Raw genomic sequence first — 114,012 nt, 5'->3', positions numbered from 1 at the left:
ACCGAGTGGGGCGCTCCCGGGCCGGGACGGGTGTGGATGCGGGAACGGTTCCCGCTGGTGGACGACGAGCCGCTGACCCCGTTCGTCCGGGCCGCGCTGGCCGCCGACTTCGCCAGCCCACTCAGCAACGTCCAGGCCGAGGGGCTGCGCTTCATCAACGCCGACTACACGATGACCCTGGCCAGGCTGCCCGAGGGCGAGCTCATCGGCGTGGAGAGCACGGGCCACGTGAGCGCCGGCGGTGTCGCGGCCGGTCAGGTGACCATGCACGACACCACCGGGCCGCTCGGCTTCTGCGCGGTGACCGCCGTCGCCAACGCCGTGGCGATGAACGGCTAGCCCCGTTTTCCGCACGTGCCGCCCTGTCATGGGCCGGCCACTATGGAGCCGCCGACACGGCCTCTCTTTCCCATGAAGCCGTGTCCGAAGACGGCGGGTGGCGGGAGCCGGCCTCGTGGTAGTCGCCGTCGCCCCGGATCTCGGCGATATCGCTCCCCTCGGCGCCCCCGAAGAATGCCTTGACGCCGATCAGCTGATCGCGGCCGAACGTGCCCTTCAGCGCCGGGGCCAGGTGTGGCGGGAGCATGTGCTGCGCGGCCCACCGTTGTGTGGCGGGGTGTCAGCGGCGGGTCAGGCGCTCGTAGCAATCGTAGTTGCGCTGGGCCGCGATCTTGCCGTCGCGGAACTCGAGGAATGTCCCGATGTGGGCCCGCAGGGTGTGGCCGGCCGGCAGGTCGCCCAGCGGTACGGCGAGTGTGCCGGTCCAGAGCACCTCGAGGGCGACCTGGTCGCCGGCCGCGACCGCGTTCAGCACCTCGAAGCGCTGCTCTTTGATGGTCGTGCGGCCGCGTTCGGCCGCCGCGCGCAGACCTCTGAGGTCGCGTACGGCGCCGTCGGGGAAGAGCGCATTGGGCAGCTCGCGCTGCACGGCGTCCTCGTGGAAGTACGGCTCGGGGCTCTCGCCTCGGGACACCGCCTCGTGATAACGAACGGCGAGGTCCACGTTGGCGTGCTGGTGGAGGTTCGTCATATTGACAACCATAGTTGTACAACTATGGTTGTCAACTGCAGAATGTCTTCATGCAGCCTGTACAACCCGGCGACCTGGACACCGGGACGCTTGCCCTCTTCGTCGGATTCGCGGCCGCCTCCGTCGTGCAGGAGAGCCTGGCGGAGCAGGGCTTCTCCGGCCTGCGGTTCGCACACGGATACGTCTTCCAGCATCTCGTCGGCGACGTGGGCCCCACAGTGGGCGACCTGGCCCCGAAGCTGGGCGTGACGCAGCAGGCGGCATCCAAGACCGTGGCCGAGCTCGAACGCCTCGGCTACGTGGAGCGCCTGGCTGACCCGCGCGACGCCCGCATCCGCCGCGTGCACCTGACCGGGCGAGGCCGCGAGGCGGTGGCGACAGCCCGGCGGGCCCGTGAGGCGCTGGAGTCGCGGCTGGCCGAACGCGGCGGGAAGCGGCGGTTGGAGGAGTGCCGCGCGCTGCTCGCGGACCTGCTGGACGAGCTGGGTGGCGCGCCGGCCGTACGCCATCGCGAGGTCCGGCCGCCCCGCTAGCCCCCTTTTTCGGCATGTGAGTGATCTTCGGCGGAGGTCTCGTGGATCGATGTCGAGGAGGTCCAGGAGATCAAGTTGGAGGTGGGTGGGTTTGCCGGTGTCCGGGTCAGTGCCGGTGACCGCGCTCAGGTAGGCGCTCACCCGCCGGGCGCGGCCGATCGCGGTGATCCGGTCGGTGACGGCCTGCTGGGTGGGGTAGTGGCGGCTGCCCAGGCCGCGCTCCAGCCGGGCCAGATCCTCACCGGCCCGCGCCGGCTTCTTGGCCCGGGCGGCCTCGGCCGCCTGAGCACGGGCCGAGGAGTGCACGAAGATCCGCCGTAGTGTCAGCACCGGGTCCTTCTTGCGCGGCCCGGCCAGCGTCATGACGTCGTCACGCACGTGCCAGACGGCACGCCGCTCGATGGGCTTGCCCTCGTCCCGGGCGGCGACATAGTCCACCCGGATGGCCGCAGAGATCTTCTGGCCGGCCAGGGTCTCGGCGCTGACGTAGTGCTTGGAGGCCGGCGCGATGAAGTCCACCCCACCGGCGATCATCGCCGCCAGGTTCGCATACGAGACCAGCTTGGAATCGCCGATCATGAGCATCTGCTGCGGGCCGGCCAGCTTCTGCAGGCCCTGCATCGCGCCGATGACCTGCCCGACCTCACCAGCCGCGTCGTCATAAGCGCGGTGAAAGACCGGGATCGCGCCATCGGAGCTGACCGCGATCCCGGCCTGGACCTGCTTCAGATCCGGCCGCCGGTCCTTGGGGTGACCGAACCGCGGCCGCGCGTACTGCGGCTCGGCATCGTCGTAGTCGCCGTGCAACGAGACCGAGGTCATATCCCAGTGCAGGCGCGTCACATCGAGGCCGAACACCTCGATCGCAGCCAGCCCGATCGACCCGGCCAGATGATCCAGGTGCGGGCGATGGCATCCAGAGCACGGCCGATGCGGTCATCGTTGAGCAGTTCGGGCTCGGTCCCGACCGCCTCGCCTACCGCCCAGCAGCGTGCCCAGTCCTGGACATGCACCAGCGGGGCGGGCGAGGTCAGCCGGTTGGCCGCCAGCACCTCGATCACTTGCCCATGGGTCAGCTCCGCGACATCACGCACCGGGCAGGCCGCATTCACCAACTCCCGGATCCTCAACCGCGAGCAGAACCCGGCGATGACCGGCAACGCCCCGAGCATCTTCTCGACACTGGCCTGACCCCACCGCGCACGCTGTCTCACCGGCCAGGTCATACCGTGATGACGATCCCCACAGCAACCCAGCGATCTCCGAACAACCTCACGTGCGGAAACGGGGCTAGCCGGACGGGTACGGAAGGGCGCAGCGTGAGGCCGCGCCGGTCGCCCGCCGATCGCTCGGGTGAGAGGGCTACGCCGGCCGCTCCTGGCGGTCGCCGGACCAGTCGGTGTGGAAGGTGCCCTCCTTGTCCACCCGGTGGTAGGTGTGCGCGCCGAAGAAGTCGCGCAGTCCCTGCACCAGCGCCGCCGGAAGGCGGTCGCGGCGCAGCCCGTCGAAGTAGGCCAGGGCCGAGGAGAAGCCGGGCGTGGGCACGCCGATCTGGACCGCCGTGGTCACCACGCGCCGCCACGACTCCTGCGCGGCGTCGAGCGCGCCGGCGAACGTCGGGTCGGCCAGCAGCGTGGGCAGCTGCGGGTCGGCGTCGTACGCGGCCCTGATCCGGTCGAGGAACTTGGCCCTGATGATGCAGCCGCCCCGCCAGATCGTGGCCATCGCGCCCAGGTCGAGGTCCCAGCCGTACTCCTTCGAGGCCGCGGCCATCTGGTCGAAGCCCTGGGCGTAGGCGACGATCTTGGAGGCGTAGAGCGCCTGGCGTACGTCCTCGATCAGCTGCCGCTCGCCGACCCCGGAGACGTCGGGCCCGCGCAGCGACCGGGCCGCGGCCCGCTGCTCAGGGTGGCCGGACAGCGCGCGGGCGAACGTCGCCTCCGCGATGCCCGTCACCGGCACGCCCAGGTCGAGCGCGCTCTGCACGGTCCAGCGGCCGGTGCCCTTCTGCTCGGCCTGGTCGACCACGATGTCCACGAACGGCTTGCCCGTCTCGGCGTCCACCTGGTCGAGCACCTCGGCGGTGATCTCGATCAGGTAGGAGTCGAGCTCGCCCCTGTTCCACTCCCTGAACACCTCGGCCAGTTCGGCCGGCGTGACCCCGAGCGCCTGGCGGAGCAGGTCGTAGGACTCGGCGATGAGCTGCATGTCCGAGTATTCGATGCCGTTGTGCACCATCTTCACGAAATGGCCGGCTCCGTCGGGGCCCACGTGCACACAACACGGCACGCCGTCGACCTTGGCCGAGATGTCCTGGAGGATCGGGCCGAGCGCCTCCCACGACTCCTTCGACCCGCCCGGCATGATGCTGGGGCCGTTGAGCGCGCCCTCCTCGCCGCCGGAGATGCCGGTGCCGACGAAGTGCAGGCCGCGCTCGCGCAGGGCGGCCTCGCGCCGCCGGGTGTCCTCGAAGTGCGCGTTGCCGCCGTCGACGATCATGTCGCCCGGCTCCATCAGGTCGGCGAGCTGGTCGATCACCGCGTCGGTGCCCGCCCCCGCCTTGACCATGATGATCGCCCGCCGCGGCCGCTTCAGCGAGGCCACGAAGGCGGCGAGCTCTTCGGACGGCACGAACGCGCCCTCCTCGCCGAACTCCTTCACCAGCTGCTGCGTCCGGCTGTGCGAGCGGTTGTGCACGGCCACGGTGTAACCGTGCCTGGCCAGGTTGCGGGCCAGATTGCGCCCCATGGTCGCCAGGCCGGTGACGCCGATGTCTGCCAAGTCCATCTCAGCTCCTCTGTGGGGAATACGCATGATCCAGCTCGGTGGTTCGGAGGGATATTCCCACCCCGTCGCCACCGTCAGTCACTCTGTCGCACGCCGAGTTCGTCGAGGCGGTCCAGCATCTCGGCCGGATCGGCGTACACCAGGAACGCCCCCGCGCGCTCCAGTTCGTCCCTGCCATACCCGCCCGACAGCAGCCCGATGCCGAGCGCGCCGGCCCGGCGGGCGGCGAGCAGGTCCCAGACGCTGTCGCCGACCACCATGGCGTGCGCGGGATCGACCCGGGCCAGCGCCGCCCCGGCCAGGAACAGGTCGGGGTCGGGCTTGGCGCGGCGCACCATGTCGCGGGTGACCATGGGCGTGTCGTCCGGCAGCCCCAGCATGCCCAGGGCCAGCCGGGCCGTGCGGGCGTAACCGCTGGTCGCGATGGCCCAGGGCACGCCGCGCGAGGTCAGCTCGGCCAGCAGCTCCGGCGCGCCGGGCAGCGGCCGGACCGAGGCGGCCTGCTGCTCGTACGCCTCGGCGTGGGTGGTCTGCAGCTCCTCGATCTGCTCCCGCGTCAGCTTCAGCCCGGTCTCCCGCAGCAGCGCGCTGACGAACAGCCCGCCGCTCATGCCGATGCGCCGATGGATCCGCCACACCGACAGGTCGATGCCCATCCCCGACAGCGCCTGCCGCCAGGCCACCACGTGCTGGTAGACGCTGTCGATCAGGGTGCCGTCCAGGTCGAACAGGAACGCCGGCGTGGGCGCCTGCGGGAAGTCGCGCATGGGTCCATGACACCATGACGATTATGGGGATCATCATCGCGGGTGGCCACGGGCAGATCGGACTGCGGCTGGCCGCCCTGCTCGGACCGGACGCCGCCGGCCTCGTCCGCAACCCGGCGCACGTCGCCGACGTCGAGGCCACCGGAGCGCGGGCCGTGCTGTGCGACCTGGAGCGGGCCGGCCCCGACGAGGTCGCCCGCGTCGTCGAGGGCGCCTCGGCCGTGGTGTTCGCGGCCGGCGCGGGGCCGGGCAGCGGCACGGCGCGCAAGGACACCGTCGACAAGGGCGCCTCCGTGCTGCTGGCCGACGCGGCCGGGCGGGCGGGCGTGCGGCGCTTCGTGCAGATCTCGTCCATGGGGGCGGGCAAGCCGCCCGCGCCGGGCCGGGACGAGGTGTGGGCCGCCTACATCAAGGCCAAGACCGAGGCCGAGGAGGACCTGCGGGCCCGCGACCTCGACTGGACGATCCTGCGCCCCGGCCGCCTGACGAACGATCCGGGCACCGGCCGGGTGCTGCTGGCCCCGGAGGTGCCGCCGGGCGCGGTGCCGCGCGACGACGTGGCCGCCGTCGTCGTGGCGCTGCTGGACGATCAGGAGAGCGTGCGGCGGACGCTGGAACTGGTGTCCGGTGACACGCCCATCTCCGACCTCGCCGGGAGAGAGTAATACCGTGACTGAATATCGCGTACTCGGACGTACAGGTCTCAAAGTCAGCCCGCTCTGCCTCGGCGCGATGATGTTCGGCTGGTGGGGCGAGTCCGACCCCGGGGAGTCCGCCCGGATCATCGGCAGGGCGCTCGACGCGGGCGTCAACTTCATCGACACCGCCGACGTCTACTCCCAGGGCCAGTCGGAGGAGTTCGTCGGCCAGGCGCTGGCCAAGTCCGGCAAGCGTGACCAGGTGGTGCTGGCCACCAAGTGCCACGGCGTCATGGGCGAGGGCCCCAACGAGCGGGGCAACTCCCGCCGCTGGATCTTCCAGGCCGTCGAGAACAGCCTGCGCCGCCTCGGCACCGACTGGATCGACCTCTACCAGATCCACCGCTTCGACCCCGAGACCGACGTCGAGGAGACGCTCGGCGCGCTCACCGACCTCGTCCGGCAGGGCAAGGTCCGCTACATCGGCAGCTCCACCTTCCCCGCCCACCGCATGGTCGAGGCGCAGTGGGCCGCCGAGCGGCGCTCGCTGGAGCGGTTCGTGTGCGAGCAGCCGCCGTACTCGGCGCTCGTCCGCGGCATCGAGGCCGACGTGCTGCCTGCGGCGGAGGCGTACGGCATGGGCGTCATCGTGTGGAGCCCGCTGGCCGGCGGCTGGCTCAGCGGACGCTACCGCAAGAGCGGCGAGCTGCCCGAGACGCGCCGCTCGGACCGGCTGCCGCAGCGCTACGACATGACGATCGAGGGCAACCAGCGCAAGCTGGAGGCGGCCGAGCAACTGGCCGTGCTGGCCGAGGAGGCCGGCCTCACGCTGATCGAGCTGGCGCTGGCGTTCGCGATCAGGCACCGGGCGGTGACCTCGGCCATCATCGGGCCGCGCACGATGCAGCACCTGGAGAGCCAGCTCACCGCCGCCGACGTGCGGCTGAGCGACGACGTGCTCGACCGGATCGACGAGATCGTCCCGCCCGGCGTCACGCTCAACCCGGCCGACGCGGGCTGGCAGCCGCCCGAGCTGAGCGACGCGGGGCTGCGCCGCCGCCCGTGACCCGGATGCTTTGCCGACTCCTGACTATGAAGTGCGGCATGTGCGGCTAGATGTCCTCTGAGCGCGAAGGGGATATGCGATGTCGGATATGCCGTACAGGTCGTTCTTCGGTGGGGACCCGTTCCGAGGCTTCGAGGAGCTGACGGGCCGGGTCTTCGGCGGCATGGAGGGCTGGCCGCCCTCCCGGCCGGGCGTGCAGCGCGTGGACGTGGGCAAACTCCTCAGCGCCTCGGCCAGGGAGGCGCTGAGCCGGGCCGTCGAGGCGGCCGGGCAGCGGGGCGCCCCCGACCTGGACGTGCTCGACCTCCTCGACGCGCTGATCGACGACGACGCGGTCAAGGTCCTGCTGCGCGCGGCCGGGGCCGACCCGGGCCGGCTGCGCGACGGGATCGACGCCGCCGCCGGGCCCGGCCAGGCCGCCGAGCCGCCGACGACGCTCTCCCCGGCGGCCAAGCGCGCCGTCCTGGACGCCCAGCGGGTCTCGCGGGCGCTGGGGTCGTCGTACATCGGGCCCGAGCACCTGCTGCTCGCGCTGGCCGCCAACCCGGACTCCGCCGCCGCCCGGCTCCTGCGCGAGCAGGGCGTCTCGGCGAACGAGCTGCAGCAGGCCCTCCTGTCCGGCGCCGGCGCCGGGAGCGGCCACCAGACCACACAGCGGGCCACCGGCACACCCTCGCTCGACGAGTACGGCCGCGACGTCACCGAGGAGGCCCGCCAGGGCCGCATCGACCCGGTCGTCGGCCGCGAGGACGAGATCGAGCAGTGCATCGAGGTGCTCTCGCGGCGCACCAAGAACAACCCGTGCCTGATCGGCGAGCCCGGCGTCGGCAAGACCGCCATCGTGGAGGGCATCGCCCAGCGCATCGTCAACGGCGCCGTCCCCGACCTGCTGAAGGACCGCCGCGTCGTCGCCCTCGACCTGACCGGGATGGTGGCCGGGACCAAGTACCGGGGCGAGTTCGAGGAACGCATCAAGAAGGTCATCGACGAGGTGCGCGCCCACGCCGACGAGGTCGTCGTCTTCATCGACGAGGTGCACACGCTGGTCGGCGCCGGCTCCGCCGAGGGCGGCATGGACGCCGCCAACATCCTCAAACCCGCCCTGGCCCGCGGCGAGCTGCACGTCATCGCCGCCACCACCATCGACGAGTACCGCAAGAACATCGAGAAGGACGCCGCGCTCGAACGCCGCTTCCAGCCGATCCTGGTGCCCGAGCCGACCGTGGAGCAGACGGTCGAGATCCTGGCCGGGCTGCGCGACACGTACGAGGCCCACCACCAGGTCCGCATCACCGACGAGGCCCTCGACGCCGCGGCCGGCCTCTCGGCCCGCTACATCTCCGACCGGTTCCTGCCCGACAAGGCCATCGACCTCATCGACCAGGCCTCGGCCCGGGTCCGGCTGCGCTCACGCACGCCCGGCGTCGACGTACGCGAGCTGGAGGAGCGCCTCGACGCGCTGCGCCGCGACAAGGACCAGGCCGTCTCCGCCGAGGACTACGACCGCGCCAAGGAGCTGAGCGCGGAGATCGGCAAGGTGCGGCCGGAGCTGGAGCGGGCCAGGCACGGCGCGGACACCGTCCCGCAGGTCATGGTGGAGGACATCGCCGAGGTGGTCTCCCGCCGCACCGGCATCCCGGTCACCCAGCTCACCGAGCAGGAGCGCGAGCGCCTGATGCGCTTGGAGGAGCACCTGCACCGGCGCGTCATCGGCCAGGACGAGGCCGTCACCGCCGTCGCCGAGGCCGTGCGCAGGGCCAGGGCGGGCCTGTCCGACCCGAACCGCCCGATCGGCAGCTTCCTGTTCCTCGGCCCGACGGGGGTCGGCAAGACGGAGCTGGCCAGGGCGCTGGCCGCCGCCCTGTTCGGGGGCGAGGACCACATGGTGCGGATCGACATGAGCGAGTTCCAGGAGCGGCACACGGTCTCGCGCCTCATCGGCGCGCCGCCCGGATACGTCGGGTACGAGGAGGCCGGTCAGCTCACCGAGGCCGTCCGCCGCCGCCCGCACGGCGTGATCCTGCTCGACGAGATCGAGAAGGCCCACCCCGACGTGATGAACATCCTGCTGCAACTGCTCGACGACGGCCGCCTCACCGACGGCCAGGGCCGCACGGTCGACTTCAGCAACGCCGTCGTCATCATGACCAGCAACCTCGGCGCGGAGCTCATCCTGGAGGCCACGGGGCCGGTCGAGGACCGCCTGATGGACCTGCTGCGCCACTCCCTGCGCCCCGAGCTGCTCAACCGCATCGACGAGACGATCATCTTCAAGCGGCTCGAACGCGACCAGCTCCGCCAGATCGTGGACCTGATGCTGGAACGCACCCGGCAGCGGCTGCGCGGCCAGGACGTGAGCATGGAGGTGACCGACGCGGCCAAGGACTGGCTCGCCGGGCGGGGCCACCAGCCCGAGTTCGGCGCCCGGCCGCTGCGCCGCACGGTGCAGCGGGAGCTGGACAACCGGCTGTCCACCATGCTGCTGACGGGGGAGATCAGGGAGCACGGCAAGGTGAGCGTGGACGTCGAGGACGACCGGCTCCGGCTCAGGGCGCACAACCCGGAACCGGCCGCCTGACGCGTCACTCCGGCGCGGGGGGCGCGTTCCGGCCGGTCACTCCAGTGCGGCCCGGCCGGTCACTCCAGGGCGGCGAGCGCGCGTTCGCGGCACTGCTCGAACGTCAGCGACGCCAGCGCCTCGCGGACGAGCGGCACGCACACGGGGGCCATGGACAGGCTGGTCACCCCCAGCCCCACCAGCAGGGGAGCGAGCAGGGGATCGCCCGCCGCCTCCCCGCACACCCCGACCGGCTTGCCCGCCTCCCGGCCCGCCCGCGCGCACATGGCGATGAGCTCCAGCAGCGCCGGCTGGTACGGGTCCAGCAGGTCGGCCAGGGAGGAGTGCTGGCGGTCGGCGGCGAAGGTGTACTGGGCCAGGTCGTTGGTGCCGATGCTGAGGAAGTCCACCTCCTGCAGCAGCCGGCCCGCGCGCAGGGCCGCCGCCGGGACCTCGACCATCACGCCCACCCGGGTGATGCCCTTGGCCCTGGCCCGGCGGGCGAAGGCGCCGGCCTCGGCCACGGTGGTGACCATGGGCGCCATCACCTCCGGCCGCGTGCCGGTCTCGCGCGCCGCCGCGGCGATCGCGTCGAGCTGGGTGTCCAGCACGTCCGGCAGCAGCCGGTCCACCCGCAGGCCGCGCACGCCGAGCGCCGGGTTGTCCTCCTCGGGCAGCCCGAGGAAGGGCAGCGGCTTGTCGGTGCCGGCGTCGAGCGTGCGCACGATCACGTGCTCCACCCGGCGGAAGACCTCGGCGTAGGCGGCGACCTGCTCCTCGAACGAGGGCGCCTGCTTGCGGTCCAGGAACAGGAACTCCGTCCTGAACAGGCCCACCCCTTCGGCGCGCAGCTCCTCCGAGCGCAGGTCGGCGGCCGAGCCGATGTTGTGCAGCAGCCTGACGGGATGGCCGTCCGAGGTCCGGCCGGGGCCCTCGCTGGCCGCCAGCCTCGCCCTGCGGGCGCGGTCGGCCTCGTTGACCTCGGCCGCCTCCGGCGTGGTGAGGCCGACGGCGATCTCGCCGGTGCCGCCGTCCACGCCGATCACCGTGCCGCCGCCGACCGCCATGATGCCGTCGCAGGCCACCACGGCGGGCAGGCCCCTGCCGCGGGCCAGGATCGCGGTGTGGCTGGTCGGGCCGCCGCGCTCGGTGACCAGGGCCAGCACGTCGGGGCCGAGCCCGGCGGTGTCGGCGGGGGAGAGGTCCGCGGCGGCCAGCACGTACGGGTGCCCCGGGTCGGGCAGGCCGGGCATGGGCAGGCCGAGCGCGAACGCCACCGCCCGGTGCCGCAAGTCGTCGAGGTCGGCCGCCCGCTCGGCCAGGTAGCCGCCGAGCGCGGCCAGGGCATCACGGTGACCGGTGAAGGCCGCGTCCAGGGCGTGGGGCGCGTCGGAACCCTCCCTGGCCAGCCGTTCCGCCTCCTCCAGCAGCATCGGATCCTCGGCGATCATGGCGAGCGCCTCCAGGATCTCCGCCGCCTCGCCGCCCGCCGCCTTGGCCCGCCGGTTGAGGTCGGCCGCCACCGACTCCAGCGCCCCTGAGACGGTGGCCGCCTCCGCGTCCGGGTCGGTGACGGCGCGGGGCGCGGGCAGCGCGGGCGGCCCGGCCATCCGCAGCACCGGCCCGGCCGCCCGCCCCTGGCTGACCCCGAGCCCGCTGAGCCGCCCGGTGGCCCCGGTCCAGGGGCCGCCTGCAGGACCGGAGCCGCCGGGCGGTGATACCGAGTCCGCACCGGTCGCGCCGGCACCTGAAGCGCCGGCACTTGAAGCGCCGGCACTTGAAGCGCCGGCACCTGAAGCGCCGGCACCTGAAGCGCCGGCACCCGAAGCGCCGGGGCCGGTGCGGTGCGGGGTGGTGTCGTCAGCCATCGAGCGCCTCTTCCGCGTCCAGATCGCGGGACAGCAGCGCCGCCAGCGTGTCCAGAGCCTCGTCCGCGCCAGGCCCGTCGGCCTCCAGCGTCACCTCCGTGCCGTGCACGGCCCCCAGGGACAGCACGCCGAGCATGCTCTTGGCCGGTACGGACTTCTCCCCGGCCCTGATCGTCACCGGCACGCCCACTTTGACCGCCGCCTGCACGAACAGCTTGGCCGGCCGCGCGTGCAAGCCGCTGGCCGAGGCCACGACCACCGTTCGTTGTGCCATCGCCTACCTCCTAGGGTTCGATCGTGACCTTGATGGCCGTACCCCGGCTGACGAGGTCGATCCCGTCCAGCACCTGCGGCAGCGGCAGCCGGTGGGTGATCAGGTCCGACACCGGCACAGCGCCCTCGGCCACCAGTTGCAGCGCCTGCGCGTTGTGGGCGGGGCTCGATCCGTTCGCGCCGACGATGGTCAGCTCCCGGTAGTGCACCAGGTTGGAGTCCAGCGCGATGACCGGGTCGTCCTTGGGCAGCCCGCCGAAGAAGCTGATCCGGCCCTGCCTGGCCGCCATCCGCACGGCCTGCTCCTGCGCCGCGCCGGACGCCGCCGCCGTGATCACCACGTCGGCGCCCCGGCCGCCGGTCAGCTTCAGGACCTGCTCCACGGCGTCGGAGTCGATGACCGCGTCGGGGTGCACGAGCTCGGCGGCCATGGCCAGGCGGCCCGCGTTGACGTCCACCAGGAACACCCGCGCCGCGCCGCGCGCCCGCGCCAGGCGTACGTGCAGGCAGCCGATCGGGCCCGCGCCCATCACCACCACGTCGTCGCCAGGACCGACGCGCGCCAGCGACTGGCCGTTGAGCACGCAGGCCAGCGGCTCGGCCACCGACGCCTCGGCGAACCCGACGCCGTCGGGGATGGCGTTGACGCCGTCCACGGCCAGCACCTTCGCCGGGACGATCATGTACTCGGCGAAGCCGCCGTCGTAGTGGTAGCCCATCGACTCCTGGTTCGGGCAGACCGTCTGGCGGCCCCGCCGGCACTCGGCGCACGTGCCGCACGGGATCGCCGCGATCACCTGCACCCGCGCGCCGGTGCCGACGACCTCGCCGGCGATCTCGTGGCCCATGACGCGCGGCGGCACGATGTGGTGGTGGCCGAACTTGAAGATCTTGGCGTCGGTGCCGCACGTCGAGCAGTTGCGCACCCGGATCTTCAGCTCGCCGGGCCCGGCGACCGGTTCCGGCGCGTCCTCGATCCTGATGTCGCCCGGCGCGTGGAAACGCGCGACCTTCATGACAGCTCCTTGATGACTTGGGATACCTCGGTGGCCTCGCGCAGCGTCCTGGCCCGGTCGGGGTCGAGCAGGATGTCGGCCAGCGCCGCCAGCAGCGGCACGTGCCCGTCGCCCGCGGCCGCGATGCCCACGCAGAGCGTGACGGGCTCGCCGTCCCAGTCGACGCCGCCGGGGAAGCGCACCACGCAGATGGCGTCGCGCTTGACGTCCTCCTTGGACGCGGCGGTCCCGTGCGGGATGGCCACGCCCTCGCCGACGTACGTGGAGATCGTCCGCTCGCGTTCGAGCATCGCCTCCACGTACGACGGCGCGACCGCCCCCACGTCGACCAGCGCCTGCCCGCACCGGCGGATGGCCGCGTCGCGGTCGGCGGCGCTCTCGTGCAGCAGCACGGCGCGGGGGTCGAGCAGGCCGTCACGCATCGACGGTGCCGCCGTTCTTGATCGTGTTCACCAGCTTGGTGACCGCCGGGTCGCCCAGGAAGATCTGGAACGACACCAGCGGCTTGCCCGGGGCGGCGGCCTTGGCGCGGGCGGCCAGGCCCGTGTGGCAGACCACCACGTCGGCGTCCTCGGGGATGGAGTTGACCGGGGTGTGCTCCACGGTCACGCCGGTCCCCTTGAGCTGCTTCTTGAGCGTGGAGGCGAGCATGACGCTGCTGCCCATGCCCGCGTCGCAGGCCACGATGATCTTGTGGATGTCCTTGCTGTCTATGGCCATGGCTCAGCTCTCCTTGGTTGCGGTTTCTTCGGTCGCGGCGGGCTCGGGCTCCTCGGGCTCCTCGGGCTCCGCCTTCTCGCCCCTGCCGAAGCCGAGCAGGACGGCGGCGACCGCGAACGACACGGCCGTCGCGACGAGGATGCCCAGGCTGGAGCCGAGCCAGCCGCCCTTGGGGGTGACCGCGAGGTAGGCGAAGATGCTGCCGGGCGACGGAGTCGCGACCAGGCCGGCACCTGTGATCATGAAGGTGAACACCCCGGCCGCGCCGCCCGCGATGACGGCGATGATGAGGCGGGGCTTCATCAGGACGTACGGGAAGTAGATCTCGTGGATGCCGCCGAAGAAGTGGATGATCATCGCGGCCGGCGTGCTCGGGCGCATCGCGCGCGGGCCGAACAGCAGGTAGGCCAGCAGCAGCCCCAGCCCGGGGCCGGGGTTCGACTCCAGCATGAACAGGATCGACTTGCCCTGCTCGGCGGCCTCGGCGACGCCCAGCGGGCTCAGCACGCCGTGGTTGATGGCGTTGTTCAGGAACAGCACCTTGGCCGGCTCGATCAGCACGGAGGCGATCGGCAGCAGGTTGTTGACGATCAGCCACTCGACCGCGTTGCCGGCGCCCGTGGTGATCGTCTGGACGACGGGGCCGATGCCGAACATGCCGACCACGGCCATCGCGCCGCCCACGATGCCGGCGGTGAAGTTGTCCACCAGCATCTCGAAGCCGGCTTTGGTCCGCTCCTCAGTGAACTTGTCCACATATTTGAGGATCAGGGCGGTGAGCGGGCCGATGATCATGGCGCCCAGGAACATCGGAGAGTCCGTGCCCACCACGACGCCCATGACCGCGACCGCGCCGACGACCGCGCCGCGCTGCCCGTGCACCATCCGGCCGCCGGTATAGGCGATGAGGATCGGCAGCAGCATCTTGATGATCGGATCGACCATCTTGGCGAGCGTCTCGTTGGGCAGCCAGCCCGTCGGGATGAACAGCGCGGTGATCAAGCCCCAGGCGATGAACGCGCCGATGTTCGGCATGATCATGCCGGCCAGATGGCCGCCGATGCGCTGGATGGTGGCCTTGACCCCGGTTCCGGTGACCGGGGGTGTGTAGGTGTCGGCCATGGACGTGCTCCTTCAGGGGGGTGAGCAGCCGCTGATTTCAGGGGTGGGGTGAGGAGAGCGGACGGTCGGGGTCAGGCGCGCGGACGGTGACGGCGCCGGGGTCGATGTGGTCGGGGCCCGGCATGCGGCTGCCGGGCAGGCATACGGCGGCGGCGCCCCAGGCCAGCGCCAGCGCGAGCGCGGCGGGGCCGCGGCCGCCGCCGGCCAGGAATCCGGCCAGCATGGCGTCCCCGGCTCCGACGGAGCTGCGCGGCTCCGTCACCGGCGCCTCGCCGTACCAGATGCCGTCCTCCTCGACGAGGACGGCGCCGTCGGCGCCCAGGCTGGCCAGCACCGTGCGCGCGCCGGCGGCCCGCAGCTTGGCCGCGGCCTCGGCCACGTCGCCCAGCCGGCGGATGGGCATGCCGGTGGCGCCGGACAGCTCCTCCAGGTTGGGCTTGACCAGGGCGGGCGCGGCGGTGAGCGCGCTGGACAGCGCCGGGCCGCTGGAGTCGACCGCCATGAGGATGCCGGCCCCGGCGAACCTGCGGCACAGCCGGGCGTAGACGTCGGAGGGCACCTCGGGCGGCAGGCTGCCGGAGGCCACCACCCAGTCCGCCTCGTGGGCGGCGCTCAGCACGGTGTCGGCGATCGTGTCGAGCTCCTCCTGCGACAGGGCGGTGCCCGGCTCGTTGATCTTGGTGGTGGTGCCGTCGGGCTCGGCCAGCGTGACGTTCGACCGGGTCGGACCGGCCACCGGGACGGTGACCATGTCGAGCCCCTCCGCGGCCAGCAGGCGGATCAGTTGCCGGCCCTCGTCGCCGCCGAACGGGACCACCGCCCGGCTCGCCACCGAGTTGGCCAGCAGGGCGCGCGAGACGTTGACCCCCTTGCCGCCGGGATCGAGGCGGGCGGCCGCGGCGCGGATGACCGCGCCGCGGTCGAGCGAGGCGATCTCTATGGTGCGGTCGAGGCTGGGGTTGAGGGTCAGGGTGAGGATCACGCCCTGATCACCTCCGGGCCCGCGGCCGCCACGTCGGCGGCCAGCGCCACGTCGAGGCCGGTGTCGGTGATCAGCACGTCGATCTCACTCAGCTCCGCGAACGTGGCCAGGTAGGTGTTGCCGAACTTGGTGTGGTCGGCCAGCAGCACGCTGCGCTGGGCCGCGCCGACCATGGCCCGTTTGATCGCCGCCTCCGCCGGGTCGGGCGTGGTCAGGCCCCGGGCGAGTGAGCAGCCGTTGGTCGCCATGAACGCCACGTCCACGTTGAGGCGGTCGAGCGGGCGCAGCGCCCAGTCGTCCACCGTGGCCAGCGTCTTGCCGCGCAACCGGCCGCCCAGCATGATCACGTTCAGGTTGGCGCGCGCGGCCAGGGCGGTGGCCAGCGGCGGGGAGTTGACCACCACGGTCAGCTCGCGGTCCAGGGGCAGCACCTGCACCAGGCGGCCCGTGGTGGTGCCGGCGTCGATGATCACCGAGCCGTCCTCGGGCAGCTCGGCCAGCGCGGCCTTGGCGATGCGTTCCTTCTCGGCCGTCATGACCTCGTCACGCGCGGCCAGCGCGGGCTCGAACCCCAGCCGCTCCACGGGGATGGCGCCCCCGTGGACGCGGCGCAGCACGCCCGCCCGCTCCAGCGACGTCAGGTCGCGGCGGATCGTCTCTGTGGTCACGTCGAGCTCGGCGGCCAGCGTCACCACGTCGACGCGGCCCGCGAGCCGCGCTCTCCGCAGGATCTCCTGCTGCCGCTCCTCGGCGTACATGATGTTGATTCACCGCCGTTTCGGGTTGGTTTCCTCTGTGTTTATACCCGCTTTCGTTTGCTGGTCAAGAGTGTCGGGTCACAATCTGGTAGTTATAGGCAGGTGCGAATCAAGCCCCTTGCCGCCGTGCCCCTCGCGGCCGTCACCGCCGCCACGCTCGCGGCCCCCGCCGCCGCCCACACCGGCGCCCAAGCCGTGCCGCCGCGGGTGCCCGCGGGGACGACGGCGGCATGGGTGGTGTTCGACCGGCAGGCCGGCAAGATCGTCGCGACCCGGAACGCGCACCGTAAATACCGCTCGGCCTCGGTGGTGAAGATCCTCATCGCGATCGACTACCTGGAGCGGCGCAAGAGCGTGCCCGCCGCCGACGCCAGGTTGCTGCGGATCATGCTGCGCTCCAGCGACGACGACGCGGCCTCCACGTTCTGGGATCGGCTGGGCAAGGGGCAGATCATCGTCAGGCAGGCCCGCCGGCTCGGGCTGTCCGACACCACGCCGCCGCCGGCGTCCAAGCCGGGCTTCTGGGGTTACACCTCGCTGAGCGCGTACGACATCGTGCGCACCTACCGCTATCTGCTCGACCGGGCCGACGCCCGGGTCAGGAACACGATCCTCACTCACCTGCGGCACTCGACCCCGTGCGGGACCGACGGCTTCGACCAGACCTTCGGCATCCCCGACGCGCTGCCCCGGCCGTGGGCGGTCAAGCAGGGCTGGTCGGGCTTCGGCACGACGCCGCCGGTCAGGTGCGGCGGCGGTGGCGGCGCCAGAGCCGTGGGGGCGCCCATCTCGTGGATCGCCCAGCGCGCCACCGGCTCGGGCGTGCCCGACTACGGGCGGCCGGTGCTGCACTCGACCGGGCTGGCCGGGAAGGGCGACCGCTACGTCATGGCCGTGCTGACCGCCCATCCCACGGGCGGTACGTGGAGCTCCTCGGTCAAGCGCATCACCACGATCACCCGCGACCTCTACCGCGACGTCACCCGCTGACCGGCGGTGTCATCACGCGAGGTCCGACGCTGACCGGCGGCGTCATCACGCTACGTGCGACGCTGGCACGCGATCCGGCCCGCGTCGTTCCGCATGGACCGCTGCCGTCGCGGGCGGACCCGTGACACCGCGGGCGGGCCGGCGCTACGGGTGCGGGCGGGCGGCGAGTTCCTGCTCGCGGCGCACCTTCTGCGGCACGCACATCCGCCACGCCTCCAGCACCAGCTCCCGCATCTCCGCGACGTCGAGGGCCGCGGTGCGCGCCTCCACCCAGTGGAAGCGCAGGTCGGACTCCCTGGGCATGAGGAACTTGTCCGGCTCGGCCGCGACCAGCGCCGCCCGCTCCTCCTTGGGGAAGCCGAACCCCATCTGGGTCTCGTCACGCGAGAAGGCCACGTAGACGATCTGGCCCACGCGGAACTTCACCCGGTCTCTGATCAGGTGCTCCGACGAGCGGGGGAGCGTGCGCGCGAACTGGCGTACGTCGTCGACTGTGATCACGGCCGTCACGCTACCGCCGGGGTCCGACATTTTCCGCGCTCGCCCGCGCTCGCCCGCGCTCGCCTTCAGAGGGCCGCCCTCAGCGGTTGCCCTCGGCGGCGGAGATGTCGGCCAGGGCGGAGCTCGGGTCGCGTTCGACCGCCAGGTCGCCCAGGCTCACCACGCCGACCGCGCGCCCGTCCTCGACCACCGGCAGCCGGCGTACGGCGTGCGTGCGCATGAGCCGGACGGCCTGCTCGATGCTGGTGTCGGGCCCGATCGCCTCGACGGAGGCGCTGCACGCCTCGCGGACCGGCGTGTCCGGGCCGCGCTCGTCGGCGACCACGCGCACGGTGATGTCGCGGTCGGTGACGATGCCCTTCATCCGGCCCTTGTCGTTGACGATGAGCGCCCCCGTGTCGTGGTCGCGCATGAGCGAGGCCGCGACGGACACCGGCTGGTCCGCCTCGACCGTCGCGGGGTGGGACGTCATCACATCTGCCACGGTCTTCGCCATGGGATCCTCCGCGTGAACGGGTACGGGACGGCCCTCTACCCGGGCGACCGGGCCCATCACGACACTTTGTCGCTTCTCTGCGAATTCCAGGTGATGTGCGGAGAGGGTTTCCGAGGTGCGCTACCGGAATCGTCGGCAGTGCTCCGTCCTTCAGGTCGGGGGTGAAGTCGACCAGCCCGCGTAGCGGGGCAAGAACAGCCGTTTCGCCGCCGGGCGAAACGGCGTCCACCCAGCTCAGGTGGGCCGGTTCTGCTGCTCGATGTACTGGCACAGGACACTGATCGGAGCGCCGCCCACCGACCCGGCGAAGTAGGAGCCCGACCACAGCTTGTTCGCCCGGTAGTAGTGGCGGGCCAGTTCGGGGAACTCCTGACGCATCCGGCGCGAGGACACGCCCTTGAGACTGTTGACCAGCTTGGACAGGGCCACCTTGGGTGGGAAGTTGACGAGCAGGTGGACGTGGTTGTCCTCGCCGTTGAACTCGCGCAGCCCGGTTTCGAAGTCGGCACACACGGATCTCATGATCTCTTGCAGCCGGGTCAGGTGCTCGCCGGTGAACACCCGATGCCGGAATTTCGTCACGAAAACCAAATGTGTGTGCAGCACGGAACACCAATGCCGGCCGGTCCTGATATCGCTGTAATCGGCCATAGCCCAACCGTAAGATAATCGTGTGCAGTTGCGGTACTCCTTCCGGATCGACCCGACCCCCGGCCAGCGCATCGAGCTCGCGCGGGCGTTCGGATGCGCCCGGGTGGTGTTCAACGACGCGATCGCACTACGCGACCATGCCCGCCAGCAGGGCTTGCCGTTCCTCACCGACGCGGAACTGTCCCGCCTGGTGATCACCCAGGCGAAGCAGACACCGCAACGCTCCTGGCTGGGCAAGGTGTCGGCGGTGGTGCTCCAGCAGGCGCTGGCCGACGCCTGTGTGGCGTTCCGGAACTTCTTCGCCTCCAGGGCCGGGACCCGCAAGGGACCCACGCTGGGGCCGCCGCGTTTCCGGTCCCGCAAGGACACCGGCAGGCGATCCGCTTCACCCGTAACGCCCGTTTCGCCATCACCGCGGCTGGCAAGTTGCGGCTGCCGAAGATCGGCGATGTGGTGGTGCGCTGGTCACGGACTCTGCCGTCCGAGCCCTCTTCCGTCACCGTGGTCAAGGACGCCGCCGGGAGGTATTTCGCCTCGTTTGTGGTCGAAGCCGCCGAAACCTCCTTGCCTCAGACCGAGACCGAGACCGAGACCGGGATCGACCTCGGCCTGACACACTTCGCAGTGTTGTCGGGCGGACGAAAGATCGACAGCCCGCGGTTCCTGCGCCGAGCGGAGAAGAAACTCAAGCGGGCGCAAAAAGCCCTGTCACGTAAGGAGAAAGGCAGCAAGAACCGGGCCAAGGCCCGGACGAAGGTCGCCCGCCAGCATGCCAAGGTCACCGACGCGCGCCGCGAGTTCCACCACCAGTTGTCCACGAAACTGATCCGCGAAAACCAAGCGATCTATGTGGAGGACCTGGCGGTCAAGGGACTGGCACGCACTAAGCTGGCCAAGAGCGTGCACGATTCGGGCTGGGCGTCCTTCATCGGCATGGTGGAGTACAAGGCGAGGCTGTACGGCCGGACGTGCGTGAAGATCGGCAGGTTCTTCCCCTCATCCAAGCTCTGTTCGGCCTGCGGGGCGCTGGCCGGACAGATGCCGCTGGCCGTACGGGAGTGGACCTGCCCGTGTGGGGTCACCCACGACCGGGATGTCAACGCCGAGATCAACATCCGGGCCGAAGGGCGCCGGATTGTCGCCGCTGGACGGAAACCCGTGCCTGAGATGGGCGGGAAGCGGAGACGGAAAACGCCTGCGGAGACCGGTAAGACCCCTTCGCCCGCTCATCGGGGCGAGCGCGGGGGCACGGTCGATGAAACAGGAAGCCACAGAAGTGCCGCGTGACACCACGCGGCACAGGCTGAATCCCCGGCGTTCACGCCGGGGAGCGCGTCAAAGGGACTTGGCCGCCACGCGGATCTCGTCGAGCAGCACCTCCAGGTCCGCCCGCGTCGTCTCCGGGTGCAGGAAGCAGGCGCGCAGCGCGTCCCGCCCGCCGAGCCGGGTGCCGGTGAGGAAGGCGTTGCCGCGGGCCTGGACCGCGCCGGGGATCGCCCGGTTGAGCGCGTCCAGCCCGCCGGCCCGGGGGACGTGGCGGAAGGCCGTGATCGAGGTGGTGACCGGCGCGAGCAGCTCGAAGTCGGGCGCCCGCTCGACCATGGCGCCGAGCTCGCGGGCCAGCGCGGCCGTGTGCTCCACCAGCTCCTTGACCCCGGCCCGGCCCAGGTGGGACAGGGTGGCCCAGGTCTTCAGCGCGCGGAAGGGACGGGTCTGCTCGGGGCCGTACTCGGCGAACCAGCCGAGCTCGCCGGCGTTCTCGTCCACCAGGTACGACGGCACCAGGCTGAACGCGGCCCGCGCCGCACCCGGATCGCGCAGCAGCGCGCAGCCGCAGCCCACCGGCACCCCGAGCCACTTGTGCGGATCGAGCGCCAGGGAGTCGGCCCGCTCCATCCCCGCGTAGTGCGGTGCGGCCCCGTCCGCCAGGACGCCGAGCGCGCCGTAGGCGCCGTCCACGTGGAACCACAGGCCGTGCGCGGCGGCCACGTCCGCGATCTCGTCGAGGGGGTCCACCGCGCCGGAGTTGACGGTCCCGGCGCTGCCCGCCACGCAGAACGGCCGCAACCCCGCCGCCACGTCCTCGCCGATCATGGTGCGCAGCGCGCCCACGTCCATCCGGTACGCCGCGTCCACCGGCACCGTACGCACGTGCCGCGCCCCGAGACCGAGCAGCTGGGCGGCCTTGTGCAGGCAGCTGTGCCCCTCCCCGGTGACGTACATGACCATGGGCGCCCGCCCGGACAGCCCCTCCTCGCGCACGTCCCAGCCGTCGGCCAGCGCCGCCCGCTGCCGGGCGGCGGCCAGGCAGATCACCGTGGCCATGGACGCGCCGCTGGTCAGCAGGCCGCCGCCGGGCGGGTGCGGGAAGCTGACGAGCCCGGCCAGCCAGCGCACCACCGTGCGCTCCAGGTGCGGCCCGGCGTGGTCGCCTCCGGCGCAGCTCGGATTCAGCGCCGCGGCCAGCGGCTCGACGAGGACGCCGGCCGGGTTCGGCGGTGAGTTGACCCAGCCGAAGAAGCGCGGATGCCCGTTGCCCATCGGGTACGGCAGCACGTGCGCCCGCGTGTCCTCCAGCAGGTCGTCCAGCGCCCGCCCGGTCTGCGGCAACTCCTGCCCGGTGAGCCAGGCCAGCTCGCCTTCCGGCACCGGCCGCCAGACCGGCCGCTCGGCGACGCCGCCGAGGTGGTCGGCCCAGATCCCGGCCGCCTTCGCTCCCGCCAGGCGCAGCTCATCCATGGGGCGTGTCCTTCCGTGTTCCGTGGTGCCCGGCCGCTCCCTCCCGCGCCCGCGGGCCCAGCTCCATGGCCAGGTAGAAGACGCAGTCGGCGGGGCCGTCGTTGGCGAAGGCGTGGCGGCGGTCGCCCGGGTAGTAGGCCGAGTCGCCGGGCCCCAGCTCGTACGGCCGCCCGTCGATCGTCAGCCGCAGGTTGCCGTGCTCGACGGCGAGGTACTCCCGCGAGCCGGGTGCGTGCGGCACGAACTCGCCCGCGTCCACCCCCGGCCCGATCGTGGTCCGCATGAACTCGAACTCGACCTCGCCCAGCACGGGCGACAGCACCCGCCGCTCCCACCCCGACGGGTCGCGCAGCACGCGCTGCTCGTCGTGGCGCAGCACCCGCATCGTCCCGTGGGCGGGCTCGTCGAGCAGCCGGGAGATCGACGTGCCCAGCGCCGTGGCCAGCCGGTCGAGCACCAGCACGCTGGGCGTCTTCGCGCCCCGCTCGACCTCGGAGACCATGCTCCTGCTGATGCCGCTCAGCTCGGCCAGCCGCTCGATGGACAGCCCGCGCGCCCGCCGCTCACTCCGGATCCGCTGCCCCAGCTCGGCCATGGACAGCCCGCTGGACAGGACCCCTTCGCCTGTCATTCCTCCACTATAGCGGTGCTTTGTCCGCTTTAGTGGATTCCTCGTACGCCGCCAGCACCTGCTTGCGGCGCTTGGCCGGGAGCCGGTCGATGTAGAGATGACCGTCGAGGTGATCGGTCTCATGCTGCAGGCAGCGCGCCAGCAGCCCGGTGCCCTCGACCACGACCGGCTCGCCTTCGGCGTCGAAGCCGCGCACGGTGGCGCGGTCGGCGCGGGGGAGGGGCGCGTACTGGCCGGGGACCGACAGGCAGCCCTCGTCGCCGGCGTCGAGCCGGCGCTCGCCGAGACCGGGCAGCTCCAGCACCGGGTTGACGACGACGCCCTTGTGCGGCCGCCCGTCGGCGTCCTGGCAGTCGTAGACGAAGACGCGCAGCGGCACGCCGATCTGGTTGGCGGCCAGGCCCACGCCCTCCGCCGCGTACATGCTCGCGAACATGTCCGCCACCAGCGCCGCCAGCTCGCCGTCGAAGCCGGTCACCGGCTCGCACGGCCGGTGCAGCACCGGATCGCCCACGCGCACGATCGGCCGAACCTCTCCCACGATCCCCGCCTCTCCTGATATGTCGCCATGTGTCAGCCCAAGTGTACGAGCGCCAGAGCGCGTCTCGAATGTCAAGACAAAGTTTCTTGGATAGTGAGATGTGGTTAGAGTGGCGAGCGACGCCGAAACGCAGGGAGTTCGCCGATGAACGCCGTCTACACCCATGGTCACCACGAGTCCGTGCTGCGCTCGCACCGCTGGCGCACCGCCGCGAACTCGGCCGCGTACCTGCTGCCCCACCTCCAACCGCACATGAGACTGCTCGACATCGGCAGCGGCCCCGGCACGATCACCGCCGACCTGGCCGGCCTGGTCGGGCACGTGACGGCGTCCGAGGTGGACGAGGAGACGCTCGGCCTGGCCAGAGCCGAAGTGGCCGCCCGAGGGCTGACGAACGTGGACTTCGCCGTCGCCGACGTGCACGCGCTCGACTTCCCCGACGACACCTTCTGCGTCGTGCACGCGCACCAGGTGCTCCAGCACGTCGGCGATCCGGTGCGGGCGCTACGGGAGATGGGCCGGGTGACCAAGCCGCGCGGCTACGTGGCGGCCCGCGACAGCGACTACACGGCGTTCACCTGGTGGCCGCGGGTGCCGGCGCTGGACGAGTGGATGGCCCTCTACCAGCGGATCGCCCGCGGCAACGGCGGAGAGCCCGACGCGGGGCGGCGGCTGCTGTCGTGGGCCCGGCAGGCGGGTTTCGAGGACGTCACCGCCACCTCCTCCACCTGGTGCTTCGCCAACCAGGAAGACCGCGACTGGTGGGCCGGGATGTGGGCGGAGCGCGTCCTGAACTCGGCGATGGCCGAACAAGCCCTGGCCACCGGCGCCGCCACGCAGGCGGACCTGCGGCGCATGTCGGAGGGATGGCTGGAGTGGGCACGGGCGCGGGACGGCTGGCTGTCGATCCTGCACGGCGAGATCATCTGCCGCGTCCCCGCCCGGGACTGACACGACTCGCGGACGACAGAGGCACGGCGACCGGCGCTCGGAGCGCTGCGCTCAGGCCGCTGGGTCCGGGCCGCTGGGTCCGGGCCGCTGGGGCCGGGGCGGTGCGGGCGGGCGGTCAGAGGCCGAGGGTGCGGGCGCGCTGCCACTGCGGGTCGCGGTAGAGCACCATGTCGGTGCCCACCATCTCGTCGGGCGCCGACAACATGGTGATCTCGCCCGCCGCCTGCAACTGCAGCAGCAGGTCACGCACCCGGGGCCCCACCGGCAGCCGCCCGGTGGGCAGCCCCAGCCCGCTCCTGACCGTGTCGGCGATCTCCGACAGGCGGAACGGGCCGTCGAACCCGGCGACCACGCCGCGGACGACGGTCATCGTGATCAGATGCTCGGCCTCGGCGTACGCGAGCTGCCAGTGCACCTGCTCCTTGCGCCGGCCGCTGCCGGCGCACGACGTGCACGGGCGGGTCAAGCCGGGGGCCGGCTCCTCCCTGGTGGTGCCGAGGCAGGCCGAGCAGAGCCCGTTGTCGGCGGCGTGCAGCTCGGCGACCATCCGGCCGCCCAGGATCACGCCGCAGTCGCAGGCGAACGCGTCACCCAGGATGCCGGTCTGAGGAGAGATCGCATGCTCGTTCACCGATCCGACTCTACCGGCGCCCCGCCGCCCCACGCGCACCACTCTTCACACGGGCCACACCCCGGCCCGGGGCCGCCCGGGGCCCGCGGGCCTCAGCCTCGTACGTCGGCCAGGCCGCGCAGGCGGCGCAGGGCCTTGCGGGCCGCGGCCGAGACGCGCTCGTCCGGATGATGCTCGATGAAGACGCGCAGCACCTGCCCGGTCCACGGATGGTCCCCGAACGCGAGGATAGCGATCGTCCCCGCCTGCTCCTCGGCGTCCATCCCCAAGGCGATCGACTCGATCACCTCACCGGTCTCGCCCCCGAACTCCAGCAGCGCCGCCGCCATGTCCACCAGCACCCAGGCGATCTCCTCCGGCGACGGCTGCCGCTCGTCCCGCCCGGTCCTGGCCGCGATCACCGCGCCCAGCTTCGGCTCCTCCAACCGCCTGGCCAGCGCCCGCCGCCCCTCGTCGCCGAGGTTCGCCGACAGCACCTCGACGCCGACCGCCCTGCTCAGCGGGCTCACCGCGCCCAGCACCGAGCCGATCTCGGCCGCCGCCTCCGCCAGGTCCCTGTCCTTCAGCCAGCCGGCCAGCTCCTCGCCGCGCTCGGACTCCGGATACGCCCGCAGCCCGTGCAGCAGCGCCGTCGCGTCGGCGTCCGCCAGCGACCCCATGACCGGGATGTCCTGCCCGGTCGTCTCGGCGATGATCTGCCGCGCCACCCACAGCCCGAGCCAGCTCAGCGTGTACGGCTCCGCATGCCGGACCAGCCCGAGGCCCGTCAGAGTCTCGGGAGCCTCGCCCTTGAGCGGCTCCCTGGACAGGAACATCCTGATCAGCTCCAGCAGCAGCCCCTCGTCCTCGGCCAGCCGCTCGCGGCAGTGCCCGGACCAGGCGGCCAGCACCTCCGCGTCGTCGCCTTCCGGCTTCAGCTCGGCCGCCAGCGGAGCGGCGCGCACGGCGGCCGCGAGCGTGGACTCACCGGGCAGCCGGATCGGGGGCTGCAGGGGCAGCGTGTCGTCGTCGTAGGAGCTCACTAGCCCATCCTGTCGCGATATTTCGGTAGAGTGCCAGCCGACGTCCGAAAAGTCGGAAGAAAGGAGGCGCTCAGTGTTCCGCACCGTTATGGGCGCTCGCCGCCCCCGCTTCCGATTCTCGGAGGAATCATGCTTTTCCGCACCGCCGTCGAGGACGACCTAGACCGCCTGCTCGGCTGCGTCGTCGACGAGTCCATCAGCTGGTCCCATCCCGACCGGCTGCTGTCGTTCCTGGAGAGCGGCGCCTACCGCTTCGATCGCATCTGGCTGGCCGAGGACGAGCCCGGCGGCGAGATCGCGGCCCGCGCCGTGTGGTGGGGCTTCCCCGGCCAGGACCGGCCGCTCGCGCTCGACTGCCTGTACGCCGCCCCCTCGGTCGCCGACCGCGTCGGCCTGACCGCCGAGCTGCTGCGCCGGGCCCACGCCACGTACGGGACGGCGCCCGCGTACCACGTGTTCGTCACCAACGGCTGGCGTGAGGCGCCCAGGACCGGCGCCGCCCTGGCCTGGCGATGGGAGGCAGCCGGGCGCGCCGGCCTGACCGAGGAGCTGGAACGCCTGCGGTACGAGTGGACGGACGGGCCCGTCCCCGAGCCGTCGCCGCGGCTCGTCTTCCGCGGGGACGACGACGACGAGGTGTTCGCGGCGGCCTTCGCCAGGGTGGCGCGGGGCACCCTCGACGCGCACACCCGCCAGGCCCTGGCCGTCATGGACCCGATGGAGCAGGCACGCGAGGACGTGCGCGACTACCGGTCCATGGAGGGGGAGCGGGAGTGGTGGCGGCTCGCCTACGACCTGGACGGCGAGCTCGTCGGGGTCGCCCTGCCGTCGGCCAACGCCGCCGGGCCCGTGGTGGGCTACCTCGGGGTGGTGCCGGAACGGCGCGGCCAGGGCTACGTGGACGACCTCCTCGCCGAGATCACCCGCAGCCACGCCCTGCGCGGCGTACGCCGGATCGTCGCCGACACGGACGCCGGCAACCTGCCGATGGCCAGAGCCTTCGAACGGGCCGGCTACCGCAACTTCGCCGTGCGCCTGGTCCTCTCGGCCGACTCCGCGAACACGTGAGGTGGCGTGATTCCGCTTCACCCGATGGGGCGCGTGATCCCGCGAACACGTGAGGTACGCGTGATCCCGCTTCACCCGATGAGGCGTGATCCCGTGAACACGTGATGTGCGCGCGGCCCCGTACCCGCGATCGTCGTCCCATGACGTGGGACATCGAGAACCTGGACCTTGACGCCTACCTGGCCAGGATCGGCTACGACGGGCCGCGCGACCCGACGGCGCGCACCCTGCGCGCCGTCCACCTCGCGCACGTGCGCTCCATCCCGTTCGAGAACCTGGACGTGGTGCTCGGCAGGGGTGTGCGCCTCGACCTGGTGAGCGTGCAGGACAAGCTCGTGACGGGCGGGCGCGGCGGCTACTGCCACGAGCACAACCTGCTGTTCGCCGCCGCGCTCGAACGCCTCGGCTTCCGCCTGACCCGGCACCTGGCCAGAATCCGCCTGGGACGTCCTCATCTGCCCCGTTCGCACGCCACGCTCACCGTCGTCGCGGACGGCCGTACGTGGCTGGCGGACGTCGGCTTCGGCGGGGACGGGCTGGTCGAGCCGATGCCGTTCGAGGAGGGGGCGAGGCTGGAGTCGGGGCCGTGGCGGTGGCGGCTGGAGCGGGACGGCGCGTTCTGGGTGCTGGCGGCGGGGGAGACGGAGCTGTACGCGTTCCGGGCCGACGAGCCGCAGTTCCCGAGCGACTTCGAGATGGCCAGCTTCTACGTGGCCAACAGCCCGCACTCCCCGTTCGTCCGCCACGTACTGGCCCAGCGGACGACCGCCGGCGCCCGGATCCGGCTGGAGGGGATGAGCTTCTCCGGGGCGGGGGAGCTGGCCGGGTGGCTGCGCGAGAAGCTCGGGATCGAGCTGCCTCTGCGCGACGCCGAGTCACTGCTGCCTCGGCTGCGGGGCTGAGCGGGCGGACCGGGGCCCGTTCCGTTCGTGCCCGCTTCGAAGATCGGCACGATCACCGACCACACGGGCCGGCTCACGGGGCCGGCTCATGAGGACGGCGGCTCGTGGGTCAGGACCTGGCGGGTCAGCTCCACCCGGCTGTTGACGCCGAGCTTGGCGAAGGCGTGCCGGAGATGGGTGTCGACGGTGTGCGGCGACAGGAACAGGGCGGCCGCGGTCTCCCTGTTCGTCATCCCCTGGGCGACCAGGCGCACGACACGCAGCTCGGACGGGGTCAGCGCGGCCCAGCCCAGGCCGGGGCCGCCCCGCGCCGCTCCTCCCCGCGACCCGCCACCGCTCCCGCCCTTCAGCGCCTCCTCCAGGGCCGCCGCCAGCCCGAGCGGGCGCGGACCGGCCCGGTAGAGCTCGATCGCCTCCTCCAGCCTCCCCTCGGCGTGCGCCGCCCCCGCCGCCAGCGACACCTGGCCCGGGTTGCGCCGGGCGAGGTCCCGGACACACTCGACCACGCCCGGCACCGACCGCCACCGCGCCGCCGTCCACGGCTCCTGCACGATCAGGTACGTCAGCATCGCCCCCTCGGCGAACCCGGCCGTCGAAGGAGCGAACCCGGCCTGACCGCCGGCACCCGGGGAGGAGACGGCAGAGCCTTGGGCGGAATCCGCCAGGGCCCGCCGCCACCGCAGTTCCGCGGCCACCAGCCCAGGCCCCTCCCCGGCCGCGGCCAGCCCCCGATCCAGGAACTCCCGCGACCTCCCGAACTCACCGCGCAGCAGCGCCACGTGCCCGAGCACGCCGAGCAACGCCGGAGCCAGCGCCATCGCCGAGAGCTGCTCCGCCACCCGCAGGCCCGACTCCGCCTCGGCCGCCGCGTCGTCGAGCCGGCCCTCCGCCAGCCGCAGCTCGGCCCTGAAGCGGTGCAGCAACGGCAGCGCCCAGGCCGTGCCGAGCCGGCCGGACTCCCGCTCGACCCGCGCGTACGCCTCCCCGGCCTCCTCGAACCTGTCCAGCGCCACCAGCGCCGCCCCCAGCCACAGCCGCGGATGCCGGTGCGCCGTCTCCCCGCCGGCCGTGTCCGCCAGCCGCACCGCCCGCTCGGCGTGCCGCAGCGCGCCGCGCAGGTCGCCGCGGAAGAGCGCCACGGTGGAACGCGCCTGCAAACCCACGACCTGGGCGAACTCCTCACCCTCCGCCACCGCCCGCACCGCCGCCTCGTCGGCGTCGTCGATCCGGCCCGTCATCATCAGCGCGTGCGCGCGTACGGCCAGCAGCCCGACGCGCTCCCGCACCGGCACGCCGGGCAGGGTCAGCGCCTGGCCGGTCCGCCTGATCACGGCCCGGTCGTCACCGGCGTGCTTGAGCGCCTCGGCCAGCCCGAGTGCGACCCCCGCCGCCCCGGCCGCCCCCAGAGTGCCCTGGTTCGCGTCGGCGATCTCCCGGGCCTCGCCGAGCCGCCCCGCCGACGCCAGCAGCCGCACCACCGCCGCCACCAGCTCCTCACGGGCCACGACGTCAGCCCCGTCGCCCGCTTCCGGCGCCGCGAGTTCCAGGGCCCGCAGCATCAGGTCCGCCGCCGCGGAGGGGGCCGCGGCGGTCATCTCCCCGGCGGCCGCCCACAGCTCCCTGACCGCCGCCACGTCCCCGGCCCGCGCCCCGTGCCGCAGGTGCTCGGCCAGCTCCGCCGGAGGGCGGCCCTCGCGACGGAGCACGGTCGCCGCCTCCCGGTGCAGGGCGGTCCTGATCGCCGGTCCGAGGCCGCCGTACACCGCCTCCCTGATGAGGTCGTGCCGGAATGTCAGCCGTTCCTCCTCACCGACCAGGGCCCCCGCCCGTACGGCCTCCTCGACGTGCCCGAACAGCGAGCCGGGCGCGGCGCCGAGCAGCCCGGCCGCCTCGTGCACCGAGAACGGCCGCCGCAGCACCGCCCCCGCCTCCAGCACTCGCCGCGCCTCGGCCGAGAGGTCGCGCAGCCGCGACTCGACGGCCGTGACGAAGCCCGCGGGCAGCTCCGGTCCGCCCGCGGCGGGAACGACGGAGGCGACGCCGCCGCGCACCGAGATCCGGCTCTCCGCCAGCAGCCCGCGCAGCACCTCCTCCAGCAGGAACGGGTTCCCGCCCGCGGCCCGCGCCAGCTCCAGCACCGACGCACCGGGCTCGGCCCCGAGCACCCGGCCGCACAGCTCGGCCGACTCAGCGGGGCCGAGCGGCGGCAGCGGCACCCTTAGCGCGCCCTCCGCGATCAGCCGTTCCACCGCCTCCTGCTCGGGCAGCGGCCGGCGGGCGAGCAGCCACACCACCGGAGAGCCCGCCAGGCCGGGGACGAGCTGCCGCAACGCCAGGCACGTCAGCTCGTCGGCCCATTGGACGTCGTCGAGGACGATCACCAGCGGCCGGGCCCGCGTGAACCGGTCCAATGCCTCGCCCAGCCGCTGGACGGCCTCGAACCCCGCACCGCTTACCGCCGCGAACGACCCGGTCAGCCCCAGCGGTCCCAGCGCCCGCGTCAAGGTGGACAGCGGCGCCACCCGATCCACCTCCGTCGCCCGCCCGCGAGCGACCACGGTTCCACCGTCCAGCCGACGAGCCGAGTCCGTGACGCCGTGTGGCCCGGCCGTCCCGCCGCCCCGCCCGGCCGTCCCGCCGCCCCGCCCGGCCGTCCCGCCGCCCCGCCCGGCCGTCCCGCCGTCCTGCCGAGCCGTCCCGCTGTGCGGGCCGGCCGTCCCGCTGTCCCGCCCGGCTGTCCTGGCGTCCCGCCCGGCGGCTCCCGGCGCGGCGGCCGGAGCCGCGGCTGTGCGGACGACCTCCGCCACCAGGCGGCTCTTGCCGATCCCCGACGGCCCCTCGACCACCACGCACCCCGCCCCGGCCGCCAGCACGGCTCCGACGGCCCGCAGCGCGTCGCGCCGGCCCACGAAGCTCACGTCGCGGGCCGTCCGCACGACGGCAGATTCTCCCGGCGCACCCCGACCAGGAACTCCTCCACCCGCTCGCGGTCCGGCCGTTCGGGCAGGACGCTCGGCGTCGCGGCCAGCTCCGCCGCGAGCGCGGCCCGCCAGGCGTCCACCTCCGGCCAGGGCACCCGCCCGTTCCTGATCGCCAGCAGCCGCTCCCGGTGGGCCTCCACGCGGACCAGGGGCTCCCCGTGCCGCACCAGGTGCAGGCCGCTGAGCAGCAGCCGCACCATGTGCATGGCCTGCTTCCAGTTGGGCCGGCCGGGGTCAAGGCGGCGGAACTGCGCCTCGGCGTACCCGGCGAACGACCGGTACGCCCGCTGCGACAGGAACGCCTCCCGCAGCTCGCGCAGCCGCCGCCCGGCGGGCGTGGCCACCTCCACCAGCGGCGACCACAGGCATTCGAGCACCGTCGGGTTGGCGTCGAGGGCCAGGCCGCAGAAGCGCTCGACCTCCCAGGAGAACTGCTCGGGCAGCGGCCCGTCCCGGTGCGTTGGTGGTTTGTCCAGCCGCCAGAACGCCGAGGTCGGCGCCACGAACACGCCGCGGCGGTCGGTGTCGGAAGCGCCGGTCTCCAGCCCGTACGCCCTCGACCCCACCACGACGGTAAGGATCACGTCATCGCTCATCCGTCCTATCTTGCGCCATGGGCCGACGGCTGTTCTGATCGACAAGTGAGCGCTTATGACGAGGCATACCGGCGGAGCATCGAGCGGCCCGAGGAGTTCTGGGGCGAGGCCGCGCTCGGGATCCAGTGGGATCTCGCGCCCGCCACCGTCCACGCCGACGGCCGCTGGTTCCCCGACGGCCGGCTCAACACCTGCCACAACGCCGTCGACCGGCACGTCGCGGCCGGTCGCGGCGCGCAGGCGGCGCTGATCCACGACAGCCCCGTCACCGGCACCGCGCGCTCCTACACCTACCTGGAGCTGCTGGACGAGGTGAGCAAGGCCGCGGGCATGCTGCGCGACCTCGGCGTGGCGGCCGGCGACACCGTGGTGATCTACATGCCCATGGTGCCGGAGGCGGTGGTCGCGATGCTGGCCTGCGCCCGGCTCGGGGCGGTGCACTCGGTGGTGTTCGGCGGGTTCGCGGCCCGTGAGCTGGCCGTGCGGATCGACCACGCCAGGCCCAAGGTGGTGCTGTCGGCCTCCTGCGGGATCGAGCCGGCCCGCGTGGTGGCGTACAAACCGCTGCTGGACGCCGCGCTGGAGCAGGCCGGGCACCGGCCGGACCACTGCGTGATCCTGCAGCGGCCCGAGAGCCCGGCCGAGCTGACGCCGGGCCGCGACCTGGACTGGGCGGCGGCCGTGGGCGGCGCCGAGCCGGCCGGGTGCGTGAGCGTGGCCGCGACCGACCCGCTGTACATCCTCTACACCTCCGGCACCACCGGCACGCCGAAGGGCGTCGTGCGCGACAACGGCGGCCACGCGGTGGCGCTGCAGTGGAGCATGTCCCACGTGTACGGCGCCGCCCCCGGCGAGGTCTTCTGGGCCGCCTCCGACGTCGGCTGGGTGGTCGGCCACTCCTACATCGTCTACGCGCCGCTGCTGGCGGGCTGCACGACCGTCCTGTACGAGGGCAAACCCGTCGGCACTCCTGACCCGGGCGCGTTCTGGCGGGTGGTGTCCACGTACGGGGTGCGCACGCTGTTCACCGCCCCGACCGCCTTCCGCGCCATCAAAAAAGAGGACCCATCCGGCAATTTCGCGAAAAAGTATGACCTGTCGACGCTGCGGTACCTCTTCCTGGCCGGCGAACGGCTCGACCCCGACACCTACCACTGGGCCTCCGACCTGCTCGGCGTCCCCGTCATCGACCACTGGTGGCAGACCGAGACCGGCTGGCCCATCGCCGCCAACAGCGTCGGCATCGAACGACTGCCGATCAAGCCGGGCTCGCCGACCAAGGCCGTACCCGGCTGGGACGTGCACATCCTCGACGCCGACGGCAACGACTGCCCGCCCGGCGCGGAGGGCGCGGTCACCGTCAGGCTGCCGCTCCCGCCCGGCGCGCTGCCCACCCTCTACCGCGACGACGACCGCTTCGCCCGCTCCTACCTCGACCGCTACCCGGGCCACTACCTGACGGGCGACGGCGGTCACCTGGACGACGACGGCTACCTGTACGTCATGGGCCGCATCGACGACGTGATCAACGTGGCCGGCCACCGCCTGTCCACCGGGTCGATGGAGGAGGTCATCGCCGCCCACCCCGACGTGGCCGAATGCGCCGTGATCGGCGTCGCCGACGAGGTGAAGGGCCAGCTCCCGATGGGGTTCGTGGTGCTGAAGGCCGGGTCGGAGCGCGGCCAGGAGGAGATGGAACGGGAGCTGGCCGCCCTCGTCCGCGAGCGCATCGGCCCCGTCGCCGCCTTCCGCCGCGCCGTCGTGGTGAGCAGGCTGCCGAAGACGCGCTCGGGCAAGATCCTGCGCGCCACGATGCGCGACATCGCCGACGGCAATCCGTACACCACGCCCTCCACCATCGAGGATCCCGCGGCCCTGCCCGAGATCGCCCGGGTACTGAGCGACACGGGCGGGCACTGACGGGCACTGAGGGGCACTGAGGGGCACTGAGGGGCACTGACGGGCACTGACGGGCACTGACGGGCACTGACGGGCACTGACGGGCACTGACGGGCACTGACGGAACATGACAGGCAGGTAACGTTCGGATCGTCCTGGTTCAAGATCCTGCGCCGATCGGGGCGTTCAGCGCATGATGGGACATCCCCCTCCCCGGGAGAAGGCATGATCGAGACCCCGAGCTACGCCGACGCCCTGCGGATCCTCGGGTGCAAGGACGGCAGGCTCGTCAAGGTGATCGGACTGGCCTCGGCCGCCGAGCGCACCGGCTGGGCCCTGGCCGGCGGACCACGGCTGACGATGAACCTGCGCGACCTGCGCGACGGCGTCATCGCGTACGGCGAGGACGTCGTCCGCCGCATGCCGGAGCTCAAGACCGGCGTCGACCGCTTCACCCGCACCCAGCGGCTGGCCGCGGCGCACGCCGCGGTCGTCGTGGCGGCCTACTTCGAGGCGCTGGGCGAGGCGCAGCTGCCCTTCACCCTCGGCCAGCTCGACCGCGGCGAGCGGATCTCCCACGGCGTGCCGACGGCCGAGCGCTTCGCCGGGCTGGTCGTCGCGCTGCTGCTGGAGCGGCTGCCCACGCCCGAGCCGCACGTGCCCTACGCCGAGACCCGTCAGGCCGTGGAACGTGCCTACCTGCGCATGTCGGACGCCTTGGGCGCTTACGTGCGCGGACTCGCCGTCTGGGATGAGTTGTCCACCGACGACCGGCTGTTGCTGCCCCGTCTGCTCGAAGAGGGGCCGCCCGCGCACGCGCTGCGCATCTACGACGAGGACTACCGGTCGCTGGCGCTCGAGAGCCACGAGTTCGGGGTGCGCAGCCTGGTCACCGAGACGCCGCCGCCCGCCACGGCGCTGTCGAGGGTGGCCTGGCTGCTGGCCGAGCTGGCGCCGCCCCGCGTGGGCGACCGTCCCCTGATCCACCAGGTGCGGATGGCCGCCAACGCGCTCGACCGGCCGCTCCTGCTGGCCGGCAAACATCCGGAGGACGTCTCGCTGCCGCTGCTCGGCGAGGGCTACCTGAGCCCGCGCTGCCGGGTGGCCGAGCTGACCCGCGACTCCCTGCCCGCCCTGCGGAGCTGGTGGGACGACCAGCGGCTGCTCGCCGACACCGAGGCGTTCCTGGCCGGGCACCTCACCTCGCTGCGCGCCACCCAGGCGCCGCTGCTCGTGCTCGGGGAGCCGGGCTCGGGCAAGACCAAGCTGGCCGAGGTGCTCGGCGCGCGGCTGGCCAGGTCGGAGTTCCTGCCGATCAGGGTGGAGCTGCGCGCCGTACGGGCCCGCGCCGGAGTGGTCGAGCAGGTCGAGCAGGCCGTCGCGGAGGTGCTGGGGGAGGAGGTCTCCTACGCCGACCTGGTCGCGGCGGGGGACGGCGCGATGCCGGTGATCCTGCTGGACGGGTTCGACGAGCTGGTGCAGGGCGAGCTCAGCCGCTACGACTACCTGGAGCGGCTGCGCGAGTTCCAGGCCAGGGAGGCGGCGCAGGGCAGGCCCGTCGCGGTCATCGTGACCGGCCGCACGGTGGTGGCCGACCGGGTCCGCTTCCCCGCCGGGCTGCTCGCGCTGCAACTGCAGCCGTTCGGCGACGACCAGGTACGCCAGTGGCTCGACATCTGGGACCAGGCCAACCGCGCTCTGCTCGCCCGGCGCGACCTCAAGCCGCTGCCCGCAGAGGCGGCGCTCGCGCACGGCGAGATGGCCCGCCACCCGCTGCTCCTGCTGCTGCTCGCCCTCTACGACGCCGGCGGCAACGCGCTCCAGCGCGAGCACGGGCCGCTCCAGCGGGCCCGCCTGTACGAGGTCCTGCTGCGCGACTACACCGAACGCGAGACCGGCGGCGCCCACCGCGTCGAGATCGACCAGGAACTCGTCCTGCTCGGCGCCGCCGCCCTGTCCATGCTGGCCAGGGGCAGCCAGGTCATCACCGACGAGGCGCTCCAGCGCGACCTGCCCGCCCTGTGCCACGGCGGCGAGGAGGAGCCGGGCGAGGAGGAGGAGCGGATCGACTGGGCCCGCAAGGCCACCGAGCGCTTCTTCTTCGTCCGCAGGAAGGGCCACGCGTTCCTGCACTCCACGTTCGGCGAGTTCCTGGTGGCCTGGCTGACCATGTACGCGCTGCGCGACCTCGACCGGCGCAGCCGCCTGGCCGGGGACGAGCCGCTGGTCCTGGCCCAGGCCGTGGACGACGACCTGCTGTACGCCGTCACCTCCCACTCGTGCCTGGCCGAACGGGGGCCGACGGTCGGCTTCATCCTGGAGCTGCTGGACCAGGTGCCCTCGGAGGTGCGGGCCCGCTGCGTGGACCTGCTGGCCGGGCTGCTGCGCCGCTCCCTCTACGAACGGCCCAGGCGGCACTTCACCGGGTTCCGCCCGGTACGCCACACGATGACCCGGCGGCTGGCCGCGTACTCGGCGAACCTCACCCTGCTCGTCGTCGCCGCCTCCGAGGAGCCCGTACGGGTCTCCGCGATCCTGCCGGGACCCGACCCCATGGAGCGCTGGTCCTCGCTCACCCACCTGTGGAAGGGCCAGCTCGGGCAGGAGGGCTGGACCGGGCTGGTCGCCGCCCTGTCGGCGCACCGGGTGTGGGAGGACGGGCAGGAGGACGTCGTGCTCGGCGGCGGCACCGAGCCGACCGGCATGGGGGACGTCGTCGTCGCGGTCGCCACCGGGCACGCGCCCCGCCACCGCCGGCTGCTCGACCTGCTGCTGCGGGCGCTGGGGGAGGGGCGGGCGCTGCCGTACGCCGACCGGGTCGGCATCCTGGAGGAGCTGCTGCGTACGGTCGCGGTCCGGTCACCGGCCATGCACCAGGCCCTGGGCGCCATGTGGAACGAGGAGGGCGCCGATCGCGCCGGGCTGCGGCCCCTGCTCCAGGCCCTGCTCGCCGATCCGGCCGGGCGGATGGAGACGTGGGAGCAGCTGGTCAAGTCCGGCATCCCGGAGACGGCCCTGTGGGAGATCCACCAGAACGCCCTCATGCCCGGCGACTGACCGGTCCCTCCCGGCCCGGCCCGCCCCGGCCCGCCCCGGGCCGGCCCGCCTCGTCGCGGCGGGTCTCCCGTGACGATCACATCAGCGCGCCCGGCGGGTCAGAGCCAGCCGCGTGACTCCGCCACCCGTACCGCCTCGGCGCGGTTGCGGGCGCCCGTCTTGCCGATCGCCGCGGACAGGTAGTTGCGCACGGTGCCCTCCGTGAGGAACAGCCGCCTGGCGATGTCCGCCACGGTGGCCTCGCCCGCCGCCACCCGCAGCACCTCCGCCTCCCGCTGGGTGAGCGGGCTGGGGCCGGTGGTGAGCGCGGTCACGGCCAGCCGGGGATCGATGACCCGCTCGCCGGCCACCACCCGCCGCACGGTGGCGGCCAGCTCGGCGGCCGGGGCGTCCTTGACCACGTAACCGGCCACGTCTGCGTCGAGCGCCCTGCTGAGGTAGCCGGGGCGGCCGAACGTGGTGACGATGACCACGCGGTGGCCGCGGAGCTGCTCGGCGACCGCCAGGCCGGACATCCCGGGCATCTCGATGTCGAGGAGGATCACGTCGGGCGCGTGCTCCCGCGTCGCGGCCGCCACCTCGTCGCCCCGGCCGACCTCGGCCACGACCTCGATGTCGTCCTCCAGCGAGAGGAGCGCGGCCAGGCCGCCTCTGACGAGGTCCTGGTCGTCGGCGATCAGCACCCGGATCACGGCCCACCCGCCCGCGTCGCGTTCGCCCGCGCCGCATTCGTCGGCGTCGGGTTCGCCCGCGTCGTATCCACCCGCGCCACATCCGCCTGGTGTGCCTCCAGCGGGACGCGCACCCGCAGCAGATAGCCGCCCTCGGGCCGCGGCCCCGCCTCCAGCCGCCCGCCCGCGGCCCCGACCCGCTCAGCCAGCCCGGCCAGCCCGCTCCCCGCCCGCTCACCGCTCCGGGCGGGCACGCCATCGTCGTCTCCGACCGCGGTGGCCGGGGTGGGGTGGCCGTCGTCGACCACCTCCAGAGCGGCCGAGGTCTCGTCCAGGCGCAGGGCGATGCGGCAGTGGCGGGCGCGGCTGTGGCGCAGGACGTTCGTGGCGGCCTCCCGTACGGACCAGGCGAGCAGGGCTTCGGCGGCGGCGGGAATGGGCCCGTCGGCGGGGGACACCGTCACCTCGATCCCGGCCACCCCCAGATTACGGCTCGCCCCCTCCAGTTCCTCCGACAACGACGGCGCCCGGTACCCCGTGATCGTCCGCCGCACCTCGTCGAGCGCCCGCCGGGCGGCCCCTTCCACCTCGCTCATCTCGGCGGCGGCCCGCCCGGGGTCGGCGGGCGCCAGCCGGGCGGCGAGCTGGCTCCTGATCGTGATCGAGGTGAGCGTGTGCCCCAGGGTGTCGTGCAGGTCCCTGGCGAAGCGCAGCCGCTCGTTCTCCACGGCCAGCCGGGCGACCTCCGCCCTGGCCGCGTCCAGCCGGGCCACCAGCAGGCCCATGTGCCGCAGGCTGTGCACGGCGCCGGCCTGCGCGGCGATGACGAGCGGCACCCACCAGACCTGGGCGAGCGGCGCCCCCGAGACCAGCAGAGCGGTCACCTCCACGGCGGCGGTGGCGGCCGTCGCCGCGGCGAAGGCCCCGGTGGGCAGGGTGGCGGCGAAGGCGCTGACCGCGTACACGAACGACGTGTACGCCCACGGCGGCCCGAACAGCGGCAGCAGCGCCAGCCCCGACCCCGCCAGCCCGGCCACCGCCCACGGGTTCGACGTCGTGGCCCGGGAGCTCAGCATCCGCCACATGATCGCCACCCAGCAGGCCGCGAACACCGTGACCCCGCCCAGCGCCGCGAACACGGCGAGGGGCCCCGGCCCCCGTTCCGTGAAGGCCCACAGCGGCCAGCCGATCAGCAGCAGCCAGGCGCACGCCCCGGCCCTGGCCGCCGTCCGTCCCTTGGCGAAGTCGAACTCCCGCACCGGCGTCACAACGCCCGACGGTAACGCCAGACGGCCAGTGCGCAGAAGAGCAGCGTCCAGGCGGCCAGCACGGCGAGCGAGGCCCCCGTCGGCGGCAGGCCGTCCAGCGCCCGCCAGCCGAGCGACCCCGCCTGGTAGGCCGGGCTGAGCTCGGCCAGCGCCCGCATCCCGGCCGGCATGGCCTGGACCGGCAGCCACAGCCCGCCGAGCACCGACATGGCGAAGTAGACGATCATCATGGCCAGGTTCGCGACCTGCCCCTTCAGCGTGTAGCCGAAGGCGACGCCGAGCGCCGCGAACGGCAGCACGCCGGCCCAGATCAGCACCACCAGGACGGGCCAGGTGCCGGCCGGCAGCCGGACGCCGGACAGCAGCGCCCCCGCGCCGAGCACCACGACGATGCTCGGCAGCACCGTCACCGCGCCGCTGACCAGCTTGGCCGTCACGTAGCCGTGCGCGGGCAGCGGCGTCACCGCGAGCTGGTCGAGCCAGCCCTTGCTCCGCTCCATCGCGATGGCGCCCCCGATGAACAGCGCGCCGCCCATCGCGCCGTACGTGGCCATCGACACCATCGAGTAGGCCGCGAAGTCGTCCGTCTGCCCGCGCGGCACCACGTCGAGCACCTTCGTCCACAGCAGGTAGAGCCCCAGCGGGAAGAACGTCAGCATGACCAGCCCCACCGGATTGCGTAACCCGCGCACCAGCTCCAGCCTCAGATACGACCTCATCGGCTCCGCCCTCCCGTCAGGCTCACGAACGCGCTCTCCAGGTCCACGCCCTCGATCCGCACGTCCCTGACGTCGTCGTAGCCGCGGAAGAGGGCGCGCAGCGTCGCGTCCGGGTCGCCGGTCCGCAGCCGCACCGCGCGGCCCTCCACGCTCACGTGACGCACGCCCGGCAGGAGCTCCAGCTCCGCGGGGTCGGCGTGCTCCAGCACGCAGCGCACCTCGTCGCCGCCGACCAGGGACTTCACCTCGGCCACCGAGCCGTCCGCGACGACCCGCCCGCCGGCGAGCAGCACGATCCGGTCGGCGTAGTCGTCGGCCTCGGTCAGGTAGTGGGTGGCGAAGACGGCCGTGCGGCCCTGTCCGGTCCTGGCCCTGATCTCCCGCCACAACGCCCGGCGGCCCTCCACGTCGAGCCCGACGGTCGGCTCGTCCAGCACGAGCAGCTCCGGGTCCCCGGCAACGCACAGCGCGAACCTGACCCGCTGCCGCTGCCCGCCGGACAGCCGCCCGACGGGCCGGCGGGCCAGCTCCTCGATGCCCGCCGCCCGCAGCGCCCGCTCAGGCGGCGGCGGGTCCGGGTACATCCCGGCCACCGCGGCCACCAGCTCACCCACCCGTACGTCCTCCAGCAGCCCCGACTCCTGCGGCAGCACCCCGACCCGGCCCGCCCGCAGCGCCTCGGCCGGCGGGCGGCCGAGGACCCTCGCGGTTCCCGAGGCGGGGGCGCGCAGGCCCAGCGCGATGGACAGCAGCGTGCTCTTGCCGGCCCCGTTCGGGCCCAGCACCGCCACCGTCTCTCCCCGGCCGACGTCCAGGTCGACGCCGCCGAGCGCGGTGATGGGGCCGTAGGTCTTGGTCACGGCCCGCAGTTCCAGCGCGTTTCCCTTCATGCGCCCAGCCTGACCGGGCAGGTGGGGGCGGGTGTAGTGCCGTATGTCAGCCGGGCCCGTATGACGGACGTCATGGGCTCGCCCGCGCGGCGGGGACCCCGCCGCTCCGGTCGCGGTTTCATCGGACTGTCCTTTCGGAGGCTGACACTCCGCCGAAATGGCACGTAATATCCACACATCACGAGCGTTGGGGGCGCCAGGGTGCCAGGACAGAACGTGGGTGTGGTCGTCGATCCGGGTGTGCCGCCGGAGATCGCCGGGCTGTTGCGGTCCAACGTCTCCTTACTGTCCAGGATCAGGGCCGGATGGGTGCCGCCCGCCGCGGCGGCGCCGCAGCGGCGCCGCGGTCCCTCCAGCGCGCTGCTGCTGGCCGCCACTCCCGTCGTGATCGCCCTCATGGCCGTCCTGCTCGCCTCGCCGGTCGCGCCCGCCGGGTTCGTGCTGCTCGGCACGTACGTCTTCATCGTCCTGGTGAAGATCGCCTCCATGAGCGAGGTGCCCGAGGACGACCGCCCGCACGAGCGCGGCGTCTACGAGCAGGCCCGCTGGTACGACGGCCGCTACCTGCTGCCGGAGGACTTCGACCACGACGCCAGGATGGTCCTGACCAGGGCCCAGCGCGCCATCGGTTCGGTCCTGCGCTCCCACGTCAACGCCGAGGGCATGCTGGACGACGCCCGCAACGCCGTCATGCTGCCCGCCCAGGAGTGGGAGATCGCCCGGCTGCTGGCCAAGCTGTCGGCGCTGCGCCTGGAGCACAGGGAGCTGCTGGCCAGGGGCATCGCCCCCGAGGTGGCCGCGGTGATCGAGCCGCTCGAACGCGCCCTGGTCAACAGCGAGGCCGCCGTGGTCGCCCGGGTCGAGGCGCTGGAGCGCTACGCCGGGCACGTCGCGGAGGCCGAGCGCGCCTACCACGCCCGCGGCCAGATCGAGGAGCTGCGCGCCCGGCTGCCCCGCTACGAGGAACTGCTCGCCGAGTCCGGCGCGGACAAGCTGGCCGTGCCGGAGATCGAACGGCTGGCGGAGGACGCCGACGTCCTGGAACGCACGTTGCGGCGCAGCGTCGACTCCGCGCACGAGGCGTTCCGCTACCTGGAAAGCTGACACCCGGACAGAAGGGCACATAGGATCGGTGACGTGGCCGGACGTCCTGCGAAGGTGATCGTCGATCCGGCGGTGCCCGACGACGTCGCGGGCCTTCTCCGCGACAATCGCAAGATCCTGCTGCGGGTCCAGGCCGGCTGGGAGCCCGCGCACAAGCGCCACCTGCCCGTGGCGGGACCCATGTCCAGCCGCACGTTCCGGCTCGTGATCACCCTGGCGGCCGTCGTGACGGCGCTCGGCGCGGCCGTGTACGGGCTCGTGCTCTTCGTCGCCGAGCGCTACACCCCCTTCGCGGTGATCATGACGGGGGCGGCGCTGCTGTTCGTCAGCGTGCTGCTGCGGCCCAGGACGGACGCCGAGGCGGAGCGGCGGCGGGCGCGCGAGCACGAGGTCTACGAGGCCGCCCGCCGGCACGAGGGCCGCTACGTGCTGCGCGAGCGGCTCGACGACCCCGCCAGGGCGCTCATGTCCCGCGCCCAGGCCGCCATCGACCAGGTCATGGCGTCCCACGTGAACGCCGAGGGCCTGCTCGACGACGTACGCAACGGCGTGATGCTGCCCGCGCAGGAGTGGGAGATCGCCCGGCTGCTGGCCAAGCTGTCGGAGCTGCGCGCCGAGCACCAGGAGGTCGTCTCCGAGGGCGTCACCCCCGAGGTGGCCGCCGTGGCCGAGCCGCTCGCCCACGCGCTGGACAGCAGCCAGCGGGCGGTGCTGGCCCGCGTGGAGGCCCTGGAACGGTACGCGGGCCACGTCGCCGACGCCGAGCGCGCCTACCGGGCCAGGCACCAGATCGAACGTCTCAGCTCCAAGCTGCACCAGTACGAGGAGCTGGTCGCGGAGTCGGGGGCGGACGGGTTCGCCGTGCCGGAGCTGGACCGGCTGACCGACGAGGCCGGCCGGCTCGAGCAGGCGCTGCGCGACAGCGTCAGCTCGGCACACGAAGCATTTCGACACCTCAACGACTGAATTACCTTAGGATCCGGATTCGTGGCGGATGTGGTGGTAGACCCCGGAGTGCCGCCGGAGGACGCCCAACTGCTCAGGGAGAGCCGGCGCGTACTGATCAAGATGCGCCACGGCTGGGTCCCCGAGCCGCGGCGATCGGCCTCCGGCCTGCGCGCCCGCAGGATCGCCTCGCTCGGCGGCGTGGCCTTCTTCGGCCTGCTCATGGGAGTGGGCTTCCTCGGCCGCGGCCTCGGCCTGCTGCTGCTCGTACTGCTCGGCATCCCGCTGATGATCGTGCTGTTCATCCGCAGCGACCTGGCGGAGGAGGACGACGACGAGGAGGACTACGAGCGGGAGGTCTACGAGCAGCTGCGCTGGTACGAGGGCCGCTACGTGCTCCCCGACGACCTCGACGAGTCCTCCGCCCGCATCCTGGGCCGCGCCCAGCGCGCCATCGCCTCCGTCACCGGCTCCCGGGTCAACGCCGAAGGGCTGCTCGACGACGTGCGCAACGCGGTCATGCTGCCCGCGCAGGAGTGGGAGATCGCCCGGCTGCTGGCCAAGCTGTCGGCCCTGCGCACCAAGCACAGGGAGACCGTCTCGCAGGGGCTCACGCCCGAGGTCGAGGCCGTGGCCGCACCCCTCGCCCGGGCGCTGGACAGCAGCGAGGACGCCGTGCTGGCCCGGGTCGAGGCGCTGGAACGGTACGCCGCCAACGTGGCGGACGCCGAGCGGGCGTACCTGGCCCAGCACCAGATCGAGGAGCTGCGCGGGCGGCTGCACCAGTACGAGGAACTGGTCGCCGAGACGGGGGCGGACGGGTTCGCCGTACCGGAGCTGGAACGCCTGGCCGAGGACGCCGACCGGCTGGAGCAGGCACTCCGGCGGAGCGTGAGCTCCGCCCAGGAGGCCTTCCGCTACCTCGACCCGTGAGCTCCCGCCGCGGCCGGGTGGTTCGCGGCGTCCAGCAGCACGTCGCACAGGGCGTCGGCCGCGTCCAGGCGCCCCAGCCCGGCCGCCGCCTGCCCCATCGCCTGCCGCAGCCCGGGGTCGGCCAGCAGCGGCATCAGCTCGGCCAGCAGCATGTCGCCCGTGGGCCGCGGTTCGAGCAGCGCCCGCGCCGCGCCCGCCGAGGCCAGGTAGCCGGCGTTCTTGCGCTGCTCGTCACCCCCGGTCGGGATGAGCGGCACCAGCACGGAGGGCTTGCCGATCGCGGTCAGCTCCGACACCGTGCCGGCCCCGCTGCGCGAGATCACCACGTCGGCCGCGGCGAACAGGTCGGGCAGCTCCTCGCCCACGTAGGGCACCGGATGGTAGCGGTCGGCCAGGTCAGGCGGCAGCGGCACCGCCCGCATCTCGTCGATCAGCGCGGGCCCGCACTGGTGCACGATCTGCGCGTGCCGCAGCAGCCGGGGCAGGATCTCCGCGATCAGCGTGTTGATCTGCCTGCTGCCCTGCGCGCCGCCCGTCACGTAGATCAGTGGCACCTCGAACGTCAGCCCGAACAGGTCGTAGGCCGCCGCCCGGTTGCCCTGCAGCAGCGCGGGCCTGATCGGGTTGCCGGTCACCACGGCCTTCGGCCGGGCCGAGGCGGGCAGGTAGTCGAGCGACGACTCGTGGGACAGCGCGATCCTGGTCGCCAGCCTGGCCAGGATGCGGTTGGCCAGCCCCACCACCGTGGTCTGCTCGTGCATCACCAGCGGCCGGCGGATCAGTTTGGCCGCCACCCCGATGGGGACCGCCACGTAGCCCCCCGTCGACAGCACCACGTCGGGCAGGTAGCGGGCGGCGTGCCCGACCGCCTGGAACACCCCCACCGGGATGCGGAAGACGTCGGCGATGTTGGTGCCCAGCTCTTTCAGGTTGGGGCGGCGGCGCAGCTTTCCCGTGGTGATCGCCTTGAACGGGATGCCGTGCTCGGCGGTGATCCGCGCCTCCAGGCCGCTGGCCGTGCCCACCCAGAGCACGTCGTGCGGCACCTGACGTCGCTGGACGGCCGACAGGGTCGTCAGGGCCGGATAGGTGTGACCACCGGTGCCGCCGCCGGTGATCAGCAGTCGCAGGGTTCGTGACATGCGATCAGAGTATGGCCGCACAGCGGAACCCCGTGTGCCCGGTCGAGGAGTCCGGCGTGTTCGAGGTGCGCGCGGCCACCCGGTAGCGGTTGCAGTAGGAGTCGTGGCACATGTACGAGCCGCCGCGGATCACCTTCCCCGGCCCCTGCCCGGGCCCCGTGGGATTGTCGGCGTACGGCTCCCACTCCGTGCCCCACCAGTCGGCGGTCCACTCCCAGACGTTGCCCGAGACGTTGTAGAGCCCGTAGCCGTTCGGCTGGAACGACTTGACCGGCATCGTCCCCTTGCTCGGCGCGGACGGGAAGGGGCCCTCCCAGATGTTGCAGCGGCGGCGGCCCTTCGGCGCCAGCTCGTCGCCCCACGGGTAACGCCTGCGTTCGAGCCCGCCCCTGGCCGCCGCCTCCCACTCGGCCTCGGTCGGCAGCCGCTTGCCCGCCCAGGTGGCGTACGCGGTGGCGTCGTTCCAGGAGACGTGGACGACCGGATGGTTCTGGCGGTCGCCGTTGGAGGAGCCGGGGCCCTCCGGGGTCCGCCAGGTGGCCCCCTCCACGCCCGCCCACCAGGGCGCGCCCGGCACGGTCGCGTCGATCACGCCCGCGCTGGCGAACTGGCGGAACACGAACGACCAGCCGATCCGCTCGGCCTCGGTGACGTAACCGGTGTCCTTCACGAACGTGGCGAACTGCGCGTTCGTCACGCACGCCGGATCGATCATGAAGGGGTCGAGCCTGACCTGCCGCACCGGCCCTTCGCCGTCCTCGGGCCGCCCGTCAGGATCGTCCCCGCCCACGAGGTACGTCCCGCCGGGAACGCGCACCATCCCGCGCGGCGCGGCCCGCCGCGCGGTGATCGTCACGGTCTCCTCGTACGGCCCGCCGGAGTCCTCCCTGCTCGGGCCACAACAAGCGCTCACCCAACCCCCAAACGTGTCACGACACCAAGGAAGGGTAGTCCCTGTACCATGCCCACGATCACACGGCCGGCGCGGGTGACGGCGGCCGAGTCGCTGGCCGTGGCCGCCACGCTGGTTCTGCCGGCCCTGGCGCAGGGGGTCGTGGTGCGGCGGCCCTCCATGGTGCGCCTGGCCGCCCTGAGCCGCGCCGAGGACCGCGCGATCAGGCTGTTGCGCCGGCTGCGCGCCGCGCACGGCGACGGCGCGCTGCTGGTGCCCGTGCCGGGGCGCGGGTGGGCGATGCTGCCGCTGTCCTCGCGCGACGTGCGCGCGGTGCTGGAAGACCGGGCGTTCAGCCCGGCCAGCGTGGGCAAACGGGGCGCGCTCGCGCACTTCCAGCCCGACGGCGTGCTGATCACCACCGAACGCGACCTGCGCGACCGCCGCCGCGCACTGAACGAACAGGTCCTGCGCACCGGCGGGGTCCCCGTCGCCGGGATCGCCGCGGAGGAGGCCGCCACGCTGCCCCGGCAGGGGACGCTGACCTGGCCGCTCTTCCACGCCGCCCACTGGCGGCTGGCGCGGCGGGTGGTGCTCGGCGACGGGGCCCGCCGCGACGTGACCCTCACCAGGCAGCTCGACCGGCTGCGCCGCGACGCCAACTGGGCCTGGCTGCGCGGGCAGCGCACCGACGTGCGCAACGCGTTCCAGCGGCGGCTGGCCGCCCACCTCGCCAGGGCCGAGCCCGCCAGCCTGGCCGGGGAGCTGGCCCGTACGGAGGCGGCGGCGGACGTGCACGCCGAGGGGCAGGTGCCGCACTGGCTGTTCGCCTACGATGCCGGCGCCATGGCCGCCTACCGCGCCCTGGCCCTGCTGACCACGCCCACGAGTCGCCGGGATCAGGGCTCCCGGGATCGCGGCGCGGAGGGGGAGGCGGGGGTGCCGGGGCCCGATCTGCTGCGGGCGGCCGTGCTGGAGTCCGTGCGGCTCTGGCCCACCACGCTCGCCATCCTGCGCGAGGTCACCGGCCCCAACCCCTGGGACCTCCCGGCGGGCACGACGGTGGTGATCTACAGCCCGTACGTCAACAGGGAGGAGCCCGGCGGCTCCTACCGGCCCGAGCTGTGGCTCGACGGTGGCCGGGACACCTGGGCGGGGGTGCCCTTCAGCGGCGGGTTCGCCCGCTGCCCGGGGGAGGACCTGGTGGTGTCCACCTCGGCCGCGCTGCTGGGCGCGTTCCTGCGCGAGCGCGAGGTCAGGCCGTCGGTCACCCTGGAGAACCCGATGCCCGTCACGTTCGATCACTTCCGACTGCGTTTCACGATAAAAGCCGCAAAACGGTAGCGTTTTCGCATGCGACTCGGCGTGCTGGACATCGGCTCGAACACCGTCCACTTACTGGTGGTCGACGCCCACCGGGGCGCCCGGCCCATGCCCGCCTACTCCCACAAGGTGGACCTGCGCCTGACCGAGCACCTCGACGAGGAGCACCGGCTGGGCGAGCGGGGCGTCGAACGGCTCGGCCGCTTCGTCGAGGAGGCCGTGCACCTCGCCGAGGACAAGGGCGTGGAGGAGCTGCTGGCCTTCGCCACCTCCGCCGTGCGCGAGGCGGCCAACGGCGAGCAGGTCCTCGCCCGGATCGACGAGCGCTGCGGCGTGCACATCGAGGTGCTGTCCGGGCGCGACGAGGCCCGGCTGACGTTCCTGGCCGTGCGGCGCTGGTTCGGCTGGTCGTCGGGGCGGCTGCTCGCCTTCGACATCGGCGGCGGCTCGCTGGAGATCGCCGCCGGCGTGGACGAGGAGCCCGACGCGGCGGTGTCGCTGCCGCTGGGCGCGGGACGGCTCACCCGCGACTGGTTCACCGGCGACCCGCCGCCCGCGGACGAGGTGCGCAAGCTGCGCAGGCACGTACGCGCCGAGATCGCCCGCAACGTCGGCGACATCGCGAGGTACGGGGTGCCCGACCGCGCGGTCGCCACCTCCAAGACCTTCAAGCAGCTGGCCAGGATCGCCGGCGCGGCGCCCTCCAGCGACGGCCCGTACGTCTCCCGCTCGCTGTCCCGCCAGGACATGGCCGACTGGGCCGGCAGGCTCACCACGATGGCCTCAGCCGAGCGGGCCCGGCTGTCGGGCGTGTCGGAGGGGCGGGCGGCGCAACTGGCCGCAGGGGCGCTGGTCGCGGACGCGGCCATGGACCTGTTCGAGGTGGACCGGCTGGAGGTGTGCCCGTGGGCGCTGCGCGAGGGAGTCATCCTGCGCCGGCTCGACGTGCTGCCCGGCCGGCTCGACCAGCGCGACGGCGCGGCGGAGTAAGCCCGATCTATCCCTCTTCGCTGGCATGAACTACTGGTGAGTGGGCATTTCACGCCGAATGATGACACTGCTCGGCGCGCTCGGGACCCTGGCGGTCGTCCTCCTCCTCATCGTCCTCGCGGTGCTGCTCATCGCGGGCGTCTCGATGGTCGTCCTGCTGGTGATGGCGGCCTCGCTGACCCGCTGGAAGGGGTGGTGGAACCGGCTGACCCGGCGCGACCCGGCCACGGGGGAGGCGGAGCCGGAGCCCGAGACGACCGCCGGGGAGGCGGAGCGGGAGCCCGGAACGAGGCCCGGCGAGGAGACGGCACCCACAGGGCTGCGGATGGAGCTGAGCGGAGCCCGGAGCTCCCGGTCATGAGGGTGGTGCGGGTCTCCGCACCACCACGGGGCCGTGCGGCGTCCCGGGGCCGGCATGGCCATGGGGGCGCGGGCCGGCGGGGCTTACGCAGTCCGGGCGCCGGACGCTCGTGCGGCCTGAGCCCGGATGCCGCCCGCCAAGGGCCTGAAGTGGTCGCCTGATGCCTAGGAGGCGACTAGGTGGTCATCAGATGCTGCCCGGCCGCCCCCGGCGCGTACCGCAGGCGTTTCTCCAGGCAGACCACCGCTCCGTGTTCTCTTCTGTTGGTGAATCGGATGTCGTCGGCGAGCGCGCGCATGATCTGCAGCCCGCGTCCGTGCTCGGAGCCGGGCTCGGGCGCGGACACCTTCTCGGCGTCGAATCCGTCGCCGGTGTCGACCACCCTGATCACGCACAGGTGGTCGTGCACCGACGCGCTGACCGTGTAGTCGTCGCTCGGCGCCGCGTGCTTGATCACGTTGGAGCACGCCTCGGTGAGCATGAGTTCGATGTCGTCGCGGATCTGTGGCTCGACGCCGAGCGACCGCAGCGTGCCGTCCAGCATCTGCCTGATCAGCGGGACGCTCGCCGCATCCCTGGGCAGTCGGAGCGCCATCGTAGCCTCCACCGCACCTCCTTACGTCCGGATGCGTGCGGTGCTCCTGCCCTCAAACCCCTGCGGCAATCGTCCTCAGCGATCGGGGGCCCCGGAGCCGGCGGGCTCCAGCAGGCGGAAGGCCACCTCCAGGCAGGCTTTGTGGATCTCGTCCTCGGACAGCTCGCCCTCCTTCAGCAGCCACTTGCCCGCGTGCATGGCGAACAGCGCCAGCGAGTGGCTGACCCGCTCGGCGGGGGTGGCGTCCGGCTCGCTGATCTGCGAGGTCAGCTCGATCATCCGCTCGCGGATCCTGATCAGCGTGGGATGGTCGCGCAGCGCGGTCTGGTTGCGCTCCATGAACCTGGAGATCCCGAGGTGCCGCTCGCTCCTGACGCTCTCCGCGTAGCGCGTGACCAGCTCACGGCGCATCTCCGGCGTCCGCGGCCGGCTCCTGACCCACTCGAGCAGCTCCTCCAGCTCCTCCAGGCGCTTGTCGACCAGGCTCGTCACGATGTCGTCCTTGGTCTTGAAGTGGTAGTAGAGCGCGGCCTTCGTCACCCCGAGCTCCTCGGCGATCTCCCGCAGCGAGGTCGCCTCGTATCCCTGCTCGGTGAAGAGCCTCAGTGCGATCTCCTGGATCCGGGTTCGCGTGTCTTCCCGCACTTCGCACCTTTTCGACTTGACGGCCGGCAAGTAAGTATCTACATTCTACGCTTGCCGGTCGGCAAGTAAGTACAGGGACACGGGGGTGTGTGTGGTGGCGGAAACAGTCGGACGACGCCGCGAGGTCATGGTCGTCCTGCCCGGCTTAATGCTGGCGATGGTCCTGGCCATGCTGGACAACATGATCGTGGGCACGGCCATGCCGCGCATCGTGGGCGAGCTCGGCGGGCTGACCCACCTGTCCTGGGTCGTGACCGCGTACGTGCTGGGCACCACCGTCTCGACCCCCATCTGGGGCAAGATCGGCGACCTGTACGGGCGCAAGAACATCTTCATCATCTCGGTCGTCATCTTCATGGCCGGCTCCGCCCTGTGCGGCATGGCCGGCTCCGACCTGCTCGGCGGCCCCGACGGCGGCATGGCCGAGCTCATCGCCTTCCGCGCCGTGCAGGGCCTGGGCGCCGGCGGCCTGATGGTCAACGTCATGGCCATCATCGGCGACCTCGTCCCGCCCCGCGAGCGCGGCCAGTACCAGGGCATCATGGCCGGCGTCATGTCGCTGGCGATGTTCGCCGGGCCCCTGGTCGGCGGCTTCATCACCGACCACCTCGACTGGCGCTGGGCCTTCTACGTGAACCTCCCGGTCGGCGCGGTCGCGCTCGTCCTGCTGGTGCTGACGCTGCGCCTGCCGCGGGTGGAGCGCGGCGACGTGCGCATCGACTGGGCGGGCGCGGTCCTGCTCTCGGTGAGCATCACCGCGATGGTGCTCATCACCACCTGGGGCGGCAACGAGTACGCCTGGGGCTCCTGGCAGATCCTCGGCCTGGCCGCGCTCGCGGTCCTCACGCTGGTGCTCTTCATCATGGTCGAGCGCAAGGTCGCCGAGCCGATCATGCCGCTGCAGCTGTTCCGCAACCGCAACTTCACCCTCATCTCGGCCATCGGCTTCCTGCTCGGCTTCGCCATGTTCGGCGCGATCAACTTCCTGCCGCTGTTCCAGCAGATGGTGCAGGGCGCCACGGCCACCAACTCCGGCCTGCTGCTGCTGCCCATGATGGGGGCGGCCATGGTCGTGTCGCTCTTCGTGGGCAGGGCCATCACCAGCACGGGGAAGTACAAGATCTACCCGGTGATCGGCGGCGTGGGGATGGCCGCCGGCATGGGGCTGCTGTCCACCATGGGCGTCACCACGCCGTCCTGGACGACCGGCGTGTTCATCGCGGTGCTCGGGATCGGCATGGGCTTCCTCATGCAGACCACGATGCTCATCGCGCAGAACAGCGTCGAGCAGCGGGACCTGGGCGTCGCCAGCAGCGCCTCCACGTTCTTCCGGTCGATCGGCGGCTCGTTCGGCGTCTCGCTGTTCGGGGCGATCTTCAACAACCACCTGCTGTCGGAGCTGACCGGGCGGTTCGGCCCCGAGGCGGCGGAGCGCATGGCGACGGCGGGCGCCCGGATGGACCCGGCGGCCGTCGCGCAGATGCCGGCCCAGACGCGCACGGGGCTGCTGGAGTCGCTGGCCGCCTCGATCTCCGGGGTGTTCTGGTGGGCCATCGCGTTCGCGGTCGTCGTGCCGGTGCTGGCGGCGTTCATCAAGGAGATCCCGCTGCGCGGCGCCGTCCCGGTGGACGCCTCGGAGGACAAGACGGTCGCCCCCGCGGCGGGCTGACGGCGGTCGGACGGCCCGTCGGGCAGGCGGGCTGACCTCGCTCCGTACAGGGGGAAAGGCCGGCGGAAAACGGGAGGCGCGCGGCGGCGGGGGCGGGGACAATCCCTCCCATGCACACCATCAGCCGGCCGCGGCCCGACGACGCCGGGGCCATCCACGAGCTCGTCGCCGCCAGCGACACCGCGGTGATCGGGGCATCGGACTCGACGCTCGAGGACATCGCGGACGATCTCGTCGAGCCCGGCTTCGACCTCGACCGGGACGCGTGGCTGGCCCGCGACCCCGGCGGCCGGCTCGACGGCTGGGCCTGGGTGGTCCGCAACGGCGAGAGCGACCTCATCGACGTCGAGGTGATCGTCCGTCCCGGCGTGAGCGGGCTGGAGGAGCGGCTGTGGGAGGCCGTGCTGGCCCGCGCGGCCGAGCACCGGACGGACGGCGGTCTCGACGCCGTCACCCTGCACGTCGGCGTCTACCGCGCCGACGAGGCCAAGCGGGCGCGGATGCGGGAGCGGGGCTTCGAGCCGGGCACCAGCTACCACCGCATGCGGATCGACCATGACGGGCCGCTGGAGCCGCCCGCCGCGCCGCCCGGGCTGACGCTGCACTCGGGGCTGGACGAGGAGGTGCGCCGCGAAGGGCACCGCGTCTACCAGGAGGGCTTCGCCGAGCACTTCGGCTTCGTGACGACGCCCTACGAGCGGTGGCACGAGCGCAGGGAGGCCATGAGCGTCACCGACTGGAGCCAGCTGGCGCTCGCCCGGATCGACGGCCGCCCGGCCGGGGTGGTGATCGGCAACGACGCGTTCCTGAGCGACGAGGGCTGCGGCTACGTGGCCACGCTGGCCGTGCTGCCCGAGTTCAGGGGCAGGGGCCTCGGCAGGTTCCTGCTGCGGCACGCCTTCGCCGCCGACGCCGCCGCCGGGCGCAAGGGCACGATCCTGCACGTCGACTCCAACAACACCACCCCGGCGCTGGGCCTGTACGAGTCGGCGGGCATGCGCCGGATCATGGCCATCGACGTCTGGCGCCGCCGCCTGTGACCTGGCCCCGATGCCGGGCCCGGGAGATCAGACCCGGTGCCGGGACAGGTGGTCCAGCACCGACTGGTTGGCCTCCCACCCGTCGGGGAACTTCACCGGCACCCCGAGCTGCACCGGCTCCGCCGACGGATGCGCGTCCAGCAGTTCGGCGATGCCCGCCCTGGCCACCACCACGCACGCGTGCCGGTGCCGTGAGGCCAGCACGCACAGCCGCCCGGACTCCAGGTGGAAGGCGGTGGCGTCCCTGCGCCCCGACAGCGGGTGCAGCACGATCGTGACGTCGTACTCGCGGCCCTGCAGCCGGTTCGCGGTGTCCACGGTGATCTCGGCCGGCAGGCCCGCGGCGCGGATCGCGGCCACCTGGTCGCGGTGGGCGGCGCCGACGGCGATCCGGTCCGCCGTCACCGGCCGCTCGCCCTGCTCCGAGCCCGACACCGCGCCCCGCTGCAGCAGCCGCTCGGCCAGCAGCGCCACCGCCCGCACGGCCTCGCCGTCGGTGCGCACGGTGTGCCGGTTCGGCAACTCCAGCAGCGCCCAGCCCGACCTGGCCGCCTCCTCCAGCGCCCGGTCGTGCACGGTGCCCATGCCGCCGGTCGACAGCTCCAGCCACCGGTCCCCGTGCTCGGTCCCGGACCTGAACCCGGTGAACGGGTAGAACGCCCGCGACACCACGGGCGCCGCCGACGCCGGCAGCCGCCACGAGACCGGCAGCCGGTGCACGGGCAGATCGGGATTGTGCCGCAGCAGCACCGAGACGGCGCTCTGCAGCGGGTCCCACGACAGCCCCGACCACCGGTCGCCGTCCACGATCGAGAACGGGTCGAGCTGCCCCGGGTCGCCGACGAACAGCGCCCGCTCGAACAGCCCCGCGATGCGCAACAGCTTGTCCGAGCGCATCTGGTACGCCTCGTCCACGATCGCCCACGGCCACACCCGGTCGCCGATCCAGGCCCACTTGTCCGCCGTGGCGATGACGATGTCAGGGTCGCCCAGGTCCTGGATCCGGGTGCCGACGCGGACGCCGGGCAGCTCCAGCAGGCGCAGCGGCGGGACGTAGCCGCCGGCCGACAGCCGGCCCACGGTCAGGTGCGGATGCTTGTCGCTGATCCTGGACACCAGGTCGTCGACCTGCTCGTTGGTCTGGGCCACGATCATCAGCGGCTCGCCGGTGGCCGCGATGTGGGCGGCGGCGCGCACCACGAGGGTGGACTTGCCCGCCCCGGGCGGGGAGTCGACCACCACGCCGCGGTGCCGGGGCAGGTCGGCGAGCACGTTCCTGATGACCTGCTCGGGGCCGATCGTCGGCTCGGCGGTCACGACCACTCCTCCTGGGCGTCCTCGTCGTCGGGCACGTACTCCTGCGGCGGGCCTCCGTGGGTCCACGGCGTGGCCTCGGCGTCGGGCAGGGCGGGCGAGCCCTGGAAGTCGTCGGTCAGCGAGGTGTAGCAGACCCGCTCGCCGACCTCGGGGACCGCGCCGGGCGCGGGCGTCTTCCCCCGGCCCATCCCCTTGGTGATCTTGATGGTGACCAGGCCCTGGCCCGCGTCCACCAGCTCGGCGCCCTGGCCGCGGCGCTGCGGGGTGCCGAGCGAGGTGCCGGGCGGCAGGCGTACCGGATCGTCAGTCTTGATCACCACGAGCGGGCGCAGCTTGCGCGAGCGGCCCTCGCCCTCGGTGTTGTCGGGCACCGTCTCGGCCACCTCGCCGGCGAACGCCTCGCCGGTCAGCCGGTATTCGGCCATGACCATGGGATCGTCATAGGCGCGCTGCACGTCGTAGGCGGCCTGGGCGCGCTCCATCCGGGCCAGCTTCGCGGCGGCGGTGATCGCGCCGTCGCGGCGGGGCTGCGGCGGCGCCCCCTCGGCGATGTGCACGGCCATGGCGCTGAACGAGCCGCGGTCGTGCTCCCACCGCTGTGCCACGCTCGGCCCCTCCGGCAGGGCGGTGAGCAGGTCGATCGCCTGCCACATCAGCCGCCAGGTGGGCTCCAGCTGGGTGCGCAGCGCCTCGGTGATGCGCTCGGGCTTCTCGCTCTCGATGGCGGGGGCGAGCACCTCGGCGTCGAAGCCGGGGTCGGTCGCGGGCCCGGCGGGCGGCCAGACGAGCGGGTCCTCGGCCTCGTCGCTCGGCCCGGTCGTGATCCAGGCGGTCAGCGCGGCCAGGTTGGCGTCCTCCAGCCCGCTCTGCCCGCTGGCCCAGTGACGGCCCAGCTCCTCGGTGGCGGCCGTCATCAGCGACGAGCCCGGATAGGCGGCCCGCTCCCCGAAGTACGTCAGCCACCGCCCGAGCAGCGGCACCACGTCCGGCACCGGATAGGGCCCGTCGGGGCGGCGGAAGCGGGTCGAGCGCCCGAGCAGCCGGGTGAAGGCGACACCGGCCAGGTTGGGGACGATCAGCTGCGGCGCGTCGAGCGCCCGCTCGTAGGGGTCGGCGTTCCTGCGCTCCACCGTCTCGGTGTCGTTGAGAAAGCTCTCCACGTACGGCAGCAGCACGCCGGCCAGCTCGGCCGCCCAGGCGAAGCGCAGGTCACGGTTGCGCGGCTGGGTCACCACGAGCAGCCGCGGCGAATCGCGGTCGGTGCCGAGCATGGCCGCCAGCGGCGCGGCGGCCTCTCCCGACAGCTTGAGCGGGATGAACACCATCGGCCGCTCCGACAGGTGGCAGTGCCGGACGGTCGCGACGGGCTGGGCGATGCCCTCGTCGAGGGCGCGCAGCCGGGCGAGCGAGGTCAGCAGGCTCAAGTCAGGCACTCCCGGCGCAGGCGTTCGGCGTTGCGGAGCAGCCGGGCGATCTCCTCCTGGCCCTCGGCGGGGTCGCGGGTGCCGTCGGCCAGGCCCAGCGCCTCGGCCACCGAGGCGACACCGCCGAGCTCGTCGCGCACCTGCCGGCCGAGCAGGTCGGAGGCGCCCTCCTGGCGGGCCTCGTCGCGGCAGAAGAAGCACAGGTCGCAGGCGGACAGGCAGTCGGGCGCGTAGCGGGCGGTGGTCCTGCGCAGCGCGTCGGCCAGCTCGGCCACCGGCCTGGTGGGCCGGCCGTCCTCGCCGGGCAGCAGGTCGAAGCTGAGGCCGTCGGGCAGCGCTTCGAGCAGCCGGTCGAGGGTGGTCATCCGGGTGAGCTGGCGGCGCAGCACGGCGAGCTGCTTGCGGACGTCGACCAGGGTCGCGGCCGGCCGGTTGGCGAAGTTCTCCGGGCAGACCAGCACCACGTCGTGGGAGACCTTCAGCGGGTCGTGGCCCAGCTCCTCCAGCAGAGTGCGCAGCGCCAGCACGTACACCGCCGCCTGCCGCGCGGCCGCGGCCACCGCCGCCGGGTCGGCCTGCCCGTCGATCACCGCGAACGACTTGATCTCCACGATGTGGAAGCGCCCGCCGAGCTGGAAGGCCACCACGTCCGGCTCCAGGTAGGCGGTGTGTCCGGCGATCTCCAGGCTGAGCAGGGGATGGTCGTAGAGCGTGCCCGCGTCGTGGCCCTCGGCGGCCGCCCGGTCGATCAGCGACCTGGTGTGGGCGTGGCGCAGGTGGGCGCCGACGTTCTCCACGTCGTGGTAGGCCACCTCGGCGACGGGCAGATCCAGCAGCTCGCGCAGCATGCGCAGCAGCTCCGCGCACCCGTCGGCCTTCACCAGCGCCTCGAACACGTTGCCGCGCGTGATCGCGAACGGCGACTGCCCGAACGGCGCGGGGAAGCCGAGATGCCGGGCCGCGGCGTCCTTGTCGATGCCGGCCCCGTCCATCAGGGCCCGGCGGGTGCAGCCGGGGTTCGCCGCCAGGGCCGCGATCGCGCGGGCGTCATGCGGCTGCTGCGGCGTGGTGCCCCGCAGGGCCTCCAGCCGGTGCACGGGGTCGCCTTCGCGCTTCAAGCCGCTCACTTGGCCTTCTCCTTCTTGATCGTGCTCAGCGTAGCGGCGCCGAACAGGCGAGTGACGTCATCCAGCTGCGCGGCGGCGCGTTCCGCCAGCTCGGCGCGGTCCCGCGTGTCGCGATCCGCGTGCACGCGCAGCTCCGCGCGGGCCGCCTCGATCACCCGTACGGGGTCCGGCGGGCCCAGCACGGACTCGCCGGCGCCGGGGATGTTCCTGGCCATCCGCACCAATAACCGCTCGGCCCGTTCACCGTCGGCGGGCGGCTCCATCGACTGCCCGGCCACCGCGATGGCCGCGGTCAGGAAGTCCACCCGGGGGCTCAGCGGGCCGACCACCCGCCGCTCCAGCGGCCAGGCGCTGAGCGCGAGCAGGCCGCGGGCGGGGGTGAGGCGGTCGGTGAGCGCGGCGCACAGGTAATAGGGGCGGCCGAAGGGCGAGGACCTGAACGAGCGCTCCTCGTCCCTGCGCAGGCTGGTGAGCTGGCCGCTGCGGATCGTGCCGCCGAAGAACGCCTCGCTGACGGCCACGACCAGCCGGGGCTGGGCGGAGGCCCCGAGCAGGCGCAGCCCCTGGTGCACCTGCTCGCGCACGGTGACCAGGCCGGGCGGACGCTCCTTGGTCTTCGGCGGTTCGCCGGTGACCAGGGCGTCCCAGGCGCGCTCGGCGCTGCGCAGCTCGGCGCGCAGGGCCCGGGCGCCGGCGCCGTCCCTGGCCCGCATCGCCGTGCGCACGGCGGCCCGCAGCTCGTCGATCCGCCGTTCGAGATCGTCCAGCCGGTCACTCATGGCGCGAGCGTACCAACAGTCCCAGTATTTTCCAGTAATTCAGGGACATCTGACGCCATGATGAGATCTACAGCGTAAAGGCGAGCTCACTGCGCGGGCGAACGAAAGGGCCGGGCTCGTTCCGGCGCGGCGCGGGCGCGCGGTGGCGCACGAACAGGGTCAGCAGCGAGCCCCGCTCGGTCTGCCGCAGCGTGACCTCGTCACACAGGTGCTGGATCACCCACAGCCCGTACCCCCGGGCCGCGGTGGGATCGACGGTGGCGCAGGCCAAATGGTCGGGGGTGAGCCCGCCCGCGAGGTCGAGGACCTCCACCATGATCAGGTCGCCGGCCTGCCGCGCGGTCACGGTGCCGGCCCCGCCGCCGTGGTCGAGCACGTTGGTGACCGCCTCGTTGACGGCCAGCACAAGGTCCTCCAGCCGGTGCCCGGGCAGCCCGCAGTGGCGTGCGTGCATGCCGACCAGGTCCCGGATCAGGGCCAGGTCGGCCGTGATGGGACACCGAAGTTCGAACTCGTCAATCATCATCGCCTCGCCCGACGGGGGCCGGGAGGTTCCGCGGGGCCCTTCCGAGCTTTCCCCGCTGGAGATCGTCAAACAGGGTGATTGGTTCCGGTGGCGGACGATGGGTGAGACGAGCCGGGAAGATTGCGGGCTCTTGACGGCCGACGGGTGCTCTGCAGGCGGCTTTCTGCGTACTTTGGGGATATGCGGGGAGACACCAGATACCTGCCGATCGGTGAGCACGGCCTGATCGGTGACCTGCGGACCGTCGCCCTCGTGGGCACCGACGGCACCATCGACTGGTACTGCTGCCCGCGGTTCGACGCCCCCAGCGTCTTCGCCTCGATCCTGGACGCCGGCCGGGGCGGCTCGTTCGAGCTGTGCGCCGACGTCCCCGCGACGACCAAGCAGTTCTACTTCCCCGACACCAACGTGCTGATCACCCGCTTCTTCGCCGAGGACGGCGTGGGCGAGATCCAGGACTTCATGCCGCTCACGGACGACGGCCGCGAGGCCGACCGGCACCGGGTGATCCGCCGGGTCACCTGCGTGCGCGGCACGCTCCCGTTCCGCGCCAGGGTGGCGCCGCGCTTCGACTACGCCAGGCAGCCCCACACGGTCCGCACGGAAGGCGGCCGCACGCTGTTCGAGTCGGAGGCCCTGTCCCTCGCGCTGTCGGCGAGCGTGCCCGTCGAGAACGACGGCAGGGACGCCTGGAGCGCCTTCGAGCTGAAGGAGGGTGAGCAGGCCGTGCTCGCCCTCGACCGGATCGACGACCGGATCGCCCCGGCCGACTGCCCGATCGAGGAGGCGGAGCGGGAGTTCGAGGACACCGTGCGGTATTGGCGCCGCTGGCTGTCCGCCTCCCGCTACCGGGGCAGGTGGCGGGAGGTCGTGCACCGCTCCGCCCTGACGCTGAAGCTGCTCACCTTCGCCCCGACGGGCGGGATCGTCGCCGCCCCCACGACCAGCCTGCCCGAGCAGCTCGGCGGCGGCCGCAACTGGGACTACCGGTACGTGTGGGTGCGCGACGCCGCGTTCTGCGTCTACGCCCTGCTCAGGCTCGGCTTCACCGAGGAGGCCGAGGCGTTCATGGGCTTCCTGTCCAAGCACGTCGCCCGCGACGGCGGGAGCGCCGCCGGCCCCATGCAGATCATGTACGGCATCGACGGCCGCGCCGACCTGCCGGAGGAGGAGCTCACCCACCTGGAGGGGCACAGGGGATCGGCTCCCGTGCGGATCGGCAACGCCGCCGCCGGACAGCTCCAGCTCGACATCTACGGGGCGCTCATCGACTCCATCTACCTCTACAACAAGTGGGGCGACCCGATCTCCAGCGAACGCTGGGACGAGGTGTGCACGCTGGTCGACTGGGTCGCCGACAACTGGGACCAGCCCGACGAGGGCATCTGGGAGACCCGCGGCGGGCGCAAGAACTTCGTCTACTCGCGGCTGATGTGCTGGGTGGCGATCGAGCGCGCCATGCGCATGGCCGGCCAGCGCGGCCTGCCCGCCGACATCCCCCGCTGGCGGCGAGCGCGCGACACGATCTACCGCGACATCATGCGGCGCGGCTGGTCGGAGCAGCTGAACGCGTTCGTCCAGCACTACGACGAGGACGTGCTGGACGCCTCGATCCTGATGATGCCGCTGGCCAAGTTCGTCTCGCCGACCGATCCCCGCTGGCTGTCCACCCTCGACGCGCTGGGCGACGGGCTGGTCTCCGACTCGCTGGTCTACCGCTACGACCCCGAGGTCAGTCCCGACGGCCTGGAGGGGCCCGAGGGCACGTTCTCGATCTGCTCGTTCTGGTACGTCGAGGCGCTGGCCCGCGCAGGCCGCGTCGACGAGGCCCGCCTGGCCTTCGAGAAGATGCTCACCTACGCCAACCACCTGGGCCTGTACGCCGAGGAGATCGGGCACACCGGCGAGCAACTGGGCAACTTCCCGCAGGCCATCACGCACCTCGCGCTCATCAGCGCCGCGTTCAACCTGGACCAGGCACTGGGCTGAAGATGTGCATATAGCACCACAAGCCTTGGTCAAGGGAGAATCATCCCAGGTCAGGGTCAATATCCTGGGCTGATGAGACCGTTCGAGCCCAGGTTGAACGACGGCATGACGGCGGCCGAGCCGATCCCGGCGTTTGTCGTGGTCAACACGGCGGGCACGGTCATCGGATGGACCGCGGACACCGAACGGCTGACCGGCTACACCGCCGACGAGGTGCTCGGCCGCCCGGGCACGCGCCTCCTCCCGCCGCCCGACCGGAGCGGCTGGCTCAGACGGCTGAAGGAGGAGGAGCGGCTGTCCGGTCTGAGCGAGATCCTGTGCCGCGACGGGCACTCCGTCCTGGTCCGCGCCGAGGGCGCCAAGATGCTGACCGCGCTGGCGGGCGACGCCTGGCTCGTGTCGCTGGTCCCGGCGATCGGTGATCTGTTCGGCGGCGCGGGTTCGCTGCTGGAGCGGCTGCTCACCCACTTCCCCGTGGCCATGGCCTTCTGGGATCGCGATCTGCGCTGCGTGTGGCGCAACGCGGCGGCCGAGAGCCTGGAGCCGGCCTTCCCGCACTACCGGATCGGCGCCTCGCTGCACGACCCCATCGCCGGGTACGACACCACGACCATACGGGAGACGATGCGCGGCGTGCTGGAGACCGGCAAGCCCGCGGTCGACCGCGAGGCACGGGCGTTCCCGGCCGACGGACGGGGGGAGCTCACCCTGTCCATCTCGCTGTTCCGGCTGGACGGCGTGGAAGGGCAGCCGCTCGGCATCTGCTCGCTGGCGCTCGACATCAGCAGGAGCCAGGCCCGCGACCGCCTGACGCTGCTGCGTGAGGCCGGCATCAGGATCGGCAGCACGCTCGACGTGAAACGGACCGCGCAGGAGCTGGCGGACCTGGCGGTGCCGATCCTGGCCGACTACGTCACGGTCGATCTGGGCGAAGAGGTCATGCCCGGCTCCGAGCCCCTGCAACGGCTGACCGCCACGTCGTCGAGCATCCCCGTCTTCCGCCGGGCGGGGGTGGCCTCGGTCCACGACGACGCCCCCGAATCGCTCTGGCCGCGCGGGCACGCGGTCTTCGTCCCGCCGTCGTCACCCTTCACCAAGGTGCTCGACAGCGGGGAGAGCCATTTCGAGCCCGTGATGAACACCCGCCCCGGCAGTTGGCTCGACGAGGATCCGGACCGGGCGCGGATGATCCACCACACCGGCATGCACTCGCTGATCATCGTGCCGCTGAAGGCCCGCGGCGAGCTCCTGGGCGTCGCCGTGTTCGTCCGGCACGAGAACGCGCAGCCGTTCACCACCGACGACCTGCTTCTGGCCGAGGAGCTGGTCGCCCGCGCCGCGCTGAGCCTGGACAACGCCCGCCGGTACACCCGCGAGCGCAACGCCGCCCTGGCCCTGCAGCGCAACCTGCTGCCACGCAACCTGGACGGCGGCGGCACGCTGGAGGTGGCCTCCCACTACCTGCCCTCCGACCTGCACGAAGGCGTCGGCGGCGACTGGTTCGACGCGATCAGGCTGGACGACTCCCGGCTGGCCCTGGTCGTCGGCGACGTGACCGGCCACGGCATCGACGCCGCGGCGACGATGGGCCGCCTGCGCACCGCCGTGCGCACCCTGGCCTATCTGGGCCTGCGGCCGCACGAGCTGCTCGCCCGCCTCGACGACCTGGTCGCGCGCCTGTCCGACGAGGAGGCCGCCGACGGCGAGCCCCGTGACGCCACGGGCGCCACCTGCCTGTACGCGGTCTACGACCCCGCCACCCGGCGCTGCACCATGGCCACGGCCGGGCATCCGCCGCCGGCCGTGATGGCGCCGTCGGGGGAGGTGCACTTCCCGAACCTGCCCAGCGGCACCCCGATCGGCCTGGGCATGGGCTCCTTCGAATCGCTCGAACTGGAGCTGCCCCCCGGCACCGTGCTCGCCCTCTACACCGACGGCCTGATCGAGACCCGGCAGGCCGACCTGGACGCGGGCATGGACCGGCTGGGCACCGCCCTGGCCGGGGCCGCGCTGCCGCTGAACGACCTGTGCGCCCACGTGATCGACACCATCGTGGGCGACACCCCGGCCGAGGACGACATCGCCCTGCTCATGGCCCGGGTGCCGCACAAGGACCCGCCGTCCTGAACCCGCCTGAGCCCGCCGTCGTGGGCCCGCCGTCCTGGGCCCGCGCGGGCCGCGGTGCCGTCAGCCGAGGGGCCGCAGCTCCTCCGGCAGGGGATCGCCGGTCACCCGCGCCCTGATCATGGCCGTGAACAGCTCCGGCTTCTCGCCGCTCCACCCGTGGCCCACGCCCGGCACCAGGCGGGCCTCGCCGTGCGGGAACGCGGCGGCGATCTCGGCCAGTGAGCCCCTGGTCAGCTCGTGCTCCTCGCCGCCCGCCACGGCCAGGACCGGGCACGGGGACGTCCCGGCCGCGCCGGGCAGCCGGAACCCCACCGCCTCGTCGCTGACCCGGCGGAACGACTGCCGGGTGGTGGCCCGCGCGGCCGCCTCGTAGCCGGCGACGTCCTCCTCGGGGACCCTGAGCGCGCGGGCGTTGGCCCGCAGCACCGGCCCCCACTTCATCACCGGCGCGATGAGCGCGCCCATGAGCCGCAACCGGCCGGGGTTCGGGAACGGCAGCACGTTGATGCCGCTCACGATCGCGCCGCCGACGGCCTCGGGCGAGGTCGCGGCGAGGTGCGCGGCCACGTACCCGCCCATGGACAGCCCCACGACGTGCGCCGCGCCCCCGGGCGCCCGCCCGGCGATCACCTCGGCGACCAGGCGGGCGGTGTCGGCGAACGAGACCCACTCGCGGGTGTTGCTGCGCCCGTGCCCGGGCAGGTCGGGCACCAGGACGCGCAGGTCCGCGGAGAGGGCGGCCACCTGCTTCTCCCACATCCAGCCGCTGGTGCCCGCGGCGTGCAGCAGCACCACCGCGGGCGCCCCTGCCGGTCCTGCCTCATGGACAAAGATCGTCATACCGGCCATGCTGGCACATCCGCCGCCCCGGTGATCACGCGAGTTCGAGCACGCTCACGCCGTACGGGGGCAGCTCCACCACGCTCACCGGAGAGCCGTCCGCGTTCCTGAGGCTTCCGCCGCGGACGACGGGCGCCGCCTTGATCTCCGCGTCCGACTGGCTGACGCACCACACGAAGACGCGGCCGTCCTCGTGCCGCATCAGGGCGGCGCTCACGAGGGGCGTGTCGAACGAGACCGCCGGCTCCACGCCCGCCTGCGTGGCCAGCGCGCGGTACAGGCGCCAGGTGTCCTCCGGGTTGGCGTGCGGCGTGATCGCCGCCATGTACTCCAGCGGGTAGGTGGCCAGCACCGTCCAGCCGTCGCCCACCGCGTGCCGCAGCAGCGCCGGCCGTCCTTCCGCGTCACGGGCCAGCACCTGCGCCCCGTCGGGCTCGACCGGCAGGTACGAGCGCGAGTTCGCCGTCCCCGCCACCGGGAAGACCAGCTCGTCCCCGGCCTTGAGATCGCCCAGATCCGCGGTCATGGTCAACGTCAGCCGATCGCCGTGGATCGGCTCGACCAGGCCGTACCTGGACCGCTTGCGCACCCCGAACATGCCGTCCAGGTCCGGCCACCAGGAGCCGCGCTGGTTGGTGTGCTCGCCGGCGAAGTAGGAGGCGTACACGGTGGCGCCCGCGCGGGCCCGCTCCAGCAGCGCGCGCCAGCCGGGCGCGGTGAGCTGCTTGGCCGACGGCAGCAGATACAGCTTGCAGTCGCCGGGCACGCCGTCCCGCTCCCTGGCCACGCCGACCGTCAGGTCCGCCTCGCGGGCCGCCACGTACGCCTGCCGGCACACGTCGAAGACGATCGTCGCGTCGCCCGGCTGGGTGAACGGGTAACGGCTCTCCAGGTAGGAGGAGACGACCAGCGCCGCCTCGGCGTCCGGGCGGGAGCAGCGCGCCAGGTCCACGCGGTCGAGCACGCGGGCGAAGTCGCGCACCTCGCGGGCCTGGGCCTTGGGCCGCCCGGCCGCGTCCACCAGCCCGAAGTGCATCTCGAACGGGTGGTGGCTGTACGGCTCCTGCCGCCACAGGTCGTCGTAGTCGGTGTTGTTCCAGGCCAGCCAGCCGGTCGCGCCGGCCAGCAGGGTGTTGTGCAGGACCTGGCGGTAGTAGTGGGCGGCGTGCTCCTCACTGGCGTAGTCGCTGGTGAGGCCGAACTCCTCCATGATCACCGGCTTGCCGCCGAGGTCGAGCAGCTCGCAGACGAAGGCCGCGCCCAGGTGCTGGCGCACCGGGTCGGTCTCCATCCGGTAGACGTGCGGGCCGAGGAAGTCGACCAGCCCGGCCAGCTCCCGTACGCGGAAGCCGTTGTCGGCGCCGGTGACCTCCACGCCCCAGGCGCCGTCGCCGACGGAGACCGGCTGGGTGCCGCCGCCGGCCCTGACGGCGTCGATGAGGATCTGGGCCCAGCTCGTCACCTGCTCGTGGTCGAGGGTGCCGATGCCGCGTGAGCGCCAGTCGCCGTAGATGGGGATCTCGTTGGTCAGCAGCCAGGCGGCGACGGCGGGGTGGTCCTTGAAGCGGGCCGTCAGCTCGCGGACGTACCAGGCCTGGCGGGCCACGAACCACACGTCGCCGAACAGGTCGCGGCCCTGCCGCCAGGCGGGGTCCCAGTTCTGGCCGGACATGTGGCCGACGATGAACGTCGGGATCGTGCGCATGCCGAGCTCCTGATGCCGGTCGAGGAAGTCGGCGTAGCGGGACACCAGCTCCTCGTCCAGCGCGTCCGGGGCGGGCATGAAGTCGGGCCAGTAGAAGAAGCTCCTGGTGACGGTCATGCCGTGCTCGCGCATGATTGCCAGCTCCGCCGAGACGATCTCCGGCTCGTACGAGCGCCACATGAGCGGCCCGCCCGCCCGCGACCAGAAGTTGACCCCCACCCAGATGCCGGCGTCCGAGAGCTTGGCCGATTGCCGTTTCACGCGCGTCCGTCCTCCTGATCGTTCTAGTCGCTGCCGGTGACGAAACTCTGGATGGCGACGACCGCGCCGCCGCGGGCCCACTCGCGGAAGTCGTCGGCCTCGACGACCACGTCGACCGAGCCGGGCACGCCGCGCCGGTCGGCGGTCAGGGCCCGGCCGAGGTCGTCCGCGGCCAGGCGGGCCAGCTCCACGCCCTCGCCCGCGAGGACGACGGTCTTGACCATGGAGACGGTGGCGACGTGGGCGATGAGCCGGCCCAGGGCGCCCGCCGCCTCGCGGACGACGCTGCGGCAGACCCGGTCGCCGGCCGCGGCCAGCCGCAGGACCTCGTCGTACGTGACCGCACGGCGCAGCCCCTGCCCGGCGGTGGCCTCGACGGACCAGCTCGACAGGTACGCCGCCGCGCAGCCGCGGTGACCTTCCGGGCACATGGGGCCGCTGGCGTCGAGCACCAGGTGGCCGAACATGCCGAGATCCGCCTCGGTGGCGGCGACCAGGTGGTCGTGCACGATGAGCGCGTACCCGATGCCGGCGCCGATCGTGATCAGCGCGAAGTCGCGCAGGCCGCGTCCCGGCCCGAACCAGTGGTGCTGGTGGGCCAGGGCCGCCACGTCGTTCTTGACCACGCACGGCACGCCCAGCGCCCGCTCCATGAGCGGCGCCAGCTCCACCTGCGACCAGCCCAGGAAGGGGGCGTCGACCAGGGGCTCGCCGCCGACCTGCGCGGAGGCGCGGGCGTTGCCGCCGACCGTGACCCCGGCGCCGACGGTCGCCCCCGCGCGCCCCCCGTCAGACCGCCCGTCCGGCTGCCCGTCCGGCTGCCCGTCCGGCTGCCCGTCTGACTGTCCGCCTGGCTGTCCGTTCGGCCGCCCGTCTTTTCGCCCGTCCGGCCGCTCGGCCGGTCGCTCGCCCGACAGGTCGTCGAGCAGGCGCTTGGCCTGCCGGCACACGGCCTCCGGGTCGTGGTCGGCGATCGGCTCGTCGCGGGCGGCGATGACCTCCGCGCGCAGGTCGGTGACGACGGCGTGCACCCGGTCGGACGTCAGCTTGATCCCGAAAAAGCGGTGCTCGGCGGCGGCCACGTCGAGGGGACGGGTGGGCCGGCCGTTCACCGGGTCGTGCACCACCTCGCCCTCGACGAGCAGCCCGGCGTCCACCATCGGCTTGGTCAGCCGGGTCAGGCTGCCGGTCGACAGGTGCAGGGTCTTGGCCAGCGCGGTCCTGGACTGCGGACCGTGAATGATCAGCTCCTTGACGATGGAGCGCGCGGCGTCGGGTAGGGCGTCCCACATGCCGCCCCATCTTCGGGGCCTGACCGCCATCAACGCCAGCCTCCCTCGCTTTGGCTTTGCGGCAAAGCTAACATGTCGGCCGAGTGAAGACGCCCTCACATAACCGTTCTGAAATATCTGCACAAGTAGTGACACGGAGCTCATCTGTTCCCTAGGTTGGCTTTTCTGCAAAGCCGACTCTCGGGAGAAGGAGACGCGGGATGCGTATCAGAGGGGCCTCCGGCTCGATCGCGGCGCTCGGCATGGCGGCTCTCCTGGCCGCCTGCTCGTCGGGCGCCGGCGACTCGGCCGCCACCACGCCGGCCGCCGAGTCGGGGCCGGTCACGCTGCAGTTCTGGTGCTGGGGCTCGGGGCAGAAGGACAAGGTCGCGGCGTTCAACAAGGCGCACCCGGACATCCAGGTCCAGCACACCGACGTCGGCGGCGGCACCGACACGGCGGCCAAGCTGCTCACCGCCGGCCGCGCGGGCAACGGCCCCGACGCCGCCTGCCTGGAGTACGAGTCGCTGCCCGCCATGATCGTGGCCGGCGCGCTGGCCGACATCTCCGCCCACACCGGCCCGATCAAGGACGCGTTCAGCCCCGACGTGTGGACCCTCACCAGCTTCGACGGCGCCGTCTACGGCGTGCCGCAGGACCTCGGCCCGATGGTCTTCGTCTACAACAGGAAGCGCTTCGACGAGCTGAAGATCGAGGTCCCCGTCACCTGGCAGGACTTCGCCGACGTGGCCGCCCAGGTGCGTAAGAAGGACCCCGAGGCCTACCTGGCCACGTTCGCCCCCGCCGAGTTCGGCAACTTCGCCGGCCTCGCCCAGCAGGCCGGCGCGTCCTGGTGGAAGGTCCAGGACACCACGTGGAGCGTGGGCATCGCCGACGCGCCCTCCCTGGAGGTGGCCGGCTTCTGGCAGGGGCTCATCGACAAGGACCTGATCAAGGCCCAGCCGCTGCTCACCCCCGAGTGGAACAACAAGCTGAACAAGGGCAAGATCCTCAGCTGGCCGAGCGCCCTGTGGGCCCCCGGCGTGCTGTACGGCATCGCCGAGAAGCAGGCCGGCGACTGGGCCATCGCGCCGCTGCCGCAGTGGACCGCCGGCGACGCCCGCGTCGCCTTCCAGGGCGGCAGCGCCCTCGCCGTCACCAAGAACTCCCAGCACGTCCAGGCCGCCGCCACGTTCGCCGCCTGGATGAACACCGACAAGACGGCCAACGACCTCCAGATCGCCGCCGGCGAGTACCCGGCCTCGCTGGCCGGCCAGCAGGCCACCAGCACCAGCGAGCCGCCCAAGCTGGTCGGCGGGCAGAAGGACTACTGGCAGGTCGCCGCCAAGGCGGCCCAGAACACCATTCCGCACATCAGCTGGGGCCCGAACGTCGGCACCGCCTCCAGCGCCTACCAGGACGCCGTGGCCGCCGCCGTCCGCGACAGGACCCCGCTGGCCGACGCACTGAAGAAGACCCAGCAGGTCGTGGTCGACGACATGAAGGCCACGGGCTTCCAGGTCGCCGGCTCATGACCGCCCCCGCCGGCGCCCGCCGCGGGTCGCGGGCGCCGTACCTGTTCGTCGCGCCCGCGGTGGTGCTGTTCGTGGCCTTCCTTGCCGTGCCGATCGGCTACGCCGTCTACCTCAGCGTCCGCGGCCTGCGGCTGACCGGCGCCGGCATCTTCGGCACCCGCCAGGAGGTCTTCGTCGGGCTGGACAACTACGCCAGGACGCTGACCGACCCCGAGTTCTGGGCCGGTTTCTGGCGGCTCGCCCTCTACGGGCTGATCAGCGTGCCGCTGACGCTCGGGCTGGCGCTGCTGTTCGCGCTGCTGCTCGACTACGCGGGCTCGCGCGGCCGCCGGTTCTCGCGTACGGCGATCTTCCTGCCGTACGCGATCCCCGGCGTGACCGCCTCGCTCCTGTGGGGCTTCATGTACCTGCCCTCGACCAGCCCCTTCAGCTTCCTCACCCGGGAGCTGGGGCTGGGCGAGATCCCGTTCCTCGGCGCGGGCGGCATCTACCCGTCGCTGGCCAACGTCGCGATCTGGGGCGGCGTCGGCTTCAACATGATCATCATCTACACGTCGCTGCGCGGCATCCCCGCCGAGCTGTCCGACGCCGCCCGCATCGACGGCGCCTCAGAGTGGCGGATCGCCTGGCACGTCAAGATCCCCCTGGTCGCGCCCGCGCTCGTGCTCACCGGCCTGTTCGCGCTCATCGGCACGCTGCAGGTGTACGGCGAGCCGACCACGCTCAAACCGATGACCACCGAGATCTCCCAGACCTGGGTGCCCCTGATGCTGATCTACCGCAACGCCTTCCTCCGCGACGACCTGCCGCTGGCCTCGGCCGCCTCCGTCGTCCTGGCCGCCGGCACCCTCGCCGTCTCCGTCGTGCTGCTCAAGCTCACCCAGCGGCGGGCGTTCGGGGGCATGCGATGAAGGAGCAGCTCCTGCCGCACCAGCGGGCCAAGATCCTGCCCACCGTCGTCCTGCTCGTCGGCGCGCTCTACTGCCTGGTGCCGGTCGCCTGGGTGATCGTGGCCTCGACCAAGTCCAGCGCCGAGCTCTTCTCCACCTTCACCTTCGCCCCCGGCACGGGCCTGCTGGACAACCTGCGTGACCTGTTCGCCTACGGCGACGGCCAGTTCGTGCGCTGGGCGGCCAACAGCGCCCTGTACGCCGTCGCCGGCTCCGCCGCCTCCACCCTCATCTCGACGCTGGCCGGCTACGGCATGGCCAAGTACGAGTTCAGAGGCCGCGGCGTGCTGTTCTACGCGATCCTGGCCGGCGTGCTCGTGCCCGGCATGACGCTGGCCATCCCGCAGTACCTGATCATGTCGGAGCTGAACCTGGTCGGCGGCTACTGGTCGGTCCTGCTGCCCAGCCTCATCTCGCCGTTCGGCATCTACCTGGCCCGCGTGTACGCGCTGTCCTCGGTGCCGGACGCCACCCTGGAGGCGGCCAGGATCGACGGGGCGAGCGAATATCGCATCCTCGGCTCCATCGGGCTGCCCATGATGGTCCCCGGCATGGTGACGATCTTCATGCTGCACTTCGTGGGCACGTGGAACAACTTCCTGCTGCCGTACATCATGCTGTCGGACCAGTCCAAGTTCCCGATCACCGTGGGCCTCTACACGCTGCTGTCCCAGGGATCGTCGGAGCCCGCCCTCTACGGCATCGCCATCGTGGGCGCCGCCGTGTCGGTCATCCCGCTCATCGCGTTGCTGCTGTTCCTGCAGCGCTTCTGGCGGCTGGACCTGCTCAGTGGCGGCCTGAAGGGCTGACCGGCGCGCGGCACCGGACACGAACAAGATTCGTGTCCTCCTTGAACGATGGCCGTTTCGGGCGGATCCTGGTCACTAGTCCGATCATTCCTTCGTCTCCGTACCTACCTACGACCGCCACGGGAGCAGCGCCCGCGGGGGCGGCCAGCACCGCCCGCGCGCGAAGGAGACTGTATGAGAACGGGAGCATGGCTGATCGGAGCCCGAGGCTCGGTCGCCGTCACGAGCATGATCGGGGCGCTGGCCGTCCGGGCGGGCCTGACCGGGCCCACCGGCTGCGTCCTGGAGTCACCCGCCCTGCGCGGCCGCGTCCGGCCCGGCATCGGCGACCTCGTCTTCGGAGGCCACGACGTCACCTCCGTCCCCCTGGAGAAGAAGGCCGCCCAGCTCGCCGAGGCCGGGGTGGTGCCGGCCGCCCTGGCCCGGGCCGTCCAGGGCGATCTGGCCGTCATCGAACGGGACCTGCGGCCGGTGCCCGCCGCCCCGACCCAGGCGGCGACCGCCGCCGCCATCACCGCCGACCTGGACCGCTTCCGCCGCGACCACGGCCTGGACCGCGTCGTCGTCGTCAACGTCTCGTCCACCGAACCCGTCCCGCCCCCGCATCCCGCCCACGCCACCCTCACCGCGCTGCGGGCCGCCCTCGACGGTCCCGGCCCGGTGCTGCCACCCAGCGCCCTCACGGCCTTCGCCGCCTTCGAATCCGGCTGCCCGTACGTCGACTTCACCCCCTCGACCGGCGCCCGCCTCCCAGCCCTCGCCGAACTGGCCCTCCAACGGGGGCTGCCGTACGCCGGGAACGACGGCAAGACGGGTGAGACGCTGGTCAAGTCGGTGCTCGCGCCGATGTTCGCCCAGCGCAACCTCAGGGTGCGCACCTGGTCCGGCGTCAACCTGCTCGGCGGGGGCGACGGCGCCAACCTGGCCGAGCCAGGCGCCAACGCGGCCAAGGCCGCCAGCAAGCAGCGGGTGCTGGCCGAGACCCTCGGATACGCGCCGCAGGGCGACACCCGCATCGACTACCTGGAGGACCTCGGCGACTTCAAGACCGCCTGGGACCTCGTCACGTTCGAGGGCTTCCTCGGGACGGCGATGCGCATGGAGTTCACCTGGCACGGCTGCGATTCGGCGCTGGCCGCACCCCTCATCCTCGACCTGACCCGCCTGACCGCCGCCGCCGCTCACGCCGGCCGCTCGGGACCCCTCACCGACCTGGCCTTCTTCTTCAAGGACCCCCTGGGCGAAACCTCCCACGGCCTGGCCGAACAGTGGCGCGCCCTCTGCGACCTGATCGACACCCTCGCCCCCCAGGCAGAGGAGTGACCCGCCCACGGCTCGCCGATCCCCGGCCGCATGACGCCGGCGGGACTGTGACGCCGGCGGGATCCGGCCAGATCCGGCTACAGCCGGGTCATGGCGACGGCGACCTGCGGCATCGGCCAGGTGTGGTGACGGTGGCGTGCGGCGACGGCCGGGTGTGGCGTTGGCGGGGGCCGGGTTGGCCAGAGGTCGGCCGGGGGTTGGCGGGTGTGTCCGTGACGGGAGTACGAGCCGGGGGATGACCGGCCGGCGGTGAAGGAGGGTGACCATGGCGGGGCTGCGGGACCTGCTGGAACTCGTTCGGGCGCCGGCCGCGCTGTCGGTTCCCGGCGACGTGCTCGCCGGCGCCGCCGCCGGGCGGTCGCTCGGTGGCCGGACGGCCGGGCTGGCCTGCTCCTCGGTCTGTCTGTACTGGGCCGGCATGGCCGCCAACGACTGGGCCGACCGCCACCTCGACGCCGTCGAACGGCCGGAACGCCCCATCCCCTCGGGGCGGGTCGCGCCGGGCACGGCTCTGGGGGTGGCCGCCGGGCTCACCGTCGCGGGGCTAGTCCTGGCGGGTCTCACCGGGGGCCGCCGGGCCCTGGCCGTGGCCGTACCTCTGGCGGGCGCCGTCTGGGCGTACGACCTCGCCGCCAAGAACACCCGTGCGGGACCGGCCGCGATGGCGCTCTGCCGGGGCCTGGACGTGCTGCTGGGCGCCGCCCCCGGCCGCGTGCCCGCCGCCGCGCTGCCCGCCGCACTCTCCGTCGCCGCCCACACGTACCTGCTCACCGCCCTGTCCCGTGGCGAGACCGCCGGCACCACCCGCCGCACCCCCGCCACCACCCTGACCGCCACCCTCGCCCTGACCGCCACCGTCGCGGGCCGCCCGACGAATTCCGCCGTCGCCGGCCACCCCACGCCCGTGGCGGTCGGGGGCCGCGCGGCGAACTCCGTCGTCGGCCGGCTTACGAGCACTGCGGGTGCCAGTCACCCCGCACCCGCGGGCGGCGCGGATGACGCCGCAACCGCCGCCCTCCCGCACGCTTCAGAGGCCGCCGTGCCCTGTGGCCCTGAGCCCGTCATTCCGTACGGGCCCGGACCCGCCGGGATGCCCGGCCCCGCCTCGAACGCCGACCTCGTCCGAAGGGCCCTGGGCGAGTCCTTTCCCGCCGTCGTCCGGGCCGGGCTGGCGCTCTGGTACGCGGGGCAGTTCGGGTCGGCGCAGACCCGTGCCGTCGCCGAGCCCACGGCCGCCCGCGTCAGGGACGCCGTCACGGCCGGGATCGTCGGCCTGCCCGCCCTCCAGGGCGCGCTGGCCGCACAGGCCGGCGCGCCGCGCCTCGGTCTCGCCATCGCCGCGGCGGTTCCCGTGGCCCGCCGCCTGGCCAGAAAGCTGTCCCCGACATGATCCGATTCGGTTACGGCACCAACGGCTTCGCCAACCACCGCCTCACCGACGCCCTCGACGTCATCGCCGGCCTCGGCTACACCGGGGTGGCCCTCACCCTCGACCACCACCACCTCGACCCCTACGCCCCCGGCCTGGCCGGCCGGGTGGCCGCGGTCGCCGACCGCCTGCGCACGCTCGGGCTGGCCGTCGTCATCGAGACCGGCGCCCGCTACCTGCTCGACCCCCGCCGCAAGCACGCCCCGACGCTGCTCGACGACGACCACGACAGGCGGGTGGACTTCCTGTGCCGCGCCGCCCGCATCGGCGCCGACCTGGGGGCGGAGGCGGTGTCGTTCTGGTCGGGGGTACGCCCGCCGCACGTGCCGCCGCACCGGGCCTGGGACCGGCTCGTACGCGGCTGCGCCCGGCTGCTGGAGTCCGCGCACGGCGTGCCGCTGGGGTTCGAGCCCGAGCCCGGGATGCTGGTCGACACGATCGGCGGCTGGCACGCGCTGCGCCGGGCGCTCGGCGAGCCGGACGGGTTCGGGCTCACCCTGGACATCGGCCACTGCCGCTGCAACGAGCCGGACCCGGTGCCCGCCTGCGTCGAGGCCGTCGCGCCGTACCTGGTGAACGTGCAGATCGACGACATGCGCAGGGGGACGCACGAGCACCTGGAGTTCGGCGAGGGCGAGATCGGCTTTCCGCCGGTCCTGGGCGCGCTGGCCGGCTGCGGCTACCGCGGCCTGGTCGCCGTCGAGCTCCCACGCCACTCCCACGCGGCCCCCGCCGTGGCCGCCCGCTCCCTGTCCTTCCTCCGCCAAGCCGAAGCAGCGTCCCTGCCCGCGCCCGAAGGAGCCCGCTCATGAAGCAGCCCGTACAGGCGTCCGAAAAATCCATCGAGCGGTTGCGGGACGCGTTCCAGGGCGCGCCGCAGGAAGCCTGGCTGGACGGTGCGGTCGAGGCCGTCGCCGGCCGGCCCGGCAGCATCGCGCGTTCGTTCGCCGCCGCAGGACGGCGGGCCGGGCGGGCGCCGCTGGCCGGCGTGCCCGGGTGGAGCGCCGACGAGGCCGCCCGCGCGCTGCTGCTGGCCGCGCTCCCGCACGACCGTCTCACCCCCGAGACGCTCGACCTCTACCGGTACGGCGACGCCGACGAGAAGCGGGCCGTGCTCAAGGCGCTGCCCCTGCTGCCGATCGGCACGGCCGCCGTCCCCCTCCTGCTGGACGCCCTGCGCACGAACGACGCCCGCCTGCTCGCCGCCGCCCTCGGCCCCTACGCCCGCCACCTCGATCAGGCGGCCTGGCGGCAGGCGGTGCTCAAGTGCGTGTTCACCGGCGTCCCGCTGAACGCCGTGGACCGGCTGGACGAGCGGGCCGACGCGGAGCTGGCCGCGATGCTGGCCGCCTTCGCCGAGGAACGCGAGGCCGCCGGCCGCCCCATGCCCCAGGACGCCGAGGCCCTGCTCCGCCGGCTCACCAGCGAGGAGACCTGATGCGCATCTTCGACCCGCACATCCACATGACGTCGCGCACCACCGACGACTACGCGCGCATGGCCGCCGCCGGGGTGCTGGCCGTGGTGGAGCCGTCCTTCTGGCTCGGCCAGCCCAGGACGAACCCGGGCTCGTTCACCGACTACTTCGACTCGCTCCTCGGCTGGGAGCCGTACCGGGCGGCGCAGTTCGGCGTCGTGCACCACGCCACGATCGCGCTCAACCCGAAGGAGGCCGGCGACCCGCGCTGCGTCCCCGTGCTGGACCTGCTGCCCCGCTACCTGGACAAGGACCGCGTGGTCGCGGTCGGCGAGATCGGCTACGACTCCATGACCCCCGAGGAGGACGACGCCTTCGAACGCCAGCTCGCCCTGGCCGTCGAGCACGACCTGCCGGCGCTCGTGCACACCCCGCACCGCGACAAGGCCCGCGGCACCCGGCGCACGCTGGAGCTGGTGGCCGCCTCCGGCATCGACCCAGGACGGGTGGCGGTCGACCACCTCAACGAGGTCACCGTCGGGCTCGTCAGCGGCACCGGCTGCTGGATGGGCTTCTCGATCTACCCCGAGACGAAGATGTCGCCGCCGCGCATGGTGGAGATCCTGCGCCGGCACGGCACCGAACGCGTGCTGGTCAACTCGGCCGCCGACTGGGGCTTCTCCGACCCGCTGCTGACGCTGGAGACCGCGAACGCGATGCTGGCGGCCGGGTTCGACGAGGACGACGTGGACCGGGTGATGTGGCGCAACCCCGTCGAGTTCTACGCCCAGTCGGGCCGGCTCGACCTGACCGGGCTCACCGCCGCCGAGCCGTCGTTCGCCGAGCCCACGTTCGCGGGCAGCTCGATCAAGCGCGGCGGCGAGTGATGCGCCTGCGCCACCCCTCGGGAACGCCACTGCACCTCGGCTACTGCACCAACGTGCACCCCGCCGAGGACTTCGACGGCATCATCGCCCAGCTGGACGCCTACGCCGTCCCGATCAGGGCCGCGCTCGGCTCCGGCGTGCTGGGCCTCGGCCTGTGGCTGGCCGCGCCGGTCGCCGCCGAGCTGGCCGCGGACCCGGCGCGGCTACGGAAGCTCCGCCGCGAGCTCGACGTCCGCGGCATGGAGGTCGTGACGCTGAACGGCTTCCCGTACCGCTCCTTCCACGACCCCGTCGTCAAGCACGCCGTCTACCACCCCGACTGGACCACCCCCGACCGGCTCGCCTACACCCTCGACCTGGCCCGCGTGCTGGCCGGCCTGCTGCCCGGCGACGCCGCCCGCGGCTCGGTCTCCACCCTGCCGCTCGCCTGGCGCGAGCCGTGGAACACCGCCATGGCGGACGCGGCCGCCCGCCACCTGGACGACCTGGCCGCCGGCCTGGCCGCGATCGAGTCCGCCACCGGCAGGACCGTACGGGTCGGCTTCGAGCCCGAGCCCGGCTGCGTCGTCGAGACCACCGCCCAGGCCGTCACCCACCTGGCGGGCGCCGACACGGAACGGCTCGGCCTCTGCCTCGACCTGGCTCACCTGGCCTGCGCCTGGGAGCAGCCGTCCGCCGCGCTCAAGGCGCTGCGCGCGGCCGGCCTGCCCATCGTCAAGGTGCAGCTCTCCGCCGCCCTGGAGAGCCCCGACCCGGCGGCCCTGCGCGAGTACGCCGAGCCGCGCTTCCTGCACCAGACCCGCACCCCGGCCGGGGACGCGGCCGACGACCTCGACGAGGCCCTGGACCGCGGCCTGCCCGCGCCGTGGCGGGTCCACTACCACGTGCCGCTGCACGCCGACCCCGCCCCGCCGCTGACCACCACCATCCCCGTGCTGCGCGAGGCGCTCGGCGAGCTGGCCGGCGGGCCCGAGCCGCTGTGCGACCACTACGACGTCGAGACCTACACCTGGAGCGTGCTGCCGCCCGCGCTGCGCCCGGCGACCGCCGCCGGCCTCGCCGCCGGCATCGCCGCCGAACTGGACTTCGCCCGTACCGAGCTGCGCGAGCTGGGAGTGACCGGATGACGAAGCTGCTGGTCCTGGACGTGGTCGGGCTCACCCCGCGGCTGCTGGCCCACATGCCCCGCCTGCGCGCCCTCGCCGCCGGAGGTTTTCAGGCGGAGCTCGGCACCGTCCTGCCCGCCGTCACCTGCTCGGTCCAGTCCACGTTCCTCACCGGGCTGCCCCCGTCCGGCCACGGGATCGTCGGCAACGGCTGGTACTTCCGCGACCTCGGCGAGGTGCTGCTCTGGCGTCAGCACAACGCCCTGGTCGGCGGCGAGAAGCTGTGGCAGGCCGCCGGGCCCGGGTACACGGTCGCCAACGTGTGCTGGTGGTACGCCATGGGCGCCGACGTCGGCTGGACCGTCACCCCGAGGCCCATCTACCGCGCCGACGGCCGCAAGGACCCCGACTGCTACACCGACCCGCCCGAGCTGCACGACGAGCTCACCGCGGAGCTCGGCACGTTCCCGCTGTTCAGCTACTGGGGGCCGGGCGCCGGGCTGCCCTCCTCGCGGTGGATCGCCGACGCCGCCCGGCACATCATGACCACCCGCGACCCCGACCTCACCCTCGCCTACCTGCCGCACCTCGACTACGATCTGCAGCGCTACGGCCCCGGCGACCCGCGCTGCGCCGCCGCGGCCGCCGAGCTGGACGGCGTGCTGGCGCCGCTGCTGGACGCCGCGGGGGAGCGGACCGTGGTGGTGCTGTCGGAGTACGGCATCACCGACGTCTCCCGTCCCGTCGACGTCAACCGCGCCCTGCGCGCCGAGGGCCTGCTGCGCGTGCACACCCAGGACGGCATGGAGTACCTCGACCCGTGGACGTCGCGGGCGTTCGCCGTCGCCGACCACCAGATCGCGCACGTCTACGTCCGCGACCCCGCCGACGTGCCCGCCGTCGCCAAGCTGTGCGGCTCGATCGGCGGCGTCGCCACCGTGCTCGACGCCGGCGGCAAGGCCGCGCACGACCTGGACCATCCGCGCTCCGGCGAGCTGGTCCTGCTCGCCGAGCGGGACGCCTGGTTCACCTACTACTACTGGCTGGACGACGCCCGCGCGCCCGACTTCGCCCGCCTGGTCGAGATCCACCGCAAACCCGGCTACGACCCCGCCGAGCTGTTCTTCGACCCGGCCGCCCCGGCGGCGGCCAAACGCCGCGCGGGCGTCGCATTGCTGCGCAAGAAGCTCGGCCTGCGCTACCTGATGAACGTCGTCGGTCTCGACGCCGGCGCCGCGGCCGTGCGCGGCTCCCACGGGCTGCTGCCCGCAGACGCCGCCGACGCGCCCGTCCTGCTCTGCTCCGATCCGGCCGAGGCGCGGGAACGGTACGAGGCCACGCAGGTCAAGGACCTGCTGCTGCGGCTGGGCGGCCGGGCGGCTGAACGGGCGTCATGAGCCGGTGGGCCTGACGGTGAACAGCGGGGTGACGTCGAGCTTCTCCGGCACCTGGAGCAGCGTACGGACCAGCTTGCCGTCGAAGTCCACCACCCGCACCTCGTCGAACGAGGCGTTGTCGTCCTGCTCCCAGCAGAACAGATGCGACTCGTCGTACCAGCCGAGCACCTTGTCGCAGTCGGAGGTGAACGCGCGCACCTGCGCGCCGGTACGGGTGTCCCACAGGCAGTGGTCGCCGCCGTCGCTCTCGGGACAGTCGGTGACGAACCTGGCGCCGGAAGGGGAGAACAGGTCCGTGGTGCCCGAGGCGGGCGTGCCGACCTCCGGCAGGTCGCGCACGCGCCTGCCGGAGGGGTCGAAGAGGCGCAGCCCGTCGTCGTCGCCGTACTCGATGACCACGCCCGTGCCGGTGGCGTCCCAGCCGAAGTCGGAGGCGCGGATCGACTCGTCGGCCACCTCGACCACGTCCGCCTTCGCCTTCGCCACGTCCACCACGACGAAACCGAGGGAGATCCACTCGTCCTCGCCGTCGTCGCCCTCGACCTTCTTGTCGATGTTGAGCAGCAGCCGGGAGCTGTCCGCCGACCAGGAGCGGATGGTGCTGATCAGTGGCTTGCGCACGGTCATGACCCGGAAGCTCGACCCCATCGTCCTGTCGTTGAACAGCACCGAGTCGTAACCCCGCGAGGTGTAGTCCTTCTGCCGCCCCGCCAGATAGCGGCCGTCGGGGGAGACCAGCGACTCCCAGTTGTCCGCGTACCTCTCGAAGGAGGCGCCGCGCAGCGACCGCCTGGCGTAGTCGACGTCGTCGTCGGCCTTCTTGTCGAAGACCTCGTACGCGGTCAGCGCGATCGGGTCCGACGGGTGCTCGTACAAAGTGATCGCGCCACCCGGCAGCGTGGTCTTCACCGGCGTCCCGGCCGCCGGCGACCGGGTGACCTGCGGCGTCGCCGCAACCGGGCGGGGGGCCGCGACCTGCTTCGCGCCCTGGCCCGCCCACGGCGGCGCGACCGCGGCCCACACCCCCAGCGCCACCAGGACCGCCGTGACGCCCGCGGCGACCGGCCACGCCCGCGACCTCCACCACCCCCGCTCGGAGCCGCCCGCCGCCGGCTCCCCGCGCTCCGGGCCGGGGTCGCCTCCACCGGCAGGCCCCGGGCTGCCCGGCTGCTGTTCGGGGCCGCCGGACGGCGCGGCCAGCATCGCGCCCGACGCGAGCAGGCCGGAGTCGGCCACCGGACGCCCCAGCAGCCCCTTGATCACCTGCTCGGCCGTCGGCCGCTCGGCCGGGTTCTTCGACAGGCAGCGCAGCACCACCTCGCGCAGCGGCCCCGACAGCCGCCCCAGGTCGGGCGGGGCGGACAGCACCTGGCTGATCACCTGCTCCATGGCGTGGTTGCCGAAGGGCCCCCGCCCGCAGGAGGCGTAGACCATCGTGCCGGCCCACGAGAACATGTCCGCCGCCGGCCCGGTCACGTCACCGGCGATCTGCTCGGGCGACATGTACGCCGGCGTGCCCATGGGCGTGGCGCTGATCGTCGAGGTGGCGGCGACCGCGCGGGCGATGCCGAAGTCGATCACGCGCGGCCCGTCAGGGCCGAGGATGACGTTGGCCGGCTTGAAGTCGCGGTGCACGATGCCGGCCCGGTGGATCGCCGCCAGGGCGGTCGCGGTGCCGATGGCCAGCCGGTCGAGCGCCGCGCCCGAGCGCGGCCCCTCCCGCAGCACCATCTGCTGCAGCGAGGGACCCGCGACGTACTCGCTCACGATGTACGGCCGCCCCTGCTCGACCCCCGTGTCCAGCACGGCCGCGGTGCAGAACGGCGCCACCCGCCTGGCCACCTCCGCCTCCCGCAGGAACCGCGCCACGCTGACCGAGTCGTCCGACTGCTCGCCGCGCAGCCACTTGACCGCCACGCGCGTGTCACCCGCCACGGCCAGGTACACCACACCCTGCCCGCCCTCGCCGAGCCGGCCGAGGAGCTCCCGGCCTCCCAGACGTGGCGGGTCACCGGTGACGAGCGGAGAGTGAGGGGTCATGGGGACGATTCTGGCGTCGGGAAGGGGGCTCGCCAAACTCGCCGGCAGGTTTTCCATTCCGTCTCCCTCGCAGCGCCTTGGTCCCGCCCGTCCCTCCGGCGGCACCGTACCGGCCGGGTCCCGGGACCGGTCCCGGCCGTGGGAGCGGTCCTGACGTGTTGTCTTCCTCCCGCACGCGGGTAGGCCCCCCTTGGGGAAGTGGCCCTCGGGGGAGGTCACGATGGGAGATGCCCGCGACTGCGGGGGGAGCGGCCTGGCGTTCGAAGTGCTCGACCCGGCGCCGGTCGGCGTGGCGGTGACACGCGGCCCCGCCCACCGGCTCGTCTACATGAACGCGACCTACCGGACCCAGTTCGGCGACCCGCCCCTCGGGGTCACGCTCGCGGAGGCCTTCCCCGGCATCGCCCAGCCCCGTTTCGACCACGTCTTCGCCACCGGCGAGCAGGTCGTCCTCACCGCCGCGCCCTCCAGCATGGCCCCCGCGGACCGGGACGGCGAAGAGCGGTTCTTCACCTCCAGCCTGTCGCGGATCTCGTTCGGGCCCGGCGATCACGGCGTGCTGGTGGTCGCCATGGAGGTCACCGAGCAGATCGCCGCCGCCCGGCAGGTCCAGGCCATCGCCGACGAACGCAGCCGGATCCTGCGGCGCTACCGGAGCCTCATGCGGATCAGCGCCCAGATCATCTGGGTGGCCGGCCCCGAGGGCGACGTGATCGAGGAGAGCCCCAGCTGGGAGCGGGTGACCGGGCAGCCGTGGGAGGAGTTCCGCGGCCAGGGCTGGCTGGCCATGATCCATCCCGCCGACCGCGCCGCCACGCTCGACTCGTGGTGGCGCGCCGTCGGCACCGTGGTGGACCTGTGGGAGCACTCCTACCTGCTGCGCATGGCCGACGGCGGCTACCGGCACTTCCAGGTGCGCGCCGTGCCGATCCGCGAGAACGGCGAGGTGGTGGAGTGGGTGGGGGCCTGCAGCGACGTCGAGGACGCCTGGCGCGAGGGACGCCGCCAGCGGCTGCTCGACCGGGCCGCCGCGGTGACGGCCGACCTGACGAGCCTGGAGGACATGCTCGGCGCCCTGACCGGCGTGATCGTGCCGGCCCTGGCCGACGGCTGCGGCGTGCACCTCGTCACCGACCTCACCGGCAACGTGCGCGGCGGCACCCCCTTCGTCGCCGAACGGATCGCGAGCGCGGCACGCGACGGCCTCAACGCGCTGCCCACCTACAGCGAGGAGTACCTGGGCTCCACCAACGCCTTCGTCACGGCCGTACGACGGCGGCGGCCGATACTGAAGCGGTTCCCGCCCGGGCAGCCGCCGCCCGACCTCGCCCCCTCGGGAACGCAGGCGTGGCTGGCCGCCAACGGCGTCAACAGCCTGCTCATCCTGCCCGTCGTCGTCGACGGCGCGGTCCCGGCCGTGGTCACCGCCGTGGCCTGCGGCGACCGCTCACCCATCAGCCAGGCCGACATCGCGCTGCTCAGCCAGATGTTCGACCACGCGCACGACGCGCTGAGCAGCGCCATCCGCTTCCAGCGGGCCCAGCAGATCGCGCTGGCCCTGCAGCACAGCCTGCTCGCCGAGCCGCCCCTCCTGCCCGACCTGCGCATCGCCGCCCGCTACCGGGCCAGCCCGGCCGCCGCCGAGGTGGGCGGCGACTGGTACGACTCCTTCGTCCTGCCCGACGGCGCCACCATGATCGCCATCGGCGACGTCGCCGGCCACGACCTCGCCGCCGCCGTCGTCATGAGCCAGCTGCGCAACATGCTGCGCGCGCTGGCGATGGACCGCCGCGAGCCGCCGGGCGAGATCCTCACCCGGCTCAACATCGCGATGGAGTCCCTGGCCGACGGCATCACCGCCACCTGCGCGCTGGCCCGCGTCGAGCCGTGCCACGGCGGCTACCGCCTCAACTACGCCGTCGCCGGCCACCTGCCGCCGCTGCTGGTCACCCCCGACGGCACGGGCTGCTTCCTGCTGGGCGCGGCCAGCCCGCTGCTCGGCTTCCGCCACGACGAGACGTGCGCCTCCGCCCTGCGGCCGCTGCCGCCGCGCAGCACGCTGCTCCTCTACACCGACGGCCTGGTCGAACATCCCGGCGAACATCTCGACACGGGGCTGGAACGGCTGCGTCAGCTGGCGGAGACCCTGGCCCGCGAGCCCGTGGAGAAGTTCTGCGACAAGCTGCTCAGCGGGCTGCCCACCACGGGCCTGGACGACATCGCCGTGATCGCGCTGCGGCTGCCCACCCACGTCCCGCCCGCGCACGGATAGACGCGTCAGTTCCCGGCGCCGGGGACGACGAGGCCGGCCTCGTAGGCGTACACGACGAGCTGGGCCCGGTCACGTGCCCCCAGCTTGGTCATCGCGCGGCTGACGTGGGTCTTGGCGGTCAGATGGCTGATCGTCAGGTGGCGCGCGATCTCCTCGTTCGACAGGCCCGTGGCCACCAGCACCAGCACCTCCAGTTCCCTGGCGGTCAGCGCGGACAGCGAGGCCGGCGCGGACGGGCGCGGCGGGGTGGCGACGAACTGCTCGATGAGGCCGCGCGTCACGGCCGGGGCGAGCAGCGCGTCTCCGCGCGCCGCCACGGGGACGGCCCGCAGCAGCTCGACCGGCTCGATGTCCTTGACCAGGAAACCGGCGGCGCCGGCGCGCAGGGCGGCGAAGACGTACTCGTCGAGCGCGTAGTTGGTGAGGATCACCACGTGCACGCCGGTCAGGGCGGGGTCGGCGGCGATGCGGCGGGTGGCCTCGATGCCGTCCATCAGCGGCATCCTGACGTCGATCAGCGCGACATCGGGCCGCAGCTCCCCGGCCAGCTCCACCGCCCGCGCCCCGTCCCCGGCCTCGCCCGCCACGGTGATGCCGGGGTCGGATTCGAGCAGCGCCCGGAATCCGCCCCTGATCAGCGGCTGATCGTCCGCCAGCAACACCCGGATCACCACGCCCCCGCCCCGCCCCCACGCCCTTCAGCGCCCGGCCTCGCCCCGGTCTCACGCCCTTCAGCGTCAGGTCCCGTCATGTCCGGGCCCGTCACGCCCGGCCCCGTCGCGTCCGTCAGGGGGAGCACGGCCTCCACCAGGAAGCCGCCGCCGTCGCGGGGGCCGGCTGTCAGGCGGCCGCCGGCCGCGACCGCGCGTTCCCGCATGCCGATCAGCCCCATCCCGCCGTCCGCCGCCTGGCCGCCCGCCGTGCCGTCGTCCTCGACGCGCAGCGTCAGCGTGTCGCGATCGTAGCGGCACAGCACGCCGACCCCGGCCGCGCCCGCGTGCCGCAGCACGTTGGTCAGCGCCTCCTGCGCGATCCGGTACGCGGCCCGCCCCACCTCGGCCGGCACCGGCCGGACCCGCCCGCGCACCTCGTACGACACCCGCAGCCCGGCCGCGCCCGCCCGGTCGACCAGCCGCGGCAGCCGGTCGAGGCCCGGCTCACCTTCGTCGCCGCCGGCCTGCCGCAGCACCCCGAGGGTCGCGCGCAGCTCCCGCATCGCCTCCTGCCCCGCCTCCTTGATCGCGGCGAGCGCCGGCACCACCCGCGCCGGATCCCTGTCGGCCAGATGCGCGGCCACGCCGGCCTGCACGTTGATGACCGAGATGGTGTGCGTGAGCGTGTCGTGCAGCTCCTGGGCGATCCAGAGCCGCTCCTCGCCGGCCCGGCGCAGCGCGGCCTCCTCGCGGGTCCGTTCCGCCTCGGCCGCCCGCAGCTCCGCCTCCCGCAGGTACCTGCGATGGGCGGCCACCGTCTCCCGCAGATACGCGCGATGCGCGGCGACCATGTGCCCGATCACCAGCACGGCGATCAGGAACCCGGCCTGCCACAGCACGCCGTCGTGCACCGCGAAGTCCCCGCGCGCCCCGGCGACGGTCAGGTAGAACGCCGCCACGTACCCGGCGGCCAGGACCACCGCCGCCACCCGCCGCCCGAGACTCATCACCGTGTAGACCGCGAGCAGCACGGGCGCCGCCGCGAAGATCCCCGGATACATCAGCGCGTAGTAGGCCGCGCACGCCCCCGCCGCCGCCAGCGCCACCGGCACAGGACGCGCCCGCCGCCGGGCCAGCGGCGCGCAGGCGGCCACCAGCAGCGCGCCCCCCAGCAGGTCGAGCGGGCGCCGCCCGGCCGCGTCGGCGGTCACCAGGCTGCCCGCGACGACCCCCGAGGCCAGCGCGACCGCCACGACGGCGTCCACCTTCCCTCTGCCCACGGACCTCACGCTAGCCACCCCCCGCCACCTGGGCCAACCCGCCGGAGAAGGAGATCGGGCGTACTTCCTCCGCGGTACGCGGCACCCGCACGGGCGCCGGCTACTGCCGCGGCGGTACCCGGGATCGCCATCGCCGGCCGGACGATTCCGCCGGCCGCGACGCTCAGCATGGACGCCGTACGACAACGAGGAAGGCACCCCATTGACCAGGCCCCCGCGCGTCCCGACCCTCTGGACCCGCCGACTGCAGCTCACCACCGCCGCCGCGTCGGCGGTGTTCACGCTCGGCACGGCCGCGCAGAACTTCGTCGTCATCGACCTCGGCATGATCGAGCACAGCATGCGGCTGGCCGGTCTCGCCCCGGCTCAGGCGGCGGCCCAGGCGCCCGGCCTGCTGCTGTTCCTGCGGGCGGTGGGCGTCCTGTTCATCGCGGGCAACGCGATCGGCCTGCTCGCGCCGCGCGGCCGGGCGTGGGTGTTCTGGACGGTCCTCGCGGTCAACGTCGGGCAGGCGTCGGGACCGTTCGGCATGATCCCCGCGGAGGTCTACCGTGCCTCGATCGACCTGTACGGCCCGGCCGGCCTGCTGCCCACCGCGATCACCGACGGCGGCGCCGTTCTCCTGGCCCTGGCCCTGCTGGCGAGTCTGATCCGCTACCGCGCCCCCTGGGCCAGGACCACCGTTTAGTACCTTTCATCCCATGCCGACCCATGAGCGGGAGATCACCGAACCCGTCGACCTCTGCCTGCCCGGCGGCCGGCTCAACCCGGAGGCCGTCGGATGGACCCGGCGCCCGCTGCACCGCGCCAACCTGCGCGGCTGGGGCCGGGCCAAGCGCTGGGAGTACTGGGGCGTCGTCACCCCGTCCCACGTCCTCGCGCTGGTGGCGTCCTCGCTCGACTACGCCGGCGTGCACGGCGTCTACGTGCTCGACCGGGCGACCGGCGCCGAGGTGAGCCACGACGCCGTGGTGCCGCTGGCCCGCGGCGCCGCCTTTCCCGAGCGCAGCGGCCGGGGCACGGCCAGGGTCGAGGGCGGCGGCGTGCGCATCGTCATCGAGCAGACGGCCGGCGGAACGTCGCTGCGCGCGCACGCGCCACGGGTGACGGCGGAGCTGGAGGTGCCGCTGCCGGACGGGCACGAATCGCTCGGCGTGGTGATCCCGTGGGGGCCGCGCCGCTTCCAGTACACGGTCAAGGACGTCGGCCGCCCCGTGCGCGGGCGGCTCGTGCTGGACGGGCGGGAGCACGAGGTCGGCGAAGGGGCGTTCGCGGTGCTCGACCACGGGCGGGGCAAGTGGCCGTACTCCATATCCTGGAACTGGGCCGCCGGCAGCGCCCCCGGGCGGGCCGTGCAGCTCGGCGGCAGGTGGACCGACGGCACCGGGCTGACCGAGAACGCGCTCATCCTGGACGGCCGGCTGCACAAGATCGGTGCGCGGCTGGAGTGGGTCTACGACCGAAGCGACTGGATGCGCCCGTGGCGCGTCGAGGGGGACGGAGTCGAGGTCGAGTTCACCCCGTTCCACGAGAAGGTCTCGCGTACGGAGCTCGGCGTCGTCGGCTCGGAGACCCACCAGTGCTTCGGGCACTTCGGCGGCCGGGTGCGGGCCGATGACGGCGGCTGGGTCGGCCTCGACGGCCTGACCGGCTGGGCGGAGGAGGCCCGCAACCGCTGGTGACCACGGCCGCAAACCACAAGAGATGAGGAGCCATCCATGACGATCGCGCCGGAGATCGAGATCCGGCCGCTGCCGGAGAGCGCCGCCGCCGACGGCGGGCTCATGTCCGAGCTGGCCGGGCTGGTCAACGAGGTGTACGCGGACGCGGAGGCGGGGCTGTGGGCCGGCGGCGCCGCCCGTACGTCCGCGGCGGAGATCGCCGGCTACGTCGGCGCGGGCGAGATCGTCGTGGCGCTGGTGGACGGGCGGATCGCCGGCTGCGTCCGGGTACGGGAGCTCGACGCCGGCACCGGCGAGTTCGGCATGCTGGCCGCCTCACCCCGCCACCGGGGCATCGGCCTCGGCCGTGAGCTCGTCCGCTTCGCCGAGCGGCGCGGCAGGTCGCGCGGGCACGCCGAGATGCAGCTGGAGCTGCTGGTGCCGCGCGAGTGGCGGCACCCGTCGAAGGAGTTCCTGGCGGGCTGGTACGGCCGCATCGGCTACCGGCCGGTCGGCACCGGGGCGGTGGAGCGGGACTACCCGCACCTGTCACCCCACCTGGCCACCCCCTGCGACTTCGTCATCTACCGCAAGAACCTCGGACCGGCCCTGGAACCCGCCGACCGCACCTGAGACCCGGACATCGCACACCCATCCGGCCGCGACCGGCGGACGCCGCACGCCCACCCGGCCTCGGCCGGCGGGCGGCGAATGCCCGCAAGATGCCCTCCTCACGCCCTGTCTCCAGGCCGCGCACAGCGATGAGCATGAAGCGTGCAAGCCGAGCCGTAAGAAGACAGAGGAGGCACGATGCGCAGATTCTCATGGGTCCTGGCCGCGGCGGCGGGCGGCGCGATAGCCCTCGCCGGGGTCGCCACGCCCGCGAACGCCGAAGTGTGGGCCTGCAGCAGCTTCGTCAACACGACGACGAACGTGGCGGGGGCGGTGTGCAACGGCGGATTCGGCACGTACCGGGTGGCCGCCACGTGCAACTCGGCTCACTACCCCTACACGAGGACGGTCGTCGGCCCGTGGAAGACCAAGACCTCCGGCCATCCGGGACCGTACTCCCTCGTCTCCGGCGAGCCGCAGGGCTGCCACGTCGTCAAGGCCTGGTGGCAGGTCCGCTGAACCGGTGACTCCACCCCGGCGGGGACGGCGCCGGACCGGATGCCGCCGTCCTCGACCGGCCGCTGCCGGTTCGGCGCGATGCAACCGGTTTCGGAGGGCTCTTCCTGGAAAGACGCATGGCCGTCGACTCACCTTGAGAAGCCGCCCCCGGCTTCGCCGCACGCCTTGGAGACGCCATGCTGACGCCCGCCGCGCCCGTACCCGCCGAGCCGCTCCCCGTTCCCCCGGCGCAGGTGACCCCGGTGGGAGCCGGGATCGGCCGGCTGCGGAAGCTGTGCTCCGGCGATCCCTACGATCTGTCCGGTGACGCCCATCTGTGGAGTGAGTTCGGTGAGGACGAACGCGGCACCCACTACCGATGCGACATCTGCGGCGTGACCGACGTGAGCTGACCCCGGGAGGCGTACCGGCCCCTTTCGCGGGTGCGTACCGAGCTTTTCCCAGGTCGCCCCTCCACGGGGGTGGCGCGACGGCCGATCCTGTCGGATGCTGCCAATCATGGCTGACTCACTGCTCTCCTACGCCTCCGGCGTCTCCGCCGCTCCGCTGCTGGGCGAGACGATCGGGGAGAACCTGGAGCGCTCCGCGGCCCGGTACGCCGGCCGCGAGGCGCTGGTCGAGGTGGCCACCGGCCGGCGGTGGACGTACGCGGAGTTCGACGCCGCCGTCGACGAGGTCGCGCTCGGGCTGCTGGCCCGCGGGATCGCCAAGGGCGACCGGGTCGGCATCTGGGCGCCGAACTGCGCCGAATGGGTGCTCACGCAGTACGCCACCGCCAAGATCGGCGCCATCCTGGTCAACGTCAACCCCGCCTACCGCGGCCACGAGCTGGACTACGTGGTCCGCCAGTCCGGCATGCGCCTGCTGGTCAGCGCCGTCGAGCACAAGACCAGCGACTACCGGGCGATGCTGGCCGAGATCGGCTTCGAGCCGGTGATCTTCATCGGCGAGCCGGGCTGGGACGAGCTCGTCCGGCAGGGCCGCGCCGCCGACCCCGCCGCGCTGCGCGAACGCGCCGCCACGCTGGCCTTCGACGACCCGATCAACATCCAGTACACCTCGGGCACCACCGGCTTCCCCAAGGGCGCCACGCTGTCGCACCACAACATCCTCAACAACGGCTACTTCGTCGGCGAGGGCGTCGGCTACACCGAGATCGACCGCGTCTGCCTGCCCGTGCCGCTCTACCACTGCTTCGGCATGGTCATGGGCAACCTCGGCGCCACCTCCCACGGCGCCTGCGTCGTGCTGCCCGCGCCCGGCTTCGACCCCGAGGCCACGCTGCGCGCCGTCGAGGCCGAGCGGTGCACCTCCCTGTACGGCGTGCCGACCATGTTCATCGCCGAGCTCGACCATCCGCGCTTCGCCGAGTTCGACCTGACGTCGCTGCGCACCGGCATCATGGCCGGCTCGCCCTGCCCCGTCGAGGTGATGAAGCGGGTGGCCGGCGAGATGCACATGAGCGAGGTGGCGATCTGCTACGGCATGACCGAGACCTCCCCGGTGTCCACGATGACCCGCCGGGACGACGGCCTGGCCCGGCGCACCGAGACCGTCGGCCGGGTGATGCCGCACCTGGAGGTGAAGATCGTCCATCCGGACACCGGCCTGGAGACCCGCCGCGGCGAGCCGGGCGAGCTGTGCACCCGCGGCTACTCGGTGATGCTCGGCTATTGGGACGAACCGGCCAAGACCGCCGAGGCGATCGACGCGGCCCGCTGGATGCACACCGGCGACCTGGCCACCATGGACGCCGACGGCTACGTCAACATCGTCGGCCGGATCAAGGACATGGTCATCCGGGGCGGCGAGAACGTCTACCCGCGCGAGATCGAGGAGTACCTCTACACCCACCCCGACATCGCCGACGTCCAGGTGATCGGCGTCCCCGACGCGAAGTACGGCGAGGAGCTGATGGCCTGGATCGTCATGCGCCCGGACGCCGAGCCGCTCACTGCCGAGTCGGTCCGGGCGTTCTGCGCCGGCCGCCTGGCCCACTTCAAGATCCCCCGGTACGTGCACCTCGTCGACAGCTTCCCGATGACGGTCACCGGCAAGATCCGCAAGGTCGAGATGCGCGCGGAGGCCGTCGGCCTGCTCGGCCTGGAGGACGCCGCACCCGGAGCCGGCGGCGCGTAGCGGTCCGCCGGCGCGTAGGGGTCCGTTCGTCCCGGTCCGGCGGCGCCTGGGTGGTCTCAGGTCTCACAGGCGACTCGCCCGCTGACGACCCCGGCACGGGGTGCCCGTCGGCGGGCGGGCCGCGCGCGGCCGGGATGTGTGATCATTGCATCACGTGTGTGCCGGAATTTTTCACCTTCGATCACTTTCGATCGGTACTATGGGCCGTCGCGAGGAGGAGTATGACCAACGTTGCCATCGGCGCGTCACCTGCCGGAGACAGCACTGGGCCCGTTCGAGACGATCAAGGCGGAGGCGTGCCCATGGCCGGCCCGGAGACACAGGGGCAGTTGCCCGATGAGCGGCGCTCGCGTCTGGTCGAGCTGCTGCGGCGGCGCGGGCTCATGCGGGTGCACGATCTGGCCTCCGAGCTGGCGGTCTCCGCGATCACCATCCGGCGCGACATCACGCTGCTGGCCGAGGAGGGAGCCGTACGCCGGGTCCGCGGCGGCGCCGCCCCGGCCGAACGTCCCCTTATGGAGCGGCACCACGACCCGGCGGGAGCCGGCGGTTTCGGCGGGGCGGGCGCGTTCGCGGGAACGGGCGGCTTCGGCGGCCCGGACGCAGGCGGGCAGGCGGGCGGGTTCGGGCAGGCGGGCGGGGCGAGGGCCGGCGGGTTCGCCCGCGACGCCGCCGCCGAGACGGGGGACGCGCCTGAGCTGACCGTGGGCATGGTCGTGCCCTCGCTCGACTACTACTATCCCGACGTCATCCGCGGGGTGCGCGAGGCGGCCGCGGCGGCCGGGGTCCGGGTCGTGCTGCGCGGGGCCACGTACCAGGTGGCCGACGAACGGCGGCAGCTGTCCTCACTGGTGGAGTCCGTGGGGGTGGACGGGCTGCTGGTCGCGCCCACGACGGAGAGCGACGAGGGCGAGGAACTGGTCCGCTGGCTGCAGGCGGCCGGCGTGCCGGTGGTGCTGATCGAACGGGCCGCGACCGTGGGCCCGTACCGGGAGGCGATGGAGTCGGTCGTCAGCGACCACGCCCTGGGCGCGGCGATGGCCGTACGGCACCTGGCGGTGCTGGGGCACCGGCGGGTGGGCATCATGACCACGATCACCAGCCCGACGGCGCCGCACGTGCGGGCCGGCTGGCGGCTGGCCTGCGAGGAACTGGGGCTGGAGACCGGGGCGGCCCCCGACGCGCGCACGGTCGACCGGCGCGACCCCGGCTGGGGGCGGGCGCTGGACGAGGTGCTCGACGCCTGCGTGGCCACGGGCACGCGCGCCCTGCTCGTCCACTCGGACCCGGAGGCGATCTCGCTGGTCGAACGCTGCCAGGACCGCGGCATCCGGGTGCCCGCCGACCTGGCCGTGGTCACCTACGACGACGAGGTGGCCGAGCTGTGCGACCCCCCGCTGACCGCGATCCGCCCGCCCAAGGCCGACATCGGACGGGCCGCGTTCACGCTGCTCCTCGAACGGCTCCGCGATCCGCGGCGGCCCGCCCACCGCGTGGTGGTGGGGCCGCAGCTGATCGTGCGCGGCTCCTCCGCCTGACCGCCGCGTGACGACCTGACCGTCACGTGACGACGCCGCCTCACCGGACCCCCGATACCGGTGAGGCGGCGCCGGTCACGCCCGGCGGGTGGCTCAGTGGGGAGCGCTCAGCGGATCAGACGCGAGACGTCGAAGTCGTCCACGACACCGTCCGGCCAGACGACCCGGACGCCCGACGGGACGCCCAGGCCGACAACCGGACCCGAGGCCGGGCCGGACACCGGGCCGGAAGCCGAGTCGGACACCGGACCAGGAGCCGAGTCGGACGCCGGGCCGGAAGCCGAGCCGGGCCACGTGACGGCGGGCCGTTCGGCCGGTTCCCCGGCGCCGAGGTGGAGCACCGCCTCGTGCCAGACCTCCGCACGCGCGGGGCCGCTGGTCGCGCGCCACGGCACCACCGTCCACGGCGCCAGAGGCGAGGCGTCGTCGGCCGAGGTCACCCCGCCGACGTCCAGAGACGCGCCGCCGAACACGCACGACCACACCCGCTCGTTGACCACCACGGCGGCTTCACCCGCGACCGGGTCGGCGCCCGCACGGGCCGCCGTACCCGAATGCGGTATGTCCGACGGGAGGGGCCAGCCGCCGACGCGTAGCCGGCCTCCCGCCTCCTCAACCTGATCGTCCGGCGCGCCCACCCGCACCAGGCGCACCTCCCACGGCCCGCGTACCAGGGAGAGCACGTGCAGCCACGGCCCGAGCCGGACCCGCCCCGAGCGGCCGGAGCCGTGGTCGGGGCCGCAGGAGTCGGGCTTGACCCAGTGCGCCCGCCAGCGCGACGCCCCCGCCGCCGTCCCCGTCGGGAGCGATTGCGCGAGCAGGGTGTCGAAGCCGGTCCGGTGACTGGGCTCGCCGCCGGCGTCGAGCAGCGTCACCGACTGGTCCAGCGGCTGCCCGGCGTACGGCCCCGCGAGCACGGGGGAGGTGGCGGTGGAGTACCCCAGCCGCGCGTACAAAGGCGAGTCGGCCAGGTCGGAGCCCGGATGGGAGTGGTCGGTGCCGTGGTTGACCACGCGCACCACCCCGTCCGCGCGCGTGCCGCTGACCAGCCACCCCGGCGACGGCACGACGACCTGGTAGTCGTCCCGCTCCACCGGCAGCGGCTCCTCGACCGCCGTCCACACCGGATGACCGGCCGGCAGGGTCAGCCCGAAGAGCCCCTTGGCCGCCCAGTACGGGGAGCCGGGCCCGGAGTAGGACTGCGCGATCGGCCGCCACGGCCCGTGCCAGCCCAGCGACAGCAGCCCCTTGCCGTCGGGGGCCCCGCGGTCGGCGAAGTGCCGGGCGATGCCGGAGGCGGCGCGGCGCAGCAGCCCTGGTGACGGCGTGTCCAGGTCGTAACGGGCCCCCAGCCAGAACGGCACGGCGGCGGCAAACCGGTAGGTCAGGCTGCGGCCCTGCAGCAGCGGCGAGCCGTCGGCGCCCACCAGGCGGACCGCGTCGTGCAGGTAGCGTTCCAGCCGCCGCAGGTAGACCGGCCGCCGCTCGTCGGCCGCGGGCTCACCGGCGGCCATCTCGGTCCAGAGCAGCGGGTAGAACTGCAGCGCCCATCCGGCGTAGTGGTCGTAGGAGCGCTCGGCCCCGTCGGCGTACCAGCCGTTCTCCCTGGCGAAACCGTCGGTCAGCGCCAGCCCGGCCTCGATGTCGCCCGGCGCGTACGGCCCCCCGACCGAGGCCAGGAACTGCTCCACCACGATCTGGAACCAGACCCAGTTGATCGGCGGATACTCGCCGCCCACCGCCGGCGCCAGGTAGGCGATGACGCGTTCCCTGACGCCGTCGTCGAGCCGGTCCCACAGCCACGGCCTGGTCAGGTGCAGCACCAGGGCGATCGAGGCGGCCTCCACCTTGGCCTGGCCGTGCTCGTCCAGCCGGATCCAGCGCTCGGGCGAGGCGGGGTCGGTGCCCGTCGCCAGCCCCTCGGCGTACCACTCCATGAGGCCGAGCGGGTCGTCGCCGCCCTCGCCGGCCACCCGGAACCCGGCCGCGAGGAACGTCCTGGCGAAGCCCTCGAGCCCGTCCACATCGGCGCCGTAGCCGCCGGCCCGGCCGGGGAAGGAGACGCGCGCGTGGCCCGGCGAGGCGAAGGGGCGGGCCGACAGCAGCAGCCGCTCGGCCAGCTCCGCCCAATGGGCCCGGGTCCACCCGGTGTACGGCGACAGCGCCGGATCGTCGGGTACGCGCGGCATCCACAGATCCCTTCAGCCTTGCATGTTTACGTAACCACGGCTTCACGGGATGGTTACAGCGTCACGGGAGCACGTCAAGCGGTCATCGGACCGGCGGCGCCTTTCGTTGACCAGTTGTGATCTAAGGCGAGCAATGCTGATCAAAGCGATCCGATTGCCTCTTGACGGACGGCGAGCGGCCACGCTTAACTCCGGTGCAATGCCGTCCGATCACAGATGAGCGAAAGTGATCGTGCGCCGTCCGAAACGCCGGCCGGACACACCGTCATCAGCCCCCGCACCCCGAGGAGAGCCAGCTTGAACACCAGATCACGAGTCGCGAGCCGACCGGGAGCGCTCCGGTGAGCGAGGCTCCCCGGGCCCTGCTGGTCATGGACCAGGCCACGCTCGACGTGCAGTTCGGGCAGCGGCAGTTGCGCCGCCTGCGCGAGCTCACCGAACTCGCCGACCCGATCTGGACCCCCGAGCTGGACACCCCCTCCGCGCGGCGGCGGCTGCGCGAGAGCGAGGTGCTGGTCACATCGTGGGGCTGCCCGCCCCTGACCGCCGAACGGCTGGCCGACGCGCCCCGGCTGCGCGCCGTCTTCCACTGCGCCGGAACGGTGCGCCCGTTCGTCACCGACGAGGTCTGGCGCAGGGGCATCGTGGTGACCAGCGCCGCCGACGCCAACGCGATCCCGGTCGCCGAGTTCACCCTCGCCGCGATCATCTTCGCCGGCAAGAAGGCGCCCTTCCTGGCCCAGGACGCCCGCACCCACCGCGACGACTGGTCCTACGTGACCCGGCGCGGCGAGCTGTCCAACCGGGGCCGCACGGTCGGCGTCGTCGGCTTCTCCCGGGTCGGCCGCCGGGTCGTGGAGCGGCTGCGCGACCTGGAGATGGACGTGCTGGTCTCCGACCCGTACGCCGCCGCGGCGGAGGTGAGCGCGGTCGGCGGCCGCCTGGTCCCGCTGGCGGAGCTGCTGCGCGGCTGCGACGTGCTCACCCTGCACGTCCCCTCGCTGCCCGAGACCCGCCACCTCATCGGCGCGGCCGAGCTGGCCCTGCTGGGCGACGGCGCCACCGTCATCAACACCGCCCGCGGCGCCGTCCTGGACACCGCCGCGATCGAGCGCGAGTGCGCCTCCGGCCGCCTCGACGCCATCCTCGACGTCACCGACCCCGAGCCCCTCCCGGCCGGCTCGGTGCTGTACGAGCTGCCCAACGTCATGATCACCCCCCACATCGCCGGCTCGCTCGGCAGCGAGACCTGGCGGATGAGCGACAGCGCCCTCGACGAACTGGAACGCCACCTGTCCGGCCGGCCCCTCCTCACGGCCGTCACCCCGGACGAGTTCACCGTCAGCGCCTGACCCAACCCCCTGTGACGGAGAAGGAGACCGGATCCCATGATCACGTCAGTGAAGCCCCGGGCACGGCGGCAGGTGGTGAAGGGCCTGAGCATCGTGGCCGCGCTCACGCTCACCCTGGCCGCCTGCGGCTCCGGCGACCCCGAGCCCGCCGACCCCAACGGCAAGATCACCCTGAGCGTCACGGTCTGGAACCTGGCCAAGACGCCCGAGTTCAAGGCGCTCTTCGACGCCTTCCAGCAGGCCAACCCGAACATCACCGTCAAGCCGGTGGACATCCTCGCCGACGACTACCCCGAGAAGGTCACCACGATGCTGGCGGGCGGTGACAAGACCGACGTGATCACGATGAAGAACGTCACCGACTACTCCCGCTACTCCAGCCGGGGCCAGCTGGCCGACCTCACCGACCTGGCCAAGTCCGCCGGCAACGCCAAACTCGCCGGGCTCGACGCCTTCAACGTCGGCAACGCCTACTACGCCCTGCCGTACCGGCAGGACTTCTGGCTGCTCTACTACAACAAGGCGCTGCTCGACAAGGCGGGCGTCGAGCTGCCCGACCCGCTGACCTGGGACGAGTACGCCAAACTGGCCAAGCAGCTCACCCAGGGCGAGGGCGGCGAGAAGGTGTACGGCGCCTACCACCACACCTGGCGCTCGGTCGTGCAGGCCATCGCCGCCGCGCAGACCGGCGGCGACCAGCTCGGCGGCGACTACACCTTCTTCACCGACCAGTACAACATCGCCAAGGGCCTTCAGGACGCCGGCGCCGTCCTCGACTTCGGCACCGCCAAGTCCCAGCAGGCCGACTACCGCACCCAGTTCGAGAGCGGCAAGACCGCGCTGATGCCGATGGGCACCTGGTACATCTCGGGCATCCTGGAGGCCAAGGCCAAGGGTGCCAGCGACGTCGAATGGGGGCTCGCCCCCATGCCGCAGGTCGCCGGCGCGACCGGCACGACGACGTTCGGCTCGCCGACCGCGTTCGCCGTCAACAAGCGCGCCGAGCACGCCGACGCGGCCAAGAAGTTCGTCCAGTTCGCCGCCAGCCAGGCGGGCGCGGAGGCGATCACCAAGGTCGGCGTGGTGCCGGCGCTGCAGAGCCCCGAGATCACCAAGGCGTACTTCGGGCTCAAGGGCATGCCCGCCGACGAGCGCTCCAAGAAGGCGTTCGAGCCCGACAAGGTGACGCTGGAGATGCCGGTCAGCGAGAACACCTCCGACATCGACACCATACTGAACGAGGAACACGAACTGATCATGGTGGGCGACAAGTCCGTCGCCGACGGCATCCGCTCGATGAACGAGCGGGTGAAGAACGAGGTACTCAACTAGCCCGGCAGCGGACCCGGGAGCGATCCCGGGTCCCGCGCTCGACGGAGCGTCCCGAAGGACACCATGACTCAGGCATTGACGCAACCGACGCCGGCCCCGCCCCGCCGGGCACGCGCCTGGCGCGACATCCTCGTCGGGTGGAGCTTCATCCTCCCGAACTTCGTCGGCTTCGCCCTGTTCACGCTCGTGCCGATGCTGGCCGCGTTCGCGCTGGCGTTCCTGGAGTGGGACTCCTACAGCACCCCCGAATGGGTCGGCCTGGACAACTTCCGGCAGATGTTCGGCGACGAGAACTTCCACGTCGCGCTCAGGAACACGCTCTTCTACGCGGCCGGCCACATCCCGCTGACGCTGGTGGCGGCGCTCGGGCTGGCCATGGCGCTCAACCGCAGGATCCGCGGCGTGCAGTTCTTCCGCACCGCCGCCTTCTTCCCGTACATCACCTCGCTCGTCGCCGTCGCGGTCGTGTGGAACATGCTGTTCAACCCCACCGCGGGCCCGATCAACCAGCTCCTGGAGGCGATCGGCGTCGCCGAGCCGCCGCGGTGGGTGGCCAGCACCGACTGGGCGATGCCCGCCGTGATCATCACCAGCGTGTGGCGGGACATGGGCTACTACATGGTGCTGTACCTGGCCGGCCTGCAGACGATCCCGCGCGAGTACTACGAGGCCGCCACCGTCGACGGGGCCGGGCCGTGGCAGCGGTTCTGGAGCGTCACGCTGCCCTGCCTGCGGCCCACCACGTTCTTCGTGCTGGTCATGCTGACGATCCAGAGCTTCAAGGTGCTGGACCTGATCGTCGTCATGACCGACGGCGGGCCCGGCCGCAGCACGCTGGTGCTGGCCCAGCTCGTCTACCGCGAGGGCATCAGGGAGGGGCAGTTCGGCTACTCCTCGGCCGTCGCGCTGGTGCTGTTCGTCATCGTGCTGACCGTCACCGTCGTCCAGTTCCGCATCAACGAGCGCAGGAGCGCCACATGACCGCGCTGCCCGACACCGCCGCCCGTCCCGGCGCCGCGCCCGCTCCCGGGGCCGGCGGCGCGGCGCCCCGCCGCGGCCGGTCCACACTGCGCAGGGCGCTCGCCTACGCGGGGCTGAGCGTGGTGACGGTGCTGGTGCTGGTGCCGTTCGCGTGGATGCTGTCCTCCTCGCTGAAGCGCGACAACCAGGTCTTCACCGTGCCGATCCAGTGGATCCCGCAGGAGCTGCGCTGGTCCAACTTCATCGAGATCTGGGAACGCATCCCGCTGCTGACCTACCTGGGCAACTCCGCGTTCCTGTCCGTGGTGATCACGCTGCTGCAGGTGCTGACCGGCAGCTTCGCCGCGTACGGGTTCTCCAAGGTGCGCTTCCCCGGCCGGGACGCGCTGTTCCTGGCCTACATCGCCACCATCGCGGTGCCGTGGCAGGCGTACATGGTGCCGCAGTACATCATGATGCAGCAGGCCGAGCTGACGGACACGTACTGGTCGATCATCCTGCTGCAGGCGTTCGGCGCGTTCGGCGTGTTCCTCATGCGGCAGTACTACATGTCGATCCCCGACGACCTGTGCGAGGCCGCGCGCATCGACGGGCTCAGCGAGTACGGCATCTACTGGCGCATCATGCTGCCGCTGTCCAAACCGGCGCTGGCCAGCCTGGCCCTGCTCACCTTCGTCAACACGTGGAACGACTACATGGGGCCCTTCATCTACCTGACCAGCAACGAGCTGTGGACCATCCAGCTCGGGCTGCGCTCGTTCGTCGGCCAGTACGACGCCGAATACGCGATGATCATGACGGGCGCGGTGCTGTCGGTGCTGCCGATCATGGTCATCTTCCTGTTCGGGCAGCGGTACTTCATCCGCGGCATCGCCACCAGCGGGCTGAAGTGATGAGCGGGTACGGAACCGCCCGGCGGCTGCTGCGCCCCGCCCGCCAGCGCACCTACGAGCGGATCTTCGACACCGTCTACGCCGGACTCGTGACGAACGTGCTGCTCGCCGTCGCCTGCCTGCCCCTGCTGGCGGCGCTGGCGATCGTCCGCGACCCCCTCGCGTCGTGGCCGTTCTTCGCCCTGCTCTCCCTGCCCTGCGGTCCGGCGCTGGCCGGGGCGTTCGGCTGCTTCGACGCCCTGGGCAGCGGATCCACAGGCATGGCGCGCGCGTTCTGGAGCTCCTACCGCCGGGCGGCCCCGCGCGCCCTGGCCGTCTGGGCGGCCGGCGCTGCGGCCGTCGGCGTGCTCGCCGTGGACGCCGTGGCCGTCGCCGGCACCGCGTGGGGGCCGGCGCTCGTGCCCTTCTTCTGCACCGCCGCCGCGCTCGTCATGTCCCTGACGTTCGCCCTGCTCACCCTGGCCGCCGAGCCCGGCACCCGGCTGCGCTCCCTGCTGCGGCCGTGCCTGTTCCTGGTGGCCCGCCGCTGGTACCTGTCCGCGGCCACCCTCGTCGTCCTCGCCCTGGCCCTTCTGGTCGTCCTCGCCAAGCCGGCGCTCGGCGTGCTGCTCCTGGCCGCACCTCTGCTGTACGCGGCCTGGGCCACCACCAGATACGTCCTCACCCCGATCCTGGAGCCGCCGTCCGGTGAGGGTCGCCAGCGGGCGGCCTCCGCCGCCCGACCAGCTGACCCGGTAGCTCCCATCAGCGGGGGCGGGCGATGACGCGGCAGTCGGAGCCGGGGGTGTTGGAGACGGCCTTCCACCTGATCTGCTCGTCGGCCGGTTCGGCGGGGGACAGCTCCAGCGAACGCGTGAACACCCGCAGGAACGCCTTCATCTGCATGACCGCCAGCCGATCACCCACGCACGTGTGCGAGCCGCCGCCGAACGGCATCCAGCCGTAGCCGCCCGGTCGCCGGCCGAGCCAGCGTTCGGGGCGGAAGGCGGCCGGGTCGGGATAGAGGCCCGGATCGTGGTGCAGCGACCGCAGATGCACGATGATCGTGGTGCCCGGCTCCAGCACCCGCCCGCCCAGCTCGAACGGCAGCCGCACCACCCGGCCGAAGAACGCGACCGGCGGCCGCACCCGCAGCGCCTCGTACGCCACCGCCGTCGCGTACACGTCGGACGTGCCCTCGTCGCTCTCCGCCGACAGGCGCCGCAGCGCCCCCGGATGGCGTACCACCCGCTCGAACGCCCAGGCCAGCCCGGTCGCCGTGGTGGTGCGGGCCCCGGCGATCATGCTCATCACCTGGTCGCGCAGCACCTGGTCGGTCAGCCGCGCCCCGTGCTCGTCGCGTGCGCGCATGAGCACGCCGAGCAGGTCGTCGCCCTCGCCCTCGCGCCGCCGCCGGCTGATCTCGTCGTAGATGAGCCGGTCACAGGCCTCCTTCGCGCGGCGGTACGACGGCCACAGAGCCATCCCGCCCGCGTGCCGCAGCGCGTAACGTACGGTGATCTCGTAGGAGTCGGCCCGGCGGAACAGCTCCCGCAGCGGCTCCCGCCAGGCGTGCCCGCGGGCCGGATCGACGCTCAGGGTGACGGCCAGGATCGCGTCCATGAGCGCCGCGTGCAGCCGGGGCCGCAGGGCGAACGGCGTGCCGGCCGGGCACCGGTCGGCGACGCTCTGGGCGAGTTCTTCCGTCGCGGCGCGCAGGCGGGCGGAGACGCGATGCCGGATGGCGGGCGCCATGATCTCGCGCAGCCGCCGGTGCCCCTGGCCGTCCAGCCTGCCCAGCCCCTGCGGGCCGATGACCGGCTCCTGCACGCGGTTGGCCTCCGCGGAGTCGATGACGCCGCCGGGAGCGCGGAAGACGTCTCTGACCAGGCCGGGGTCGGCCAGCATCACCGCCTTGCCGATGCCGGGGAACCACAGGCCGAACATGCCGTCCGTACGGCTGAACATGCGGTCGACGACGCCGTCCCCCATGATCAGGGCGGCCGGCAGCACCACGCTGCCCAGCCACGGCTCCAGGGGGTGGCGGCGGCCGTGCGCACCGGCGGGCCGGCCTCCGGGATCCGGTGCACCTGGGCATGCGCCGAGCGCGTCGATCATGAAGTCCTAATCCGATTCGGGTCACTCGTTCTCGTGACACTCAACCATAGCGAAGCGTGACCATCCGTGATGTTACTGTGACGGCCCAGGGTGGCGCCCCAGCCCCGCGCGACCCTCCCAACTCGGCCGGCGAGGCCCGGCACACCCTGAGGAGCCACTTGTGATCGACGTCCCCGCACCCGCCCGGCACCGCCAGTCACCGGGTCACGCCGCCTCGCGCGGGCCGGGGGCCGGAGGGCGGTGGTGATGCGGTATCTGGTCACCGGGGCCACCGGCTTCGTGGGTGGGCATCTGACGCGGGCGATCCTGGCCCGTGGCGGCAGGGTGACCGCGCTCGTCCGTCGTCCCGGGCGCGCCGGGACGCTGCGTGAGCTGGGCGTGCGTGTGGTCGAAGGGGATCTTGCCACGGGCCGGGACCTGGGCGAGGCACTGCGGGGGGCCGACCGGGTGATTCACCTGGCGGCGGTGGTCAAGGTGCGTACCGGCGCGGAGTTCTGGGCGGTCAACCGTGACGGCACCGCCCGCCTCGTCCGCGCCATGGCCGCCATGCCCGAGCCGCCGCGCCTGGTGGTGTGCTCCTCGCTGGCCGCCGCCGGGCCCGCGCGGGGGAGCGGGCCCGTCTCCGTGTACGGCGCCAGCAAACGGGCGGCGGAACAGGTCGTGCGCGAGCACGCGGATCGGGTGCCGGCGGTCATCCTGCGGCCCGGCATCGTGTACGGGCCCGGCGAGCCCGCCCTGGTGCCGGCGCTGCTGCGCATGATCCGCCTCGGGCTGGTGGCCAAGCCCGGCTTCGGGCCGCGCCGCTACGGCCTGATCTACGTGGACGACCTGTGCGCGGCCCTGCTCGCCGCCGCCGAGCGCGGCGCGACCGTCCGGGCCGGCGACCCCGCCGCGGGCGTCCACCCGCTGAGCGACGGCGTCGCCTACCGGTGGCAGGACATCTGCGCCGCCGTCGCCACGGCGGCGGGCCTGCGCGCCCCGGTCGTGCTGCCCGTCCCCGTGCCCCTGCTGGCCGCCGTGGCCGCGCTGGCCGGCCTCGCCGCGCGGCTGCCCGGCCTGGGCGGCGACGTGCCCGCGCTGAACAGGGACAAGGTACGCGAGCTGCGCCACGCCGACTGGACCTGCACCCCGGCGAGCGCCCGGCACGACCTGGGCTTCACCCCTGCCACCTCGCTCCTGGACGGCCTCAAAACCGCCCTGTCCGCCGCGGCCGGCCAGGCGCCGGTGCGGTGAGCCGGACGCCGGGGTCAGGGCTGGACGTGGGTGATGTCCGCGCCGATCAGGTCGGCCACCGCCCGCAGGTCGGCCAGGCGGTGGCCCGTGCCCAGAGCCCAGTGGTGCGAGATGCCGCTGGCGCTCCACGCGTCCGTCCACTCGCCGGGATCGCAGCCGAAGTCCACCCGGGACGTCGTGTTGCCGATCCGCAGCAGCGGCCCCTCCACGACCTCGCCCTCGGACACGACGAAGCCGTAACTCCCGTCCCTGGCCTGCCGCAGCCCGAACGTGGTCACCGGACCCCGCGTCACGTCGAACTCGACCGACACGCCCCACCCGCGCTTGCCGTGATAGACGCCGAGCCCGCGCAGCAGCGGGCGGCGGGAGCTGATGGCCAGGTGGGCGGGGCCGTCGTGGCCCATCTCCACGTGGCCGCGGGCGAAGTCGAGGGCCTGGAACTCGGTGAAGGAGCCGCCGCCGCCCAGCCGGTCCATGATGAGCATGGCCAGGGACGTACGCAGCTCGTACTCGCCGGCGGCCGGCACCCCGCGCGCCGTGAGAAGGGACGCCCCGAGGATCATGCCCGCCCCGAGCCGCTCGTGGATCTCGCCGTCCAGCCCGCGGTGGTAGTAGGCCAGGCTGTCCAGGGCGAAGTCCTCGACCAGGCGGTCCAGGCCGACCGACACGCGGGCCGCCCAGGCCAGGTCCTCCTCGTTCACCGAGTCGGCCAGCTCGAACACCTCACGCGCCAGGCTCACCCGCGCCGCCGCCTCGGCGTCGGTGACCTTCTCCGTGCGCACCCGCAGATCGTCGAACTCCAGCACCTCCACGTGCCCGCCGAAGTTCGCGCTGACCAGCGTCAGATCGGTGGCCACGTCCATCATGCCCGGATACAGGTGCCCCATGAGCCCGTGCCGCCCGTGCCGCAGCGCGGCCCGTACACCCGCCGCTCTGACCCAGCGCCCGATCCGCTGCCACGCCCGCTCGTCCTCCAGATAGCCCGAGACGGAACGGAACGGGATGCCGCAGCGGGTGAAGGCGTTGGCCATCTCCGGCAGGGGACAGGCGCCGCAGTAGGCCAGCCACTGTCCGGTGTCGAACGTGGCGTGCTCCATCGACTCCGTGGGCTGCAGGTTGATCAGCAGCACGGGGGCGCCGCTGCGCTGGGCGATCGGCACGAGCATGGTGGCCGTCATGTACGTCGTCAGGAAGCCGACGATCAGGTCGCAGCCGGCCGCCCGCAGCCGCTCCGCCGCCGCGGCCCCCTCCTCGGCGTCGGAGATGAAACCGACGTCCACCACCTCCGCGTCCAGCTCGCGCATCCGCTCCGAGACGCGCGCGGCCGAGCGCTGGAGCTGGGGGAGGAGGTCGGGGAACTGCGGCCAGTAGGCCCCCAGGCCGCCCGCGACCAGGCCCACCTTGACGCGGCGCGGGGTGATCCTGGGCAGCGCGCCGCCGCTGGTCTCCGGACCGGTATCCAGGCCGGCGTCCTGGCTGGTCGCACCGCCGGTCGTGCTGCTGATCCCGTTGCTGGTTCCGCTGCTGGTCACCGTGCTCTCCCTTGCTGCTCTCAAGGCCCGCTGCCCCGGTGGTCCCTCAGCGGGCTTCGACCTCGATGATGCGTGTGTAGTCGTTCGCGCCGTTCGACGCCAGGGCGACGATGCGGACGTCCTCGGCGGTGACGGGCGCGAAGTCGGATCGAGCCGTCCCCGCGGTGTTGCCGCGCACCTGCGCGACCGTCTGCCACGCCCCGCCGCCGGCCCGCACCTGGACGTCCCAGTCACGCAGCCCGTACCTGGACGACGGATACCGCTCGGTGTCCAGCGTGTAGAGGTCCACCCTGGACACCTGCCGGGCGCCGCCCAGCGCGACGGCCACGGTGTCCGGCCAGGACCTGGCGGTGGCGTCGTTCCAGCCGTTGCCGCCGGCCCAGCCGTTGGACGAGCGGTCGCCGTCGGCCACGCTGCAGGGCGGGTAGTTGGCGTTGACGTGCTGGGAGGAGGCGGTGACGGGCCGGCGCAGCGCCAGGTTGCCGCCGTTGTCGAGCCCGTCCACCGGCACGACCTCGACGGGGACCTTCAGCGTGCTCGACGGCGTGCGCAGCCGCAGCCCGTACGTGCCCTCGCCGGTGCCGGGCGGCACGGCGACCAGCAGCTTCGCGCGCACCTCGTAGCCGGGCGGGAGATAGCTGGTCAGCATCGCGCGGGAGGCGGTCAGCGGCGGGTCCACCTCGACCCGCATGGTGGCGTACGCGGCCTTCTCCGCCTCGCTGCGCATGCCGATCCGCAGCGTGGCGGGGCAGGCCGGGTCCACGCCGAGCGGCGCGATCAGCTTGGCCGCCCCGGCGGTCGGGGTGAGTGCGCCCGTGCCCTTGGAGACGCCCGGCTCGACCTGGACGGAGACCGCCTGCGGGGGAGTCTCGGGCTCGGGGGTGGCCGGTGGAGCGCCGAGCATCGGGACGAGGGCGAGGGCCCCGGCGGAGAGGATGCGCATGATCTGTTCCTTCCTAGAGCACGTGCAGGCCGGGGGCGCCGTCGAGGGTGACCAGGCTGGCGCGGGTGGAGACGGGGGCGCCGGGGCGGTCCACGTACGGGACGACCTTGTAGTCCGAGCGCCACTGGCCGCGGGTGACCTCGCAGGACACGTAGCCGCGCTGGTAGCTGGAGAAACGCAGATGCGGGTTGGCCGGGTCGGTGCCGCCGGGCGGCACGCCCTGGGTGGGATTTCCGTTGCCGCCGCTGCTGACCGAGGTGCAGACGAACTCCACGCCGACGGCCGGCGCGGCGGGGTCGTCGAAGTCGCGTTTGAGGTCGCCGGCCAGGTTGTAGTGGATGTCGCCGGTCAGCACCACGGGGTTGCCTACCTCGCGCTCGGCGATGCCGCCGAGCAGGCGGTCCTTGGCCGCCTTGTAGCCGTCCCACAGGTCCATGCTGAGCCGCTGCGCCGGCCCGGGGTCGTAGTCGAGCTGCATCATGGCGACCTGCTGGGCGAGCACGTTCCACCTGGCGCGGGAGGCGCCGAGGCCGTCGAGCAGCCAGCGCTCCTGCGCGGCGCCGATCATCTGCCGCGCCGGGTCCAGCCGGTCGGCGCAGTCCACCTGCTGGCCGTCGCCGCAGACCTGGTCGTCGCGGTACTGGCGGGTGTCGAGCACGTTGAACTCGGCCAGGTCGCCGAAGGTGAACCGGCGGTAGATGCGGGCGTCGGGGCCCTCGGCGGAGGGCAGGCGGACGGGCATGTTCTCCCAGAAGGCGCGGAAGGCGTTGGCCCTGATCACCAGGTAGTCCTGCTCGCTCACCTCGCCGCCGGGGCCGTACCGGCCGGCCCAGTTGTCCAGCACCTCGTGGTCGTCCCAGGTGACGATCCAGGGCGCGCGGTGATGGGCGGCCTGCAGGTCGGGGTCGCTCTTGTAGAGGCCGTACTGGACGCGGAAGCGGTCGAGGGTGTCGCACTGCACCCGGAACTGCTCGGGCACCGGCGTGTTGCGGTTGCCGCCCGTCGGCACGATGCCGTACTCGTAGATGTAGTCGCCGAGATGGAAGACCACGTCGGGGTTCTCGTCGGCGAGGTGGCGGTAGGCGGTGTAGTAGCCGTCCTGCCACGACGCGCAGGAGGCGAAGGCCAGGCGCAGCGACTCGGGACTGCTGCGCGGAGCGGGGGCGGTCCTGGTCCGGCCGACGGGGCTGAGCTCGGAGCCGGTGCGGAAGCGGTAGAAGTACTCGCGGCCGGGCCGCAGGCCCTTGGCGTCCACGTGCACGGAGTGGCCGTACTCCGGCGTGGCCCAGGCGGAGCCGTGGCGGACGCGGCGGGCGAACGCCTCGTCCTCGGCGATCTCCCAGTCGACCTTGATCTTGTTGTACGGCAGCCCGCCGAGCGGCTCCAGCGGCTCGGGCGCCAGACGGGTCCACAGCACGACCCGGTCGGGCAGCGGATCACCGGAGGCGACGCCGAGCTTGAAGGGATAGTCCGCGGCTCTGGCCGTGGCCGGCGCGGTCCAGGGGTCGGCCAGGTCGGAGGTGAAGGCGAGAGCGAAGGCGGCGCCGCCTAAGCCCAGAAAGCCCCGGCGTGAGGGATGAGGCATGTCGCTTCCTAGTCTGGGGGGACGAAAGCCCTCACTTTCTAGCAAGCAGGCCCGTTCTTAACAAGACACGAGTTAAAAACAACGACTTTGAGCGTTACAGCTCCGCCACCAGGACGTTCCCGTGGTGGTCGCGCAGCCGCTGGAGCAGGTCGGCCGGGGCGTTGGCGTCGACCACCACCACGTCGAAGTCGGCCAGCGGCGCCACCCGGTGCAGCGCCACCCGGGCCAGCTTGGAGCCGTCCACGGCCAGCACCCGCCGCGACGCCGAGCGCAGCATGGCCCGCTTGACCAGCACGATCTCCTGCTCCTGGTGGTAGGCGTACTCCTCGGAGATGGCCGAGGTGGAGACCACGGCCAGGTCGGTGTTCACCGCCTCGACCGCGTCCACGCAGCCGAGGCCGAGAAACGAATCATGCGTCGCGTGATATTCACCGCCGAGCGCGATGAGCCGGAGGTCGGGGCGGCCGGCCAGCAGCCTGATCGCCTCCAGGAAGTTCGTCACGACGGTCAGCGGGAGCAGCTCGTCCAGGTGGCGGGCCACGGCCAGCGCGGTCGTGGAGTCGTCCAGCATCACCGAGCCGCCCGGCTCGATCAGCCCCGCCACCACCCGGGCGATGGCGTCCTTCTCGGCCGTGTGCGCCTTGAGCCGGTAGGCGATGTTGCTCTCCCACACGTTGCTGGCCTGGGCCGTCGCCCCGCCCCTGACCTTGCGCACCATGCCCTGGCGGGCCAGCTCGTCGAGGTCGCGGTGGACGGTCATCAGGCTGACCCCGAAGCTCTCGGCGAGCTCCGTGACGGAGGCGGAGCCCCGGCGCACGATGTGCTCGGCCATGCCCTGCCATCGCACCGACCTGCTGGAGGTGTGCTGACGCGTGTTCACCTGGGTCCTCTCCGGTGTCGGACGGCAGCGCATCCTACTCTTGACACTCCGCTCGGGCGACTCGTACCCTCCAGCCACCGCCGCTTTTAACATGATTGTTTGTGAAGTTAACAACGGTGGTATGCGATTAAAACGTTCGCATCCAGCGGCTCTCGGGGATTCACCGCACGTCGTACGACCGAGGAGACAGCGACATGACCGACCTGCTGCACCAGGCCAGGCTCAGCCGAGGGCAGTTCCTGCGCGTGATGGGCGGTCTGGCCGCGGCCACGCTGGCCACGGCCTGCTCCACCAGGCCCGAGACCACCGCCACCACGGGCGGCGCGGCTGCCACCGAGCTCAAGTTCATCGGCGTCGCCGACCAGAAGACGCCCATGGACGAGCTCGCCGCCGCCTATCAGAAGGCCAAGCCCGCCGTCCGGCTCACCACCTCCTACGCCCCCACCGACCAGGTGCAGACCTCGCTGCGCACCCAGCTCGGCGCCGGCAACGCCCCCGACCTGCACGTGGTCTACCCCGGCAACGGCAGCGCGATGTCGATGACCCAGATCGCCCAGGCGGGGCTGCTGGCCGACCTGTCCGCGCAGAGCTGGACACAGACCATCCCCACCGGGTTCAAGCCCGCCTTCCAGCTCGACGGCAAGACCTACCTGTACTCGGCCGGCTCCTCCGTGATCGGCGCCGTCTACAACAAGAAGGTCTTCGAACGGGCCGGCATCGACGCGCCCCCGACGACGTGGACCGAGTTCCTGGCCGTCTGCGACAAGCTGAAGAAGGCCGGCGTGGTGCCGATCGCGCTCGGCGCGCAGACACCGTGGGTCACCCAGCTCATCACGTACGCGCTGGTGCCCTCCACCGTCTACGCCGAGGACCCCGCGTTCGACGACAAACAGCTCGCCGGCCAGGCCACCTTCGCCGGCTCCGGCTGGCGCCAGGCCATGGAGATGTACCTGGAGCTGCAGAAACGCGGCTACTTCAACGACAAGCCGAACGGCACCACGTTCGAGCAGCAGACCTCCATGGTCGCCACCGGCAAGGCGGGCATGGCCGTGCAGGTGTCGGCCGTCCTGCCCGACTTCCGCAAGGCCGCCGCCTCGCCCGACGACCTGTCGATGTTCCCCGTCCCCGGCGCCGACGACGCGAACTCCGTGTGGATCCCGGCCGGCGTCGTCGTCGGCCTGGGCGCCGGCGCCAAGGGCAAGAACGCCGAGGAGGCCAAGGCGTTCATCGACTTCCTCGGCAAGCAGGAGAACATCAACGCCTGGGCCAAGGCCATCGCCGCCATCCCGCTCACCCAGGACGCCTCCTCCAGCATCGATCCCGCCGTCCAGTCCTTCCTGCCGTTCACCAAGGACCGGGCGGTGCCGTTCATGGACCAGCGCTGGCCCAACGCCGAGGTGCAACCCGTGCACTTCGCCGTCGTCCAGGAGCTGCTCGGCGGCGACAGCACGATCGACGAGGCGCTGAAGAAGATGGACGAGGCCTACCGCAAGTGACCTCACTGACCGCCTTCCGCGGCAGGCCCGCCCGCGCCGCCCGGCGGCGCGGCAGCGCCGTCACCCCGCCCTGGCTGTTCGCCGCCCCCGCCCTCGTCGTGTACGCGATCGTCGTGCTCTACCCGGCCGTCAGCGGCGTCGTGTACGCGTTCACCGACTGGAGCGGCATCGGCGCGGACGGCTCGTTCGTCGGCCTGGCCAACTTCGCCACCCTGTTCGGCGACGAGCAGGCCATGGGCTCGATCGGCAACACGCTGCTGCTCACCCTGGCCATCGTGGTCGTGCAGAACGGCATCGGCCTGCTGCTCGCGCTCGGCGTCAACGTCAAGCTCAGAAGCCGGGCCCTGCTCCGCGTGATCTTCTTCGCGCCCGTCGTGGTCAGCCCGGTCATGGTGGCCTTCCTGTGGAAGTACATCTACAACCCCGACCCGTCCGCCGGCCTGAACGGCCTGCTCGGCCTGCACGTGGACTGGCTCGGGGACCCGTCGGTGGCCCTGTGGTCCATCGCCGGCATGGTCGTGTGGCAGAACGCCGGCTACTCCATGGTCATCTTCCTGGCCGGGCTGGAGGGCGTGCCGCGCGAGCTGCACGAGGCCGCCATGATCGACGGGGCGGGCACCTGGCAGCGCTTCCGCTACGTCACCTGGCCGCTGCTCGCCCCCGCGCTCACGATCAACCTGATGCTCTCCACGATCGGCGGGCTCAAGCTCTTCGACCAGGTCTTCGCCGCCACCAACGGCGGCCCCGGCTACGCCACCGAGACGCTCTCGACCGTCCTGTACAAGCAGGCGTTCGTGTTCGGCAAGTACGGCTACAGCACCGCCATCGCGCTCGTCCTGGCGCTGTTCGTGGCCGCCGTGTCGCTCGTGCAGATCTACTACACCCGCCGCAGGGAGGTGACGGCGTGAGAAGGACCTTCCCGCTGGAGCTCGTCATGATCGCCGTGGCGGTGGCGTTCCTGTTCCCCGTCTACACGCTGGTCTCGCTGGCGCTGAAGGACCCCGGGCAGATCGCGAGCTCGCCGATGGCGCTGCCCAGCCCGCCCACGCTGGACAACTTCGCCGACGCCTGGACGGCGGCGGCCCTCGGCCCCTCACTGGTCAACAGCACCGTGATCACCGTGGTCAGCCTGGTGGCGCTCATCGCGCTCGGCTCGTTCGCGTCGTACTTCCTGGCCCGGGTCCAGAGCCGGCTCGGCTACGGCCTCTACATCCTCTTCCTGCTCGGCATCGTGCTGCCGTTCCAGCTCGGCATGATCCCGCTCTACCGGCTCGTCACCGACCTCGGCCTGATCGGCACGCACGCCGGCATGATCCTCTTCTACACCGGCATCCAGCTCCCGTTCACCGTCTTCCTCTACACCGGCTTCATCCGCGCGCTGCCCGGCGACTACGCCGCCGCCGCCCAGATCGACGGCGCCTCGCACCTGGTGGCCTTCACCCGCGTGGTCTTCCCGCTGCTGCGGCCGATCACCGGCACCGTGCTCATCCTCAACGCCGTCTTCATCTGGAACGACTTCTTCACCCCGCTGGTCTACCTCGGCGGCTCGGGCTTCGAGACGGTCCCGGTCAGCGTCTTCGCCTACGTCGGCCAGTACGTCTCCCAGCACGGCCTGGTCTTCGCCGGGCTCGTGCTCGGCGCGCTGCCGATCGTCGTGGTCTTCCTCGCGCTGCAGCGCTACGTCATCAAGGGCTTCTCCAGCGGGCTCAAGGGATGAACGTCTTCGACGCCTTCCGCGAGCCGCCGCGCGCCTTCTCCCCGGCGGCCATCTGGTGGTGGAGCGGCGAGCCGCTGCGCCGCGACCGGCTGCGCTGGCAGCTCGAACGCCTGGTCGCCGGCGGCGTGCACAACCTCGTCATCCTCAACCTCGCCCCCTCGGGGCCGATGTTCGGCTCCCGCGCCGACGACCCGCCGTTCCTGTCCGACGCATGGTGGGAGCTGCTGGACGGGGTCTGCCAGGACGCGCACGACATGGGCGCCTTCCTGTGGTTCTACGACCAGCTCGGCTTCTCCGGCGCCGACCTCCAGGCGCGGCTGGTGCAGGAACGCCCCGATTTCGCCGGCCAGTGGCTGGCCCCCGGCGGGACGGTCACCACGCGCGGCTTCGACTACCTGTCGCGCGAGGCGTGCGCGGTGCTGCTGGACCGGGTGCACGGCGAGTTCGAACGGCGCGTCGGGCACTGGTTCGGCCGGGTGATCGCCGGGTCGTTCCAGGACGAGCTGCCGGCCCTGCCCACCTGGTCCGCCCGCTTCGCCGAGGAACACCTCGCCCGGCGCGGGCGGCCGTTCGACCCTCTTTCGCCTGCGCCGGACTGGCGGGCGTACCAGACGACCAGGGCCGAGCTGGCCGAGGAGGCGTTCTTCCGGCCGCTGGCCGAGTGGCACGAGCGCCACGGCCTCGTGCACGGCTGCGACCAGCAGGACCCCGCCCGCGCCGGGCATCCGGTCGACGGCGTGCGGCTGTACGCCGACTACGCGCGCACCCACCGCTGGTTCGGCGCCCCCGGCTCCGACCACCACGGCGACGCCCGCCTGCACTCCTCCCTGGCCCACCTGTACGGGCGGCCGCGCACCTGGATCGAGGCGTTCCACTCCAGCGGGTGGGGCGGCACCCTGGAGGAGACGTTCGACTGGCTGCTGCCGTGGCTGCGGGCCGGCGCGACGCTGTACAACCCGCACGCCGTCTACTACACGACCCGGCGCGGCTGGTGGGAGTGGGCGCCGCCGGCCACCGACTGGCGGCAGCCGTACTGGCGTCACCACCGGGTCTTCGCCGAGGCGGTCACCCGGCTCTGCGCGGCCCTGTCCCTGGGCCGCCACGCCTGCGACGTCGCCGTCCTCCTCCCCACGGCCACCGCCCAGACCGGTACCGGCGCGGGGACGACCGGTCCGGAGGCAGGTGGTCCGGGAGCAGCTGGTCGGGAGGCGGCGGTCCCCGAGACGGCCGGTCCCCAGACAGCCAGTCCTCAGACGGTGGATCCTCAGACGGCGGGTCCTCAGACAGCCGGTCCTCAGACGGTGGATCCTCAGACGGCGGGTCCTCAGACAGCCGGTCCGAGGGCGGGCGATCACGAGGCGGCTGGTTCGGGGGCGGAGGATCACGAGCCGGACGATTCGGGGGCGAGCGAGCCCGAGCCGGACGGGCCCGGGGCCGCGAGTGCTGCGCCGGACGCGGTCAGGGCGCAGGAGGTGTATCGCGAGCTGGTGGGCGACATGGCCTGGTTCGCCACCAAGCCGGGCGTGCTGGACCGGCTCGGACTCGACGCCGACGTCATCGACGAGGACTCGGTGCGGCGCGCGGTCGTCAAGGACGGACGGCTGACCGTCTCCACCGAGGCGTACCGCGCCGTCATCCTGCCCGCCGTCACGGTGCTGGACGAGGACGTCGCCACCCGGCTCACGGAGTTCGCCGCAGGCGGCGGCCTCCTCATCGCGGTCGGCGCCCCAGCCGAACGCTCCCCAGAGGGGCCAGCCGAACGCTCCCCAGAGGGGCCGACCGGACGTTCCCCAGAGGGGCCGGCCGGACACTTCTCGAAGAGGGCGTCCGGACGTTTCTCGGAGGGGACGGACCCTTCACATCTCGCCGCGCGGCTCGGGGCTCGCTTCGTGGCGTCCGCCGACCGGCTGGGGGAGGCACTGACGGATCTGGAACGGCGGGTCGAGGCGCCCGTGCCCGCGCTGGTCCGCGAGGACGGCGGGACGACGCTCGTCTTCCTGCCCGCCGCCTTCCCCATGGCCAGCCGCATCGGTGTCGGACGGCCCGAGGAACGCGGGGTCGACCTGGGCTGGCTGGACGCCGTCATCGACTTCGACCCCGGCCGGTACGCCCGCGAGCTGCCGGTCACCGTCCACGGCGTCCAGGGCGCCCCGCTGCTGCTGCGGCCCTTCGCCGGGGGCGAGCCGGTGGCGCTGCCGTACACGAGGGACGGCGACGCCGTACGGGTGCGCGTCCCGTTCGACGACGGCCCCGCGGCGCTGCTGGTGTTCGACGGCACCCGGCCGGAGCCCGCGCCACGGCCCGCGTACACCGTGGCGGCGGAGCTGGAAGACGCGGAGTGGGACGTCGAACTGGTGCCCACCCTCGACGACACCTGGTCCGACTTCGGCGGCGGCGCGGGCGTCGAAGGCTGGACGTTGCGCACCCCGGACGGGGAGCCGGTGGACGTCACGTTCGGGCCGCGCGGCGAGCAGCGCGTCGGCGGCGGAGCGTGGACGCCGTCGGTCTGGTCGTCCTCACGCGGACAGCGCAAGGACCCCGTGCACCGGGAGACACTGGGGCCGAAGGGACGGGTGCCGGTCGAGTTCCTCGCGTTCGGCCGTACCGGCGCGGGCATGGAGGCCGCCTTCCGCACCCTCATCACCGTCCCGGACACCCCCGGCACCGACTCCGGCCCGCCCCTCGCGGACGGCTCCGGCACCGACTCCAGCCCGCTCCTTCCGGACGGCTCCGAGTCCCGTGCCGTCGCTCAGGGCGGCGCGTGGGTGGCGATCGGGGCCGGGGCGGCCAAGGCGCTGCGGATCGACGGTGCGGACTGGCCGCTGGACGACCGCGGCTACGCGGCCGTGTCCCGCGCCCCCGTCCCGCCCGGTGAGCACCTCCTGGAGCTGCTGCTCGTCCCCGACGAGGAGCTCGACCTGCGCGCGTACGTCTGCCTGCTGGCCGACCCCGCCGACGCGGCCCGCCCCGAGTGGATCGCGGGCGCGCCCCTGGAGACCATCGTGACCGCGCCCGAGCACGGGGGAGCGGTGCTGCAGGTGGCCGCCACCGCGTTCTGCCGGGTCCTGGTCAACGGGACGGAGGCGGGCAGACAGGGCGGCTTCGACCCCTACGCCGAGTCGGACGTCCCGCGCGTGCGCCGCTACGACGTGACGGGCCTGCTGCGCCCGGGCGCCAACACGGTCCGCGTCGAGTCGGACGGCTGGGTGCTGGTGGACGGCCTGGCCGTCTCCGGGCCGCACTGGACGCCGGAGCCGCGCGTACGCCGCCGCCAGTACGGCGACCCCGCCGCCCTCTGGCTGCTCCCACGCCCCCACCCCCTCCCGGAGGCGACCTGGCTCGACCCCACCCCGACCGCGCTGCCGGCCGTCTTCGCCGTGCCGGACGCCCGGCCGCGGGCCGAACGGTTCCTGCTGGACGCGCCCCCCGGCGCCACCGGCGTCGAGGTGAACGCCCTTGGCCCGGTCGAACTGCACGCCGCGCTCGGCGGACCTGGACCGGGCGAGGTCGAGATCGTCGTCCAGACCACCCCGGGCGCGAGCGGCGGGGCCGCCTTCACCGGCCCCGTCCGGTTCACCTGCGGCCCGGGACGGATGCGGCTGGGCGACTGGGAGGAGCTCGGCCTGGCCGGCTACAGCGGCGGCGTCCGCTACCGCACCACGCTCACCGCCGGCTCCGGACCGGGCGTGCTCGACCTGGGCCGGGTCAGGGGCACGGCCGAGGTGACGGTGAACGGCCGGCCCCGCGGCGTGCGCGTGTGCTCCCCGTACCGGTTCGACGTCGATCTCGACGAGGGCGAGAACGTCGTCGAGATCCTCGTCCTCGGCACCCTGGCCGCCTACCTGGACGAGGTCAGCCCCACCCACTTCGTCTTCCCCGGCCAGCGCACCACGGGCCTGTTCGGACCCGTGCGCCTGCACCGCCCGGCCGCCGACCTAGGATGAGCCGGCGAGGACACCACCGGGCCCGCCAGGCCCGGATTCCGTGGAAGGAGGGCGCCGGTTGGCACACCACCGGAGCCGGCCCGTGATCGCCGTCATCGGCGCGGGCCTGATGGGCGCGGCCACCGCGTGGCAGCTCGCCCGCCGCGGCGCCCAGGTCACCCTGATCGAGGCGTACGAGATCGGCCACCACCACGGCAGCTCCCACGGCACCTCCCGGATCTTCCGCCGCGTCTACGACGACCCCTTCTACGTCGACCTGACCGGCCGGGCGGCGGAGTGCTGGCGCGACCTGGAGTCCGACTCGGGCACCGCCCTGCTCCGTACGACCGGCGGCCTCGACGTCGGCGCGGGCCGCGACCTGGAGGGCCTGGCCGCGATGGTGTCGGCCGCCGGAGTGGCCTGCGAGCTGCTGCCCGAGCGGGCGGCGCGGGAGCGCTGGCCGTTCGCCCGCTTCGACGGGCCGGTGCTGTTCCATCCGCAGGCCGGGGTGGTGGACGCCGACGCCACCGTGGCGGCGTGCGTCCGGCGGGCCGCCGAGCTCGGGGCGAAGATCCGTACCGGAACGCGTGTGCGGGAGGTGCGCACCGGCGGGGACTCGGCGCTGGTTCGCATGGGCGACGGCTCGGAGCTGGCGGCGGACACCGTCGTCGTGGCGGCGGGAGCGTGGCTGCCCGAGCTCGCGGACGCCATCGGGGCGCCGCTGCGCCTGCCGCCGCTGCGCGTCACCCAGCAGCAGGTCTTCCACTTCCGCCAGCGTGACCCCGGCCAGGCCTGGCCCACCCTCGTGGCCACGGACGAACTGCTGCTCTACGGCCTCCCGTCGGGAGCCGACGGAGGAGCCGCGCCCGCCGTCAAGGTCGCCGAGCACGACCGGGGCACGCCCACGACCGCGAGCACCCGCGACGGGATCGTGAACCCCGCCTCCAGGGACGCCGTCTCCGGCTGGGTGGCCCGCCGCCTGCCCGGCCTCGACCCCGAGCCGGTCGCCGAGGCCGTCTGCCTCTACACGACCACCCCCGACGAGGATTTCATCCTGGACCGGGCCGGTCCCGTCGTGGTCGTCTCGCCCTGCTCGGGTCATGGCGCCAAGTTCACCCCGCTGATCGGCCACCTGGCCGCCGACCTCGCCCTCGGCACCGCCGGCCCGCTCCCACGCTTCGCCCTGCGCTGACCACGGCACGGCGCCCGCCTTCGCCCCCGCGATGACAGAGCGTCACCGGCTGTGCGGATTCCGCACCTGCCGCTGCCGTCCCATGGATAAGGTGAGCGACCGGAACTCCCGCCCGGCCGGCCGCGCCGTACGCGATCAAGGGAGCAGCAGGCGAAGCGAGGGGAGCATTCGGGTGAAACGCGACCGGCACACCCGCCGCCTCCTGGGCGCCGTCGCCGGCCTGGCCGCGCTCGTCCCCGTCTACTACCTCACCGAAGCCGCCGCCAGAGCCCTGCGCGTGGGCAACGCCGCGTTCGCCCCCGCGCCCGCCGCGCTGGGCTACCTCGCGGCGGTGGCCGCCATCGTCGTGCTCCTCACCGCCTGGCCGGCCGCGGCGCTCGCGTGCGGCGTGCCGCTGGCCGCGGCGGGCACGCTGTTCGCCCTGGACCTCGACGCCGCCGTGGGCGTGGCGGGCACGCTGCCCTACGCCCGCGCCGGCGGCCTGCCCTGGTCGGCGCCGGAGGCCGCGCCGTGGGCCGAGCTGGGCGAGCCGCCGGGAACCCTGGCCGGCCTGACCGGCCTGTACGCGCTCCTCGGCGCCCTCCTCGTGCTCTCGGCGCTGCTCCCCGCCCGGCTGCGATCTATCCTGGACAGGTGAGCGGGCGGGATCCGGATCGGCGCAGGGCGCTGCTCGACGCGGCCGACCGGGTCATCATGAAGGAGGGCCCCGAGGTCTCGATGGCGGCCATCGCCGCCGAGGCGGGCGTCACCAAGCCCATCCTCTACCGCCACTTCGGCGACAAACGCGGCCTCTACCAGGCGCTGGCCGACCGCCACGTGGGCACGGTCATCGGCCGGCTGCGGCCGGAGTTCGGCCGGACCGGGGCCGACCTGCGCGGCCGGGCCACGGCGGCCATCGGCGTCTACCTCGACCTCGTCTCGGCCAACCTCAACCTCTACCGGTTCCTGTTCCACCGGGCCAGCGCCGAGGACACCAGGGTCCGCTCCCACATGACCTCGCTGGTCCGCGGCCTGGGGGAGGAGCTCGGCGCGGTGCTGGCCGCCGAGCGGGTGGTGCCCGACCCGGTCCGGGCGCAGGTGCTCGGCCACGCGTTCGTCGGCATGGTGCAGGCCACGGGGGACTGGTGGCTGGAGCATCCGGAGGTCGAACGCGCCCAGGTGGTGGAGGGCCTGGTGGACGTGATCGCCGCCACCATCGTCCCCGTCGCCATGCCTCGCAAGGCAGTCAGGGCCGATCGGTAGACGTGGGGTCGGCGGAGGGCTCGTCCAGCAGCCGCAGCAGGTCCCATTCGGTCTCGCACACGCGCCGCCCGATCGCCGCCAGCTCCACCGACCGCGCCCCGCCGCGCAGGTGCCGCATGGTCTGCATCACGCAGATGACACCCCACTTGAGCACGCCGAACGTCTCCCACCAGCGCAGCGCGTCCCGGTCCACCGGCTGGCCGCCCGCCTCCTCGTACGCCCCGACGAGCTCGTCATAGGAGCCGAACCCGCCCACGGGCAGCGGCGAGCCGAACCGCCACGCCTTCACGCACAACCACCCCAGATCCTCCAGGGGGTCGCCGACGTGGGCGAGCTCCCAGTCGAGCACCGCCCTGATGCCCTCAGGCCCGACGATGAGGTTGCCGTTGCGGAAGTCGCCGTGCACGACCGTGTGCCGCCGGCCGCGCGGCCGGGTGCCGGCCAGCCGCCGCAGCGCCAGCTCGAACACCGGATGTGGCTCGCCGAGCTGGTCGAGCACGTCGCGCCAGCGCAGCAGCGGGTCCTGCTCCTCCGACGGGGGCGCCGACGACAGCGGCATCCGGTGCACGGCGGCCAGCGCCTGCCCGCACTGGCGGGCCAGCCGGGGCCTGGCGGGAGCGTACGCGTCGTCCCGCAGGATCTTGCGCGGGATCGTCTCGCCCGGCACGCGGGTCATCAGGATGTACGACTCCCCGCAGGCGACGATCCGCGGCACCGGCACCCCCGCTCCCGCCGCGGCGCGCATCAGCCCGGCCTCGGCGGCGAGCCCGGCACCGGCCTCCGCCGGGGCGCCGGGCGAGTCGAGCCGCAGGATCAGCTCGTGCCGGCCCTCGTCCGGGCCGACCACGTCGAGGGCCCAGGTCTCACGGGAGGCGCCGCCGGGCAGCCGGGCGCTGGACGCGACCACCGCCCCCGCCCCGAACGCCGCGCGGACGATCGCCTGCGGATCGCTCATCGCAGGCCGAACTCCCACGAGCCGCCCGCCGCGTACGTGCCCAGGATCCGCCGCCCCACCGAGTCGACGTGCACCTCGTCCGGCCCGTCGTAGATCCGCCCGGCCCGCGCGTGCCGGTACATCCGGTCCAGCGGCGTGTCCGGGGTCAGCCCGGCGGCGCCGTACACCTGGATGGCCCGGTCGATCACGTTGTGCAGCATCCGCGCGCCCACCACCTTGATCGCCCCGATCTCCACCCGCGCCTGCGCGCCGGGGGCCGAGTCGACGACGCCGGCGGCGTGCAGCGTGAGCAGCCGGGCGGACTGGATCTCGGTGTAGGAGTCGAACACGTGCTGCCGCATGAGCTGCTTGGCGGTCAGCGGCTCGCCGAACGCGGTGCGCTCGTGCAGCCTGCGGCACATCAGGTCGAAGGCCCGCTGCGCCTGGCCGAGCCAGCGCATGCAGTGGAAGATCCGGCCGGGGCCGAGCCGTTTCTGCGCGATGACGAACCCCTGCCCGCGCGGCCCGAGCAGGTTGCCGGCGGGGACGCGCACGTCCTCGTACCGCACCTCGCAGTGCGCCCCGTCGAGCCCCAGCA

At 73.0% G+C, this 114,012-nt stretch carries 102 protein-coding genes and 3 pseudogenes (2 of these 105 cut by a window edge); 54 read left to right on the top strand and 51 right to left on the bottom strand.

The window, feature by feature from the left end; genetic code table 11:
* Positions 1–339 carry the 3' portion of an acyl-CoA thioesterase domain-containing protein gene (locus tag OIE67_RS24225; protein WP_326644040.1) on the top strand. It extends 438 nt beyond the left edge of the window, so only the last 339 of its 777 coding nucleotides appear in the window; its start codon lies off the left edge, out of view; it ends in the stop codon at positions 337–339.
* Positions 340–379: 40 nt separating this feature from the next.
* Here the strand turns inward: OIE67_RS24225 and OIE67_RS55540 are convergent.
* Both OIE67_RS55540 and OIE67_RS24220 read right to left on the bottom strand, forming a co-directional pair.
* Positions 380–601 (bottom strand): annotated as a pseudogene (locus OIE67_RS55540) (DUF6348 family protein); the annotation flags it as partial.
* An 18-nt stretch (positions 602–619) separates the two neighbouring features.
* On the bottom strand, positions 620–1,030 hold the full coding sequence (locus OIE67_RS24220; RefSeq protein ID WP_326644037.1) for a nuclear transport factor 2 family protein: 411 nt from the start codon (positions 1,028–1,030) through the stop codon (positions 620–622).
* Between the two features lie 50 nt (positions 1,031–1,080).
* Here OIE67_RS24220 and OIE67_RS55535 point away from each other — a divergent pair, with 50 nt between their 5' ends.
* The gene (locus OIE67_RS55535) at positions 1,081–1,563 is read left to right on the top strand and encodes a MarR family winged helix-turn-helix transcriptional regulator (protein ID WP_364677601.1); all 483 of its coding nucleotides are present in this window, start codon (positions 1,081–1,083) and stop codon (positions 1,561–1,563) included.
* Positions 1,564–1,743: 180 nt separating this feature from the next.
* Here the strand turns inward: OIE67_RS55535 and OIE67_RS55770 are convergent.
* The 4 genes and pseudogenes from OIE67_RS55770 to OIE67_RS24200 form a co-directional block, all read right to left on the bottom strand.
* Positions 1,744–2,406: pseudogene (locus OIE67_RS55770) on the bottom strand (IS1634 family transposase); the annotation flags it as partial.
* Positions 2,403–2,789, bottom strand: a complete 387-nt coding sequence (locus OIE67_RS24210; RefSeq protein ID WP_326644033.1) for a DUF4277 domain-containing protein — start codon at positions 2,787–2,789, stop codon at positions 2,403–2,405. The gene OIE67_RS24210 and the pseudogene OIE67_RS55770, both read right to left, overlap by 4 nt.
* A 136-nt stretch (positions 2,790–2,925) precedes the next feature.
* On the bottom strand, positions 2,926–4,350 hold the full coding sequence (gene gndA / locus OIE67_RS24205; RefSeq protein ID WP_326644031.1) for an NADP-dependent phosphogluconate dehydrogenase: 1,425 nt from the start codon (positions 4,348–4,350) through the stop codon (positions 2,926–2,928).
* 74 nt (positions 4,351–4,424) lie between these two features.
* Positions 4,425–5,117 carry an HAD family hydrolase gene (locus OIE67_RS24200; RefSeq protein ID WP_326644029.1) on the bottom strand — a complete coding sequence of 231 codons (693 nt, stop codon included), beginning with the start codon at positions 5,115–5,117 and terminating at the stop codon, positions 4,425–4,427.
* A 23-nt stretch (positions 5,118–5,140) separates the two neighbouring features.
* Between OIE67_RS24200 and OIE67_RS24195 the strand changes: the two genes are divergently transcribed.
* The 3 genes from OIE67_RS24195 (at position 5,141) to OIE67_RS24185 (ending at position 9,399) form a co-directional block, all read left to right on the top strand.
* Positions 5,141–5,782, top strand: coding sequence for an SDR family oxidoreductase (locus OIE67_RS24195; protein WP_326644027.1), 642 nt, complete (start codon positions 5,141–5,143; stop codon positions 5,780–5,782).
* Between the two features lie 4 nt (positions 5,783–5,786).
* Positions 5,787–6,821: an aldo/keto reductase gene (locus OIE67_RS24190; RefSeq protein ID WP_326644025.1), complete on the top strand. Its 1,035-nt coding sequence runs from the start codon at positions 5,787–5,789 to the stop codon at positions 6,819–6,821.
* A 79-nt stretch (positions 6,822–6,900) separates the two neighbouring features.
* On the top strand, positions 6,901–9,399 hold the full coding sequence (locus OIE67_RS24185) for an ATP-dependent Clp protease ATP-binding subunit (protein WP_326644023.1): 2,499 nt from the start codon (positions 6,901–6,903) through the stop codon (positions 9,397–9,399).
* A 59-nt stretch (positions 9,400–9,458) separates the two neighbouring features.
* Here the strand turns inward: OIE67_RS24185 and ptsP are convergent, their stop codons facing one another.
* Genes ptsP through OIE67_RS24145 form a run of 8 tightly spaced genes read right to left on the bottom strand, consistent with a single transcriptional unit; the run spans position 9,459 to position 16,117 of the window.
* The gene (ptsP, locus tag OIE67_RS24180; RefSeq protein ID WP_326644020.1) at positions 9,459–11,246 is read right to left on the bottom strand and encodes a phosphoenolpyruvate--protein phosphotransferase; all 1,788 of its coding nucleotides are present in this window, start codon (positions 11,244–11,246) and stop codon (positions 9,459–9,461) included.
* Complete coding sequence (locus OIE67_RS24175) at positions 11,239–11,520, bottom strand: HPr family phosphocarrier protein (RefSeq protein ID WP_106237386.1); 282 nt, start codon at positions 11,518–11,520, stop codon at positions 11,239–11,241. Before OIE67_RS24175 ends, ptsP begins: the two co-directional genes overlap by 8 nt.
* Positions 11,521–11,530: 10 nt before the next feature.
* Positions 11,531–12,535, bottom strand: coding sequence for a zinc-dependent dehydrogenase (locus OIE67_RS24170; RefSeq protein WP_106237388.1), 1,005 nt, complete (start codon positions 12,533–12,535; stop codon positions 11,531–11,533).
* Positions 12,532–12,957, bottom strand: a complete 426-nt coding sequence (locus OIE67_RS24165; RefSeq protein ID WP_326644017.1) for a PTS sugar transporter subunit IIA — start codon at positions 12,955–12,957, stop codon at positions 12,532–12,534. The genes OIE67_RS24170 and OIE67_RS24165 overlap by 4 nt, the downstream gene beginning before the upstream one ends.
* Complete coding sequence (locus OIE67_RS24160) at positions 12,950–13,255, bottom strand: PTS lactose transporter subunit IIB (protein WP_245955748.1); 306 nt, start codon at positions 13,253–13,255, stop codon at positions 12,950–12,952. The genes OIE67_RS24165 and OIE67_RS24160 overlap by 8 nt, the downstream gene beginning before the upstream one ends.
* Positions 13,256–13,258: 3 nt before the next feature.
* Complete coding sequence (locus OIE67_RS24155) at positions 13,259–14,377, bottom strand: PTS mannitol transporter subunit IICB (RefSeq protein ID WP_326644015.1); 1,119 nt, start codon at positions 14,375–14,377, stop codon at positions 13,259–13,261.
* Positions 14,378–14,414: 37 nt separating this feature from the next.
* Positions 14,415–15,359 carry a 1-phosphofructokinase gene (gene pfkB, locus OIE67_RS24150; protein ID WP_106237392.1) on the bottom strand — a complete coding sequence of 315 codons (945 nt, stop codon included), beginning with the start codon at positions 15,357–15,359 and terminating at the stop codon, positions 14,415–14,417.
* Positions 15,356–16,117: a DeoR/GlpR family DNA-binding transcription regulator gene (locus OIE67_RS24145; RefSeq protein ID WP_106237395.1), complete on the bottom strand. Its 762-nt coding sequence runs from the start codon at positions 16,115–16,117 to the stop codon at positions 15,356–15,358. Before OIE67_RS24145 ends, pfkB begins: the two co-directional genes overlap by 4 nt.
* A 102-nt stretch (positions 16,118–16,219) precedes the next feature.
* On the opposite strand from OIE67_RS24145, the gene OIE67_RS24140 reads away from it, so the two are divergent.
* Positions 16,220–17,107, top strand: a complete 888-nt coding sequence (locus tag OIE67_RS24140) for a D-alanyl-D-alanine carboxypeptidase family protein (protein WP_326644011.1) — start codon at positions 16,220–16,222, stop codon at positions 17,105–17,107.
* Between the two features lie 144 nt (positions 17,108–17,251).
* Here the strand turns inward: OIE67_RS24140 and OIE67_RS24135 are convergent, their stop codons facing one another.
* The 3 genes from OIE67_RS24135 to tnpA all read right to left on the bottom strand — a co-directional run bounded on the left by OIE67_RS24135 (position 17,252) and on the right by tnpA (position 18,755).
* Positions 17,252–17,608: an MmcQ/YjbR family DNA-binding protein gene (locus tag OIE67_RS24135; protein WP_326644009.1), complete on the bottom strand. Its 357-nt coding sequence runs from the start codon at positions 17,606–17,608 to the stop codon at positions 17,252–17,254.
* 79 nt (positions 17,609–17,687) lie between these two features.
* A complete protein-coding gene (locus OIE67_RS24130) occupies positions 17,688–18,104 on the bottom strand; it encodes a CBS domain-containing protein (RefSeq protein ID WP_106237399.1) in 417 nt (138 codons plus the stop codon).
* A gap of 234 nt (positions 18,105–18,338) precedes the next feature.
* The gene (tnpA, locus tag OIE67_RS24125; RefSeq protein ID WP_326644006.1) at positions 18,339–18,755 is read right to left on the bottom strand and encodes an IS200/IS605 family transposase; all 417 of its coding nucleotides are present in this window, start codon (positions 18,753–18,755) and stop codon (positions 18,339–18,341) included.
* A gap of 22 nt (positions 18,756–18,777) precedes the next feature.
* Between tnpA and OIE67_RS24120 the strand changes: the two are divergent.
* A pseudogene (locus OIE67_RS24120) lies at positions 18,778–18,849 on the top strand (helix-turn-helix domain-containing protein); the annotation flags it as partial.
* A 332-nt stretch (positions 18,850–19,181) separates the two neighbouring features.
* Entirely contained in the window at positions 19,182–20,042 is an 861-nt protein-coding gene (locus tag OIE67_RS24115) for an RNA-guided endonuclease InsQ/TnpB family protein (protein WP_326644004.1), read from the top strand.
* Between the two features lie 48 nt (positions 20,043–20,090).
* Here the strand turns inward: OIE67_RS24115 and OIE67_RS24110 are convergent, their stop codons facing one another.
* The 3 genes from OIE67_RS24110 to def are packed head-to-tail and all read right to left on the bottom strand — an operon-like array spanning position 20,091 to position 22,666.
* Positions 20,091–21,494: a pyridoxal phosphate-dependent decarboxylase family protein gene (locus tag OIE67_RS24110; RefSeq protein WP_326644002.1), complete on the bottom strand. Its 1,404-nt coding sequence runs from the start codon at positions 21,492–21,494 to the stop codon at positions 20,091–20,093.
* A complete protein-coding gene (locus OIE67_RS24105) occupies positions 21,487–22,125 on the bottom strand; it encodes a helix-turn-helix domain-containing protein (protein WP_326644000.1) in 639 nt (212 codons plus the stop codon). Before OIE67_RS24105 ends, OIE67_RS24110 begins: the two co-directional genes overlap by 8 nt.
* Before the next feature lie 7 nt (positions 22,126–22,132).
* Positions 22,133–22,666, bottom strand: coding sequence for a peptide deformylase (gene def, locus OIE67_RS24100; protein WP_407674878.1), 534 nt, complete (start codon positions 22,664–22,666; stop codon positions 22,133–22,135).
* A 144-nt stretch (positions 22,667–22,810) separates the two neighbouring features.
* On the opposite strand from def, the gene OIE67_RS24095 reads away from it, so the two are divergent.
* Positions 22,811–23,617 (top strand): class I SAM-dependent methyltransferase, encoded by an 807-nt coding sequence (locus tag OIE67_RS24095; RefSeq protein WP_326643998.1) that lies wholly within the window; start codon positions 22,811–22,813, stop codon positions 23,615–23,617.
* 115 nt (positions 23,618–23,732) lie between these two features.
* On the opposite strand, the gene OIE67_RS24090 is transcribed toward OIE67_RS24095, so the two are convergent.
* Together OIE67_RS24090 and OIE67_RS24085 are read right to left on the bottom strand one after the other, a co-directional pair.
* Positions 23,733–24,248 (bottom strand): hypothetical protein, encoded by a 516-nt coding sequence (locus tag OIE67_RS24090; protein ID WP_106237410.1) that lies wholly within the window; start codon positions 24,246–24,248, stop codon positions 23,733–23,735.
* Positions 24,249–24,340: 92 nt separating this feature from the next.
* A complete protein-coding gene (locus tag OIE67_RS24085) occupies positions 24,341–25,270 on the bottom strand; it encodes a hypothetical protein (RefSeq protein ID WP_326643994.1) in 930 nt (309 codons plus the stop codon).
* A gap of 129 nt (positions 25,271–25,399) precedes the next feature.
* Between OIE67_RS24085 and OIE67_RS24080 the strand changes: the two genes are divergently transcribed.
* Positions 25,400–26,338: a GNAT family N-acetyltransferase gene (locus OIE67_RS24080; protein ID WP_326643992.1), complete on the top strand. Its 939-nt coding sequence runs from the start codon at positions 25,400–25,402 to the stop codon at positions 26,336–26,338.
* Positions 26,339–26,478: 140 nt separating this feature from the next.
* Positions 26,479–27,240 carry an arylamine N-acetyltransferase family protein gene (locus tag OIE67_RS24075; protein WP_326643990.1) on the top strand — a complete coding sequence of 254 codons (762 nt, stop codon included), beginning with the start codon at positions 26,479–26,481 and terminating at the stop codon, positions 27,238–27,240.
* 86 nt (positions 27,241–27,326) lie between these two features.
* Here the strand turns inward: OIE67_RS24075 and OIE67_RS24070 are convergent, their stop codons facing one another.
* Positions 27,327–30,176, bottom strand: coding sequence for a helix-turn-helix transcriptional regulator (locus tag OIE67_RS24070; protein ID WP_326643988.1), 2,850 nt, complete (start codon positions 30,174–30,176; stop codon positions 27,327–27,329).
* On the bottom strand, positions 30,155–30,817 hold the full coding sequence (locus OIE67_RS24065; RefSeq protein ID WP_326643986.1) for a nucleotidyltransferase domain-containing protein: 663 nt from the start codon (positions 30,815–30,817) through the stop codon (positions 30,155–30,157). The genes OIE67_RS24070 and OIE67_RS24065 overlap by 22 nt, the downstream gene beginning before the upstream one ends.
* Positions 30,818–30,862: 45 nt before the next feature.
* Here OIE67_RS24065 and OIE67_RS24060 point away from each other — a divergent pair, with 45 nt between their 5' ends.
* Together OIE67_RS24060 and OIE67_RS24055 are read left to right on the top strand one after the other, a co-directional pair.
* Positions 30,863–32,737 (top strand): propionyl-CoA synthetase, encoded by a 1,875-nt coding sequence (locus tag OIE67_RS24060; RefSeq protein WP_326643984.1) that lies wholly within the window; start codon positions 30,863–30,865, stop codon positions 32,735–32,737.
* A gap of 204 nt (positions 32,738–32,941) precedes the next feature.
* Positions 32,942–35,773: an NACHT domain-containing protein gene (locus tag OIE67_RS24055; RefSeq protein WP_326643982.1), complete on the top strand. Its 2,832-nt coding sequence runs from the start codon at positions 32,942–32,944 to the stop codon at positions 35,771–35,773.
* 98 nt (positions 35,774–35,871) lie between these two features.
* Here OIE67_RS24055 and OIE67_RS24050 read toward each other — a convergent pair whose 3' ends face one another.
* Genes OIE67_RS24050 through OIE67_RS24035 form a run of 4 tightly spaced genes read right to left on the bottom strand, consistent with a single transcriptional unit; the run spans position 35,872 to position 39,321 of the window.
* A complete protein-coding gene (locus OIE67_RS24050; protein WP_326643980.1) occupies positions 35,872–36,465 on the bottom strand; it encodes a response regulator transcription factor in 594 nt (197 codons plus the stop codon).
* Positions 36,462–37,712: a sensor histidine kinase gene (locus OIE67_RS24045; RefSeq protein WP_326643978.1), complete on the bottom strand. Its 1,251-nt coding sequence runs from the start codon at positions 37,710–37,712 to the stop codon at positions 36,462–36,464. Before OIE67_RS24045 ends, OIE67_RS24050 begins: the two co-directional genes overlap by 4 nt.
* The gene (locus OIE67_RS24040; protein WP_326643976.1) at positions 37,709–38,431 is read right to left on the bottom strand and encodes an ABC transporter permease; all 723 of its coding nucleotides are present in this window, start codon (positions 38,429–38,431) and stop codon (positions 37,709–37,711) included. Before OIE67_RS24040 ends, OIE67_RS24045 begins: the two co-directional genes overlap by 4 nt.
* Positions 38,428–39,321: an ABC transporter ATP-binding protein gene (locus OIE67_RS24035; RefSeq protein ID WP_326643974.1), complete on the bottom strand. Its 894-nt coding sequence runs from the start codon at positions 39,319–39,321 to the stop codon at positions 38,428–38,430. The genes OIE67_RS24040 and OIE67_RS24035 overlap by 4 nt, the downstream gene beginning before the upstream one ends.
* Positions 39,322–39,537: 216 nt before the next feature.
* Between OIE67_RS24035 and OIE67_RS24030 the strand changes: the two genes are divergently transcribed.
* From OIE67_RS24030 to OIE67_RS24020, 3 genes are read left to right on the top strand one after another with little or no spacing between them, the layout of a single operon-like run.
* The gene (locus OIE67_RS24030; RefSeq protein WP_326643972.1) at positions 39,538–40,425 is read left to right on the top strand and encodes a hypothetical protein; all 888 of its coding nucleotides are present in this window, start codon (positions 39,538–39,540) and stop codon (positions 40,423–40,425) included.
* Positions 40,426–40,458: 33 nt separating this feature from the next.
* Complete coding sequence (locus tag OIE67_RS24025) at positions 40,459–41,391, top strand: hypothetical protein (RefSeq protein ID WP_326643970.1); 933 nt, start codon at positions 40,459–40,461, stop codon at positions 41,389–41,391.
* Between the two features lie 21 nt (positions 41,392–41,412).
* Complete coding sequence (locus tag OIE67_RS24020) at positions 41,413–42,303, top strand: hypothetical protein (RefSeq protein WP_326643969.1); 891 nt, start codon at positions 41,413–41,415, stop codon at positions 42,301–42,303.
* Here OIE67_RS24020 and OIE67_RS24015 read toward each other — a convergent pair.
* Both OIE67_RS24015 and OIE67_RS24010 read right to left on the bottom strand, forming a co-directional pair.
* A complete protein-coding gene (locus OIE67_RS24015; protein ID WP_326643968.1) occupies positions 42,288–43,445 on the bottom strand; it encodes a UDP-N-acetylglucosamine--N-acetylmuramyl-(pentapeptide) pyrophosphoryl-undecaprenol N-acetylglucosamine transferase in 1,158 nt (385 codons plus the stop codon). The two genes, OIE67_RS24020 and OIE67_RS24015, sit on opposite strands and share 16 nt — an antisense overlap.
* A gap of 4 nt (positions 43,446–43,449) precedes the next feature.
* Complete coding sequence (locus OIE67_RS24010) at positions 43,450–44,265, bottom strand: formylglycine-generating enzyme family protein (protein WP_407674909.1); 816 nt, start codon at positions 44,263–44,265, stop codon at positions 43,450–43,452.
* A gap of 141 nt (positions 44,266–44,406) precedes the next feature.
* Between OIE67_RS24010 and OIE67_RS24005 the strand changes: the two genes are divergently transcribed.
* The 3 genes from OIE67_RS24005 to OIE67_RS23995 are packed head-to-tail and all read left to right on the top strand — an operon-like array spanning position 44,407 to position 47,011.
* The gene (locus tag OIE67_RS24005) at positions 44,407–45,681 is read left to right on the top strand and encodes a cytochrome P450 family protein (protein ID WP_326643964.1); all 1,275 of its coding nucleotides are present in this window, start codon (positions 44,407–44,409) and stop codon (positions 45,679–45,681) included.
* Between the two features lie 9 nt (positions 45,682–45,690).
* Positions 45,691–46,650, top strand: coding sequence for a Ppx/GppA phosphatase family protein (locus OIE67_RS24000; RefSeq protein ID WP_326643962.1), 960 nt, complete (start codon positions 45,691–45,693; stop codon positions 46,648–46,650).
* 58 nt (positions 46,651–46,708) lie between these two features.
* Positions 46,709–47,011, top strand: a complete 303-nt coding sequence (locus tag OIE67_RS23995) for a hypothetical protein (protein WP_326643960.1) — start codon at positions 46,709–46,711, stop codon at positions 47,009–47,011.
* Between the two features lie 175 nt (positions 47,012–47,186).
* Here the strand turns inward: OIE67_RS23995 and OIE67_RS23990 are convergent, their stop codons facing one another.
* Together OIE67_RS23990 and OIE67_RS23985 are read right to left on the bottom strand one after the other, a co-directional pair.
* Positions 47,187–47,606 carry an ATP-binding protein gene (locus OIE67_RS23990; RefSeq protein ID WP_326643959.1) on the bottom strand — a complete coding sequence of 140 codons (420 nt, stop codon included), beginning with the start codon at positions 47,604–47,606 and terminating at the stop codon, positions 47,187–47,189.
* 75 nt (positions 47,607–47,681) lie between these two features.
* Entirely contained in the window at positions 47,682–48,251 is a 570-nt protein-coding gene (locus tag OIE67_RS23985; protein ID WP_326643957.1) for a TetR/AcrR family transcriptional regulator, read from the bottom strand.
* Positions 48,252–48,345: 94 nt separating this feature from the next.
* On the opposite strand from OIE67_RS23985, the gene OIE67_RS23980 reads away from it, so the two are divergent.
* Both OIE67_RS23980 and OIE67_RS23975 read left to right on the top strand, forming a co-directional pair.
* Positions 48,346–49,920 carry an MDR family MFS transporter gene (locus OIE67_RS23980; RefSeq protein ID WP_326643956.1) on the top strand — a complete coding sequence of 525 codons (1,575 nt, stop codon included), beginning with the start codon at positions 48,346–48,348 and terminating at the stop codon, positions 49,918–49,920.
* A gap of 110 nt (positions 49,921–50,030) precedes the next feature.
* Positions 50,031–50,960 (top strand): GNAT family N-acetyltransferase, encoded by a 930-nt coding sequence (locus OIE67_RS23975; protein WP_326643955.1) that lies wholly within the window; start codon positions 50,031–50,033, stop codon positions 50,958–50,960.
* Positions 50,961–50,987: 27 nt separating this feature from the next.
* On the opposite strand, the gene OIE67_RS23970 is transcribed toward OIE67_RS23975, so the two are convergent.
* The 5 genes from OIE67_RS23970 to OIE67_RS23950 all read right to left on the bottom strand — a co-directional run bounded on the left by OIE67_RS23970 (position 50,988) and on the right by OIE67_RS23950 (position 56,133).
* On the bottom strand, positions 50,988–52,277 hold the full coding sequence (locus tag OIE67_RS23970; RefSeq protein ID WP_245955755.1) for an AAA family ATPase: 1,290 nt from the start codon (positions 52,275–52,277) through the stop codon (positions 50,988–50,990).
* Positions 52,274–53,710 carry a hypothetical protein gene (locus OIE67_RS23965; protein WP_326643954.1) on the bottom strand — a complete coding sequence of 479 codons (1,437 nt, stop codon included), beginning with the start codon at positions 53,708–53,710 and terminating at the stop codon, positions 52,274–52,276. Before OIE67_RS23965 ends, OIE67_RS23970 begins: the two co-directional genes overlap by 4 nt.
* Complete coding sequence (locus OIE67_RS23960) at positions 53,698–54,828, bottom strand: hypothetical protein (protein WP_326643953.1); 1,131 nt, start codon at positions 54,826–54,828, stop codon at positions 53,698–53,700. The genes OIE67_RS23965 and OIE67_RS23960 overlap by 13 nt, the downstream gene beginning before the upstream one ends.
* Entirely contained in the window at positions 54,825–55,607 is a 783-nt protein-coding gene (locus tag OIE67_RS23955) for a hypothetical protein (protein ID WP_326643952.1), read from the bottom strand. The genes OIE67_RS23960 and OIE67_RS23955 overlap by 4 nt, the downstream gene beginning before the upstream one ends.
* A gap of 67 nt (positions 55,608–55,674) precedes the next feature.
* Positions 55,675–56,133, bottom strand: a complete 459-nt coding sequence (locus OIE67_RS23950) for an ATP-binding protein (RefSeq protein ID WP_326643951.1) — start codon at positions 56,131–56,133, stop codon at positions 55,675–55,677.
* A gap of 180 nt (positions 56,134–56,313) precedes the next feature.
* Here OIE67_RS23950 and OIE67_RS23945 point away from each other — a divergent pair, with 180 nt between their 5' ends.
* Complete coding sequence (locus tag OIE67_RS23945; protein WP_326643948.1) at positions 56,314–58,122, top strand: glycoside hydrolase family 15 protein; 1,809 nt, start codon at positions 56,314–56,316, stop codon at positions 58,120–58,122.
* Between the two features lie 72 nt (positions 58,123–58,194).
* Positions 58,195–60,249 carry a SpoIIE family protein phosphatase gene (locus OIE67_RS23940; RefSeq protein ID WP_326643947.1) on the top strand — a complete coding sequence of 685 codons (2,055 nt, stop codon included), beginning with the start codon at positions 58,195–58,197 and terminating at the stop codon, positions 60,247–60,249.
* A 60-nt stretch (positions 60,250–60,309) separates the two neighbouring features.
* Here the strand turns inward: OIE67_RS23940 and OIE67_RS23935 are convergent, their stop codons facing one another.
* The 3 genes from OIE67_RS23935 to OIE67_RS23925 are packed head-to-tail and all read right to left on the bottom strand — an operon-like array spanning position 60,310 to position 64,347.
* A complete protein-coding gene (locus OIE67_RS23935; RefSeq protein ID WP_326643946.1) occupies positions 60,310–61,089 on the bottom strand; it encodes an alpha/beta fold hydrolase in 780 nt (259 codons plus the stop codon).
* A 34-nt stretch (positions 61,090–61,123) separates the two neighbouring features.
* Positions 61,124–63,055, bottom strand: a complete 1,932-nt coding sequence (locus OIE67_RS23930; protein ID WP_326643944.1) for a cellulase family glycosylhydrolase — start codon at positions 63,053–63,055, stop codon at positions 61,124–61,126.
* 23 nt (positions 63,056–63,078) lie between these two features.
* Positions 63,079–64,347, bottom strand: coding sequence for an ROK family transcriptional regulator (locus OIE67_RS23925; RefSeq protein ID WP_326643942.1), 1,269 nt, complete (start codon positions 64,345–64,347; stop codon positions 63,079–63,081).
* 200 nt (positions 64,348–64,547) lie between these two features.
* Here OIE67_RS23925 and OIE67_RS23920 point away from each other — a divergent pair, with 200 nt between their 5' ends.
* The 10 genes from OIE67_RS23920 (at position 64,548) to OIE67_RS23875 (ending at position 75,179) form a co-directional block, all read left to right on the top strand.
* Complete coding sequence (locus tag OIE67_RS23920) at positions 64,548–65,861, top strand: ABC transporter substrate-binding protein (RefSeq protein WP_326643940.1); 1,314 nt, start codon at positions 64,548–64,550, stop codon at positions 65,859–65,861.
* Positions 65,858–66,772, top strand: a complete 915-nt coding sequence (locus OIE67_RS23915) for a carbohydrate ABC transporter permease (RefSeq protein ID WP_326643938.1) — start codon at positions 65,858–65,860, stop codon at positions 66,770–66,772. The genes OIE67_RS23920 and OIE67_RS23915 overlap by 4 nt, the downstream gene beginning before the upstream one ends.
* Positions 66,769–67,620 carry a carbohydrate ABC transporter permease gene (locus OIE67_RS23910; protein ID WP_326643936.1) on the top strand — a complete coding sequence of 284 codons (852 nt, stop codon included), beginning with the start codon at positions 66,769–66,771 and terminating at the stop codon, positions 67,618–67,620. Before OIE67_RS23915 ends, OIE67_RS23910 begins: the two co-directional genes overlap by 4 nt.
* A 174-nt stretch (positions 67,621–67,794) precedes the next feature.
* Positions 67,795–68,943, top strand: coding sequence for an inositol-3-phosphate synthase (locus OIE67_RS23905; RefSeq protein WP_326643935.1), 1,149 nt, complete (start codon positions 67,795–67,797; stop codon positions 68,941–68,943).
* A gap of 265 nt (positions 68,944–69,208) precedes the next feature.
* Positions 69,209–70,333, top strand: coding sequence for an SCO3242 family prenyltransferase (locus OIE67_RS23900; RefSeq protein WP_326643933.1), 1,125 nt, complete (start codon positions 69,209–69,211; stop codon positions 70,331–70,333).
* Positions 70,330–71,184 carry a sugar phosphate isomerase/epimerase family protein gene (locus OIE67_RS23895; protein WP_326643931.1) on the top strand — a complete coding sequence of 285 codons (855 nt, stop codon included), beginning with the start codon at positions 70,330–70,332 and terminating at the stop codon, positions 71,182–71,184. Before OIE67_RS23900 ends, OIE67_RS23895 begins: the two co-directional genes overlap by 4 nt.
* Positions 71,181–71,810 carry an EboA domain-containing protein gene (locus OIE67_RS23890; RefSeq protein ID WP_326643929.1) on the top strand — a complete coding sequence of 210 codons (630 nt, stop codon included), beginning with the start codon at positions 71,181–71,183 and terminating at the stop codon, positions 71,808–71,810. Before OIE67_RS23895 ends, OIE67_RS23890 begins: the two co-directional genes overlap by 4 nt.
* The gene (locus OIE67_RS23885; RefSeq protein ID WP_326643928.1) at positions 71,810–72,676 is read left to right on the top strand and encodes a TatD family hydrolase; all 867 of its coding nucleotides are present in this window, start codon (positions 71,810–71,812) and stop codon (positions 72,674–72,676) included. The genes OIE67_RS23890 and OIE67_RS23885 overlap by 1 nt, the downstream gene beginning before the upstream one ends.
* On the top strand, positions 72,676–73,803 hold the full coding sequence (gene eboE, locus OIE67_RS23880) for a metabolite traffic protein EboE (protein ID WP_326643926.1): 1,128 nt from the start codon (positions 72,676–72,678) through the stop codon (positions 73,801–73,803). The genes OIE67_RS23885 and eboE overlap by 1 nt, the downstream gene beginning before the upstream one ends.
* A complete protein-coding gene (locus OIE67_RS23875) occupies positions 73,800–75,179 on the top strand; it encodes an alkaline phosphatase family protein (protein ID WP_326643924.1) in 1,380 nt (459 codons plus the stop codon). The genes eboE and OIE67_RS23875 overlap by 4 nt, the downstream gene beginning before the upstream one ends.
* On the opposite strand, the gene OIE67_RS23870 is transcribed toward OIE67_RS23875, so the two are convergent.
* Entirely contained in the window at positions 75,174–77,219 is a 2,046-nt protein-coding gene (locus OIE67_RS23870) for a serine/threonine protein kinase (RefSeq protein ID WP_326643922.1), read from the bottom strand. The two genes, OIE67_RS23875 and OIE67_RS23870, sit on opposite strands and share 6 nt — an antisense overlap.
* Positions 77,220–77,439: 220 nt before the next feature.
* Between OIE67_RS23870 and OIE67_RS23865 the strand changes: the two genes are divergently transcribed.
* Positions 77,440–79,491 carry a SpoIIE family protein phosphatase gene (locus tag OIE67_RS23865; protein WP_326643919.1) on the top strand — a complete coding sequence of 684 codons (2,052 nt, stop codon included), beginning with the start codon at positions 77,440–77,442 and terminating at the stop codon, positions 79,489–79,491.
* Between the two features lie 5 nt (positions 79,492–79,496).
* Here the strand turns inward: OIE67_RS23865 and OIE67_RS23860 are convergent, their stop codons facing one another.
* Positions 79,497–80,162 carry a response regulator transcription factor gene (locus OIE67_RS23860; RefSeq protein WP_326643917.1) on the bottom strand — a complete coding sequence of 222 codons (666 nt, stop codon included), beginning with the start codon at positions 80,160–80,162 and terminating at the stop codon, positions 79,497–79,499.
* Positions 80,159–81,424, bottom strand: a complete 1,266-nt coding sequence (locus OIE67_RS23855) for a sensor histidine kinase (RefSeq protein ID WP_326643915.1) — start codon at positions 81,422–81,424, stop codon at positions 80,159–80,161. Before OIE67_RS23855 ends, OIE67_RS23860 begins: the two co-directional genes overlap by 4 nt.
* Positions 81,425–81,626: 202 nt before the next feature.
* Between OIE67_RS23855 and OIE67_RS23850 the strand changes: the two genes are divergently transcribed.
* The 7 genes from OIE67_RS23850 (at position 81,627) to OIE67_RS23820 (ending at position 87,893) form a co-directional block, all read left to right on the top strand.
* Positions 81,627–82,112: a hypothetical protein gene (locus OIE67_RS23850; protein ID WP_326643912.1), complete on the top strand. Its 486-nt coding sequence runs from the start codon at positions 81,627–81,629 to the stop codon at positions 82,110–82,112.
* A gap of 13 nt (positions 82,113–82,125) precedes the next feature.
* Positions 82,126–83,106 carry a DUF2804 domain-containing protein gene (locus tag OIE67_RS23845; protein WP_326643910.1) on the top strand — a complete coding sequence of 327 codons (981 nt, stop codon included), beginning with the start codon at positions 82,126–82,128 and terminating at the stop codon, positions 83,104–83,106.
* A gap of 36 nt (positions 83,107–83,142) precedes the next feature.
* Complete coding sequence (locus OIE67_RS23840) at positions 83,143–83,718, top strand: GNAT family N-acetyltransferase (protein ID WP_326643908.1); 576 nt, start codon at positions 83,143–83,145, stop codon at positions 83,716–83,718.
* A gap of 177 nt (positions 83,719–83,895) precedes the next feature.
* Positions 83,896–84,216: a hypothetical protein gene (locus OIE67_RS23835; protein WP_106237509.1), complete on the top strand. Its 321-nt coding sequence runs from the start codon at positions 83,896–83,898 to the stop codon at positions 84,214–84,216.
* A 176-nt stretch (positions 84,217–84,392) separates the two neighbouring features.
* On the top strand, positions 84,393–84,608 hold the full coding sequence (locus OIE67_RS23830) for a hypothetical protein (RefSeq protein ID WP_106237512.1): 216 nt from the start codon (positions 84,393–84,395) through the stop codon (positions 84,606–84,608).
* A 106-nt stretch (positions 84,609–84,714) separates the two neighbouring features.
* A complete protein-coding gene (locus OIE67_RS23825; RefSeq protein ID WP_326643905.1) occupies positions 84,715–86,355 on the top strand; it encodes an AMP-binding protein in 1,641 nt (546 codons plus the stop codon).
* Positions 86,356–86,657: 302 nt separating this feature from the next.
* Positions 86,658–87,893, top strand: a complete 1,236-nt coding sequence (locus OIE67_RS23820) for a substrate-binding domain-containing protein (RefSeq protein WP_326643902.1) — start codon at positions 86,658–86,660, stop codon at positions 87,891–87,893.
* A gap of 107 nt (positions 87,894–88,000) precedes the next feature.
* On the opposite strand, the gene OIE67_RS23815 is transcribed toward OIE67_RS23820, so the two are convergent.
* Positions 88,001–90,082 carry a DUF2264 domain-containing protein gene (locus tag OIE67_RS23815; protein WP_326643900.1) on the bottom strand — a complete coding sequence of 694 codons (2,082 nt, stop codon included), beginning with the start codon at positions 90,080–90,082 and terminating at the stop codon, positions 88,001–88,003.
* Positions 90,083–90,423: 341 nt separating this feature from the next.
* Between OIE67_RS23815 and OIE67_RS23810 the strand changes: the two genes are divergently transcribed.
* The 5 genes from OIE67_RS23810 (at position 90,424) to OIE67_RS23790 (ending at position 95,404) form a co-directional block, all read left to right on the top strand.
* Entirely contained in the window at positions 90,424–91,434 is a 1,011-nt protein-coding gene (locus tag OIE67_RS23810) for a hydroxyacid dehydrogenase (protein ID WP_326643898.1), read from the top strand.
* Positions 91,435–91,470: 36 nt separating this feature from the next.
* On the top strand, positions 91,471–92,766 hold the full coding sequence (locus OIE67_RS23805) for an ABC transporter substrate-binding protein (protein ID WP_326643896.1): 1,296 nt from the start codon (positions 91,471–91,473) through the stop codon (positions 92,764–92,766).
* A 63-nt stretch (positions 92,767–92,829) separates the two neighbouring features.
* The gene (locus tag OIE67_RS23800; RefSeq protein ID WP_326643894.1) at positions 92,830–93,747 is read left to right on the top strand and encodes a carbohydrate ABC transporter permease; all 918 of its coding nucleotides are present in this window, start codon (positions 92,830–92,832) and stop codon (positions 93,745–93,747) included.
* Positions 93,744–94,640 (top strand): carbohydrate ABC transporter permease, encoded by an 897-nt coding sequence (locus OIE67_RS23795; protein ID WP_106237524.1) that lies wholly within the window; start codon positions 93,744–93,746, stop codon positions 94,638–94,640. The genes OIE67_RS23800 and OIE67_RS23795 overlap by 4 nt, the downstream gene beginning before the upstream one ends.
* Positions 94,640–95,404, top strand: coding sequence for a hypothetical protein (locus tag OIE67_RS23790; protein WP_326643891.1), 765 nt, complete (start codon positions 94,640–94,642; stop codon positions 95,402–95,404). The genes OIE67_RS23795 and OIE67_RS23790 overlap by 1 nt, the downstream gene beginning before the upstream one ends.
* Here OIE67_RS23790 and OIE67_RS23785 read toward each other — a convergent pair.
* Positions 95,385–96,737 carry a cytochrome P450 gene (locus OIE67_RS23785; protein ID WP_326643889.1) on the bottom strand — a complete coding sequence of 451 codons (1,353 nt, stop codon included), beginning with the start codon at positions 96,735–96,737 and terminating at the stop codon, positions 95,385–95,387. The genes OIE67_RS23790 and OIE67_RS23785 overlap by 20 nt on opposite strands.
* Positions 96,738–96,983: 246 nt before the next feature.
* Here OIE67_RS23785 and OIE67_RS23780 point away from each other — a divergent pair, with 246 nt between their 5' ends.
* Positions 96,984–97,970 (top strand): NAD-dependent epimerase/dehydratase family protein, encoded by a 987-nt coding sequence (locus OIE67_RS23780; protein ID WP_326643887.1) that lies wholly within the window; start codon positions 96,984–96,986, stop codon positions 97,968–97,970.
* 14 nt (positions 97,971–97,984) lie between these two features.
* On the opposite strand, the gene OIE67_RS23775 is transcribed toward OIE67_RS23780, so the two are convergent.
* From OIE67_RS23775 to OIE67_RS23760, 4 genes are all read right to left on the bottom strand, one after another.
* Positions 97,985–99,502: an L-fucose/L-arabinose isomerase family protein gene (locus OIE67_RS23775; RefSeq protein WP_326643885.1), complete on the bottom strand. Its 1,518-nt coding sequence runs from the start codon at positions 99,500–99,502 to the stop codon at positions 97,985–97,987.
* 46 nt (positions 99,503–99,548) lie between these two features.
* Complete coding sequence (locus OIE67_RS23770) at positions 99,549–100,445, bottom strand: discoidin domain-containing protein (RefSeq protein WP_326643883.1); 897 nt, start codon at positions 100,443–100,445, stop codon at positions 99,549–99,551.
* Positions 100,446–100,458: 13 nt separating this feature from the next.
* Positions 100,459–102,030: an alkaline phosphatase D family protein gene (locus tag OIE67_RS23765; protein ID WP_326643881.1), complete on the bottom strand. Its 1,572-nt coding sequence runs from the start codon at positions 102,028–102,030 to the stop codon at positions 100,459–100,461.
* 94 nt (positions 102,031–102,124) lie between these two features.
* Positions 102,125–102,910, bottom strand: a complete 786-nt coding sequence (locus tag OIE67_RS23760; protein ID WP_326643879.1) for a DeoR/GlpR family DNA-binding transcription regulator — start codon at positions 102,908–102,910, stop codon at positions 102,125–102,127.
* Between the two features lie 194 nt (positions 102,911–103,104).
* On the opposite strand from OIE67_RS23760, the gene OIE67_RS23755 reads away from it, so the two are divergent.
* From OIE67_RS23755 to OIE67_RS23725, 7 genes are all read left to right on the top strand, one after another.
* A complete protein-coding gene (locus OIE67_RS23755) occupies positions 103,105–104,406 on the top strand; it encodes an extracellular solute-binding protein (RefSeq protein WP_326643877.1) in 1,302 nt (433 codons plus the stop codon).
* Complete coding sequence (locus OIE67_RS23750; RefSeq protein WP_326643875.1) at positions 104,403–105,314, top strand: carbohydrate ABC transporter permease; 912 nt, start codon at positions 104,403–104,405, stop codon at positions 105,312–105,314. Before OIE67_RS23755 ends, OIE67_RS23750 begins: the two co-directional genes overlap by 4 nt.
* Entirely contained in the window at positions 105,311–106,123 is an 813-nt protein-coding gene (locus OIE67_RS23745; RefSeq protein WP_245955762.1) for a carbohydrate ABC transporter permease, read from the top strand. The genes OIE67_RS23750 and OIE67_RS23745 overlap by 4 nt, the downstream gene beginning before the upstream one ends.
* Complete coding sequence (locus tag OIE67_RS23740) at positions 106,120–110,067, top strand: hypothetical protein (protein ID WP_326643871.1); 3,948 nt, start codon at positions 106,120–106,122, stop codon at positions 110,065–110,067. The genes OIE67_RS23745 and OIE67_RS23740 overlap by 4 nt, the downstream gene beginning before the upstream one ends.
* A gap of 58 nt (positions 110,068–110,125) precedes the next feature.
* Positions 110,126–111,238, top strand: coding sequence for an FAD-dependent oxidoreductase (locus OIE67_RS23735; RefSeq protein ID WP_326643869.1), 1,113 nt, complete (start codon positions 110,126–110,128; stop codon positions 111,236–111,238).
* Positions 111,239–111,410: 172 nt separating this feature from the next.
* Positions 111,411–111,875, top strand: coding sequence for a hypothetical protein (locus OIE67_RS23730; RefSeq protein ID WP_326643867.1), 465 nt, complete (start codon positions 111,411–111,413; stop codon positions 111,873–111,875).
* Positions 111,872–112,480 (top strand): TetR/AcrR family transcriptional regulator, encoded by a 609-nt coding sequence (locus OIE67_RS23725; protein ID WP_326643864.1) that lies wholly within the window; start codon positions 111,872–111,874, stop codon positions 112,478–112,480. The genes OIE67_RS23730 and OIE67_RS23725 overlap by 4 nt, the downstream gene beginning before the upstream one ends.
* On the opposite strand, the gene OIE67_RS23720 is transcribed toward OIE67_RS23725, so the two are convergent.
* Positions 112,464–113,435 carry a phosphotransferase family protein gene (locus OIE67_RS23720; RefSeq protein WP_326643862.1) on the bottom strand — a complete coding sequence of 324 codons (972 nt, stop codon included), beginning with the start codon at positions 113,433–113,435 and terminating at the stop codon, positions 112,464–112,466. The two genes, OIE67_RS23725 and OIE67_RS23720, sit on opposite strands and share 17 nt — an antisense overlap.
* Positions 113,432–114,012, bottom strand: partial view of an acyl-CoA dehydrogenase family protein gene (locus tag OIE67_RS23715; RefSeq protein ID WP_326643860.1) — the end only. 616 nt of this gene lie beyond the right edge of the window; the window shows 581 of its 1,197 coding nt (coding positions 617–1,197); its start codon lies off the right edge, out of view — the gene reads right to left on this strand; it ends in the stop codon at positions 113,432–113,434. The genes OIE67_RS23720 and OIE67_RS23715 overlap by 4 nt, the downstream gene beginning before the upstream one ends.

The sequence above is a fragment of the Nonomuraea fuscirosea genome, assembly GCF_035917475.1.
GTDB classification, from domain to species: domain Bacteria; phylum Actinomycetota; class Actinomycetes; order Streptosporangiales; family Streptosporangiaceae; genus Nonomuraea; species Nonomuraea fuscirosea.
The sequence above is the reverse complement of the archived record's forward strand: the minus strand, read 5'-3'. Positions and strand labels throughout refer to the sequence as shown.

Coding starts and splice junctions, on each gene's coding strand:
- OIE67_RS24005 (WP_326643964.1), top strand. CDS start 44,407: ATGCCCACGATCACACGGCCGGCGCGGGTGACGGCGGCCGAGTCGCTG.
- OIE67_RS23940 (WP_326643947.1), top strand. CDS start 58,195: ATGAGACCGTTCGAGCCCAGGTTGAACGACGGCATGACGGCGGCCGAG.
- OIE67_RS23795 (WP_106237524.1), top strand. CDS start 93,744: ATGACCGCGCTGCCCGACACCGCCGCCCGTCCCGGCGCCGCGCCCGCT.
- OIE67_RS23925 (WP_326643942.1), bottom strand. CDS start 64,347: ATGTGGGACGCCCTACCCGACGCCGCGCGCTCCATCGTCAAGGAGCTG.
- OIE67_RS23990 (WP_326643959.1), bottom strand. CDS start 47,606: ATGGCGCTCCGACTGCCCAGGGATGCGGCGAGCGTCCCGCTGATCAGG.
- OIE67_RS23800 (WP_326643894.1), top strand. CDS start 92,830: ATGACTCAGGCATTGACGCAACCGACGCCGGCCCCGCCCCGCCGGGCA.
- OIE67_RS24080 (WP_326643992.1), top strand. CDS start 25,400: ATGCTTTTCCGCACCGCCGTCGAGGACGACCTAGACCGCCTGCTCGGC.
- OIE67_RS23835 (WP_106237509.1), top strand. CDS start 83,896: ATGCGCAGATTCTCATGGGTCCTGGCCGCGGCGGCGGGCGGCGCGATA.
- OIE67_RS23910 (WP_326643936.1), top strand. CDS start 66,769: ATGAAGGAGCAGCTCCTGCCGCACCAGCGGGCCAAGATCCTGCCCACC.
- OIE67_RS23865 (WP_326643919.1), top strand. CDS start 77,440: ATGGGAGATGCCCGCGACTGCGGGGGGAGCGGCCTGGCGTTCGAAGTG.
- OIE67_RS24195 (WP_326644027.1), top strand. CDS start 5,141: ATGGGGATCATCATCGCGGGTGGCCACGGGCAGATCGGACTGCGGCTG.
- OIE67_RS23830 (WP_106237512.1), top strand. CDS start 84,393: ATGCTGACGCCCGCCGCGCCCGTACCCGCCGAGCCGCTCCCCGTTCCC.
- OIE67_RS23950 (WP_326643951.1), bottom strand. CDS start 56,133: ATGATGATTGACGAGTTCGAACTTCGGTGTCCCATCACGGCCGACCTG.
- OIE67_RS23885 (WP_326643928.1), top strand. CDS start 71,810: ATGCGCATCTTCGACCCGCACATCCACATGACGTCGCGCACCACCGAC.
- OIE67_RS24035 (WP_326643974.1), bottom strand. CDS start 39,321: ATGAAGGGAAACGCGCTGGAACTGCGGGCCGTGACCAAGACCTACGGC.
- eboE (WP_326643926.1), top strand. CDS start 72,676: ATGCGCCTGCGCCACCCCTCGGGAACGCCACTGCACCTCGGCTACTGC.
- OIE67_RS23825 (WP_326643905.1), top strand. CDS start 84,715: ATGGCTGACTCACTGCTCTCCTACGCCTCCGGCGTCTCCGCCGCTCCG.
- OIE67_RS23900 (WP_326643933.1), top strand. CDS start 69,209: ATGGCGGGGCTGCGGGACCTGCTGGAACTCGTTCGGGCGCCGGCCGCG.
- OIE67_RS24055 (WP_326643982.1), top strand. CDS start 32,942: ATGATCGAGACCCCGAGCTACGCCGACGCCCTGCGGATCCTCGGGTGC.
- OIE67_RS24065 (WP_326643986.1), bottom strand. CDS start 30,817: ATGAGCGATGACGTGATCCTTACCGTCGTGGTGGGGTCGAGGGCGTAC.
- gndA (WP_326644031.1), bottom strand. CDS start 4,350: ATGGACTTGGCAGACATCGGCGTCACCGGCCTGGCGACCATGGGGCGC.
- OIE67_RS23945 (WP_326643948.1), top strand. CDS start 56,314: ATGCGGGGAGACACCAGATACCTGCCGATCGGTGAGCACGGCCTGATC.
- OIE67_RS23995 (WP_326643960.1), top strand. CDS start 46,709: ATGATGACACTGCTCGGCGCGCTCGGGACCCTGGCGGTCGTCCTCCTC.
- OIE67_RS24165 (WP_326644017.1), bottom strand. CDS start 12,957: ATGCGTGACGGCCTGCTCGACCCCCGCGCCGTGCTGCTGCACGAGAGC.
- OIE67_RS23720 (WP_326643862.1), bottom strand. CDS start 113,435: ATGAGCGATCCGCAGGCGATCGTCCGCGCGGCGTTCGGGGCGGGGGCG.
- OIE67_RS23765 (WP_326643881.1), bottom strand. CDS start 102,030: ATGCCTCATCCCTCACGCCGGGGCTTTCTGGGCTTAGGCGGCGCCGCC.
- OIE67_RS24185 (WP_326644023.1), top strand. CDS start 6,901: ATGTCGGATATGCCGTACAGGTCGTTCTTCGGTGGGGACCCGTTCCGA.
- OIE67_RS24220 (WP_326644037.1), bottom strand. CDS start 1,030: ATGACGAACCTCCACCAGCACGCCAACGTGGACCTCGCCGTTCGTTAT.
- OIE67_RS24000 (WP_326643962.1), top strand. CDS start 45,691: ATGCGACTCGGCGTGCTGGACATCGGCTCGAACACCGTCCACTTACTG.
- OIE67_RS23975 (WP_326643955.1), top strand. CDS start 50,031: ATGCACACCATCAGCCGGCCGCGGCCCGACGACGCCGGGGCCATCCAC.
- OIE67_RS23740 (WP_326643871.1), top strand. CDS start 106,120: ATGAACGTCTTCGACGCCTTCCGCGAGCCGCCGCGCGCCTTCTCCCCG.
- OIE67_RS23875 (WP_326643924.1), top strand. CDS start 73,800: ATGACGAAGCTGCTGGTCCTGGACGTGGTCGGGCTCACCCCGCGGCTG.
- OIE67_RS23890 (WP_326643929.1), top strand. CDS start 71,181: ATGAAGCAGCCCGTACAGGCGTCCGAAAAATCCATCGAGCGGTTGCGG.
- OIE67_RS24145 (WP_106237395.1), bottom strand. CDS start 16,117: ATGTACGCCGAGGAGCGGCAGCAGGAGATCCTGCGGAGAGCGCGGCTC.
- OIE67_RS24040 (WP_326643976.1), bottom strand. CDS start 38,431: ATGAGGTCGTATCTGAGGCTGGAGCTGGTGCGCGGGTTACGCAATCCG.
- OIE67_RS23805 (WP_326643896.1), top strand. CDS start 91,471: ATGATCACGTCAGTGAAGCCCCGGGCACGGCGGCAGGTGGTGAAGGGC.
- OIE67_RS24170 (WP_106237388.1), bottom strand. CDS start 12,535: ATGAAGGTCGCGCGTTTCCACGCGCCGGGCGACATCAGGATCGAGGAC.
- OIE67_RS23815 (WP_326643900.1), bottom strand. CDS start 90,082: ATGCCGCGCGTACCCGACGATCCGGCGCTGTCGCCGTACACCGGGTGG.
- OIE67_RS24015 (WP_326643968.1), bottom strand. CDS start 43,445: ATGTCACGAACCCTGCGACTGCTGATCACCGGCGGCGGCACCGGTGGT.
- OIE67_RS24110 (WP_326644002.1), bottom strand. CDS start 21,494: ATGGATGAGCTGCGCCTGGCGGGAGCGAAGGCGGCCGGGATCTGGGCC.
- OIE67_RS23870 (WP_326643922.1), bottom strand. CDS start 77,219: ATGACCCCTCACTCTCCGCTCGTCACCGGTGACCCGCCACGTCTGGGA.
- OIE67_RS23840 (WP_326643908.1), top strand. CDS start 83,143: ATGACGATCGCGCCGGAGATCGAGATCCGGCCGCTGCCGGAGAGCGCC.
- tnpA (WP_326644006.1), bottom strand. CDS start 18,755: ATGGCCGATTACAGCGATATCAGGACCGGCCGGCATTGGTGTTCCGTG.
- OIE67_RS23790 (WP_326643891.1), top strand. CDS start 94,640: ATGAGCGGGTACGGAACCGCCCGGCGGCTGCTGCGCCCCGCCCGCCAG.
- OIE67_RS24210 (WP_326644033.1), bottom strand. CDS start 2,789: ATGACCTGGCCGGTGAGACAGCGTGCGCGGTGGGGTCAGGCCAGTGTC.
- OIE67_RS23915 (WP_326643938.1), top strand. CDS start 65,858: ATGACCGCCCCCGCCGGCGCCCGCCGCGGGTCGCGGGCGCCGTACCTG.
- OIE67_RS55535 (WP_364677601.1), top strand. CDS start 1,081: ATGCAGCCTGTACAACCCGGCGACCTGGACACCGGGACGCTTGCCCTC.
- OIE67_RS24175 (WP_106237386.1), bottom strand. CDS start 11,520: ATGGCACAACGAACGGTGGTCGTGGCCTCGGCCAGCGGCTTGCACGCG.
- OIE67_RS23895 (WP_326643931.1), top strand. CDS start 70,330: ATGATCCGATTCGGTTACGGCACCAACGGCTTCGCCAACCACCGCCTC.
- OIE67_RS23920 (WP_326643940.1), top strand. CDS start 64,548: ATGCGTATCAGAGGGGCCTCCGGCTCGATCGCGGCGCTCGGCATGGCG.
- OIE67_RS23820 (WP_326643902.1), top strand. CDS start 86,658: ATGGCCGGCCCGGAGACACAGGGGCAGTTGCCCGATGAGCGGCGCTCG.
- OIE67_RS23905 (WP_326643935.1), top strand. CDS start 67,795: ATGAGAACGGGAGCATGGCTGATCGGAGCCCGAGGCTCGGTCGCCGTC.
- OIE67_RS23955 (WP_326643952.1), bottom strand. CDS start 55,607: ATGAGTGACCGGCTGGACGATCTCGAACGGCGGATCGACGAGCTGCGG.
- OIE67_RS23845 (WP_326643910.1), top strand. CDS start 82,126: ATGCCGACCCATGAGCGGGAGATCACCGAACCCGTCGACCTCTGCCTG.
- OIE67_RS24160 (WP_245955748.1), bottom strand. CDS start 13,255: ATGGCCATAGACAGCAAGGACATCCACAAGATCATCGTGGCCTGCGAC.
- OIE67_RS23780 (WP_326643887.1), top strand. CDS start 96,984: ATGCGGTATCTGGTCACCGGGGCCACCGGCTTCGTGGGTGGGCATCTG.
- OIE67_RS24105 (WP_326644000.1), bottom strand. CDS start 22,125: ATGACAGGCGAAGGGGTCCTGTCCAGCGGGCTGTCCATGGCCGAGCTG.
- OIE67_RS23785 (WP_326643889.1), bottom strand. CDS start 96,737: ATGATCGACGCGCTCGGCGCATGCCCAGGTGCACCGGATCCCGGAGGC.
- OIE67_RS24200 (WP_326644029.1), bottom strand. CDS start 5,117: ATGCGCGACTTCCCGCAGGCGCCCACGCCGGCGTTCCTGTTCGACCTG.
- OIE67_RS24010 (WP_407674909.1), bottom strand. CDS start 44,265: ATGGTGCGCGTTCCCGGCGGGACGTACCTCGTGGGCGGGGACGATCCT.
- OIE67_RS24075 (WP_326643990.1), top strand. CDS start 26,479: ATGACGTGGGACATCGAGAACCTGGACCTTGACGCCTACCTGGCCAGG.
- OIE67_RS24130 (WP_106237399.1), bottom strand. CDS start 18,104: ATGGCGAAGACCGTGGCAGATGTGATGACGTCCCACCCCGCGACGGTC.
- ptsP (WP_326644020.1), bottom strand. CDS start 11,246: ATGGCTGACGACACCACCCCGCACCGCACCGGCCCCGGCGCTTCGGGT.
- OIE67_RS23935 (WP_326643946.1), bottom strand. CDS start 61,089: ATGACGATCTTTGTCCATGAGGCAGGACCGGCAGGGGCGCCCGCGGTG.
- OIE67_RS24095 (WP_326643998.1), top strand. CDS start 22,811: ATGAACGCCGTCTACACCCATGGTCACCACGAGTCCGTGCTGCGCTCG.
- OIE67_RS24155 (WP_326644015.1), bottom strand. CDS start 14,377: ATGGCCGACACCTACACACCCCCGGTCACCGGAACCGGGGTCAAGGCC.
- OIE67_RS23755 (WP_326643877.1), top strand. CDS start 103,105: ATGACCGACCTGCTGCACCAGGCCAGGCTCAGCCGAGGGCAGTTCCTG.
- OIE67_RS23770 (WP_326643883.1), bottom strand. CDS start 100,445: ATGCGCATCCTCTCCGCCGGGGCCCTCGCCCTCGTCCCGATGCTCGGC.